The 115,343-nt window shown below is 53.4% G+C and carries 91 protein-coding genes and 1 pseudogene (1 of these 92 running past the window's edge); 29 read left to right on the top strand and 63 right to left on the bottom strand.

The window, feature by feature from the left end; translation table 11 throughout:
- The 4 genes in view from nosZ to G512_RS0109515 are tightly spaced (at most 15 nt apart) and all read right to left on the bottom strand, a layout consistent with a single transcriptional unit that may run on beyond the window.
- Positions 1-1,868: the 5' portion of a TAT-dependent nitrous-oxide reductase gene (gene nosZ, locus G512_RS0109530; protein ID WP_028481519.1), read on the bottom strand. Its footprint begins 82 nt before the window's first position; only the first 1,868 of its 1,950 coding nucleotides appear in the window; its start codon is at positions 1,866-1,868; the stop codon falls past the left edge of the window.
- A 15-nt stretch (positions 1,869-1,883) separates the two neighbouring features.
- Positions 1,884-4,100, bottom strand: a complete 2,217-nt coding sequence (locus tag G512_RS0109525; protein WP_028481518.1) for a NosR/NirI family protein — start codon at positions 4,098-4,100, stop codon at positions 1,884-1,886.
- Entirely contained in the window at positions 4,088-4,501 is a 414-nt protein-coding gene (locus G512_RS0109520; RefSeq protein WP_028481517.1) for a hypothetical protein, read from the bottom strand. The genes G512_RS0109525 and G512_RS0109520 overlap by 13 nt, the downstream gene beginning before the upstream one ends.
- Positions 4,498-5,709: an NnrS family protein gene (locus G512_RS0109515; protein ID WP_028481516.1), complete on the bottom strand. Its 1,212-nt coding sequence runs from the start codon at positions 5,707-5,709 to the stop codon at positions 4,498-4,500. The genes G512_RS0109520 and G512_RS0109515 overlap by 4 nt, the downstream gene beginning before the upstream one ends.
- Before the next feature lie 334 nt (positions 5,710-6,043).
- On the opposite strand from G512_RS0109515, the gene G512_RS0109510 reads away from it, so the two are divergent.
- Positions 6,044-6,466 carry an Rrf2 family transcriptional regulator gene (locus G512_RS0109510; protein WP_028481515.1) on the top strand — a complete coding sequence of 141 codons (423 nt, stop codon included), beginning with the start codon at positions 6,044-6,046 and terminating at the stop codon, positions 6,464-6,466.
- Between the two features lie 45 nt (positions 6,467-6,511).
- Here G512_RS0109510 and G512_RS0109505 read toward each other — a convergent pair whose 3' ends face one another.
- The 3 genes from G512_RS0109505 to G512_RS0109495 all read right to left on the bottom strand — a co-directional run bounded on the left by G512_RS0109505 (position 6,512) and on the right by G512_RS0109495 (position 11,445).
- Positions 6,512-6,877, bottom strand: coding sequence for a c-type cytochrome (locus G512_RS0109505; RefSeq protein ID WP_028481514.1), 366 nt, complete (start codon positions 6,875-6,877; stop codon positions 6,512-6,514).
- Positions 6,878-7,117: 240 nt separating this feature from the next.
- Entirely contained in the window at positions 7,118-10,309 is a 3,192-nt protein-coding gene (locus G512_RS20600; protein WP_073833213.1) for an efflux RND transporter permease subunit, read from the bottom strand.
- The gene (locus G512_RS0109495) at positions 10,306-11,445 is read right to left on the bottom strand and encodes an efflux RND transporter periplasmic adaptor subunit (protein ID WP_028481513.1); all 1,140 of its coding nucleotides are present in this window, start codon (positions 11,443-11,445) and stop codon (positions 10,306-10,308) included. The genes G512_RS20600 and G512_RS0109495 overlap by 4 nt, the downstream gene beginning before the upstream one ends.
- Positions 11,446-11,633: 188 nt before the next feature.
- Here G512_RS0109495 and G512_RS22100 point away from each other — a divergent pair, with 188 nt between their 5' ends.
- Positions 11,634-12,203 carry a TetR/AcrR family transcriptional regulator gene (locus tag G512_RS22100; RefSeq protein WP_028481512.1) on the top strand — a complete coding sequence of 190 codons (570 nt, stop codon included), beginning with the start codon at positions 11,634-11,636 and terminating at the stop codon, positions 12,201-12,203.
- Positions 12,204-12,260: 57 nt separating this feature from the next.
- Here G512_RS22100 and G512_RS0109485 read toward each other — a convergent pair whose 3' ends face one another.
- Entirely contained in the window at positions 12,261-13,535 is a 1,275-nt protein-coding gene (locus G512_RS0109485) for an aromatic amino acid transport family protein (protein ID WP_028481511.1), read from the bottom strand.
- Between the two features lie 539 nt (positions 13,536-14,074).
- On the opposite strand from G512_RS0109485, the gene G512_RS22095 reads away from it, so the two are divergent.
- The 3 genes from G512_RS22095 to G512_RS22385 all read left to right on the top strand — a co-directional run bounded on the left by G512_RS22095 (position 14,075) and on the right by G512_RS22385 (position 17,161).
- Positions 14,075-16,252, top strand: coding sequence for an inverse autotransporter beta domain-containing protein (locus G512_RS22095; protein WP_051269181.1), 2,178 nt, complete (start codon positions 14,075-14,077; stop codon positions 16,250-16,252).
- Between the two features lie 398 nt (positions 16,253-16,650).
- Positions 16,651-16,863 (top strand): cold-shock protein, encoded by a 213-nt coding sequence (locus G512_RS0109470; RefSeq protein WP_028481509.1) that lies wholly within the window; start codon positions 16,651-16,653, stop codon positions 16,861-16,863.
- A 70-nt stretch (positions 16,864-16,933) separates the two neighbouring features.
- Positions 16,934-17,161, top strand: coding sequence for a cold-shock protein (locus tag G512_RS22385; RefSeq protein ID WP_322782956.1), 228 nt, complete (start codon positions 16,934-16,936; stop codon positions 17,159-17,161).
- Between the two features lie 150 nt (positions 17,162-17,311).
- Here the strand turns inward: G512_RS22385 and G512_RS0109465 are convergent, their stop codons facing one another.
- From G512_RS0109465 to G512_RS0109445, 5 genes are all read right to left on the bottom strand, one after another.
- Complete coding sequence (locus tag G512_RS0109465) at positions 17,312-18,460, bottom strand: acetate/propionate family kinase (RefSeq protein ID WP_028481508.1); 1,149 nt, start codon at positions 18,458-18,460, stop codon at positions 17,312-17,314.
- Between the two features lie 439 nt (positions 18,461-18,899).
- Positions 18,900-19,832: a dihydrodipicolinate synthase family protein gene (locus G512_RS0109460; RefSeq protein WP_028481507.1), complete on the bottom strand. Its 933-nt coding sequence runs from the start codon at positions 19,830-19,832 to the stop codon at positions 18,900-18,902.
- Between the two features lie 8 nt (positions 19,833-19,840).
- Positions 19,841-21,481, bottom strand: a complete 1,641-nt coding sequence (locus G512_RS0109455) for a signal transduction protein (RefSeq protein WP_028481506.1) — start codon at positions 21,479-21,481, stop codon at positions 19,841-19,843.
- Positions 21,482-21,509: 28 nt separating this feature from the next.
- Positions 21,510-23,099 carry an FGGY-family carbohydrate kinase gene (locus G512_RS0109450; protein WP_028481505.1) on the bottom strand — a complete coding sequence of 530 codons (1,590 nt, stop codon included), beginning with the start codon at positions 23,097-23,099 and terminating at the stop codon, positions 21,510-21,512.
- Between the two features lie 69 nt (positions 23,100-23,168).
- Positions 23,169-23,834 carry a GntR family transcriptional regulator gene (locus G512_RS0109445; RefSeq protein WP_028481504.1) on the bottom strand — a complete coding sequence of 222 codons (666 nt, stop codon included), beginning with the start codon at positions 23,832-23,834 and terminating at the stop codon, positions 23,169-23,171.
- Positions 23,835-24,067: 233 nt separating this feature from the next.
- Here G512_RS0109445 and G512_RS0109440 point away from each other — a divergent pair, with 233 nt between their 5' ends.
- From G512_RS0109440 to G512_RS20580, 4 genes are all read left to right on the top strand, one after another.
- Complete coding sequence (locus G512_RS0109440; protein WP_028481503.1) at positions 24,068-25,066, top strand: sialic acid TRAP transporter substrate-binding protein SiaP; 999 nt, start codon at positions 24,068-24,070, stop codon at positions 25,064-25,066.
- 8 nt (positions 25,067-25,074) lie between these two features.
- Complete coding sequence (locus G512_RS20585; RefSeq protein WP_143181399.1) at positions 25,075-25,551, top strand: TRAP transporter small permease; 477 nt, start codon at positions 25,075-25,077, stop codon at positions 25,549-25,551.
- Positions 25,552-25,580: 29 nt separating this feature from the next.
- Entirely contained in the window at positions 25,581-26,879 is a 1,299-nt protein-coding gene (locus G512_RS0109430; RefSeq protein ID WP_028481502.1) for a TRAP transporter large permease, read from the top strand.
- A 69-nt stretch (positions 26,880-26,948) separates the two neighbouring features.
- The gene (locus G512_RS20580; RefSeq protein ID WP_073833216.1) at positions 26,949-27,935 is read left to right on the top strand and encodes a dihydrodipicolinate synthase family protein; all 987 of its coding nucleotides are present in this window, start codon (positions 26,949-26,951) and stop codon (positions 27,933-27,935) included.
- A gap of 34 nt (positions 27,936-27,969) precedes the next feature.
- On the opposite strand, the gene G512_RS0109420 is transcribed toward G512_RS20580, so the two are convergent.
- The 24 genes from G512_RS0109420 to G512_RS0109300 form a co-directional block, all read right to left on the bottom strand.
- Positions 27,970-28,887 (bottom strand): carbohydrate kinase family protein, encoded by a 918-nt coding sequence (locus G512_RS0109420; protein WP_028481501.1) that lies wholly within the window; start codon positions 28,885-28,887, stop codon positions 27,970-27,972.
- Between the two features lie 81 nt (positions 28,888-28,968).
- Entirely contained in the window at positions 28,969-30,213 is a 1,245-nt protein-coding gene (locus G512_RS0109415) for a Gfo/Idh/MocA family protein (protein ID WP_028481500.1), read from the bottom strand.
- A 15-nt stretch (positions 30,214-30,228) separates the two neighbouring features.
- Positions 30,229-31,248: a LacI family DNA-binding transcriptional regulator gene (locus G512_RS0109410; RefSeq protein ID WP_028481499.1), complete on the bottom strand. Its 1,020-nt coding sequence runs from the start codon at positions 31,246-31,248 to the stop codon at positions 30,229-30,231.
- On the bottom strand, positions 31,245-32,207 hold the full coding sequence (locus G512_RS0109405) for an ABC transporter permease (protein ID WP_028481498.1): 963 nt from the start codon (positions 32,205-32,207) through the stop codon (positions 31,245-31,247). The genes G512_RS0109410 and G512_RS0109405 overlap by 4 nt, the downstream gene beginning before the upstream one ends.
- 10 nt (positions 32,208-32,217) lie before the next feature.
- A complete protein-coding gene (locus G512_RS0109400) occupies positions 32,218-33,171 on the bottom strand; it encodes an ABC transporter permease (protein ID WP_028481497.1) in 954 nt (317 codons plus the stop codon).
- A 26-nt stretch (positions 33,172-33,197) separates the two neighbouring features.
- Positions 33,198-34,709 carry a sugar ABC transporter ATP-binding protein gene (locus G512_RS0109395; protein ID WP_028481496.1) on the bottom strand — a complete coding sequence of 504 codons (1,512 nt, stop codon included), beginning with the start codon at positions 34,707-34,709 and terminating at the stop codon, positions 33,198-33,200.
- 61 nt (positions 34,710-34,770) lie between these two features.
- Positions 34,771-35,796, bottom strand: a complete 1,026-nt coding sequence (locus G512_RS0109390; RefSeq protein ID WP_036489280.1) for an ABC transporter substrate-binding protein — start codon at positions 35,794-35,796, stop codon at positions 34,771-34,773.
- 268 nt (positions 35,797-36,064) lie between these two features.
- A complete protein-coding gene (locus G512_RS20575) occupies positions 36,065-36,949 on the bottom strand; it encodes a D-hexose-6-phosphate mutarotase (RefSeq protein ID WP_036489276.1) in 885 nt (294 codons plus the stop codon).
- A 166-nt stretch (positions 36,950-37,115) separates the two neighbouring features.
- Complete coding sequence (locus G512_RS22775) at positions 37,116-37,721, bottom strand: hypothetical protein (RefSeq protein WP_208974985.1); 606 nt, start codon at positions 37,719-37,721, stop codon at positions 37,116-37,118.
- 1 nt (position 37,722) lies between these two features.
- Positions 37,723-38,886 carry an MFS transporter gene (locus G512_RS0109375; RefSeq protein WP_028481494.1) on the bottom strand — a complete coding sequence of 388 codons (1,164 nt, stop codon included), beginning with the start codon at positions 38,884-38,886 and terminating at the stop codon, positions 37,723-37,725.
- Between the two features lie 61 nt (positions 38,887-38,947).
- The gene (locus G512_RS0109370; RefSeq protein WP_208974984.1) at positions 38,948-39,349 is read right to left on the bottom strand and encodes a helix-turn-helix domain-containing protein; all 402 of its coding nucleotides are present in this window, start codon (positions 39,347-39,349) and stop codon (positions 38,948-38,950) included.
- Positions 39,350-39,420: 71 nt separating this feature from the next.
- Positions 39,421-39,933 (bottom strand): DUF2165 family protein, encoded by a 513-nt coding sequence (locus tag G512_RS20565; protein ID WP_051269177.1) that lies wholly within the window; start codon positions 39,931-39,933, stop codon positions 39,421-39,423.
- Complete coding sequence (locus tag G512_RS22090) at positions 39,933-40,655, bottom strand: HAD family hydrolase (RefSeq protein WP_051269176.1); 723 nt, start codon at positions 40,653-40,655, stop codon at positions 39,933-39,935. Before G512_RS22090 ends, G512_RS20565 begins: the two co-directional genes overlap by 1 nt.
- Entirely contained in the window at positions 40,652-41,416 is a 765-nt protein-coding gene (locus G512_RS22085; protein ID WP_051269175.1) for an AfsA-related hotdog domain-containing protein, read from the bottom strand. Before G512_RS22085 ends, G512_RS22090 begins: the two co-directional genes overlap by 4 nt.
- A 501-nt stretch (positions 41,417-41,917) precedes the next feature.
- Complete coding sequence (locus G512_RS0109345) at positions 41,918-42,904, bottom strand: helix-turn-helix domain-containing protein (RefSeq protein ID WP_162143369.1); 987 nt, start codon at positions 42,902-42,904, stop codon at positions 41,918-41,920.
- 198 nt (positions 42,905-43,102) lie between these two features.
- On the bottom strand, positions 43,103-46,609 hold the full coding sequence (locus tag G512_RS20550; RefSeq protein ID WP_051269174.1) for a TonB-dependent receptor: 3,507 nt from the start codon (positions 46,607-46,609) through the stop codon (positions 43,103-43,105).
- On the bottom strand, positions 46,609-54,090 hold the full coding sequence (locus G512_RS0109335) for a DUF7507 domain-containing protein (protein WP_028481491.1): 7,482 nt from the start codon (positions 54,088-54,090) through the stop codon (positions 46,609-46,611). The genes G512_RS20550 and G512_RS0109335 overlap by 1 nt, the downstream gene beginning before the upstream one ends.
- 281 nt (positions 54,091-54,371) lie before the next feature.
- Positions 54,372-55,148, bottom strand: a complete 777-nt coding sequence (locus G512_RS0109330) for a hypothetical protein (RefSeq protein ID WP_028481490.1) — start codon at positions 55,146-55,148, stop codon at positions 54,372-54,374.
- A gap of 376 nt (positions 55,149-55,524) precedes the next feature.
- Positions 55,525-56,940, bottom strand: a complete 1,416-nt coding sequence (gene uxaC, locus G512_RS0109325) for a glucuronate isomerase (protein WP_028481489.1) — start codon at positions 56,938-56,940, stop codon at positions 55,525-55,527.
- A gap of 76 nt (positions 56,941-57,016) precedes the next feature.
- Entirely contained in the window at positions 57,017-58,480 is a 1,464-nt protein-coding gene (locus tag G512_RS0109320; RefSeq protein ID WP_028481488.1) for a tagaturonate reductase, read from the bottom strand.
- Positions 58,481-58,517: 37 nt separating this feature from the next.
- Positions 58,518-59,996 (bottom strand): UxaA family hydrolase, encoded by a 1,479-nt coding sequence (locus tag G512_RS0109315; RefSeq protein ID WP_028481487.1) that lies wholly within the window; start codon positions 59,994-59,996, stop codon positions 58,518-58,520.
- 85 nt (positions 59,997-60,081) lie between these two features.
- Positions 60,082-61,383: a TRAP transporter large permease gene (locus G512_RS0109310; protein ID WP_028481486.1), complete on the bottom strand. Its 1,302-nt coding sequence runs from the start codon at positions 61,381-61,383 to the stop codon at positions 60,082-60,084.
- Positions 61,383-61,886, bottom strand: coding sequence for a TRAP transporter small permease (locus G512_RS0109305; RefSeq protein WP_028481485.1), 504 nt, complete (start codon positions 61,884-61,886; stop codon positions 61,383-61,385). Before G512_RS0109305 ends, G512_RS0109310 begins: the two co-directional genes overlap by 1 nt.
- A gap of 63 nt (positions 61,887-61,949) precedes the next feature.
- Positions 61,950-62,936 (bottom strand): TRAP transporter substrate-binding protein, encoded by a 987-nt coding sequence (locus tag G512_RS0109300; protein WP_036489331.1) that lies wholly within the window; start codon positions 62,934-62,936, stop codon positions 61,950-61,952.
- Positions 62,937-63,359: 423 nt separating this feature from the next.
- Between G512_RS0109300 and G512_RS22080 the strand changes: the two genes are divergently transcribed.
- Positions 63,360-63,986 carry a GntR family transcriptional regulator gene (locus G512_RS22080; protein ID WP_051269173.1) on the top strand — a complete coding sequence of 209 codons (627 nt, stop codon included), beginning with the start codon at positions 63,360-63,362 and terminating at the stop codon, positions 63,984-63,986.
- 23 nt (positions 63,987-64,009) lie between these two features.
- Here the strand turns inward: G512_RS22080 and G512_RS0109290 are convergent, their stop codons facing one another.
- A complete protein-coding gene (locus tag G512_RS0109290; RefSeq protein ID WP_036489271.1) occupies positions 64,010-64,768 on the bottom strand; it encodes an FCD domain-containing protein in 759 nt (252 codons plus the stop codon).
- A gap of 976 nt (positions 64,769-65,744) precedes the next feature.
- On the opposite strand from G512_RS0109290, the gene G512_RS0109285 reads away from it, so the two are divergent.
- The gene (locus G512_RS0109285) at positions 65,745-67,430 is read left to right on the top strand and encodes a glycine/sarcosine N-methyltransferase (protein WP_028481482.1); all 1,686 of its coding nucleotides are present in this window, start codon (positions 65,745-65,747) and stop codon (positions 67,428-67,430) included.
- A gap of 285 nt (positions 67,431-67,715) precedes the next feature.
- On the opposite strand, the gene G512_RS0109280 is transcribed toward G512_RS0109285, so the two are convergent.
- The 3 genes from G512_RS0109280 to G512_RS0109270 are packed head-to-tail and all read right to left on the bottom strand — an operon-like array spanning position 67,716 to position 72,452.
- Entirely contained in the window at positions 67,716-68,888 is a 1,173-nt protein-coding gene (locus tag G512_RS0109280) for an osmoprotectant NAGGN system M42 family peptidase (protein ID WP_028481481.1), read from the bottom strand.
- Positions 68,889-68,893: 5 nt separating this feature from the next.
- Positions 68,894-70,672 carry an N-acetylglutaminylglutamine synthetase gene (ngg, locus tag G512_RS20540; RefSeq protein WP_051269172.1) on the bottom strand — a complete coding sequence of 593 codons (1,779 nt, stop codon included), beginning with the start codon at positions 70,670-70,672 and terminating at the stop codon, positions 68,894-68,896.
- 4 nt (positions 70,673-70,676) lie between these two features.
- Positions 70,677-72,452 (bottom strand): N-acetylglutaminylglutamine amidotransferase, encoded by a 1,776-nt coding sequence (locus tag G512_RS0109270; protein ID WP_028481480.1) that lies wholly within the window; start codon positions 72,450-72,452, stop codon positions 70,677-70,679.
- Positions 72,453-72,537: 85 nt separating this feature from the next.
- Here G512_RS0109270 and G512_RS0109265 point away from each other — a divergent pair, with 85 nt between their 5' ends.
- Positions 72,538-73,014: a MarR family winged helix-turn-helix transcriptional regulator gene (locus G512_RS0109265; protein ID WP_028481479.1), complete on the top strand. Its 477-nt coding sequence runs from the start codon at positions 72,538-72,540 to the stop codon at positions 73,012-73,014.
- A 43-nt stretch (positions 73,015-73,057) separates the two neighbouring features.
- Here G512_RS0109265 and G512_RS20535 read toward each other — a convergent pair whose 3' ends face one another.
- The gene (locus G512_RS20535) at positions 73,058-74,893 is read right to left on the bottom strand and encodes a PHA/PHB synthase family protein (RefSeq protein ID WP_081657429.1); all 1,836 of its coding nucleotides are present in this window, start codon (positions 74,891-74,893) and stop codon (positions 73,058-73,060) included.
- Positions 74,894-75,226: 333 nt separating this feature from the next.
- Between G512_RS20535 and G512_RS0109255 the strand changes: the two genes are divergently transcribed.
- The 4 genes and pseudogenes from G512_RS0109255 to G512_RS0109240 all read left to right on the top strand — a co-directional run bounded on the left by G512_RS0109255 (position 75,227) and on the right by G512_RS0109240 (position 78,461).
- Entirely contained in the window at positions 75,227-76,120 is an 894-nt protein-coding gene (locus G512_RS0109255; RefSeq protein WP_028481478.1) for a LysR family transcriptional regulator, read from the top strand.
- A 106-nt stretch (positions 76,121-76,226) separates the two neighbouring features.
- Positions 76,227-76,856 (top strand): annotated as a pseudogene (wrbA, locus tag G512_RS20530) (NAD(P)H:quinone oxidoreductase).
- 2 nt (positions 76,857-76,858) lie between these two features.
- Positions 76,859-77,503: a DsbA family oxidoreductase gene (locus G512_RS0109245; protein WP_036489269.1), complete on the top strand. Its 645-nt coding sequence runs from the start codon at positions 76,859-76,861 to the stop codon at positions 77,501-77,503.
- A gap of 88 nt (positions 77,504-77,591) precedes the next feature.
- Positions 77,592-78,461, top strand: coding sequence for an EamA family transporter (locus G512_RS0109240; RefSeq protein WP_028481476.1), 870 nt, complete (start codon positions 77,592-77,594; stop codon positions 78,459-78,461).
- 153 nt (positions 78,462-78,614) lie between these two features.
- On the opposite strand, the gene G512_RS22560 is transcribed toward G512_RS0109240, so the two are convergent.
- Positions 78,615-78,950, bottom strand: coding sequence for a hypothetical protein (locus G512_RS22560; RefSeq protein ID WP_143181400.1), 336 nt, complete (start codon positions 78,948-78,950; stop codon positions 78,615-78,617).
- Positions 78,951-79,043: 93 nt separating this feature from the next.
- Between G512_RS22560 and G512_RS22075 the strand changes: the two genes are divergently transcribed.
- The 5 genes from G512_RS22075 to G512_RS0109210 all read left to right on the top strand — a co-directional run bounded on the left by G512_RS22075 (position 79,044) and on the right by G512_RS0109210 (position 84,520).
- On the top strand, positions 79,044-79,409 hold the full coding sequence (locus G512_RS22075; RefSeq protein ID WP_081657428.1) for an aldehyde dehydrogenase family protein: 366 nt from the start codon (positions 79,044-79,046) through the stop codon (positions 79,407-79,409).
- Between the two features lie 26 nt (positions 79,410-79,435).
- Positions 79,436-81,022, top strand: coding sequence for an ABC transporter substrate-binding protein (locus G512_RS0109225; RefSeq protein ID WP_036489266.1), 1,587 nt, complete (start codon positions 79,436-79,438; stop codon positions 81,020-81,022).
- Between the two features lie 77 nt (positions 81,023-81,099).
- Positions 81,100-82,056 carry an ABC transporter permease gene (locus tag G512_RS0109220; RefSeq protein ID WP_028481472.1) on the top strand — a complete coding sequence of 319 codons (957 nt, stop codon included), beginning with the start codon at positions 81,100-81,102 and terminating at the stop codon, positions 82,054-82,056.
- 9 nt (positions 82,057-82,065) lie between these two features.
- Positions 82,066-82,884, top strand: coding sequence for an ABC transporter permease (locus G512_RS0109215; RefSeq protein WP_028481471.1), 819 nt, complete (start codon positions 82,066-82,068; stop codon positions 82,882-82,884).
- Positions 82,885-82,894: 10 nt separating this feature from the next.
- Positions 82,895-84,520, top strand: a complete 1,626-nt coding sequence (locus tag G512_RS0109210; RefSeq protein WP_028481470.1) for an ABC transporter ATP-binding protein — start codon at positions 82,895-82,897, stop codon at positions 84,518-84,520.
- Positions 84,521-84,604: 84 nt separating this feature from the next.
- Here G512_RS0109210 and G512_RS0109205 read toward each other — a convergent pair whose 3' ends face one another.
- Positions 84,605-85,510, bottom strand: coding sequence for a hypothetical protein (locus G512_RS0109205; protein WP_143181401.1), 906 nt, complete (start codon positions 85,508-85,510; stop codon positions 84,605-84,607).
- A 210-nt stretch (positions 85,511-85,720) separates the two neighbouring features.
- Here G512_RS0109205 and G512_RS22070 point away from each other — a divergent pair, with 210 nt between their 5' ends.
- The 4 genes from G512_RS22070 to G512_RS22065 all read left to right on the top strand — a co-directional run bounded on the left by G512_RS22070 (position 85,721) and on the right by G512_RS22065 (position 91,154).
- A complete protein-coding gene (locus G512_RS22070) occupies positions 85,721-86,476 on the top strand; it encodes a FadR/GntR family transcriptional regulator (RefSeq protein ID WP_051269171.1) in 756 nt (251 codons plus the stop codon).
- 157 nt (positions 86,477-86,633) lie between these two features.
- Entirely contained in the window at positions 86,634-88,046 is a 1,413-nt protein-coding gene (locus tag G512_RS0109195; protein WP_028481468.1) for a membrane protein, read from the top strand.
- A 19-nt stretch (positions 88,047-88,065) separates the two neighbouring features.
- Positions 88,066-89,223, top strand: coding sequence for an MBL fold metallo-hydrolase (locus G512_RS0109190; protein WP_028481467.1), 1,158 nt, complete (start codon positions 88,066-88,068; stop codon positions 89,221-89,223).
- 68 nt (positions 89,224-89,291) lie between these two features.
- Positions 89,292-91,154: a CobW family GTP-binding protein gene (locus tag G512_RS22065; protein WP_162143368.1), complete on the top strand. Its 1,863-nt coding sequence runs from the start codon at positions 89,292-89,294 to the stop codon at positions 91,152-91,154.
- 213 nt (positions 91,155-91,367) lie between these two features.
- Here the strand turns inward: G512_RS22065 and G512_RS0109180 are convergent, their stop codons facing one another.
- The 7 genes from G512_RS0109180 to G512_RS0109150 form a co-directional block, all read right to left on the bottom strand.
- Entirely contained in the window at positions 91,368-92,414 is a 1,047-nt protein-coding gene (locus G512_RS0109180; RefSeq protein ID WP_028481466.1) for a M42 family metallopeptidase, read from the bottom strand.
- Positions 92,415-92,558: 144 nt separating this feature from the next.
- Positions 92,559-94,001, bottom strand: coding sequence for a carbon starvation CstA family protein (locus G512_RS0109175; protein ID WP_028481465.1), 1,443 nt, complete (start codon positions 93,999-94,001; stop codon positions 92,559-92,561).
- A gap of 161 nt (positions 94,002-94,162) precedes the next feature.
- Positions 94,163-94,873: a two-component system response regulator BtsR gene (gene btsR, locus G512_RS0109170; protein WP_028481464.1), complete on the bottom strand. Its 711-nt coding sequence runs from the start codon at positions 94,871-94,873 to the stop codon at positions 94,163-94,165.
- Positions 94,873-96,552 carry a sensor histidine kinase gene (locus G512_RS0109165; protein WP_028481463.1) on the bottom strand — a complete coding sequence of 560 codons (1,680 nt, stop codon included), beginning with the start codon at positions 96,550-96,552 and terminating at the stop codon, positions 94,873-94,875. The genes btsR and G512_RS0109165 overlap by 1 nt, the downstream gene beginning before the upstream one ends.
- A gap of 264 nt (positions 96,553-96,816) precedes the next feature.
- The gene (locus G512_RS20510; protein WP_051269169.1) at positions 96,817-97,593 is read right to left on the bottom strand and encodes a heme ABC transporter ATP-binding protein; all 777 of its coding nucleotides are present in this window, start codon (positions 97,591-97,593) and stop codon (positions 96,817-96,819) included.
- Positions 97,594-97,604: 11 nt separating this feature from the next.
- Positions 97,605-98,705, bottom strand: a complete 1,101-nt coding sequence (locus G512_RS0109155; RefSeq protein ID WP_028481462.1) for a FecCD family ABC transporter permease — start codon at positions 98,703-98,705, stop codon at positions 97,605-97,607.
- Between the two features lie 6 nt (positions 98,706-98,711).
- A complete protein-coding gene (locus tag G512_RS0109150; RefSeq protein WP_036489309.1) occupies positions 98,712-99,608 on the bottom strand; it encodes a heme/hemin ABC transporter substrate-binding protein in 897 nt (298 codons plus the stop codon).
- Positions 99,609-99,901: 293 nt separating this feature from the next.
- Here G512_RS0109150 and G512_RS0109145 point away from each other — a divergent pair, with 293 nt between their 5' ends.
- Entirely contained in the window at positions 99,902-100,216 is a 315-nt protein-coding gene (locus G512_RS0109145) for an antibiotic biosynthesis monooxygenase family protein (RefSeq protein WP_028481460.1), read from the top strand.
- 46 nt (positions 100,217-100,262) lie between these two features.
- Here G512_RS0109145 and nagA read toward each other — a convergent pair whose 3' ends face one another.
- The 8 genes from nagA to G512_RS0109105 all read right to left on the bottom strand — a co-directional run bounded on the left by nagA (position 100,263) and on the right by G512_RS0109105 (position 107,399).
- On the bottom strand, positions 100,263-101,429 hold the full coding sequence (gene nagA, locus G512_RS20505) for an N-acetylglucosamine-6-phosphate deacetylase (RefSeq protein WP_051269168.1): 1,167 nt from the start codon (positions 101,427-101,429) through the stop codon (positions 100,263-100,265).
- Positions 101,416-102,198, bottom strand: a complete 783-nt coding sequence (nagB, locus tag G512_RS0109135) for a glucosamine-6-phosphate deaminase (RefSeq protein WP_028481459.1) — start codon at positions 102,196-102,198, stop codon at positions 101,416-101,418. Before nagB ends, nagA begins: the two co-directional genes overlap by 14 nt.
- Before the next feature lie 4 nt (positions 102,199-102,202).
- Positions 102,203-103,093, bottom strand: coding sequence for an ROK family protein (locus G512_RS0109130; protein ID WP_051269187.1), 891 nt, complete (start codon positions 103,091-103,093; stop codon positions 102,203-102,205).
- On the bottom strand, positions 103,093-103,767 hold the full coding sequence (locus G512_RS0109125; RefSeq protein WP_028481457.1) for an N-acetylmannosamine-6-phosphate 2-epimerase: 675 nt from the start codon (positions 103,765-103,767) through the stop codon (positions 103,093-103,095). Before G512_RS0109125 ends, G512_RS0109130 begins: the two co-directional genes overlap by 1 nt.
- Before the next feature lie 18 nt (positions 103,768-103,785).
- Complete coding sequence (locus G512_RS0109120) at positions 103,786-105,060, bottom strand: TRAP transporter large permease (protein ID WP_036489263.1); 1,275 nt, start codon at positions 105,058-105,060, stop codon at positions 103,786-103,788.
- Positions 105,061-105,062: 2 nt separating this feature from the next.
- Positions 105,063-105,545, bottom strand: a complete 483-nt coding sequence (locus G512_RS0109115; RefSeq protein WP_028481455.1) for a TRAP transporter small permease — start codon at positions 105,543-105,545, stop codon at positions 105,063-105,065.
- A 94-nt stretch (positions 105,546-105,639) separates the two neighbouring features.
- Positions 105,640-106,605 (bottom strand): DctP family TRAP transporter solute-binding subunit, encoded by a 966-nt coding sequence (locus G512_RS0109110; protein ID WP_028481454.1) that lies wholly within the window; start codon positions 106,603-106,605, stop codon positions 105,640-105,642.
- 35 nt (positions 106,606-106,640) lie between these two features.
- Positions 106,641-107,399, bottom strand: a complete 759-nt coding sequence (locus G512_RS0109105; protein ID WP_228130494.1) for an FCD domain-containing protein — start codon at positions 107,397-107,399, stop codon at positions 106,641-106,643.
- A gap of 194 nt (positions 107,400-107,593) precedes the next feature.
- Between G512_RS0109105 and G512_RS0109100 the strand changes: the two genes are divergently transcribed.
- Positions 107,594-108,493: a dihydrodipicolinate synthase family protein gene (locus G512_RS0109100; protein ID WP_028481452.1), complete on the top strand. Its 900-nt coding sequence runs from the start codon at positions 107,594-107,596 to the stop codon at positions 108,491-108,493.
- A 118-nt stretch (positions 108,494-108,611) separates the two neighbouring features.
- Here G512_RS0109100 and G512_RS0109095 read toward each other — a convergent pair whose 3' ends face one another.
- The 4 genes from G512_RS0109095 to G512_RS0109080 all read right to left on the bottom strand — a co-directional run bounded on the left by G512_RS0109095 (position 108,612) and on the right by G512_RS0109080 (position 112,649).
- Positions 108,612-108,998 (bottom strand): RidA family protein, encoded by a 387-nt coding sequence (locus G512_RS0109095; protein ID WP_028481451.1) that lies wholly within the window; start codon positions 108,996-108,998, stop codon positions 108,612-108,614.
- Positions 108,995-109,864, bottom strand: a complete 870-nt coding sequence (pdxY, locus tag G512_RS0109090; protein WP_028481450.1) for a pyridoxal kinase PdxY — start codon at positions 109,862-109,864, stop codon at positions 108,995-108,997. The genes G512_RS0109095 and pdxY overlap by 4 nt, the downstream gene beginning before the upstream one ends.
- A 34-nt stretch (positions 109,865-109,898) precedes the next feature.
- On the bottom strand, positions 109,899-111,170 hold the full coding sequence (mtr, locus tag G512_RS0109085; RefSeq protein WP_036489260.1) for a tryptophan permease: 1,272 nt from the start codon (positions 111,168-111,170) through the stop codon (positions 109,899-109,901).
- Between the two features lie 78 nt (positions 111,171-111,248).
- Positions 111,249-112,649: a tryptophanase gene (locus G512_RS0109080; protein WP_028481448.1), complete on the bottom strand. Its 1,401-nt coding sequence runs from the start codon at positions 112,647-112,649 to the stop codon at positions 111,249-111,251.
- Positions 112,650-113,634: 985 nt separating this feature from the next.
- Here G512_RS0109080 and dhaK point away from each other — a divergent pair.
- Positions 113,635-114,699, top strand: a complete 1,065-nt coding sequence (gene dhaK, locus G512_RS0109070; protein ID WP_028481446.1) for a dihydroxyacetone kinase subunit DhaK — start codon at positions 113,635-113,637, stop codon at positions 114,697-114,699.
- 24 nt (positions 114,700-114,723) lie between these two features.
- A partial coding sequence (gene dhaL, locus G512_RS0109065) for a dihydroxyacetone kinase subunit DhaL (RefSeq protein ID WP_028481445.1) occupies positions 114,724-115,343 on the top strand: 620 nt, incomplete at its 3' end.

Below are 115,343 nucleotides of genomic sequence, written 5' to 3'. Positions count from 1 at the left end.
TGGACGCCTGGGCGATCCGCGGTGAACGTCACCGAAGCCGTGGCCTGCGGTGCCAACTCCATTGCCACGCCATAGTTGCCAAGAGTGAAGCCGTGCGTCAGATCATCGATATCATCGATATTCGTGATGATGACGGTTACTTCATCCCCCTGCTTTACGGTGAACTTCTCAAGACCGAACACAGGTGCCATGGAGGTCATGTAGACCCGGACCTTGTTTCCATCCCGGATAACCTTGTTGTCGTACTCCAGCTCAATCCCATCCACTTTGGCTTGCTCAACCGCGTCCGCGAAGAACGGATCTGCGCGATCCCAAACAGAGACCGGATTCACAATGTCGCTCCGCACAAGGATCACGTCATGTGGCTCGGCAAAGGTTGGACCATCGTGCACCACCTTCATCTCATCCGTAGAGATATCGATGATCTGCTCATTTTCTGGCTTGAGCGGCCCTACGTTCAGGAACCGATCCTTCGAGAACTTGTTCAAGGAAATCAGCCAGGTGCCATCGGCTTCCTTGGTTTCGCCCATGGTTGTGTGGTTATGACCGGGTTGATAGTGAACATCCACCTTCGAGATGATTGGGCTTACGTCCTCACCATTAAAGGCACGGATCGCCTTTTCCATGTCCCATTTCACCATCTGGCTATCCAGGAACAGGGTCGTATATGCATAGCCTTTGCCGTCAAAAGCCGTATGGAGTGGCCCCAAACCAAGCTCTGGTTCAGCGACTACTGCAGAACGCGGATCAACGTCTCCTTCGAACAAGGCGTCGAACTTCGTCACATCCAGCACAGAGCACGTGGGAGACAATTTGCCATTGACCACAACGTGTTTCTGATCCGGCGCGGTGTTGATGCCATGCGGACTGTTAGGGATCGGAATGTAGCGGGTGTACTTCTTGTTCTTACCCTTGCGCCCGTCAATGACCGGCACACCATTCAGTTCCTGATAGTCCCCGCTCTGAACTGCTTTCTCGATTTCGGCGATGTTGAACACCACCACGTGATCCATCTCGTTTGCAGTCATCTCAGCAAGGTTCATCCCCATCTCGGAGTTGTAACTCGTTGAGAAAGCATATTTTCCTTGGTAGTCGCAGTCGCAGTTATCAAGGTTCCCTGACACAATGACCTGCCACGCAACTTCCATGGTGTCACCATCAATTGCCGTGAAAATGTTCACGTACTCTTCTGGGCTGTCCAGAATGGAGCCATCATTTACCAGCGGGGCTTCGTGTTCGCCATTCGCGAATACATAGCCCGTCCGCGGGTATTTCTGGGGCCGCATGCCGTGAATATCATGCGCATTCGGGATTTCGAGAATCTTGTCACATTTCATGACATCGCAGCGAACCCGAGCAACACGCGTGTTGGCCTTGTCATTCATGAAAAGATAACGACCATCATAGGTTCCGTCCGTGAAGGACATGTGCGGGTGATGCAAGTCGCCGTTGTCGTATGTAACCTGATTGCGCTTGGCCAAAAACTCCTTCGTTTCTGGAAGCAGTCCTTCCGTCATGACCTTGAGGCTCTCGTTGGTTTGCCCCCATCCGGTAGCCGAGCAGCGGTTGAAAACCGGGACACGCATGAGCTCGCGCATTGATGGGAAACCAAGGATTCTTAGCTCACCAGTCTGGCCGGAAGACCAGAAGCCGAAATATGGGTCGAGTTCACCCGGACTTAGCTCCACCTTTCCGGTAGCCGCCTGGACAGGACTGATCCCCCCGCTCACACCAAGGCCAGCAGCCCCACCAAGAAGGGCCATTCCGCCCCCACTGCCTGCCGTAAATGCCGCGCCGGCAGCAGTGGCACTGAGCATTTGCCTGCGGTTCAGCCCCTTGCGTTTTGTTTGGTTCACCTGATCACCCATGAGTATCTCCTCTCCTCAAGGTTGTGTTGAGGCTGCACGCTTCTGCGCGGCCGTTTTTCCGGAAGAAGCCGCGATATTCGCCCGCCTCTTCACCTGTCGAATGACCACCGGACACTTTTTCTCAGAATGGTAGAGAACCTGACAGTGTAGGCAGTTCACACATTCGTTCGGGTTGATTTCTCCAGTTGGATGAATGGCTTGAACCGGACACTCAATTGCACACGTCTGACAGGGTCTACCGCAATCAGGGTAGCGCTTGAGCCAGTCAAACATCCGCATACGCGCCGGTATTGCGAGGGCCCCTCCAAGTGGACACACATACCGGCAATAAAATCGTTCAATGAACAGTCCGGGTGCGAGCATTGCCAACGCGAAAAGAACAAAGGGCCAACTACGATCGAACTTGAGGATAATGGCCGTCTTGAATGGCTCGACCTCGGCAAACCGCTCAGCCCAAGGCATAGACGCCAGAGACAAGCCGAACAGCACCAAAAAGATCATGTATTTTACGGCCCACAAGCGCTCATTGAGGCCAAATGGCAATGTCCATTGCGGAACACGCGCCAACTTCGCGACACGGTTCAACAATTCCTGAAGTGCTCCAAAAGGACACAACCACCCACAATAAGCTCCGCGCCCCCAGAACAAGAGCGCTGCGGCTACAGAGAACCAGAGAATGAATGTCAGCGGCTCCATCAAGAACGCGTCCCAGCTAAACCCAGTAGCCAGGGCACCTCCAAGAGCCATCAAATTCACGACGGAAAGCTGAGCGTTGGCATACCAACCAAGGAAGAACAGGGTGAGCGTAAGAAAGCCAATGCGGAACCAGAAGGTGATCTTTTCTGACTTCACCAGCCATCTTTGGAAAAAGAAGGCAATGGTCAACGTGCCGAGCATGACAAGCAGGCCAGCAATTTCAAAGCGTTTTTGCCACCAGATCCGCTTCCAGAGCGCCTGCTTTGCCGCAATTTCGCTTTGGTCCGCTCGTTGCACCGCCGCCGCGGCAGAGCCGGTGGGTTCGACCTTTTGTGCGATGACCGGACTCAAGTATTTTTCCGGCAAACGATAGTCCAAGCCGAAAGTGACGAACGCCTTGTCGATAGCGCCAACACGCCGCTGGACCAAGAGCTCCAGCCGCCAGGGCTTGGTTGGATCAAAACCCGCGTCCGCGGGGATCTTGAACAGATCCATTTCCTTAAAGCTGGGGGAGCCGTCAACGGCTATGTTGCTAACCCGCTTGTGAGAGCGATCTCTGAACCGAAAGCTGTTGTCGCCTTGGACTACTTGTATGCGGTCAAAAATCCCGCCGCGAACATACCCGGAGCCCTTGAATGAATACCGACCACGCCCGACAACCATCAATGCATGATCTCCGGCAGCCAACCAATTAGACAGACCGGAATAACCGTTCTCACCCAGCAGCACCTTGCCAATCGCAGGCACGCTGACTGGAGCAACAGCCAGCTTTATGAAGGTATCCTCATCTGGTCCCTTTTCAGGATGACGGGCAGCACGTGGATCGGCTGAATTCGCGAAAGCTTGATTGACTTGCGAAACGTCCAAATCCAAACGCCGAACAGTGCCGTCACCGACGAGACTGGTCCAATCGCCCGCAGCCTGAGCATCCTCATTGATTACGAATTTGGGTCCTTGGGCTTTAGCCTGCTTAAGCCCTCCGAGTTCCAGAGCGCGGGCCACCTTCAGACCGGACCGCACAATAGAGTCATCTATGACAATGATTGTAACTGTCGCACCCGAGATGATGTCCAGATCATGAGACTGGCCACCAGAGCTCGCTTCTTCGACGAGATCAACACCTACGTAACTTCTTGTCAGCGCTTTGATCTTCTCGTCGGGAATACCAACCAAAACGATTGGCTCCGAGTGTTCGACAAGTTTCGCGCCCAAGATGGTCGCGTCGGGCCCAATAGCCACCAGTGTGTGAATTGGCTTTCCAGAGTAGCCAGTCGTACCAACGAAATCGGATGTGACCCAGACCCACCCGATTTGGGTTCCATCCTTGAGAAGCGGTGCAACCGGCAAGTCTTCTTTCACACCGCCGTACGCGTCTGCGCCTTCAACAAGTGATGAGGGTGGGGTTTGGGCGAGGAAGCGGCTTAACAGATTGCTCTGCGACTGGGAAAAAGCATCCGTCGGCAGTACCACTAATAGCGCCAGGGAGAAAACAACAGTGAGGAACCGCAATGCACGGGAAATGATCAGATGGGGCATGAGTAGAACCTCGGTGGAGCACGAGCCACAGCAGAACCGAAGACGGCAAATGGTTTTGCGAAGGAAAGAAACACGGGCGCCGGCGATCCCAACCCATATGTCAGAGCTGTAAGACCCTTTCCGGAAAATGCCTCAAATCCGGTCGAATTTGATCCACTGTCGCCAGACTTTGCCTGCTCAGACAGCAGCCCTTTGGCCTTGGCGGACTTGGAATGACAGCGAGAGCGCTTCAGGAATTGATGCTTTGACGCACCCCCAATTGTTTTATTTGCGAGTACAGAGATGCGTTCTGCTCCAGCGGCGTACTCAAGCGCTACGCTGACCTGCGGTGCAGCGAAACCTATGGCGAACACAAAGGCAACCAGTATGCGGAGCTGGCAAAGCCTGCCTATACTGTTCATGAGCCCCCCGACTTTTTGCGCTCGGAAATCAGCAAGGGGCCATAAACGAAAACAAACCCCGCAAACGCGCCGAACCAGGCCCAACCAGAAACGGCATGGAAAAGAGAGGCGTGCTCAAGCCATACGCCAGCACCTACCCGGCTAAACACAGAAACAATTACGGCTGCATAAATTAAGGTCGTCGCAGGTCCTGCCGAAAGCGATCTTCCTGTATGACCAAGAGTGGCACGGGTCATGACTGCGAGTGTCATGGACCCAATAACGCCAGCCATGAGGACATGTTGGGCGGTCGCCATACCCAAAGTACCTGGTACGAGTATTTCTAGACCCAATACAAGCAGCCCGATTGGGAGGAACAAATACGCGCCGTGCAGGATCAAGACCAAGGGCTCGGCGAATGTGAGCCACCCTTTCCATCTCGCCAAACGCAGCAGGTGAAAAGCACCCGCACCGAGTAGAAACAGCCCAGTCAATCGCTCGAAAGGCGCGAACACCCATACGGCCAGTGCGGCCAACAGCACGATCAGAGCTGCTCGATCGAACACTTGCACCGCGGGCAACGAGGTTTTTCTTGAAGCGCCGCGCTTCGCCAGCCAGTTGCGGGTAAATGACGGAACAATTCGCCCGCCAATAACCGCCACCATCATAACAGCGGCGGCTACACCGAGACGCATGCCTATGCCTTGTGCTGCATACTCACCCTCAGCTGCACTGACATGGAAAACACCGTTAGCCACAATAAACGCCACGAGCATGGCCAGCACTGCCAGATTGCGCCAATTCTGACCAGCATAAATCTCCCGGGCACTCGCAATCGCCAACGCAATGGGCATCGACAGATCAACCATGATTACCAAACCGGTTGGGAGCAACGCGGAACTGGCGACCACAGCCCTGCCGAGGAGCCACAAACCAAACAAGGTTGCCAAGGGCCACCCGACGATAGGCAAACGTCCGGTCCAATTGGGTATCGCGGTCAGCAAAAATCCCGCGATTACCGCGCCTAAGTATCCAAACAAGAACTCATGTGCATGCCAGGAGACGGGATCTAAGGCCGTTGGCAAGACCACCTTGCCCGACAACATCAGGACCCACACCACTCCGGAAAGTGCCGCCCACAGAGCAGCGCCCAGAAAGAATGGGCGAAAACCAAAGCTCAAGACAGCTGGGCCGCGCCAAGACCGAATGAGTTGTGATGTCGTCGACATTCAGGATCCTATTCCAACGCTGATCACTTCGCGCCAAACCGACAGGTAAAAGCAAATTCAATACGCATATAATTTGCCTATTTAAGTTCGCCATCTCGCTTTATGCCGATCTCGCCAACCTAATCAGACCACTTACTTCCAGCGAGAAAAACGCACTATAGGCGCTATACGCTGGCCATAAACATACTGCCTGCCACTCATTTAACCGCCAATTCTCAAAAGTCTTCCTAATACCTATTGATTGGTGTAGTTGACATTAGAGACCGCCAAGTGTGAAATCAGGCTAGCCATTTTAATTGGAATTGTAAATACCTATTCAGGAGATGGATCACAAATGAAGCTGACACTCTTTACCGACTACGGCTTAAGAATGCTCATGCGGATGGCCAGCGATCCTGCTCGTATGTACTCAACCTCTGAGTTGGCCAATGAGTTAAAACTCTCCCGCAATCATCTGAGCAAAATCATGCAGCAGCTTGCTCGGGTCGGCATCGTAACCACCCAACGCGGCGGCGGTGGTGGCGCAAGATTGGCAAAATCGCCCGATCAGCTGGTATTGGGCGAGCTCGTCCGGTTGCTAGAGGAGGACCATCCCCTCGTTGAATGCTTCGCCAAAGACGGCGGAGCCTGCACTTTGGATGGCCAATGCCGCCTCAAGGCTCGGTTAAGACGCGCCGAGGCTGCCTTTCTGGCCGATCTGGACAACTCGACCCTTGCTGACATCGCCCTGAGACCAATAGGTAAACGACCTGAATGAGCACCGTTGTCCGACAACGTTTCCTGGATAACGATGCTCAAGGCGTCATTTGAGTTCGCCGTTTTCTTTGAATTGATCCAGATACGCGATTATGTTTTCGATCTCAGCATCCTTACGCAGGCCAGCAAACGCCATGCGCCCTCTGGGAATGACATCCTTGGGATCTTTGAGATACGCGGTCAGGGTCTCTACATCCCAAACCCGTCCTTCATCTTTGCCAGCAAGGAGGGGCTTGGAATACCGGTAGCCCTCAGTATGGCCCCACTCGGCGCCAACTATTCCGTTCAAAGGAGGACCTACACGGCTTCTGGCGTCCTCACCAACCGCGTGACATGCTTGGCATTTGCGAAATACCTTTTCGCCTTTCTCAGGATCTCCTTCGGCATGTGCAGATCCATAACCAATAACCAATGCAGCGACGAGTATACATTTGTGAAGATAAGCCAAGAATCACCTATTCATCTAAGATAAAATTAGTGAAACATATTAGGTAATTACAATCAACCATTCGGAATACCATTTCCCAATCTCATTTATTTTAGTTTATCCTAATAAAAAGCGCTTTTGCCAACTTACTCAAACAAATACACTATTTCGATCACACATTTGCATTGACCAATTCGAGAACACGTATTCCCGTTGGATTGGCAATCAAAGACTCTCTTCTAAGACAGGTTCAGAACTTTCATCGGTAGCGTGATTTGAGTGAGCGAAGACGCCTTCACGGACCGGGTCAGTTTTCTTGTTTCGCCCCCAAACCAGCTGACGCACATCTTCACTGATAGACAGTAAGACCGGGATCAGAATCAACGTGATCAGCGTTGCGAATATCTCGCCAAAAGCCAGCGAGACAGCTGCCGGTACCAGATAGAGCGCCTGTTCCGACGTTTCGCTCATAAGGGGGATCAATCCGACAACTGTCGTCGCGGTCGTCAGAAATATGGCTTGAAACCGATCCACACCACATCGATACGTTGCCTCATCGTGAGACATGCCTTCTTCGCGTGATTGAAGATAGAAAGTCATCATGACCAAGGAGTCATTCACAACAACTCCGATAAGCGCCAAAACACCGAAGAAAGAAAGCAGGGAGAACGGCAAGTCCATGATGCCGTGCCCGATGACGGCCCCAACAAAACCAAAGGGCACAACCGACATGATGAGAAACGGCTTCCAGTAGGATTTCAGCGGCACGGCGATGAGTATGTAAATCAAAAGGGCGGCAATGATGAAGGCGCGCAGCAGCCCCCCCTGCAACTCACCGATATCTTCCAGTTCACCACCACGTTTGATTGATATGCCGGGATACTTGCTTTCGATTTCCTGCGCGAATGCACCGAAAAGCGCCTTCCCGAGTTCTTCTGGCGCCACAACATCCCGGTTCACGTCGGCTGAAACGAGCGAAACCTGTTGCGCATTGTGGAGGGTGATCTCGTTGTTGATGTAACGCGCCTCAACGTCTGCGATCGCCTCCAAGGGAATCCAGGCACCGTCACTGCTTTTGAGGCGCAGCTGCAACAAATCCTCAATGGTGTTGCGAGCCTCAAAGGCCGATCGCACAACCACACGCACTTCAGATGTGCCGCGCTGAATGCGCTGCGCCTCACCACCTCCAAAAGCATACCCAATCTGGCTCGCCAAGCGCTCCGAGGAAAAGCCCAGATGGCGCGCTTCGGGTTTCAGGCGTAACCGCAGCTCAGGCTGACCGGAATTAAACGTATCTCGCACATTGGTCACGCCCTCGAAGCCCGCCAGCTTCTCTCGCACCTCAGATGAAGCGGCGCGCAGCATCTGCGCGTCTTCGCCCAGCAGTTGGATTTCAAATCCACCGCCGAACTCTTCAAAACCGGAAAACGACAGCTCTGAAATGCCTTCCAACCCGCCGACACGGGCACGCCACGCTTCCATGACATCCCGCGTGGTTACCTCCGGTCTTTGATCCGCAGGAATAAGTTCAAGATATAGATCCGCTTTTCCAGCTCCGCTCATATAGGTGGAAAGATGTTCAATGGGTGGCTGTCCTGAGGCCATTTCACCCGCAAATTCCTCGTTCAGTTCAAGCGCTGCGGTTTCTAAACGCCCCACATTGGTGCGCGTCAATTGCACCGGTGCACGAGGGTCCATTTCCATGGAAACCGAGAGGATCTGACCCGGCACATTCGGAAAGAAAGTCGACTTGATCTGGCCGGTCGCCATCAAACCGAACACGAGCGTCCCGATGGCCACAAACAATATGAGAACTGCGTAACGATTGGCGAGTGCCACCCTCAAAGCCGGCGCATAGACGCGATCTCGAAAGCCAAAAAGCCCCGCGCGGAAGAATGCCTGAACATACGACCACAGACGGGCAAGTATCGTCTTCCGGGCTTCGTTGTGAATGGAGATGTGCGCCAAGTGCGCAGGCAGGATCAGCTTGCTCTCAACAAGGGAGAACAAAAGAGCCAAGATCACCACACCTGCAAAGCTTGCCAACACTTTACCGAATGGATTTTCGATCAACAACATGGGCGCAAAAGCGGCAACAGTAGTCAGAACACCAAATACCGTGGCAACTGAAACGCGCTGGACACCGACCTCGGTTCCCTTGATTGGATCCGGATAACGACGACGTTGTTCATGAACGCTTTCTCCCACGACCACAGCATCGTCCACCAGAATGCCCAACACGATGATGAAGCCAAATGTGGTGATATCGTTCAACGAATAATCAATCCAGCTGGTTGTCGATACCGCGAGAGCTCCTGCCATGGAAATGGGAATTCCCATGGCGACCCAAAACGCGAGCTTCACATTGAGAAAAATCGCCAGAAGGAGCGCAACGAGCAAAAGACCCTGCACAGCGCTGGAACTGAGAAGCTGCAGACGATCAGAGATGTAGTGGCTGGAATTACCCCAGATTTCAGCGGTTACACCCTCCGGCAGGGTTCGATTGAAATCGGCTATGATCTGGCCTGCCTCCGCTGAAACATCCAGAAGGTTATCTTTGCGGCCAATGAGAACCTCCATCCCCACCGACTGCAAGCCATTGAACCGCGTCTGAAAATCAACTTCCTCAAATCCATCGGTTATGGATGCGACATCGCCCAGATACGTGGTCGATCCATCCGGCCATTCGACCAGCGGGATCTGGCGATAGTCTTCAACGGTATAGGCTTGGCTATCCGCACGCAGCGATATGTACCCCCCTTCACGCCGAAGGGTTCCACCCTGGAAATACAAGGAGCTTTCCTGAATCTTGGTCATCACATCGGAAATGGTGAGATCCAATCGCTCCAATGCGCCTGGGGTCATTTCAATAGCGATTTCCTGTCCTTGCAGGCCCCAATCATTCACGCGCGAGATCTCAATTCCCGCCAACAATTGTTGGCGCAACGAGCGCGCAAGGCTTTGTAGTGTCTTGAGATCGGTATCTCCGTGGATCGAAACGTAAAGCGCCGGCACATCGAAGTTATTGGTTTGAATGACAGGGCGCCGGGCATCCTTCGGCAGATCATGAACCCCATCCACCTTCAAACGCACATCATCCAGGAGCTTTTGCAGATCGTATCCATCAACTTGCTGGATTCGTATTATCGAGTAGCCGGGTTGGGAAACAGATCGGATATTCTTGACACCCTGCAGTCCTTCCACGGCCCTTTCAAGTTGACGTGTTATCTGCTTGTCAACTTGCTCGGTATAGGCGTTGGGCAGTGTTGTCGTGATCACGACTGTGTCTGCTGGTATTTTCGGAAACCCTTCAATACGCATGGTCAGAAGCGAAGTCAGACCAACAACCAGCAGAAACACCATGAGCAGATTGGCGGCGACTGGGTTGCGCAGAAACCAGTTCGTCAGTGCCGTCATTGTTGAACCTCCTCAACTCGAGGCTCGACTTTTTGCCCCGGCAGGTATCCCGCCATCGGCATGACCAATACCCGCAGAGCCCCCATCTCACTGAGGGCATCAGGCGGCTGGATTACCACATCACCATCATTGCGAAACAGAGCTCGCGCCTCAAAACGGCGCAGGACGTTGCCAGCGTCCACATGCCAAACGAACCCATTCGGGGTTAGCGCGCTTTCTGGAATCCTGATTGTGTTGTCGATGACCTTGCCCGGCAATGCCACCGTTACAAATTGTCCCGGCAAAGCGCGAGAGCCGCCGGTATCATCAACTTCCAGGAAGAGCTGATAACGCCGGCTCTCCCGATCCAAAAACCCGCCGCCGCGCTGAACTGTGGCTGTTCCGATGGCAGCCCCCTCCTCGTCCAGAATGCTCGCACTGGCTCGGCTCCAACGCTTGTCCAAAAGGTTCCATTGGCGGGAATCGAGAGAAACGTGGATGTCCAATTGGCTGTCATCAAGCAACTCGAACAACGTATCACCTACCGAGACACTCTGACCAATGCTGACCGAGCGGCTGGTTATGATACCGCTGAAAGGCGCGGCGATAACGGTCGAGTTGACATCATACCGTGCGGAAGCCACACGCTGCTGGGCCGCTTCCACGGCACGTTCTGCAACTTCCACCTCGGGTAAATGGATCGCCATCTCCGGAGGTTGTTCCGTTGGACGGCTTGCGCGCCAATCATTTGCTGCGATGCGGCTCTTGTTCTGCTTTTGCATCAAAGTGAACTCGGCATTGGCAAGTTCATACTGCGCATTCGCCAATTCAGCCTCGTAGGGAGTTGCGTCGAGACGCACCAGCTCCATCCCCTCACGAACTCGCTTGCCGGCCAAAGCATCCAGAGAGACCTTCCGTACTGTGCCGGAAATTCGCGCCTTCAGCTCAACAGACCAACGCGGTTTCACTTCGGCAAAAACGGAAACATACCCTTGATGCGGTCCAACTGCCGCCTCTATCACGCTCACGGGCTGCAAGACTTCTACCTGCTCGGTCGAACTGCTTACATCAGCCGTATCCTCTTGTACGACCAGATATGCAAGTACCCCGCCCAAGACCAAGAGCGCTGCGACAAACCATAGAACACGCCGTACCATTTTCCGCTCCTTGTCCGACCGCGCTTCGGCGAGAAACTTAAGCGCGTTGCTGTCGTCAGAAATTGATCTTGCCCATTTGGAGAGCAATTAGGTCACAGATCCCATCAATTGCGAGACACTCATGTATCATATATAGTATTTGTGATACAACAATGTCTCACATTTTTTCAGCAATGACCAACAGGCGAATGAAACAAGACAAACGCATCGTCCAATCCCGAAATGCTCTGATTACGGGCGGCCGCCAGTTGCTGCTTCGAGATGCCAGCGCGTCACTGAGCGACACCGCCAAGTTCGCCGGGGTGGGACGCGCCACTCTCTATCGACATTTCACTACGCGGGAGTCGTTGGTGTTGGCAATCTTCATCGATTCTCTGGAAATCTTGGATCAGGAAATGACTGCTTTGCAGTCCACGGGAGCACGAGGCAGGGGTGCACTGGAGGCTATGGTGGAGCGGCTGCTACCCAACGCCGAACATCTTCGATTTGTTGGCATCTACTGGGATCAACTGGCAACAAAAGCCCTTTCAACTCAGGAAATACAGGCGGCGGAAACGGCGATGCACGACGTCATCATCGACGCCCAGTCCGAAGGCTCCTTAAGGCAGGACCTACCAGTTTTCTGGATCAGCGCAACGATTGACAGCCTTTTGTTTTCCGCATGGGAGCTGCTTCAGGATGGATCGGTTTCTCATGAGGAAGCTGCTCGTATCGTCCTGACCACACTCTTTCAAGGTATGGCAACGCCACAAACATGAAAAAGGCTGGTATCGCATTCGATACCAGCCTTTCGCATCACAGGCTTATCCTAGATTTCAGAAGAAGCCACTTACCATGGAGCTGATTGCCAGCGCGCCCATAACGGTGATGAAGATGTTAGACAGGGCGCCGTCATACTTCTTCATGGCCGGAACCTTCTTGATGGCGTACATCGGCATCAGGAACAAGATAGCAGCGATGAACGGCGCACCAAGGGACTCGATCATGCCCAGGACTGATGGGTTCAGATAAGCGATGATCCAGATCGAGAAGAAGAAGAAGCCAACGAGTGCGTTGTTGAACTTCTTTTCACCCAAACCGGTAACCGCCCCAGGCGCTGTTTTGCGCACGAGTCCAGCCAAGCCCTCTTTCGCACCAAGATAGTGACCGAAGAAGGAAGAGAAGATCGCGAGGAAGGCAACCAACGGGCCAAGGAACGAGATGAACGGGCTGTCGAATTCGTTCGCGAGATAGCTCAGGATTGGAAGGTTCTGTGCCTTCGCCTCGGCCAGTTGTTCAGGCGACAAAGCCAGCACGCATGAGAACACAAACAGCATCACGAAACCTAGCAGCATGATGGATGCGCGCTTCAGGATCATGTCCGAGTGCGCAACTGCCGCCTCGCCATACTTCTCACGCTGAGCCAATGCCATGGAGGACACGGCAGGGCTGTGGTTGAATGAGAAAACAAGCATTGGAATGGCGAGATAGACCGTAACCAGCAGCGTGCTTACAGACGGAATACTCGCAAATGATGTCGCTTCCAATGACCAATGCGGGATCAGGTATACCGACATGAACAAAAGGATCAGAACCAGCGGATAAACCAGAAACTCGGTTACAATCAGCATCAACCGACGTCCGAAAATCATCACACCCATCATGAGCGCGACAAGACCACCGGATAGCAGAAATCTTGGGATCTCTGGCCCGTTAAGCTGGTTAACGATGAAGCTGTCAATCGTGTTGGTAATCGCAGCGCCGTAAATCAATACAATCGGATAGATCGCGAAGAAATACAGGAAGGTGATAATGACCCCTGCTGTTTTACCAAAGTGCTCTTCAACCACATGCGTGATATCTGCATCCGAGCGAGAAGACGACAAGACAAACCGTCCCAAGGCACGGTGTGCGAAGTAGGTCATTGGACCAACAAGAGCCGCAATCAACACGATCGGCCAGAAGCCCTCCAGACCGGCGCGAATTGGCAAAAACAGAATACCAGCGCCGACGGCCGTACCAAACATCGATAACGACCAGGTCAAGTCGTGTTTCGTGTATTTTTCTTTTTGAGTGTCACGTACACTTTCTGTGATGACGTGGTCAGACATCCCTCAATGCTCCCAAGCAACAAGAACTAATAGATTTGCGGGGGCACTCATACAGTTATTAGAGCATGATAACCATACGTAATAACCATTTATTTACGAAATATTCTGGCATATTTTCGTATACAAGATAGCCAACACCTTATTATTCAATGCATTTCTAATGTTCATCATCTCGTGCACTGGTAGATACTGAATATAGACTAAACCAATGCGAGAAATTCATGAATTAACACATCACATAAGCTCATGAGTTCTATATCTATTTTCTGTGATGTACACAGAAAGCTATCAATTCCGAGAAGCCCGGGCCGCTCAAAGACGACCTCCGCAGTCAAACTTTGTTTAATATAATTATGAATTATTGACTCAAGTTAATCTTAGCGGTAAGCGAAAACACCGCCACCCAATACGTGTTTTCCCACGCATCAGGCAGCTCACTCCCAGATAACCCGACGAGCCGATCCCATTCGGCCGCGTCCTTTTCCGCCCGCATTAACAGAAGGCGCGCCGGCGGAGTCATGCGTAATCGAAAGCCAATCATGCGACTCAGAGATTTTTCACAAGCTCATTTCCTAGGACCATCCTCCCTCGCCATCTCCCTGAGCCTGCTGGCCAGCACGGCGCTGGCAGGCGATACTCATAAATGGCATCCCCATCTGGAGTTCGGCGGCAAATTCAGCAATAGCCGGAATATTGGTGAGACGACGGTGTTCATGCCGCTCTTCCAAAACGAAACAACGCTGCTCTTTGGAGACGTGAGAGGCCGGTTCGATAACAATAGCTCTGAAGAAATCAACATCGGCGCAGGCCTTCGAAAACTGTTCAATGACCAATTCATCATCGGCGGCTACGGTTTTTACGATCTTCGCAACTCAGGGTATGGGCATCAATTTCAACAAATCACGCTCGGAGCTGAAGTTCTAACGGAGGCCTTTGAGCTTCGCGGGAATGTGTATCTACCAATTGGCACGACCGAATACAGCAGTGCTGCAGGTGATACGGTTGCCCTCTCCGGATCCAGTATACTGTTTACAGAGGGGCAGGAACGCGCCCTTCAGGGATTTGATGCCGAAATAGGCGTGAAAGTTCCATGGACCAGTCTTACAGAGGACGGAACAGATGCCCTGAGCCTTTACGCAGGCGGCTATCATTTTGACGACACAGGCGTTGACGCCATTTCCGGTCCGCGCTTTCGTGCTGAATACACTTTGGCTGACATAGTAACGCCTGGTAGCCGACTCTCTATCAATGCGGAATATCAACATGACAGTCCGCGCGGTAGCCAGACATTCTTTGGTGCCAAACTGCGCCTGCCCCTTTACGGAACAGCCCAACCGGCCGGTACACTCAGCCCGCTTGAGCAGCGCATGACCGACACGATCCAACGAGACGTTGATATCGTTTCAAGCGTTGGTGCTTATGGCCGCACATCGGTTGGTGTAGATGCCGCAACGGGCCGCAAGCTGTCAGACGTCAAGGTCGTTGAGGCAAGTGACGAAACCACCTTGCGCGCTGGCATAGAAGGCGCAGAAGCCGGAGACATCATTTTCGTCCAAGGGCCTAAGGGCGGCATTGATTTAACCTCCCCGATTTCGCTTAGAGCAGGCCAATCCGTCGGATCGGGTTTCAATGTCATCCATCCACAAACCCGGCGTACCGCGTCTTTTGGGGGCGCCTTGCAGCTTCATGGGTTGAATGCCGCTCAAAACATGGTCCACATGACCAGCGACACCAGCTTGAGCGGTTTTGAAATCACTGGCGGACGACACGCGGTGTTCGCGGACGGCGCAGACAATGTGCGTATATCGAACTTGCACATCCATGACATCTCGGGCTCTGCCATCAACGTGATGAACAGCGATGAGGTTTCGATCTCGAACATCGCCATGCGGGAGGTTGCTTATGATGATGATTCCAAGTTCCAGAACAGCAACCCCAATGGCAAGGAAAATGGTGTTGGTCTGCGGCTTTACAACGTCACCGATGTGAATGTCGCGCAGGTAGATATGAATCGAGTGGCCATGGGCACACTGTTCAACAAGGTCAGAAACGCCAACATAGATGGTATTTCAATCACTTCCACGCAAAATGAGGGTTTCGTGTTCCACAATGTGCAGAACGCAGTGATTGAGAATGTCGCCATTGAAACTCTCGGGCAGGATGCGATGGCGTTTGTCGTTTCCGGCAACATCACAGTGCGCAACGCATCCACCAAGCACCTCCTGAACCCCGAATATGGCTGGTCCAGTGGCATCAACATTACTGATTACACGGGGGATCCGGAAGTTGATGAGGCAACACGTGCGAGTGCCAACAAGAACTACAGTTTTGAAAATATCAGCATTGATGGCGCCGAAGGTCATGGCTTGTATATTCAAGGCATCGACGACCTTGCGCTTAAAGACGTAACCATCACAAATATCGGTCAAAATGGCATGTTCCTGAACATGTGGGAGGGCATGTCCAACGTCTCCCTGGAGAATGTTGTCATTGATGGAACCGGCACAACCGGGATCTATCATGCCATGGGTCAGATGAAGAACATCAGCGGGGATCTCACGATCAGAAACACCCCCACGCTCTGTCAAACCATGGCCTTCACGGGAGAAGACTTCCTGACGCAAGAACCCGGAAACGAGCTTCGAGTTAACGGCAAGCTCATCACCCCTGAAATGATGGCGACACGCGAGGCGTTCAATCAACTTTGTGACCAGTAAAAACAACGAGCCCGGGACGGCCCGGGCTCCCTCTATAATTGCCCTTAAATAAAACCAGAAATACAATCTCTCATTCCTAGTTTCTTTCGATATTTATATTTTCAAGATCGAAATATAAAAATTGACGAAAAAATAAATCCGAAATTTTAATTTTGATGAGTTGCGTTTTCCGAAATACAGGTGTAGAATTGAGTCTATGCGATGCACGATGATTTGGAAGTGTGCATCCCAGAGTCACGGTAAGAGTGTTATAGACTCACTAAAGTCAGCGTCCCGAACGCGACTTATTTGACGTATCGATCTTTCCCGAAAATCTGCGAATCCAGAGTAACGCACAACGAACGTTGCGTGGTTTCATACCAAATCTTTTTAACATGATAACCGGGAAGGACCCAATCATGCCTATAAACGGAACAGTTAAGTTTTTTGATCATTCTCGCGGCTTTGGCTTCATTGCACCAGATGGCGGCAGCAAAGACGTATTCGTCCACGTGACCGCAATGGAAAGCGCAGGAATTGCCTCAATCGATGAAGGCGACAAGCTGAGCTTTGAAGCAATCGACGACCCACGTGGTCGCGGCAAAACCGCTTCAGATCTACAAATGCTCTGATGCCACAACTCGGCTCGGCACGACGATAAGTGCCGAGCCGAGTCTTTAACTAACACTCTCGAAGAAAAGGATGAATTTATTGAACAATATGCAATTTGGCACTGTAAAAAGCTATGACCACCTGTCAGGAACGGGCTGGATTCAGCCGGACAGTGGTGGCCGCGATATCATGGTAAAACAATCAGCAGTCAGAATCGCACGGCTCGGACAGATTTGTGAAGGCCAAACCCTTGGTTTTAATGTCTCCGTCGGAACGCCGTCCGCAATCAACCTTTGGGCTACCTGGTCTAATCGCTAGACACTCTGGCAGCCTGAATGGTCGCATCACCCGCGATGATTTGACCATGACAATGCCGCTAACGGAATTTTCAATGCCTCAGTCGCGCGCCCGAGTTTGATGGCGAGTTTGAGCAATCCCGCAGCGTTACACACCCACCTCACCCGCTTCCTAGAGAAAACTTACGAGCGCATCAGCAATGACGCGCTGCTCGTCTGTGTTGATCACAAGCACCTTGGTTCGACCGATCCCGATGCTTTCTTGGTTTTCTCTATTGGCAGCGGGGTCCACGGCCAGACCGAAATAGTCCAAGTCAGCGCATACCCTCTCGCGGATCTGCCATGCGTTCTCTCCTATGCCGCCGGTAAAAACGAGGGCATCCAGCCCCCCATTGGCCGCCGTTAGCGAGCCGATTTCACGCCGGATGCGCGAGACAAAATAGGAAACGGCATTGGCCGCATCAGAACTGTCGGACGCAAGGAGCTGCCGCATGTCATTACTCAACCCAGACATGCCCTTGAGACCCGCGTTTTTTAGCAGAAGCGCGTCTACTTCATCAGCCGACATTCCTTTGTCGAGCAGGTGAAAGATGACACCCGGATCGATCTGCCCGCACCGCGTCCCCATAGGCAACCCATCCATGGAAGAGAAACCGAGGGTCGAGGCAATCGGCCGGAAGCCACGGACGCAGCACATGGAACATCCATTTCCCAAATGAGCGATAATAATCCGTCCATCTTTCAGATCAGGATAATGTTGTTGCACGTAGGATGAGACATACTCATAGCTGAGCCCATGAAAGCCATAACGACGGATCCCGTCCTCATAAAATTTGGGGGGCAAGGCGTAGGTGTCGTTTTCGTAAGGGTGCCCGCGATGAAACCCGGTATCAAAACAGCCGACTTGAATGGCCTCGGGAAACGCCTGCATCGCTGCCTTCACGCCTGCCAGATTTGGCGGTTGGTGAAGGGGTGCAAGCGGAGATAAATCGTCCAGCGCGCGCAACACTGCGCCGGTCAACAGTATGGGTTCGGCATACAGCGTTCCCCCATGCACGATACGATGCCCTACCCCGGCAATGTACTCACCGCCAAGGACAGGCTTTAGAGCTTCAAGTATCGCCTTCAAGCCTAACAGATGATCAGCCTTGCCAATTTCGGTCTGATGTCTGACGCCAGACTCTTTGAAAATCAAGGAAGCTTTGGGTCCCAACGCGTCTACTTGTCCGCTTGCCACCTCATGCAACTGCTCTTCTTTTTGCAGATACACCGCAAACTTGATCGAGCTGGAGCCAGAATTCAGTGTCAATAGAGCAGGCATCAGGCACCCCCGGCGCTGGCGTCGGTCCAAGGAGGCCAGAACAGCAGCACACCTGACCCCGCGCAAGGGAACTCTAGCATTCCCTTGAGTTTTCGGGGACCTACCATAAGGGAAAATGGCAGATGATCTACTCAATACAAAGTAGCAGAATAGAAACTGCCAAACGTCATATGTTTTTAAAAAACAGGCCGCCTTATAAAATCCGCAATGCCCGCTTGGCTCCTCTCAACGAGCAAAGCATCAAAAGTATTAAGATGAATATCTTGGTAGGATTCTCTATATACAAATCTGAATACAATTTCAAAACAATGTATCAGACAAACACTTCATATAAATGCTGCAGTATATGTTAATAGCAAATCATATACTGCAGCCTATTTAAACCACTTTGGCGACTGATTGTTCTGCCCGCAGCCGAAAGGCCCTGCACATATCCGCCTTACGGTTTCCGAAGTTCGTTCAGCAACTCCTTTTCGAGGCGGGTCATACTATCAACTACGAGCGGGAAGAAGCTTTCATCATAGTTCGCATACGGCCGTGATCGGCAAGCGATGTTGTCAAACCGACCCGCAGTCCGATGAAACGCTTTGGCGTTTACTGGATAACCGAAACTTTCTACACCCGCGGCCAACGTCAGGAAATCTGAGACCTTCAAAGCCAATTCCGGATTGGTTTTCCAGTTTTCATGGAGCCAGACGTAGAGTTCAGGGTGGAAATTGGCCATCACCCCCGAATAGGCATTACCTCCCAATTGGTATGTACGAAGCAACGTCTGGGCATTTGCATTTGCAAGCTGTAAGCGTGATCCTTCAATCAAGCGTAGACGCTTCTCGATTATCCCAAGATCGCAGCTGGTGTCCTTGATGAAAACAAAACGTCCACTCGTCGCGCAGTAAGACACCATCGCATCATCCATCAAACGCTTATATGGATACGGACATTCATAAACACCCAGATTGAGATCCAGAGGCGTGTTTTCGGTAATGTTCTGAACACATTCGAGTGCCTTGGACGAAGCTTCACCCTCTTGAGCAAAACGATTGGAAATCAGAATGACCGCATCTACTCCGGTTTCTGAAATCCCCGCTATCTGGTCAAGTTGCTCGCTAACATGCGTCGCAGTATGTCCTGAGGCAACAACAGGCACTCTTTTGTCAACTTTCTCTACCACGAACCTCGTTAGCTCGTAATTCTCCCGGTCTGAAAGGAAAAACACCTCGCTAGACTGACAGGACGCGAAGAGCCCATGAACACCGGCGTCGATATACCAATCGATCAGCCTCTCAAGTGAGTCCCAGTCGATAGACCGGGACTCTGTAAACGGCGTGAGCATTACCGGCCAGACACCAGCATATTTGTTTTGATCTTGCATGGCTTTCTCTAGAGTAGGTGCTTGGCAGAGCCAGCTATTTTCACAGAGATGCCCTGGGTGAGGGCCTGTGCAACAAAAGCTTGCAGAACCGTTTGCAACTCAGTTTCTGGAACATATGCGACAGTGATGTGATTTGATTGATGACCGGCCATCAAGTCATCACGCCCGACCCCGTCAAGCACGCAGTTCATAAGCGGCCATTCATAGGTCGTGGCACGACGGCGCCGCTCAAACTCCTGGTCAGGAAGCTCAACCGCTGTGCCGGTACCAATATGCATGATCACTGCGGTGCCTTCATAGTGAGCGCGCGCCCAAACAAATCGTCCCGCCTTGCATTGACCAGCGATTGATGAGCCCCCCTTCGGAAAGAACATCGCTGGCTGGCGATAGCCAGTCGCACCGGCAATACCACCCTTCAAATGCTCAAATGGCACTGATCCGGAAATCTCAAAGTCCCAATAGAAAGTCCCGTCAAACTCAGATCCCCAACGCACGTCGTGAAGCGTTGTCTCAGACGGCAATCCCATGGCATCCAGAAGGCGGAAAAGCATCGCTTGGGGAATAGCCGTCCCCATGTCGACCTCGTTGATGCAGGGGATGGGCTTGCCCTCACAGATGATGGATCCATCCTCATCTGGTATCGGAAAGCGCTCAGTTGATCCGATTGCACCTTCAGCAAAATCCGACGCTGCACAACTGTCTTTCAATCCCTGCTGATATTGAACTCCAACTGCTGTGAGCCCAAACCGCTTGGCGAACCGGCCCATCGCAATCATCATCGCGCACTGTTCAAGCACCTGTTCCCTAGTCAACTCGGAGGCCGGGTCCTCACCATATTGGAACCTCATACCCCGTGCTTCATAAAAGCTCAGACAATCCTCGCGCAATTTCTGAGGAACCTTCTCCATCTCAACAAGGAGTGCGGATTGCGACAGTGCCTCCAGCGGCATCCCGATACTTGTGAGCGCCTTCAGGGGGAAGAACCCATTCATCATACCCATGCAGAAGGTATCAAACAAACCCAAGATGGCTTTGTGTTTCAGTATGTGCTCGCCAACTTTAATACCAGCTTCACTCGCAGGGCTGCTAAGAACCGGGTGGTTACGGTCTACGGTTTCCAGATAAGAGAGGTCGTGCTCTATCTTGCCGTCTTTCAGCCAGGCCGCCAGGCCATCACGGAAAAAGACATCCTCACAGTTTTCAGACCACAAACGAGAGTAGTTGACACCGAGGCTCGTGAGTGTTCCGGCCATACACAGCATGCCGACAAGCCCCGGCCAGGTTCCATCAAAATTCGCCATCAACAGGATCGGGCCACGATGATGAGCCAATGAAGGAGCGATGTGGTGTGAGTACTGCCAAGCGGTCAGAAGAACAATGATCGGCGCGTCCGGATCGATCCTCGCAAACAACTCGGACCCTTCTTTCTGTGAGGAGATGAAGCCATGCTTACGTGCAGGATCGTATTGATGTGCCCGCTTCATCTTGAAACCCTGCCTGGCCAGTTCCCTTTCCAGCAGATGAGAAAACTCCTCGTATACAGGCCAACACGGGACATTTGCGCTTTCTCTAAGGTCCGCATTTGTTACGACAAGCACTTCGTCAGCTTCGGTCGAGATCAATGGCTCGCTCGTAGATAGTTCAATCATTGTATTTCCTCCCAATTTACTATGTTTGCTAAGCCCACTGGCCCATAATTTCCTTGTGGTGTTCCCGTTCATCGTAGAGTTTCAGGTACACCTCATATTTCGCATCGTGGAACGCCCGCGTCTGCGGATCGCATTGGATGCGCTTCCCAGGACGAACCAAAGCAGTGCATGCCGCATGAATTGAAGGAAAACGCTCTGCCGCAACCGCACCCAAGATGGCGGCGCCAAGTGTGACCATGTCTTCTTCTGCTGCTAACTGGATATCGCGGCCGGTTATGTTGGCATACTCCTGCAACCAAACAGGGTTCTTCGTGGCACCGCCACAAATATAGACCTTCGAGATCTCGTGCCCTGCCGCTGTCATCTCATCAACAATGTGCCGCGTTCCATAAGCGACGGCCTGGAGGGTTGCCAGATACATACGTGCCAAAAAGTCCGGTCCTGTCTCCAACGTGAGACCAGACACCAGTCCGCGCGCATTTGGATTCGCTCTTGGAGAGCGATTTCCGTGGTGGTCACCCAACACATGCAAATCACGTGTCGGATATTGGTCGACCTTCTGAAGATCCTTGACCCAATCATTCAAAAGAGAAAATGGATGCGTGTCCCGCTCTTTAGCTTGCTGTAGCAATTCAGGCCAAAAGCCGCATTGGGAAACAGTCCAATCCACCAAAGCCCCAGCCGCACTTTGCCCACCTTCGCTGAGCCACCAGTTCGGCAACATCGCATTCAGATAGGGCCCCCAAACTCCGGGCACCATTACGGGCTCTGCGCTGACAACCATATGACAATTGGATGTTCCTGAGATTAAGGCCAGCCCGCCCTCAGGATCGCCGCCAATCAAAGCGATACCCCCGGCATGAGCATCAATTACGCCGCTTGCCACAACAACCTGCTCTGGCAGGCCAAGCTGCTTGGCAGCGTCAGCGGATACCCGACCCGCCGCTTCACCAAGCTGCATTACTCGTGGAGGGATCTTCGGTAGAAGATCACGAAGTCCGATCAAGTCGAGAAGATCACTCGGCATCTTGTTCTCGTGCGACAGGTAATTCCACTTACATGTCAATGTGCATACACTTGCAGCATCAACACCCGTTGCACGCCAAACAAGATAGTCAGCCAAATCAAAAAAACGCCATATGCGTTCATAGCGATCAGGGAAGTTCTTCCTGAGCCAAAGCACTTTGGGTAGTTGCATTTCGACGGAAACTTCGCCGCCAACATATCTAAGCGCGTGGTGGCCAGTGGCGTTTATCTTCTCCGCTTCATCGGAAGCGCGATGATCCATCCACATGATGACATCCCGATCTGGTTCGCCATCCTGGGAGACAGAGACACCAATACCCCTCTCGTCGCATGCAACCAGTGAGCAAGTTGCGTCAAAACCCAGCGAGCAGATGTTTTCAGTGGGGACACCGGATTCTGCAATCGCGGTTCTGGTTGCAACGCAGACCTTCTTCCAAATGTTAGATGAGGACTGTTCAACAAAATTGGTCTTAGGATGGTATTGGTCGATCTCCTCAACCGCAAAAGAAAGGCGCTGTCCTTTTGCATTGAAAATCCCTGCCCGGACACTTGCCGAGCCAACGTCAACGCCGAGGTAATATTTTTGGGTCATCTGTCCCCCAGATAGTTTTCTTCGCGCTTTTGCTCGCCGGCTCAGCGCCCAAAACAACGCCGAATTGCATCAGCGGAAGCTAGTCTCAAATGAATGTTTCTTAGCGCTGAGGATGTGTTCTTCGAGTGCGACTTCTGCGGCCTGCACATCTCTGGCTTTCACGGCATTCAAGATTTTCAAATGCTCTGAGAAAACGCGCGTCAGACTAAAAGGCGAGATTCGCGTCTTTTCAGATATAATGAGCCGGATCTTGATTGAGTTCACACGATAGATTTTCGAAATGATTTCGTTATCGAGAAAGTCGATTATCGTGTCGTGAAATTCCCAGTCGGTGAGCTGAGCTTTCTCTAAAAGAGATTTGTCGGCACCATTTTCTGCAGCCGCCAAGACCGTTTGATGTTCGTCCAAAAGTCGCTCAATTAGCGCTTGCTCAGCGAACTCCGTGAAGTGAGCAATAGCACGCTTTTCTAGGATCAAGCGCAGTTCGAATGCGTTCTTGATCAGGTTCAGGTCTATATGCGTAACCTGCAGCCCCCTCTGCGGAATCGCACGGATTAAACCATCTGCTTCCAGTCGCGGAATCAACTCTCTAACAGTACTCAAGGACATATCAGTTATCTCGACCAGTTCCTTTTGCGTCAGAAATTGGCCGGGTTGAATGCGTGAATTCAAAAGCAGATCAGAAAAGTTCTGATAGGCCTTATCTCGCATGCTCGTGCGTGTCTTGGTGCTCATCTCTGTGTGTCCGTCCATTGTGGTTCACATTCGCTCCCACCGTTTTGAATCAACTAAATGAACAAAAAATATCAGGAATCATTTTCTTGATTTATCACTAACATGTTAGTCGTAGTACTACTAAATTGATATGAAACCGTTTAGTGTGAAATCTCAGAGCGCGGAGGAATTGCTGCGAGTCGGTCGACTGGGAGCAAAAATCTCATTCAAACATCACTAGGGAGGATTGTTTAGTGACAAAATTCACCGCAAAAACAGTAATGAGTGCGGCACTCGGTGCAACAATGCTAATGGGGATTCCAGCATTTGCCGATGATGCAGTTCAACTCAGAATTTCTACCCCAGCTGTAGAGACAGATTGGCATGGAAAAATGCTTGTTGTCTTTAAAGATGAGTTGGAGGAACTCGCACCAGGTGAGTTTGATGTAGAAATTCACTACAATGCTTCGTTGTTCAAGCAAGGTACCGAGCCGATCGCAATGCAGCGCGGCAACCTTGATATGGCAATGATATCAGCATTCGACATTTCGAAACAAATCCCGGAATGGTCGACTTTTACAGCTGGTTATTTGATCCGTGACCCAGAACACCTCACCAAGGTTTTCCGCTCCGACATCGGAGATGAGTTTTACGGAAAAGTCGCCGATCAAATGAATATCAAGATCCTGGATGTTGGTTACCTTGGAACACGCCAGCTCAACCTGAGAACCGAGCAGGAAGTTCAACGCCCCGAAGATCTAGAAGGTGTAAACCTGCGCATGCCTGGCTCTGATGCTTGGCAATTTCTCGGGAAGGCACTGGGAGCGAACCCGACGCCAATGGCATTTGGCGAGATTTACACCGCGCTTCAAACCGGTGCTGTCGACGGACAAGACAACCCACTCCCAACAGTACGTGCTGCTAAGTTCTACGAAGTCACCAAGCAAATAGTCAAAACCAACCACCTCGTGGATGCCATTTTCCTGTCCATGGCCAAGAAGAAATTCGATTCATTGACCGAAGAACAGCAGGAAAATGTACTTAAGGCCGCGCAAGCAGCCACAGCTTTCAACAATGAAAAGCGCATTGAGGACGAAGCCCAGCTTGAAGCATTCTTCGAAAGTCAGGGCCTCAAGGTGTATTCACCTGACCTCGAAGCATTCCGGACTCACGTTCAAGCTGAGTATCTGTCCAGTAGTCTGGCAGAAGATTGGATCGACGGCATTGTTGATCGTGTCAACGCCGTAAAGTGAGGTGAACCGTGCATAAGACACTCAAACGAGTGCAGCACGGACTGGAAGGCATGGCAGTCATTTTGATGATTGCCATGTTTCTCTGCTTCTTGCTGCAGATTTTTTATCGCTATGTCCTGAACTCCCCGCTTGGCTGGACCTCAGAAGCGTGCACGCTGGCTTATGTCTGGGTCGTCTTCTGGGGTGGAGCGTTCTTGTTGCGAAACGAAGACCACGTTGCGTTTTCCATGCTGCGGGATGCAGCGCCTCCGCACGTCAAACGCATCTATACCGGCCTGTTCTGTCTGGCGTTGGGAGGCACCTTCGCCGTTGGGCTTCCACAGATGCTGGACTTCGTAACATTCATGGCCATTGATCGCACACCTATGCTTCGGATCCGGTTCGATCTCGCCTATTCGGTCTTCATTCTGTTCGCCGTTGCAGTGATCATCCGCTGCGCATTCGGGCTCTTCAGAGCTGCCATGAACCAAGGCAACACAACATAGCTCTGATTTGGGTTTAGCGAGACAAGATTATGAGTTTTTCCTTTATTGCTGCGATTACCTGTCTTTTCGGGGTCGCGATGATCGGGGCACCGATTGCCTTGAGCATCTTTGCAGCCGCCATTACCTTTTTCCTTTTGAGCGGACAAGATGTGGGCCTGGTTGCCGAGATGAGCCTTAATGGGCTTTTCAACTCGTTCGTGCTGCTTGCTGTGCCATTGTTCATCATTGCCGCGAATATCATGAACGCTAGCGCCGTGACCGATAGGCTATTGGATTTCTGCATAGCCATCGTTGGGCGTTTCCGAGGAGGGCTTGCACAAGTCAACGTCGTAGCAAGTTTGATATTCTCCGGCATGTCAGGGTCAGCTATCGCTGACGCTGCAGGCATGGGAAAAATCATCATTCAAATGATGGTCAAGGAGGACAGATATCCTCGTGGTTTTGCAGCAGCGATTACTGCTGCCTCAAGCGTAATCGGGCCAATCATTCCACCATCAATTCCGATGATCATGTACGCCTTGGTATCCGATACCTCAATTGGCTATCTGTTCTTGGGAGGTATTCTTCCAGGGCTGGTGCTTGCGGGATTCTTGATAGTTTTCAACATACTCATCGCCCACAAACGCAAGTTTCCAAAAGATGAGAAAGTTGAGCTACGCGACATACCAAGAGTGACTTTCCGGGCATTTCCAGCGCTGATGCTGCCGGTCATACTGTTAACTGGCATCTATGGTGGAGCAACCACACCAACGGAGGCGGCTGCAGTCGCTGCGTTCTATGCGCTGATCTTGGCTGTTTTCTTCTACCGCACCCTCACATGGGCCGGGTTCTATCAGGCCTTCCTTGAAGCCACGCGGTCTACCTCAGTCATCGGCCTGATCATCGCTTCCGCGCTTATCCTGAACTACATGGTAGCGAGTGAAAACATCCCAAACTTGGTGGCAGGGTGGCTTGGCAGCCTGAATACCTCCCCCACGATGTTCATGATAGCTCTCATGGTGCTATTCCTTCTGCTCGGCTGTCTTCTGGATGCGACCACCTTGATCCTTATAGCAGTGCCATTGTTTTTGCCAACTGCAACTGCACTGGGAATTGATTTGATCTACTTCGGCGTTGTTATCACGCTGAACATCATGATTGGACTAATCACGCCACCCTATGGCGTCGTCCTGTTCGTCATCAGCAATATAGCGGAAATACCTCTAGGAGAAATTATCCGCGAAGTTTGGCCGTTCGTGCTTCTGCTCCTCGCAGCCTTGCTGCTGCTTGTTCTGGTGCCAGATATCATTCTCTACCTACCTATGCAGTTTGGTTACATACCGACATAGCGTAATCAAAGGTCCGGATATCCGATCCGGACCTCTTGGTCCTCCTCAAACAACGCTGAGTATCTAGAAATGTTTAGTCCAATCACAGGCATCATGCCCGTTGTGCTCACCCCCTTTCATGAGGATGCGTCCATTGATTGGGAGAGCTACGCGCGCTTGCTCGAATGGTACATTGACAAGGGCGCAGATGCGTTGTTTGCCGTTTGCCAATCAAGTGAAATGCACGAGTTGACACTTGAGGAGCGAGTTGCTCTGGCCAAGTTCACAGCCCGCCATGTGAAAAACAGAATACCCGTTTACGCATCCGGCCACGTTTCCCAAGATCCGAGGGAACAAAAACGGGAACTGACATCTATGGTCGACACAGGAGTTGACGGTGTTGTGCTTGTAACCAACCGTTTGGCATCAGAAGAAGCTGAGGAGGACACAGCAACTCATGGTCTTCTATCCTTGATGACAGAGCTACCTCGCGACCTACCACTTGGCCTTTACGAATGCCCCGCACCTTATCGTCGTCTTCTCACCGATGATCAGATAAAGCTTTGCGCCGATAGCGGCCGCTTCACAATGTTGAAAGACGTTTCATGCGATCTTGAAGTGGTCGCGAGAAGAGTGGAGATGTCGCTTGGCTCGCCGCTCTCGATCATGAATGCAAATGCTGCAATCGCGTGGCCCGCGATGCAAGCAGGCGCTTCAGGATTCGGCGGCGTGTTCAACAATATCCACCCCGATCTATACAAATGGCTTTATCGGGAGGGAAAGCAGAACTCCAGTTTAGCAAATGAACTGGCGGTCTTTCTCGCTACCTCCGCCTTAGCGGAGCCGATGGGTTATCCAGCACTGGCGAAGTGGTTCCTGAAGCGGGAGGGTGTCTTGAAGACAACCACCTGCAGAAAGATGGACCATAAGGACCTTAAAAGATTCTGGGCATTGGAAGACATTTTGCAGCGCATAGAAGAAGGGAACGCGATTTATCGCCAGAAAATCACGGAGAACTCAACGCAGACGTTAGTGCTCAGTGCGCGGTTCGCCAGCAACGAATCCACGACTAACTGAAGATCGCGACGCGTGTCGTCTTTAGCAGGGTATTTCAATCTGCCGTATATCGACGCGGATATGTGGAGATGACTCGCGCTGCGGTTTCAACTCCTTGTGCAAGTGCAGTCTGGACTGAAACGCCTCGCACGACCCCAGCAATAAACGCGGCATTGAAGGTGTCTCCGGCCCCAACACTGTCAATTACATCAACAGTGGGACTTGCGCAGCTATAGACTTGCTGGCCAACGTAACAACGCGCCCCCGCTTGGCCCATTTTTATGACAAGATGACCGTCCGCCGGCATCACAGAACGCACCAAGGCGCTTCCCGCCTCGAACTCGGCGGCACCCGTCAAACCAAACAGCTCGTCTTCATTAATCAACGCATAGTCACAATTTGAGAGCCACGCTCTCATGAATCCAATATTTTCAGCAGTCCATCCTTCCGGCGGCCAACCCGGATCGATAGCAACCTGCCACCCGCGATCTTTCAAGGCACCCATGAGGGTCAAAGCATCATCTCGTATGAAAGGCATCAGAAACTGCCCGGAAATCAACGCTATTGAGCAAGCATCAGGAGCTGCGTGAATGTTGGGTAGCAACTGATCAACCCGGGCACTCAACAAATGCCCTTGGCTGGTGAAAAACGCTCTATCTCCGCCTTCATGCACCAAACCTACAGTGACTGTTGTCGGATCCGGGCAAGACAGCCATTCACAGCATTTTCCATCAAACTGGTCTTTTAGCCATTCACCAAAGAAATCGTGTCCTACACTAGCAACCAACCGATGCAGGACATTCAAACCACTCAGTGCCAGCGATGTGTTCCCAGCTGATCCGCCTGGCCGTGTCTCGCTCCGATCCATTTGCACTTCGGTTCCAACCGCTGGCCACCCAGCTAATTCGCCAAGCACCAAATCTACATTCACATTGCCAAAGACAAGTATCTGGCGTGTATCTTGACAATTCATTGGGTACTTCCAGCTCTCAAGGTCACGGTATCGGACCAATTGTGAGGGCCAGCATCAATGCTGACCCTGCTCTTCCGTGAATTATGCACCTGTTCGCGCAACGACAGGCACATAGTCGGTCAGATCATGAGCCGGGAACTTCACGGTCTCACCAATTTCCGCAGAACGATAAAGACCCATCAGAATCTCCACCACCGCGACACCGTCATCGAATGTTTCGAGAGGCGTCTCACCTTTTCGGAAACACTCCACCATGTGGCGATTTTCGTCCGTGTAGCCATAAACGCCCGCCTCATCTTCAAGAACAGGCATCAACCCTTGCTCGGCGTTTTGCTTTTCAACGAGATCCTCACCTTCAGAGCCACTGACCTCACGCGACATGAACACCTTCAATCCGGTATTCAATGAGTTGAACTCCATTGCATATTCCGGCCCCAAAAGTTCCAATTGAATACGCAGTCCCGCTCCCACGTAGGCCCAGGAGGTCGTTGCCTCGATAACAACTTCATTACCTTCTTCGTCTTCAAGCAAGACAGTGCCACGTGCAAAGTCTTCAGAAGGTCGCTTGTGGTAATCCACCTCGGGACCGTACTGCTTCATCAGCTTGTCGGCATAGTGGCTGCGAGTCCACTTCAGGTTCGCCGTGCTTCCGTTCACTTCTTTCACTCGAAGGCTATTGCGACCAGCACCCGGTTTCGTCAGCAGGTGACGCGCAACCTCGACGGAATGGCACATCATATCGGAAAGAACACCACCGCCTTGCTTGTCACCCTGCCAAAACCAAGGACTGTGCGGACCTGAGTGCTCTTCTGCCGCCCGGGCAAGGTAGGGACGGCCTGTAGCAGAAGCCGCGCGCCGCCATATGATTTCCTTACCGCGCAGCACGGGAGTGCAAAAAACCTGATTTTCCAAATAGCCGTGGTTCAGACCAGCGTCCTCAGCTAGATGGAGCATTTCGCGCGCTTCACCAATGGTCCGCGCCAGTGGTTTTTCGCAGGCTATTGCTGTGACCGATGATCGCCCGTCTTTGATCTCCTTATGGATGGTTCTCATGACGTCCACGCGTGTGTGATTTGGCGTCAACAACCACACGGCGTCCACATCATCCGCCCGCAGCATATCCTCAAGAGTTTCATATGATTTGCAGTCTCCCAATTCCAGACTGCTTACCAAATCGCAGAACTCTTTTCTGCCTTCAGGACTCAGACCGTAGACGCCTGTCACATCCACATTGCGCACATTGATCATGGATTTCAGGTGGAATTGAGCAATAAAGCCGCTCCCGATAAAACCAACCCGCAGCCGTTCCTTTGGTGAAGCACTCATGGTGTTCTCTCCCGTTCATTTCTTTGATTTGGGTGATGTCGTTGACTCACGCACGTATAGTTCCGTGGGAAGAACAATGGTTTTCTCTCCCCCTTCTTCACCCGATAATGTCGAATGAAGCAGACCAAATGCCTCCTGCCCTACTTGAAAGCGCGGCTGATCAACAGTGGTTAGCCCTGGATCAGATACTTCGCACCAGAATGTATTATCGAACCCCACCAAGGAAATGTCCTCGGGGATGGCATACCCCATGCGCCGTAGCAGCTTGATGGCGCCAGCGGCCATTTCATCATTGGCAAAAAAGATGGCCGTAGGCGGCGTATCCAGCGCCATGAGGACACGACAGGCGTGTTCAGCGGAATGCAGTTCAAACGTACCGGCCTGTTCATAATCCGGCAGAACAGGCAGGCCGGCTTGCTGCATGGCCTGGCGGTAGCCAATCAAACGGCGCTGGCTCATAAGCTCGCCTTCGGGTCCACGAACATGTGCAATTCGTTCGTGCCCAAGGTCGATCAAATGCTGCACGGCCTTCATTCCTGCCGCAACGTTGTCAATTTGCACCAAAGGCAAGGAACAATTCTCGATTGCCTCAAGTGCCAAAACGATGGGCATTTGTGCCAGTTGAGGATCCTCGGCAACGGACTGTGGCAGTTTGCCCGTCATCAAGATCATCCCATCCGCTCGGCCATCTTTCAGCATCTCCAGATAAGTTGACACAAGTGCACTGTCATTTTCGCAGTTGCACATAAGCACACTGTAATTTGCCTCACGAGCGGCCGCCTCGACACCCACCATGACATCCAGATAGAATGAGTTCTTAATGTCACGCACGACCAGAAGCACAACACCTGTCTTCTTGGTCCGCAACGAACGCGCGATTACATTCGGGCGATAATCCAACGTCTTGGCGGCCTCCCATACCCGACGTTGCGTGCTTTCAGTAACACGCGGGTCTCGCGCCAGGCCACGAGATACCGTTGCGGTCGAGACGCCCAAATACTCTGCGATGTCCTTAAGTGTGGCGGGCCGTTTCATACTCGCAACCCCTTGCCGCGCCCATAGAATACCATCAAAACAAGCAAAGTTCCGCCAAATATAATCTGGCGCCCAAACTCATCAATATTGATGGTCGTCAGTATGCTTTGAAGTATAACCAACAAGATAGCCCCTAGCATTGTGCCGGTATATTCACCTTTGCCACCGGAAAGTGGAGTGCCGCCAAATACGACCGCAATGATTGATGTGAGCATGTACTGGTCACCGACATTGGCGAAGGACGCCCCTGAATACCCCAAAAGGCAAATCCCGGTCACGGCCGCGAAAAACCCAGAACATACATAGACACCTATGCGCACAAGTTTCACGGGCACGCCAGCCATGAAGGCGGCGTTTTCATTAGAACCAATCGCATAAATACGATTTCCGAAAACTGTCCGTTTCAAAAGGAATGCCATGGCCAAACCCAGAAACGCCCACAACCACAATATGCCCGGCAGGCCAAACAAGAACGGTTTGGATACGAAGTTCGCCAGCATCGGGGCCGCGACACCAGACGGAACACCCTGTCGAATAACAACCAATAGCCCCTGAATGACGCCGAGAATACCGAGTGTCATGACAATCGGCGGAATACGCAGCAGCGTAACACCAACGCCGTTAAACAGCCCGAACAGGCATCCGACACAGATCGTCAATAGCACAGCTTGAGGTATGTTTGCATTGCTGCCGTCCATTAGATTGCCGGCAACAATAACTGCGAGTGAAACAACACTTCCCACCGACAGATCAATGCCTTCACGGCCAGCCAAAATGACCAGGTTTTGCCCTGCAGCAACAATGCCTAGAAGTGACGCTACAATGAGAAGTCGTACGATCTGATCCGGCGAGGTGAAACCGGGCGACATCGTTTCACCAATTGCAAACAGCGCGAGTATGAGGACAATCGCCACAAACACAGGCTGCTTTGCAAGCCCCAGCATCGTTTCTTTCGTCATTTTGGGCATCCTAAGTCCTCCGGCTGATCAAAATTCCAACCATCAAGGCAACAAGTATCGCCAAACCCTGGACTAGGTTTTGCCAAGAGGCGGGTGTTCCAACAAAGTAGACAAGGCTCCCAATCAACCCGATCGTCAGCGCCCCGAACACAGAACCCAATGCAGTGCCAAAACCACCCGACAACATGGAACCACCCAACACTGCAGCTGCAACTGATGACAAGGTCATGGCGCTGCCCACCAAGGGGTCTCCACTTGCAGTATCCCCAGTCAAGCAGAACGCTGCAAAGCTGGCGAAGACACCGCAAACAACGTAGCCACGAATACGAATGCGGGTAACTGGAAGGCCCGACTGATAGGCCGCTTGTTGATCATCACCAACAGTCAACAAGTGTAGAATGGCCTGTGTTCGTGATAGCAGGAATACCAGCAGCAGCAGCACGCCCAACACGAAAAACACAAAAGGAATACCAAAAATGGATCCAAAATAGGTTTGCCAATAGATCATTGGAGCCGGCATACCAGCGACTGGCAAGACGTAAAGCGCTACCCCGGTGAAGAAAATGGAACTGGCAAAACTCGCAACGATTGCCTGAAGACGAAGACCTGCAATGATCAAGCCGTTAAACAGACCACACGCGGCACCAACAAACACTCCGATCGACATAATCATGAGTGTTGATAGTACGCCGCCATCATAACGGTTCATCAGAGTAATGATAACGACGTTCACCAAGGAAAGGATGGCCCCAGCTGACAGGTCGATATCGCCAGCATAGATGACGTAAGTTTGTCCGACCGCCAAGAATACCAAGCCAAGATAAGTGCTGAATAAACCGCTAATTCCCTGAAAAGACACACTATTGGCGTTAAACATGCCGTTCAGAATGAATAGGACAGCCAAAATAACCAAGGCTGGCAAAAAAGGGAACGTAGCGCATGCCTGCCGGACTCTGACCGACATACTCCTTGAACGTGCTTTTCCAACTGTCATTGCGCTACCTCGTAGGCTGCGTCGTAAAGATTGAAACGCGTACGGTTTTCACCCGACAACTCGCGGACAGCTCTCCCGCTGTTAAACACAAGGATCCTGTCCGAGTTGTTCAGCAGTTCCGCGTCCTCTGAAGAGTACAGAATGATGCCCAGCCCTTCTGAGGCGAGTTCGCGGATAAGCGCAAACAAGTCTGCCTTGGCGGACAAATCGATCCCTTTTGTCGGATCATCCAGCAGAAGCACCCTCGGGGTATCCATAAGCCATCTGGCGATCACCACCTTTTGTTGGTTGCCACCTGACAAGGAGCCTATGGAGCTCGACAAGGAGTGATATTTGGTCGCCAGCTTATTAAGCGCCTCAAATGCGCGGCGAGATAATCTTGATGGAGTGGACAGCAACATATGTTTTTTGAACGCATGTACTGGAATCGTATTCTCGAAGATACTGCGCCCTTGGATCACTCCATCTCGAACACGATTGCCAGAAACATATGCAAAGCCGTTCCGAATGGCGGCCCGGGGTGTACGTCCATCATAATTGTCACCGGCAACCTGGATTTGGCCTCTCGTTATGGCATTGGCACCAAATAGAGCCCTCAAAACAGCAGACTGCCCTTGACCGTGAAGTCCTCCGAACCCAAGAATTTCTCCCGCTCGCACTTCAAAGGAAACTTCCGAAAAACCATCGCCGGTCAGATCATGTGCAGTGACAACGAACTGTCCATCCGAAATCGGCGAAACGTCGTGCGAAGTTGATGTCGGATCAGCCAAATCTGTCTGCTCTCCAACCATCAAGGAAATTACTTCCTGAGCAGTGGTAGCTTCTCTTTTCCTGGAAGCCACGATTGCACCATCGCGAATGACCGTCAGTTGGTCGCTGATTTCAAAAATCTCGTCCATTCTGTGCGAAATGAAAATGATCGCTCGCCCCTGCGCCTTCAGCTTTCGCAGTATTTCAAAAAAGCGTTCCACCTGAGATCGGTCGAGAGCGGAGGTTGGCTCATCAAAAATCAACACCTGAGCTTCTGTTGCTATGGTCTTCAAGATTTCGACAAGCTGTTGTTGGTCAGCACGCAAATCTCCAACCACGGCTTTCGCCGTAAAATCGTCACCAGCGACATCGCGCACCATGTCAATGTAGTACTCTGCATTCATCTCCAGAGCTGTTTTATCTATAAAGACGTAGTTGTTCAGGGGCAGGTGTGAGATAAAGATGTTCTCAGCCACGCTGCGGTTTTTTGCCAAGCTCAGTTCCTGAAAAAACGTTCCGATACCAAGGCGGCGCGCATCCTTTGGTGAGTTAATCTGAACGCGGCAATCATTCAGAAATATGGAACCGGTGTCGGGCTTTACACTGCCAGCAATAATCTTACAAAGCGTACTCTTGCCCGAGCCGTTTGTTCCCATCAGCGCATGTACTTCGCCACTCTGTAGAGCAAAGTCACCATTTTTGAATGCACGTGTCGGCCCGTAAGACTTGCTTACGTTATCCAATACAAGTTTTGACATGAGAAACCCAGCAACATGGTTCAGGTACGGCATAGATTAACGCCGCACCTGAACTCATGGTTTACTTAAAAAGCTCAGCTGTTTCGTCGATCGACAAGGAACTGGTGTAAGAATAATAGCCAGGCTTGCCTTCAAGTTCAGCATGCACTTCAGCGACATTGTCGCCGTCGATGAAGGGGATTGGCAAATACATTGCGTTGCCGTATTTGCCAGCCGAAGCAGGTTCTTTCAGTTCTTTGCCTTCAAGGAGGTTCACAGCAACGTTCAATGCGCTGGCCATGACGCCCGGAGGGTTCACGGATGCGGCAGAGGTGAAACCGTTCTCAACCCAAATATCGAGAAAGTCCTTTCTGATCTCACCGGTCGCTGCGATGTCTTCGGCCTTGTTCGCGTCCATTATGGCCCGCCAAGCCCCAGCGGCCATACCATCTTGAACCCATACGCCGTTAATATCGGGATACGTGGCCAAGATGTTCTGCATCGCTTGCTGGCCTTGGGCCTGTTCCCAGTTCGCATTTACTTCATTGACCACTTTGAGGTCAGGGTATTCTGCAAAAACTTCCCGGTAGCCCTCAACCCGCATCTCATTGGCCGGATGCCCCGCCACACCGTTAATCGCGACGATAGAGCCCTTGCCACCAAGTGTTTCGGCCAGCCAACGAGCCGTACCAGCTGCATATGCCTTATGGTCAATACCCACATACATTGCGTCTTGTGACGAAACTTCAGCATCCGTTGCAATCACCAAAATACCGCGAGCTTTTGCTTGGGCGAATACAGGATCGAAGGCGGTAGGGCTATTTGGGTTAATGATGATTGCATCAACCCCTTCATTGATGAAGTTGCGAACATGCGCAACCTGACCAGGGACGTCAACATTCGCGCTCTGGACCACAACATCCACTTCGATGCCGTGTTCTGACCACGCCTCAGCCATGTCTTCGGCTTCCGAAATCATTTGAGTGCGCCATTCACTACCAACCCACCCGTTGGATAGCCCGATCTTGTAATCGGCGGCCGACGCAGCTGTTAAACCCGACGCAAACGCAACCGAAGCCAACAAAGCCGTGATACGAATCGATGTCATAATATTCCTCCCGGTAGAATGTAATCGATTGTATTCTGAATTTCAGAGTCGTCTACCCGTAATATATTTTAAAAGGTGTAACATTTCGTCTCAGATGATTTTTTACTATTTACAATTCAAAAGAGTGCCGATTTGGCTGCGAGTGCCGCAAAAAATAATCGCGCCGTCGAAAAACGGCGCGATTTACCCAACTCACCAAACACCGACTTCAAGAACCACCGCCATCACCAAGTCCGCGGGCTCTTAAAGGACGCAGCAACGCCATTGTTCAGTCACACCACCCGATGGTCATGTTGGCGGAATAAGTCTGTGCAGGTTTCAAGGTCACAGCGGTATCGATTGCATCGACGCGTTCAACGCAAACAAATTCTGCTTCTACACCCGGGCCCATATCCGCCACACTGGCGGCTGCGGAGCCGGGATTCCAAACCATGGCAGACTGCTGTGTTCCTGCAATGCGTATCCGACCATTCGGGCTATCAAGGTAAAGGCAGTCGGGAATGCCAGAGTAAAAATGGGTCGTCGCCCCGCTCAAGGTTTTGATACCCGCCTGACGAATGGGCGCATCCTCGTTCAAGCGATCTATGCCCTTCAAGCCATCCAAACCTTCAATGCGGATCTGTGTTACATCCCCGATATTGAAGTAGGTGTGAAACGCAAACTCAACCTTTTGGTCATCCGACCCAGTATTGGTGTATTTCAGCGTTGCAGTCAGTTCCGTGTCACACTGGATTTCAAGTTCCGCAGCGAACGCATGAGCCCACACTTGGCGTGAAACTTCACTATCTTGCAAGACAAGCGTGACCGTCGTTCCGCCATCCGGCAGCGTCGCCACCTTCGAAACAGCCCAATCCACGATACGTGCAAAGCCATGCAATGGGGCGCCATCCACGCCCGGACCAAACCAGGGCAAGCACAAAGGAATGCCCCCACGAATAGGCGTGGCATCCTTCAGTTCGCTGTTTGGCGACATCCAAAGCAAATCCGGCTTACCCTTGGGCCTGAACGACATCACATGCGCGCCATTCAAGGCGATTACAGTTCGCGATAGGTCGTTTTCAATCACAAGAACCTGCCGCCCGTCTCCGGCTTTAAGTTTTGCGAAGGAAACGCCCGAAACGGGTGCAGTTTCAAGAATTGCCGAGCTTGTCATTGCTTGCCTACCATTGGCTTGTTGAGGTTACAGCCTTTGGTATGGCAGTGGTTCGAGTAAGCATCAAGAGATGAGCCAGCCGGTTGCGCATTCATACCTAGCACCGCGCCGGCAGGCCCACCTTGCGCCCGATCACTCAGCGGGAGCGAAGACAGTGCGCTGATATTCAGCTATCCGCAGCCTCACGCAAACGGGAAACCACTTCAGGATGCTCACTCAACCAATTGTCGTGAAGCCACTTTTCAGTACGCCGATGTCCCGGAAGAGTAACCCAGTAGATGTCGCGCTCGAACACCATTACTTGTTCATTGGGCCCAACAATAACCCAGAACCAAAGCTTGTCAGGTGTGGTCGCTCGCATTTTGACTTTCATACCCGTCAATACCAGTTTCTTGGGCTTACCATTCTCCATCACCGTAATGGACTCATCATGAGGGGCAATCCAATGCACTTTATGGGCCTCCAAAAGATCCGGCGCGTGTTGACGCAAGACGTCCATGGCAACACGGTGCGCCGTTTCTTCATCGGGCAAGTCCGCAGGCTGCGCCATCTCACGCGTCATGCGCACATAGCCAAGCAATTTCCCACTGTCCGATACAGCCTGCGAAATGTGCTCACCGCCAATACCACCGTTCAAGCCGTCCGAACGCTCAGCACGCGTAATGGTCACAGGAATGCCATCCGCCAAAACATCGGCCTCGCCGACGGTGCGAAAATTTTCCGGCAGTTCACCGTTCAAAAATAGCAGAGCGAGTAGGGTTGCGGTTTTCATATCACTGTTCTCCTGTAGCAGGTTGCATGGAAACGGACTTGGCGCGGCGAGATACAGCCAGCGTTACAATCACTACGGCTGTCACCAGAAGAGCAGCAGGCAGACCAAACACAGCCAGCGCTCCGAACTTGAACAGAGTAAGGGTCAGGGGCGGCGCGATACTTGCCCCAACGAACAAACAGAAGGTGTAGATGGACATTGCCAGCCCTCTGTTATGGTCTTTGGCCGCGCCAGCGATTGTTGCAATGAGGCCTGGAACTGCCAAAGCGACGCCACTGGAGACAATCACAGAGGCGGCAATCAACGCACCGGGAACAATGGCTATGCCCAGACCCAACGCGGTGACAATCATACCTACACGACCCGTCACTGCGGGTGTCAGGCGCTTCGACATCACGGCAGCAAAAAGGCTGAGCGCAAGCGGGGGCAATCCGGCCAGACGGACTGTTTGTGCGCTCAAATCAGCCTCCTGCGTCAACAGGACAGTACCAACCTGAAACGCCACAAACCCCAACAGCACCGTCAAGGCCGCAAACCAACCGGTTGAGACCAGACCATTGGCAAGCATTTCGCTTAGGTGGCTGTGGGGCTTTCCGCCCGTTGGCCTCAATGCAGGCTGGTCTTTGGGCACAACAACAAACAATGCCAAAGCCATCACGACATAAAAAGGAGACAACATGAACATGATCGACGTTGGCGATTGCGGCACTCCAGCACCGAAGAACTGTGAAAGCGGCGCGGCCACGAGAAATGCAAAGCTCATCAGCGAAATGCCAAAGGCACGTTTTTCAAGCGGCAAAGCCTCAGCAATGACAGAGAGCGCGACAGGCGGGAAACTGGCGGCAAGAAAGCCCTGCACCGCCCGGCCACCGAGGAACACCGAGATTTGCGAGGTAAAACTCAGCCCAAAGCTCGCTATGGCGACTGCAAGCAACCCATAAACCAACACGACGCGACGGCCTATGCGGTCCGAAAGGGGCCCAAACACGAGAAAGCCGCAGGCATAAGCGAACCCAAAGGCTGTTCCTGCCCAGCTCGCAGCGCTGTTACTTGCCGAAAACTCAGCGGCTATGGCGCTAATCATTGGAATAGTCAGATAAAGCTGACCCACAACTAGAATGCCCGTAAGCATCAAAAGGGCCATCAACACATTGGAACGCGACATTTCTATTCCTTACGTGAGATGTAGATTTAAGTCAAAATTGGGCACGTATGCCCAGTTGTACCTAGGTTTTGGAAGGTAGCGCCTCCTCATAGAGCCGCTCCATATGACGAATGTTTCGGATCAAATCGCTGCGAAAATCTGACAGTTCGTCAATCTGATCATCCACCTTCTTCAATTGCGCCTTGAGGATGTCGATCACTTTCTTCTTGCCATCGAGCATTCCCCCGCTCGACTGGAAATATAGGTCGATTACGTCAGCTATTTCCTCAAGGGACAGGCCCAGTCGTTTTAGGGCTGCAATTTTCTCGAGGCGCTGCAATGCCTCTTCCTCATACATGCGGTGGCTCCCTTCCTCACGGGAGACCGGGGAAATCAGGCCACGGTTTTCATAGTAGTGCACCGTGCGATGACTGACCCCGGCCCGCTTGGCAAGCTCGCCGATCTTCATGAGCTGGTTCGACATATCTTCCCTTTCTAACGTAAGATGAAGATATTGTCTCTTGCTGCCGTGTCAAGTGCCGGCGTGGATCCAGCTCAATATTTCCGGTCCAACCACTGCGTTGGCTGGTTCACATAAGTCAGGCTCAGCAAGGAAATGATGACTAGGGTCAGATGTACACCTTGAATAGGCCCTTGCTTCATCCAGTAGCCGAACCAAAGTCCACCACAAAGGAAAACAAGCCATAGCGCCAAGAACATTGACAGGGCCAGATTTGCCGAGCGTAGAGCAGCATCATTCATTTCACCGCTCAGAGCTGTCCCCATCATCCGGAAAGCTGCCAACCATAACGCGCAGGCTGTAAGGACCTGCCAGACAACGACGACATAAAGAATGGTCTGCGCGGAGACTGTTTGCCATGCCCGCCACTCCAGACCATTGCCAAACAGCGGATCATCCGCCAGCAACCTCATCGACAACATTCTGTTAAGATGGATTATGTTCGTGCCAGAATCTGTGACGTTATTCAGCACTGCGATTGTCAGCCAAACAGCAAGACCTGTGAGAAGCACTGCACGCGGCAGAAGTTGCGCACTCAAACGCGCCATCACGCCACCTCGCTGCTGGACGAAACATTATCGATGAGAACCCAGTTTCTTTCGCGCGCCAAACGCTCAGTGTCAGGATTTCCAGCTACAATAGCCCCAGCACCCAGCAAAGAGATAAAAGGCTCATCGGAAGGATGGTCACCAAATCCGAAGCATTGTGTCGGATCGATAGAATGCTCTGCCAGGAACTCGGCAACGGCCGACGCCTTACCCGCACCAATCATGCAACGTCCGTCAATCTCTCCTGTGTATCGACCAGCTGCTGAAACCTGCAACCGTGTGGCGAGCACATGCTCGACCTTAAGATGTTCAGCAATCGATGCAAGGAAATCGCAGGCAGATCCCGACACGAAAACAGGTGCCACGCCCTGATGACGCAATGCCTTGAGCTGTGCAACACACGCAGCTATGAAAAACGGTCGCCTATCACTTTCCGAAATGCGACTTTGAATGTACGTGCGCGCGATCGACACGACGACATCGCGCGGCAGCCCACACAACCCTCTGTAGAAGGCACGATTGACCTCAGCACGGCTCCGGCCCTGCCGTCTAAGATCCTGGAGATGAGAGATAAGAGACGCTGCATCCAGAGAGGGGAGCCGCTCGCTCAAAGCACCCAACACAGTAAACATGGTCTTTTCAACGACCAGTGTCTCATCAACATCAAAAAAAGCAAATGCATGGGGCTTGCGTTTGGATACGCCGAAATCTGTCAGGGTCATACGGCGACCCTCCCCGGAAATTGGGTGGCTCTTTCATCCACCAAACTCTCCTCGGCGCGAGTAACAACAGCCTCCACGGCCTTGCGCGCCAGTTTCTCTTCCTTCGGTTTCAGCGATGCTCTCTCGAAAATTGTATATTGCACCGAGGTATGCGCCACCCGGCCCTGTTCCTGGAAAATCTCGATTTCAGCCGAAAAACTGGTACGATCATCACGGGGTTGGTCTACATCTGTCACTGTTTGACGGATCATCGAGTAAATGGGAAAGGCAAACTGTTCGAACCGTGTGTCCAGTCGATTGAAGACAACATATCCCCCGTGGGGCACACCCAAATGGGCGTATTGAGTTTCACCAACTGCAATGAACATCTGCCGCGTTGCTTCAATCAGCAACATGCCCTGAAGGTGCAATCCGGTGAGGTGATCGGACATAATTTCATTCCGATCATCCATAAGGAGATCCGCCTCAAACACATCCTGATCAACTTTGCGTGGCATGGAAATAAGTTGGTTTTCCGGATGGTGCTTGTGGCAAACCGTCTGTCCGGCTCGCAATCCATCCTGCTCGAAGTTGATGATCGGCACACCTTTCGCCTGACCCAGCACACGGATCACGCGCGCTTCTTCGTCACCCACTCCCTGACCAATCACAAAACCTGCGCCTGGCTCGTCCTGCGCCAAACGTTCAATTGCCATCTGAGCAGTTACTGCACCCGTTGCCTGAGCAAAATCAGTCAGACGATTTCCAACTACAACTAACATGGCTAGCCTCCTTTCCGTAAATCGAAAATTTCAACCATACGTTAGATGTAGATTGTAACAAGTTTTTGTAAGGATTTTTACGATCAGCAATTTATAGGTGTGCCCGCAGCTGAAAGCTCCCCTCGGCCGATCTACCACACCGCTTCTAATGGGCATCCAAACCATTGGTATGTTTCTGAAAACGGAGATTCCAAAATACGGACGCGGCGGCAGAGCCGATGTCAAAAAAGAAGTAGAGAAAACTTTACCAAACTCTCGATTGGATGCGCTGCGTTTGCAGGACTAAGTGATTTATGGCCTGAGGCCATATTCAGTGGAGACGCTCTGCAAAATGAAGGCTCCATTGAGGCCATGAAGGGAGTATCTCACACCTCCGGATCAAGAAGCCATTGGCACAATTATGAAAATGGAATGTACCTTCCACGCCATCGCTGCGACTGTTTCAACCCATCGGGCGCTGATGTCTTTCGCTGGCCATGAGCCAGTGCAAACATACGAATGCTAACGCAGTGCCCATGAGATATAGCGCGACGCGCTTTCACCCTCGTTCGCTGCACTACGCTTTCTGTATTCGCCAGGCGAGCTATCGAACTCCTGCTTGAAGGCGCGAGAAAAATGGTGAGCGTTTTTGAAACCACACGTTTCTGCAACCCGCTGTATGCTTAGGGTGGGCCGTGCCACAAGGATCTGGCGCGCCCTAGCGAGGCGCATACGCTTCAGGGTTTGCATCACCCCCCCTTGCGGCTCGAACAAACGATAGACGGTCGCGCGCGAAATCCCCAGCGCCTTCGCAACCTCAGTGCTGCTTAATGTGTGGTCGCTGATGTGCTGTTGTAAAAGCTTGTGAGCCGCCCGCATCTGAAGAAAATGTCGCCCCTCTTCAGACACCAAAGGGGTTTGGTGGCACGTGGGCGTCAGAACGTTTGCCAAGAGCTCCGTCAGACAACGTAATACGCTCGATACAGCTCTGCGGTCCATAAGCGGAGCGGTTCGCCGGAGTTCTTCAATCAATCCAACGAGCAAACCATGTTCGGCCCTCTCCTTGGAAATCCGGAAACTTGGATACCCCCGATCGACATCAACATAGGCTGACAAAATGTCTCTTTGAAAAACGAGAGTGCTCACCTCAAAATCAGTGTGATGGGTTTCGAAAGGCACTGTGAGATCGTGAAAAATCAGATCGCCGGAGCGAATATCGTCAATTTCCTTGAATGCCTTTATCTGGCTGCCGAACGCTTTCCGGAAATGCTGCAGATAGAAAAAGCTAATGCCATCTTTGCCAATGCGTTGGGTACTGCGTTGAAAGGAATGGGCATTGGCACGCAGATCACCAAGAACAACGCCATTGAAGAAAAGACCGGAGATACCGCCAGCAAAGGCCGCAAGATCATGTTTTGGACCACTGCAAATGACGTCCCCGGAAATTTGCTCATGAAACGCCTGCCATTGTCTCCAGTCAAAACGCTGAAGCTGGCTTTGCGAAACCATATGAAAGCTATCATTCAAAGGCATAGACATTTTTGTGTGGCAGTCTTTGAGGCGAATTAAAGAGCTAGCTCAGGCGCCACAACTTCTAGCCTTATCATATAGTTAATACAATATATAAAATTGTATTTAACTCAGAATGTCATGTTGCAAGAACGGTCGACAAACACTGGAGAGCCGACCGTTCTTCATGAAGCGCCATTACATCTTGGCGATCAGATTGAGGAACACACCAGAGTTGGTGTAGTTGAGATCTGTCAGGTCATCAGAGACCGTCCCCCATTCATAGCCGACACCGACCTTGAGGTGGTCACCGATGTGGCGATAGACGCCCGCAAGCGCGCCCGTCGAAACCGTGTCCGTTTCAACGCCATACAGAAGGCGCCCCTCCACCATGGCATCCCAGTTTTTCACGACATGCCAGTTCAGACGCAATATGCCCAGATGTGCGGAGGAATCCTCGAAATCATTAGTCCCCCGCTCGGCGACCTGTGAAATGCGATAGCCGTATTTACCGCCCAGTGTCAGTTGCTGCGTCAAGTCATAGTCAGCATCCACCGAGATAACATGGCTTTTTTGCTTGTCCCCTTCCGTTGACCCATCGACGGTCACTTGATCCGCGCCGGGAAGATCATGAAGGTACGAGTACTTGAAGAGCATGTTGAACTGCTCGCTCAACGTCGGGCGAATGGCATAGCCAAGTGTTGCTTTCACATACTCCCCATCGCGAAAGCTATTACCCAAATTGTCAGAGATGAGCGCATTAACACTCCCAAGAAGGCGCGCGTTCTCATTACCCCTGTACCCAAGGCCCGCTTTCAAAGCGTACGTGTCGGCTTCCTCATCCTGATCATCTCCGCGATCGCGACGGTATTCAAATCGAGAGTGCGCGCTCAGGCTATCCTTGGTTTTATAGGACACTCCAATGGAGAAGGCGTCTCGATCAATGTCGCCGTTATGACGGTCTCGAACCAGCCCGCTCTCAACGGATCCGCTGAAATTCCACGGCTCGGAAGGTTGATATGTTGCGCCAACAGTTCGTGTGGAGGAGTACCGATCACCAAACAGGTCAAACGCCGTCTCCCCAAATGAACTCAGCTTTTCGGAATGCTTTGTGCGGGCGCCAACAACAATCTTTCCCTTGTCCTCGCCAATAAGATCATAACCGTCCACCGTGCGTGTTGGGTCGAGCGTATATCCCACATACATCTCACGATCGTCCGTCTGCTTGTAAGTCAACCGTCCCGTCGCTCCGAGCCCGGTTGTTCCTTCTGTAACTTCCGCAGCCGCGAGCAATTTGTCGTTCAACTGCCATTCACCGCCGGCACCGTAGCGATCGTCCCGATCAAGACCGCCGGTGACATCCGCCGTAACTTGACCTAGTAACCAGACACGTGCGTCATCGTTGACAGAATAAGTCAATCGGCTACTCACATCAGTCCGCCGACCTGTCTCTTCCTCCTCTCCTAGAGTCTTTTTGTCCTCATATTCAACACCGGCATCCACGCTCCAGCTTTCAGAAAGCTTGTGAGACGCAATGACCTCCGCGCTACGCTTGCGATCCCCGCCGTCTTCCTCGTAGTTTTCTGCGGCCATACGCAAGCGAGTCGCGCTGGACACATCAATCGATGTTTCACCGCCAACAAGCAGTTGATCATGCGTAGCCGTTCTGTTCAGTGTGGCAAAGCCCGCCTCTATCCTTTCAAGATAAAACCGCGCCGTGCCTTTTTGCTGCAGGTTAAAATCCTCAAAGTCTAAAGACCCATCAACCCGGTACGCACGGGCCCGCTCGCCCTCAGCACCGGCTTCGTCCGTGAGGGTTAGACCGCCATCAGATGAAACTGTTCTACCGAAACCCGGTCCCTCAGTTTGCGCAACCTCGGCCTCAAGAAAGCTTCGCTCTCCCCATTCAACCCGCAGATCCGTGCTGAACATTTTCTGATCAGCGGTCCCCGTCCCTTCTTTCATGCCGGTTGCGCCCAATCGCAAGTGATCAGTCAGCCATGATTCAGCGCGCCCGCCCAAAGAGAAACCGTCCACATCACGAACAGCGGGGGTGTATTCATATTGTACAACAAGGTTTACGTCATAGTCGCCACCAGCCGATGGAACCAGACTGCCTATTGAGGAACTTGAACCCAATGGCTCGGCAAGAGAAATTACGCCCTGCAAATAATTAAGAGAGTAATCGACACCAGCTTGAAGTGACCGCGTTGCAATTACCCTTCCTGTATCTGGGTCAAGCACTTCGACGGTAACATTCTCAGACTGACCATTTACATCCTGTCTGGACAAGAAATAGATCGAGCCGCCGGTTCCTCTGAGAATATCGGTCTGGGGCAATGTATCTGGCTGAGCCGCGTAAACGACACCGCTCAAACGCGCCTTGCCGCTTTTTGTTCGGGATGGCAAGGCAGTGCGCACCTTGGCACCGTAAAGTTCGCGTGTGTTGTTAATCAGTCCGCCAGAGGAAAGGTCCGCCTTGAAGTCTCCCCACAATGCGCTCGTGTCGCCTTTTTCGGCTCGTAAGTAAACGCGACCCGATGTGGGCGTATCATCGTAGCTGCTGCTGTCATCGCCATAGGTTGGATAAAGATCATCATCGGAAAGCCGATCCAAAATTGCTTCGGGATCTTTCTCGTCCAGTCGGCGGAAAATATCCTCGATATCGCCCTCACCCGTATCTGCTGATGAGGTAATGGCCCACCCGTTCCCTGTTTTTCCAGAAATGTAGTAGGCAGCGCGTCCGTCTACATAGTTCCGCTCAAAGTCGGGCGTGTTTTCAGCTTGATCATCCTGCAGGCGATGACCTGCAGTAATATCGATGATGCCCACATAGTGCCACTGAGACGCCGGAATCTCGACGGGCCGGATAATCGACTTGGCTTCACCTTGAGAGCTGAAGTCCACCTCGACCAGTGCCGTTCCCACCGGCAAATTTCGAGTTACAGAGAACTCGCCTTGGTCATCGACTGGCACCGTTTCTCCCATGACTTTTACAGGTTGATCAGGGTCGGCACGACCAGAAACCGCTACCACGCCACCTTCAATGGGAATGTAACGCTGACGGATCGTTCCCGGCTCGACGCCCGGCATCATGGCGGTATTTACAGAATTCGGGAGCTCACTTGTTTCAAACGCTGCTTCTTCCGAAAAAAAAGGGCGAGCAAAGGTTTCGTCATAGCGACCTTGTTCGTCATAGACACGAAACACATAAGTGAGCGCCGTATTTTCCAGCTCAGGCAACACCCAATCAACGCTGCCATTGACGGGTGCGACTAGCGTTTCCAACAGTTCATCACCACGACCGCCGCTTTTCAGTACACGCAGCTCAGCCCGCTGGATGAAAGCAGGATAATTGCTCTCGGTCGTGATTGTGATTGTGGCACCCGGCTTGTAAGCTGGCGCTTCGGAACGAACAAACGTGCGAAGACTGCGGACCGGGTTGATGCCCTTATAGTTTACCTGAACCTTTGCAGGCGGGCCCAATTTGACCGGCTCCGAGATCTGTGCGGGTGAATTTTCTGAGGTCGCCGTACCGGGAGCTTCCATTGAAATCGAAAACCCCTGAGCCGCCAACTGCGCTTCTTCGCTTGCCGTCGCGAGCGCGGTTCCACTCAGCAACGCCGCAAACATGGCTACAGAGATCGAGTAGAACCGTTTCCCAGCACCTTTGTGGCAGGGATCTATACGCTTTTCTGCAGCCATTAGTCTTTGGTCCTGGAAATTATTACTTCAAAACTAGGAGTGTCTTTGGAATGCTCAGACCATAGGCCCCGAAGGAATCCCTCCAGCGCCTCCATTCGCCGCAAAGCAACCGGCGTTTCATCCGCGCCTTCGTAATTTTTCAGATGATATGTCAGTTCGAAATGGACCGGACCGTATCCGAGATTGCCCCCCAAACCCAAGAGTGCCTTTTTCAAGGCGGGGCTCAGCTCCGTCCCGACAAATCCATCCCGGTTCAAGCCAATGCGAGATACAGTTGCTCTCGCGGCACCAAAGTTCAGCTCAGTCATCTTACCTGGTGTCAAGCGGACAACACGCGGGTTCTCGGTGGTCACGCGATACCCTTCTGGCAAGGAGCGGGCATCCAGTTTCAAGATGAAGTTGGAGCCACGGTCCCTTGGCAACATGGCGCAAGCCACATGGAAGCGGCCATGTTTGTCCGTGGTGATGATGGTGCCATCGACGCCCGTCAGGCGCACAGATGGGATGCCGGGCTCGACTCTCGTGCCATCTGGAGGATTCTGGTAGCCATCCCGATTGCGATCATCGAAGACCTTGCCGTAAACATCCCCACAATCGAACACATGTTCCGGCAAAATCGAGACCGTGGCCTCGGCTTCTCTGGCCAACATTTCTCCCGAGCCAGCATCACGCAAACGCGCTTTGTTGGTGTGTTCACCAACATCAGCGGTGACCAATACCCGCGCACGCAAAGTGGCTGTCAAGGTGCCATTCGGTAACACTTCCAGATCCTGAAAGGTAACGAGGCGGCCTTCCACCTTTGGCGTGAAGCTTGCTCCCTCAACACGCGCAGAACCTTCGATGTAAACAAAATCTGACGGCAGTACGTCCACAAGATCCAGCGGTCCCGCGGAGGTCGACAGGCGGTTGGATATCTTCAGGGTATACGGCACTGTGGCTCCACGCGTCACAACAGTGCTTGTGGTCGTCTTGCTGATCTGCAATGCGCTTTCTTGGACCATCGGCGCCAACTCAAGAAGCGTTGGGTCATCAACGACGTTGCCATCAGCATCAAGTCCATCATCTGAGATATCCGAAACACCCGCCGGCGTTCCCGCTCCGCTTGGATAAATCGGGGTAGCCGTTGCCAAAACCTGATAGGAGGCACCCCGGTTGACAACGGTTGGAACAGTAATGGTGAAGGTCGAAGTAAATCGAACCGTCTCGCCAAGCTTCAATGTCCCATCATAGGCATCGGGCGGCGTTGCCTGAGCCAGAACAAGAGAGGCAAGGTCACCCGTTCCCAGCATGGCTACCTTGAACGGCTCCAGCGAGGCGCGTTTCACAACACCGGAAGAGCGATCCAGATAGATGGGGCCGCTATCCAGTACGAGCGGCACCTCATTTTCCAGAGTTTGGAACGTACCATTCAGATCCAGATCAAATAGGTCTGTATTGCCCTTGTTCTCAACACTAATTGTATAGGTGGCGAGATCACCGACGCCGTCGATACCATCACCATTGTCGGACAGTTCAAGAACAACGGTAGTCTCGATCTCATCAATCGGTGCCTGAACAACTGTCTCGGTAGCATCGGCACAAACAGATGGGGCGTCACGCCGACAGAGGCGATATGTCAATTGATACTGACCAGCAGGGTTGCCCGCTGACAGCGTGATGAAGCCTGTACTGGTATCGAGCGATAGTTCTGGATCCGTACTGACAACCGAGAGCGTTGCATTTGTTAACGTCGCCGGGTCGGCTCCTATCCTGTCGGATGCCAGAACACTTGTTGTAGTGCCTCCATCTTCCGTGAAGGTCCATGGCGCTTCTGACTTCGCTTCAATAAACACTATGCTGGTGGTGAGGTTTTCTGTATCGCTTACCGACTTGGTGCCACGATCGTAATAGCCAGTAGTCGTTGCCGAATTGGCCACAACCTGCGCCGTGACATCCCCTGCTGTCAGAAGGTAATCTCCAGAAAAGTGGCCCGTGCTGGTCTCGTCTGGCGCAAGCGTGATCGGACTTCCTGTCATCACGACACCAGTCAAGGTGTTGGTGATGTTAACATTCGACAGGGTAACACTGCCTTTGTTTGTCACCTCATAGTGATAGACTAGGGTTTCACCTGCTTGCCCCATACTCTGCGAAAGACCGGATGTATCGGCACTAAGAACGAGATCAATATCAGGCTTGATGGAAAGAGGTGTCACAACCGGACCATCATTGTCGTAAGTTGTCCCGACAAGGTCGCTCACATTTGAAGCCGATACTGCCTTGGCCTGCACCTTTGCCGTATTGGTGACTTGAAAGACATCGATATCGGCCTGAGTAACCGGATAACTGGCGGTAAAAGCGCCCACGACTTCTTGACCCGGTTGCATTTCTGCAATCGCAGTTGAACTCAGCCCTTCCACATTTGATCTGATATCGGTGACCAGAACATCTTTCAGGATCACATTGCCAGTGTTTTTGATGTTGTAGGAGTAGGCAATCTTGTCGCCAACTTCCGTTGGCGTTTTCAGAGCGCTTTCGTCAGGAACGACGACAAGCGCAACGGATGGCTGTTGTGTTAGTGGGGTCGTCAGAGGTGTGTCATTGTCTACGGCGGTGCCTGAAACATCGTTCAATGCAAAACCGAAAACATCGCTTGCACTGACACGCGCAGAGTTTGTAACTTCGCCCGCCTCGATGTCTGCCTGCGTCAGGGTGTAAACACCCAAATACCCCGAGTTTGTGCCTGCATTACCCGTATCCAGTGTTGTGAGCGGCGCACCCGTTAACACCAAACCGGTCTTGTCATTGGTCACGATGACGTTACGCAGTTCGATGTTACTCTTATTGTTCGCGCTGGCCCCGTTACGGCTGTAGACCTCATAGGAATAGGTGATCGTATCCCCAACCTCAGCCACTTCCGTGCTTGTGTTCCAGCTCGGCGTTGCCTGCATGATCAAGGAGAGACGGGAGCGATAACTGGGCAGTACAGGGGTCAGGTCTTGTTCACTGGCTTCTGTCGGATTGTTGTCATTGTCCGGGTCTGGGTTGGAGCCATGATGGCTCAGGTCGTCCAACAGGTTGTAGCTCGTATCAACCTGGCCGGAATAATTACCCTGCGCCTTTACTTCGGCTTGCAGACGATAGGTGCCAGGGTAGGCTGGTGTGCCCGGACGCAGCGGCTGAACCCGAACATGCACTTCCACATCACACGTTGCGGCCGCACCAATGGTTGCCCCGGTTACGACGACAGGATCGCTCTGACCGTTGTATCCAGAATTGTATCCACCACAACCACCGACGGAACCACTGCGATCGCGCGGCGCAACCGTTATGGCGTAGGAACCTGGATCAAGGTTGTCGTTAGCTGGGTTCGAGAGAGACACAAAGCTCCCAAATCGTGGCTCTGCGCCATTCAGAGGCAAAATGATTTGCGCATTTTGAACTGGCTCTTCGCTAAAATTCTCCACTCGCATCACAAGCCGCGTAGTGAAGGACCCATCTGCAGCGACCTCGGGATAGGTCGTGGAATACTCATCAAGAGCAATGCCGACACGTGCCTGCGGAATAACGGAGAAATCGTAGTTTGACCCAACCGTCTCCTTGGCCACAATGATACCAGTAATCTCGCGAGCACCTGCCACAACACCATCATCTGATGGATTGCGGGCAGGAATGGGCAGCGCGTCTGTTCCGGCCACGATGTCGCCGACAAAAGCCTTGCTATCGAGCAAGAACTTTGAGCCTGATACGTCCTCCCGCGTCAGGGAGTACGTCCCGCTCAACACATTTGAGAAAGAATACTCACCGGCGCTGTTTGTCGTGGTAGTTCGGTTGACCGGATCGCCATTTCGGTCCGTGCCCGTTAGGGCAATCTCAATATCGCGCGCTCCGATATCATTATTGTCGTTCAGATCGTTTTCATCGAAATCCATGAAGACCATGCCTTCGATTGTCGATCCAACGACCCTCACCGCACCCTCTCTGGTGTTATTGTTTTCGTTCACATCGCGCGATGTCGTATCCAGAGTGGCCGTGTTTTTGATGGAACGCGGAAATGTGGTGACATTGTCAATGTACACTGGCACCGAAATCTTGAATTCAGAACCCTTTTCTACCGTGCCGAGCGTGCATTCGAACGAACGCTCATTTGACGCAACTGAGCAGGTCGACAAGGTTGTGCTCCCTTGAATAACCGATACAGTCGGCTCCGCGGCGGGACCTCCAACCAGATACATCTTGTTGGGCAAACTGTCTTTTACAACGACGTCGTCCGCCTCCTGAAACTGCGCTTCGTCCGCAAACCTCACGGTAATATCGTAGGTAAATGGTTCACCGCGCTCGACGCGTTCGGGGCTGGCAGTCTTGCTGACAACTTCACCATCTACCCGCGTAACAACTGTCGTCGTTTCGTTTTCACTGTTGTTACCAGCAAGACGGTCGGCTCCGTCGCTTATGGCAGGAGAGCTCAATATTGCACTGCTGCTTGTCGGCCCCTTGGCCTCGGCCAAAGCAGTGATCTGCAGGCTCATGGTATCTCCTGCATCGATCCGATCAAAAGTACACACCAGTTGTCCGCCGACCTCTCCACCAGTCGGCTCGGACGAGCAGGCTGCTGCGCCGGGGCTTACCCGCTGAAAACTGAGGTTTTCTGATGGCATATTATAGGTGACCGTGACGTCCTCAGCGAAAGAAGGGCCCGCGTTGCGAACGGTCACATCGAAGTTCATCTCACTGCCGATATCGATAGGATCGACGTCATCCTGACTGTTAACGATCAAATCCAGTGCAGGTTCGGCCTTTTGCATCAGTGTCAGACTGTCCTCGTTGTTGCTGAGGTCCAAATCTTCCGTCGAGCTCACGGCCTGCGCAGAGGTTTCGAGAGTCAGGTCTGATGCCTGTCTAACGGTTTCGAAGTAGACGCTGTAGCTTTTCGCTTCACCGGAAGAAACAGTCGCCAAATTGCACTCTAATTGGTCGTTGCTCCCCGCCACTATGAGCGCATCCGCTGTCGGTGCTGTATTACAAACCGCTCCAGCGACACGCTTGAAATGGACACCGGCGGGAAGGGTTTGTGTCACGACAACATCGTCGGCTGTATTGACGTAGCGAGCCGTATTCGGGTTGGCGACGGTTACCTGATACGCATATTCGCGGCCAGCTATTGGCTCCATCGTAGAAGCCGTTATCTCAAGCTCAACATCAGTGCGGTCAATCGTTGTGTATGTCGCAGTGGCTTCTTGATTTCCCGTCACCAGATCCGGCAGGTCTCGGGCTTGGGCAAAAGCGGTGACTGTAAGGGAGTTGGGGCTGCTCGCTGGTCCATCCCCGGGTAACACAACCGCCCGAATGATCGGACAATCCACTCCGGCTGAACATGGTCGCAGTTCTGTCAGCGTGCAGGTCAGTTGGCGGCCACGTGCACCACTGCTTGAGTTTACACAACTCCCCTCTGAAAACCCGCTGGTCTGGGACCCGGGAACAACTGTTAGATCTTGGAATCCGGCACCCGCCCCACCACTTCGATTATTCAAAAGGTAGGGAAAGTCAGCCGAAAAAACCACATCGCTAGAGGTGTTGGGCCCCGCATTGACTACTTCCATTTTTATGGTTTGCGGGCTGCCTGTAACCACAGGATTCACAAGGGCAGTGGCATTTACTGAAATGTCCGCGGCGTCCGGCACCTCAAAGCTGGATACGGTTACATCACCCGAGCCATCCCCATCTGGCCAATCGACAGCACGGGCAGTGGCCAGGTTCGTAATCGAACCTTCCTGTTCAAAACGCACGACCAGTTCGAGCGGTGCCGTCGTTGCGTCCGGCTCCAATTGCGAAGTGGAATGGTCGCGGCTGCAAGTCAGGCTTGGCGATGACAGAGGGGCTGAAGCAGAGGCCGTTGGGCTACATGTCCACCCTGTCCCGGAATAACCACGAAACTGAACACCGGAAGGTATTACATCGGTTACGACCAGTTCACCATCAAATGCAACATTGCCGTCATTCCGAACCTGGATCTCATAGGTGTAGTCGTAGCCGTCAGCACCGCGGCTGACTACAACAATACCGTCGGTTGCCAGCACTCGCCCATTGTCGGAGATGGTCTTCTGTAGGTGCCAACGCACATCCGGGCGCTGCAGGTCCTGACTGATCGTAGCCGTATTGTTTGTAAGATCCAGTTCCGTCGGTCCAGTAGAGCTTATCGTCGCCGTAGTCGGCACAGCGTCCTTCAGGCGGTAACTGGGCGCTGAGGGATCATCAAGCACCTCAAGCTCAAGGCGGACACTGCCTAGCGCCGCCGAGTTTGGTGCACTGCTCAACCCTGTCGTTGGACGCGTACATACGAACTCGCGCAAATTCAACGCGCAAGTCCACCCACCAGACACACTTGTCCATCCGCCCGGCGCTACACCGTAACCCTCGGGTATCACACTGCGTAGTTCAAGAGTTTCAGGGGCATCCCCCTGATAGGAAGCAGTCAAAACAAGGCTGTTCGGATAGCCAAGAATCCCGATCGGTTTGGCATCTGCAGCAATTGACACATCCGTGCCCAGCGAAACACGGGTCTCGGTTGATGCCGAGTTATTGCCAGCAACCGGATCCGTTCCGTTTACGGCGCTGACTGTTCCAGAAATCTCAAGAAGGGGCTCTGACCCCGCCGAACTGCCAGCCTCCGTTACTCGCCCAGTAAATGTGACACTATACCGAGGTGGGTTCACGTCTCCCGCCGTGCTGGCTGCGATGTTCCCAAAAAAGGTACATTCATATCCGCCGGATACGCGCGCACACCCCGTTGGTATGCTGGAGAACTCAAGACCGTTGACTTCCGGCACAAACAGCTTCCAATTGCTGGCTACATCGGGACCGCGATTTTCTGTTGTAAAGACATAGGATACGCTGGAGGTCGACGGGGCGGATACGGGCCCTGTGACCTCAAGAGAGAGGTCAGTCACTTCCGGCTCTGGAGGCTCAACCGGGCCCGGGCCCGCCTCGATTGTTGTTGGCTCAGTATGACTGTTGTTTTCAGGGACGGGGTCGTTCGTTGCCGGAATTTCCGAGAGGAAGTTGATGATCCGCGCCGTTGTGTACTCTTCATTCGCTTGCATCGTTACCGTGAAGGCAACAGCACCAAAAGCTTCAAGCTCAGGAATAGTACAAGAGACATCTTGCGGGCCAATGGCGGGCAATGCGGTCCCACATGTCAGACCTGAGACCTCAACCAACTGAATGGTCGAGGGGACAGAAAGACTGATCACAGTCTCCGGTGACCTTCGGTTTTCACCATCAGTCGGTTCGTTTGTCACCACGACGTCATAGGAGAAGTAGTCACCAGCCTTGGGCATGGTACCACCAGTTGACTCCGCATTGTCCTTAACGTTCAGGGTCCAATCATAAGTATTGCCGGGCTCGGCGTGAGCCGCCGGCGAAAGTGATGGGAACAAAGCACTGGCAAAAAGGAGGCTGATACCGAACTTGGCGACAGAAAAGGCACCACAACGCGACCGTCTCACAACGACTATCTCTTTCAAATTAAATGTAAAATTTGAATAGAGAATAATTCTATTAGAATTTTAATTAAACGCTGTATGACTCCCGTTAACCATTTGAGACGATTGGCTACATCACTGGCAGGTTTTTTGTCCCCTATGAGACATACAGACACCGGCAGTGTGGATAGGTTGAACGCGCATTAACAAATCCGGGTACTTCGCCACACACCGAGAAGTCTTCAATCCTGAGTATTCTACATAGAGTGAGCCTCTTGGCTACCCAAGGCAATCCAGATCCGATCTCAGGACCGGTTGGCTGTCGGATTGCCAGTTCCCCTCAACTCCAGGAACCGGAACGTATGATCAGTTGCCCGTGCGGTGTTGAGCCACGCGAAAGCAATAATAAACAGGGTCGGAACAAGCAGTTCCCCCACCTCTTCAAAGGAAAGCAAAGCTGCAGCAAGATCGGGTTGGATATGGACGCCGAACTTCACTCTCAAAATCGAGGGCAGTCTGTCCGCCACTTTTGTCAGGCATAATAGAGCGCCGCCAACAACAACGACCTGCCCGAAGGCTGTCCGCCATCCACCGCGCAGGAAAACATGTCGGAAGATGCAAAAGGCCGCGATTAAAAGCATCCCGATCAAGACAAGGGCCGCCACACCAAACAGTAACTTCTCCGCGCCGAAGGAACCCTCTGTGTAATAGCGGATTTTCAGAAAGCTGTCGGAGGAAAAGGCTTTGTGCAAATCAGCCTCACGCGCCCCAAAGGCAAGAAAAGTAAGCATGATGGCCGTGCTTTGCTTGTCCAGTTTTGCCCTGTACCAAACCGCAAGAGCGGCCAGGATCCAAGCAAAGACACTCAGGCGCTCGACAGGTCCGCCCTCTTCAAGAATGCTTCCAAAAACCGTTGGCTTCAGAAAGGCCCCTACGGACAACGCACCTAACAAAACCGCCACCACACCGACAGCAACCAAGCCCCAGCGTACAATGGATCCAGCATTAACCAGAGTGGATCGGGGATATGGCGTCATACTCAATGTACCTTCGATTTCTTCTTGTTTTTCAGTTCGTGCCATTCAGGTGAGCGCCAGGAAGAGCATCCGCGGCGTTGGAATTCAACAACCAACACATGGCCCAAAAGGGACCACAGCGTATGGGAAACCCGACACAAACAACCCATGATTATTGACAGATCCCGAGCTTGAAGGCTCGTAACACAAGCACGCTTGCCTGTCTGTGCTGAACGACACAAATCTGTAACAAACGCCCAAATGCCGCATGAGGAAAGCCGAGATCTCAAAGAATTAAGTTGATTATATGTCTGCCCTGCCCAACCGTCGTTTGGCAGCAGCCACTCATTGGGAAAATGTGGCTAGAATTCGGGTTTGTGACGCAAATAATCTGCCGAATGGAACCACTCGGCAGATTTTTGGGAACGCTATCTGCCTGAGATCAGATTTTGAGGTTTAGTCCAAAATAGCTGTTGGCATTATGAAAGCAGATGTTCTGGACCATTGATCCGAGCAACTTCATATCGTGAGGCGCTTCCCCCTCTTCCACCCAGCGGCCCATCATCTGACAAAGAATGCGACGGAAATATTCGTGGCGGGTATAAGACAGGAAGGAACGGCTATCCGTGAGCATGCCTACGAAGCGGGACAAAAGGCCCAGTTGGCTGAGCTGCTCCATCTGACGCAACATGCCGTCTTTCTGGTCATTGAACCACCAGCCGGATCCAAACTGAATCTTCCCGGCAATCTCACCCCCTTGGAAACATCCTGCCAGGGTAGCCAGAACCTCGTTGTCCCGCGGGTTCAAGCAGTACAAAATTGTCTTGGGCAGCGCATCCTTTTCATCAAGCGCATTCAGCAGTCGAGCAAGCGGCTGCGCGATGAGACCATCATTGATGCTGTCAAATCCTGTATCGGGGCCCAAGGTGCGCATCATCCGATCTGAGTTATTGCGCAAGGCGCCAATATGGTACTGCTGTACCCATCCGCGGCGGGCATACTCCTGACCGAGGAACACCAAAACCGCAGTCTGCATGCGGTCCGCATCCTGTGAAGACACGAAAGTCCCATTCAGACGTGTCTTCAGGATCATATCCAGCTCTGTCTCCGAGGAATCTTCAAAGACCACGACATCAAGCGCATGATCAGAAACACAACAACCACGCGCTTCAAAAAAGTCGAGGCGCTTAACCAAGGCATCGCAAAGATCAGCAAAGGAACGGATTTCAATACCAGAGACTTCGGAGAGTTTCGCAACGTAGTCAACATAGCCCGGAGCATTGACCAGGAATGCCTTATCCGGACGCCAACTGGGGCGAACCTCTACTGTAAAACCCTTGTCTTCTGAGACCTTCTGGTGGGCTGCAAGATCATCTAGGGGATCGTCGGTTGTGCCCACCATACGCACATTCATCTTCTGCAGGATCGAGCGCGCAGAGAACTCTGGCGTTGCGAGCATTTCATTGGCCCGGTTCCAAACATCCTCGGCAGTATCCGGATTGAGCACCACATCATCAATGCCAAACGGGCGACGCAGCTCGAGATGGGTCCAATGATAGAGCGGGTTACCCAAGGTGTGAGGGACAGTTTCCGCCCACTTCAGGAATTTTTCCTTGTCTGAGACAGTACCAGTGCAATAGCGCTCTGGCACACCGTTCGTCCTCATGGCGCGCCACTTGTAGTGATCACCCTTCAGCCAGATTTCACCGAGATTTGCGAACTGGTAGTCATCGGCAATCTGGTGCGGTGGCAGATGGCAATGGTAATCGATGATCGGCATATCCTTGGCGTAGTCGTGATAAAGCTCACGGGCGACGGCCGAATGGAGCAGAAAGTCTTCTGTCAGAAAGCTACTCATTATTGGTCTCTTGATCACATTGGGAAACGGAAGGAAAGGGGCGAAGCTAGCTTCAGCCCCTTAGGGCGAGCAGGGTTCACTGGCGCTCACACCAATCAGTCAGACGGTTCAGTGAAAACGCCTCTGCGGTAAGGAAACGGTAGCCGTTGGCCACCTCAGCAATCAGCTCTTCATCCGCCATGCTTTGACCCCAGATGCACTCATCACCAAGAAAGGCCCCAACCAATGCCTCGACGTCACCCTCACCTTTCAGCTGAGCAATCTTGTTCATGCGCTGAACTACATCCTTGGCGTCGCGAGGAGGCAACTCTTCAGCCCCTGGGAAGTCGCCAATATAAAACGCAAGCCAAGCCGCAAGCGACAAAGACATCAGCTTTGGCGGAACACCTGTGGCAGCCCAGTGTTTTTTTAAGCGCGGCAGGTTGCGGGTATGAAACTTGGCAAGGCCGTTGAGAGAAATGTCGTACCAACGGTGTTGGATGAATGGATTGGCGAAGCGGCGCAGAACTTCCTCAGCAAACACTTTCAACTCGTCCTGTGGCAGCGACAGATGCGGCATGATCTCGGTCTGTATCAAGGCATCGAGGAACGCTCGGGCAGGTGCATTGTCCATTGCTTCACGCACCGTTTCCACGCCAGCGAGTAATGCTAGAGGGCAAAGTGCAGTGTGGGCACCGTTGAGTATCGCAACCTTGCGCTCCTTATATCCTTCCGCGTTTTCTGTGATGATGGTACCGGCATCCTTTTCAGCCAACGGCAGCACCAACTCAGGCTGATCTTGGCGCTTCTCGATCACCAGGAAGTGGAAGAGTTCTGCTGTTACCATGAGTGGATCGTGGTAACCGAGCTCCATTTCGATAGATTCCGCCTCATCTCGCGGATACCCCGGAACGATGCGATCGACCATAGTATTGTAGAATGCACACTTGGTCTTGACCCACCCTTGAAAGTCGATCGACAGCTCCCAATCCTGAGCATGTTGCAGCACTATCTTTTCGAGCGTGTCCCCATTCTTGTCGATAAGCTCACAGGGCAGGAACTGCAGACCTGGTGCCTCATCGCGACCACAGGTGGAATAGCGCTCCATGAGAAGGCGGGTAACCTTCGCTGGGAATGAGGCTGGCGGTGCATCATTGGCCTGACATTCGCCATTGTAAGTGATGCCCGCCTCCGTGGTATTGGAGACTACGGCAACGAAGTTAGGTTCACGTGCAAGCGCCAGTGTGTCTTCCCAATCAGAAACGGCAGAGATTTCACGGCGAATTGCGGCAATCGCGCGGGCTTCTGATACGGCGGAACCGTCCGCACCAACACCTCGTGACAAGACAGTATACACACCACCTGAATCATTGAGGGAATGCGGGATCCCGCCATCAATTGGGCGCACAATCACAACACCGTAATCCGCTCCAACTTCCTCATTCATGCGATCAATCTTCCAATCGATGAATGCACGCAGAAAGTTGCCTTCACCAAATTGAATTACGCGCTCAGTCGGGCGAGGGCGTCCATTCAACGCGCCAGCAGAAATTCGTTCCATGGCAAATTTTCCTTCGGAATACTGATTAGTAGAGGGACTAGAGCGTGACGCCAGACTTGAAGATCACCACATCCTGATTGCGGCTGATTTCGTTTCTTGTCTTTTCGCCATTGGCAACGCGTATCAGGTAGGCGACGAAGTCATCGCACAACGCATCCATGTCAGTCTCTTGATCGACCAGAGACCCTGCAGAAAAGTCGATCCAGTGTTTCTTCTTGTCCGCAAGTGCAGTGTTGGAGGCTACCTTTACCGTTGGCACCACCGACCCCATTGGATTGCCCCGGCCGGTGGTAAACAGCACCATGTGACAACCGCTGGCCGCCAACGCGGTGATAGCCGTTCCATCATTGCCTGGCGATTCAAACAAGGTGAGGCCACGCTTTTCGATACGTTCCTTGTAGCGCTTGACATCGCGCACGATAGCCGTACCCGCCTTTTGGGTGCAGCCGAGTGACTTTTCTTCCAGTGTAGTGATGCCGCCTTGCTTGTTGCCCGGAGACGGGTTCTCATAGATTGGCTGGTCGTGATCCACGTAATACTGCTTGAAATCATTGATAAGCTTGACGATATCGCCAAAAACACCCTGGTTTTCAGCACGTGCCATTAGGATGCGCTCCGCGCCGAACATTTCCGGTACTTCAGTCAGCACGGTCGCCCCACCCCGAGCACACAACCAGTCCGAAAATGCGCCAAGAAGCGGATTTGCTGTAATCCCGGAGAACCCATCGGATCCACCGCATTTCAAACCGACGCGCAAGCGGTCTATGCCCACAAGTTCACGCCTGTCATTCTGCATTTGTGCTGATAAATGTTCGAGATGCTCCAGCGCAGCTTCTTCTTCGTTCATGAAAGCCTGCGCAACCATGAAGCGTACACGCTCGGGATCAGGTACTTTCAAGCCATCGACAAAGCTTTCCAAGGTATTGTTTTCGCAGCCAAGTCCCATCACCAGAACGCCGCCTGCATTCGGATGTACAACCAGATTCCGAAGTATGGCGCGCGTGTTCTCCAGGTCATCGCCGAGTTGCGAACAACCATAGGGATGCGAAAGAACTGTTATCTGAGACCCTTCCGGTAGCTTACCCGAAGCCTCGAACTGACGGGCCACGTTGTTCGCGATGCCATTCACACATCCGACAAGGGGCACAATCCAGATGTCATTGCGTATACCGATGTCGCCATCGGCACGAACGAAAGCCTGAATCTGGGGCACGTTGACGATAGGGGCGTTCTCCTCCGGGGCACCTGCATAACTGTAAACCTCATCCGTCCCCAATCCTGTTCGCAGATTGTGAGAATGAACGAGACTCCCGGCTGCAATAGCCTGTGTCGACTTGCCAATGGAACTGCCATACTTGATGACATCTTCACCCATGGCGATATCCCGCAATGCAAACTTGTGGCCTGTCAGGATATCTTCTTTCAGCTCAACCCCCGCAAGGCTCTGGCCCGCCGTAAGGTCCTGCAGTGCAACCCCAACACTGTCAGAGCTATGGATCTTAAGGTACGTCTTCATGTGTTATCCTCACAGCCATGATCCGGGGTTTCCGGCAGCAACAATGCTGCCGGATTGTCCAGCTACAGATTTCAATTTGAATTGTTCAGTACATACCAAATAGTTTCGGTAGGAATAGAGACAGTTCGGGGAAGTATATAATCGCACCCAAAGAGAACAGAAGGGCTACGAACAATGGAAGCATTGGTTTTATTACATTATGAAGCTTCACACCGGAGACAGTACAGCCAATAAACAATGCGCTACCCACCGGTGGCGTACATAGTCCGATACATAGATTGGCGACCAGCATAATGCCGAAGTGAACAGGATCAATGCCGATATTTTTCACGATCGGAAGAAAAATTGGAGTAAAAATCAACACCGCTGGTGTCATGTCCATGAACACGCCAACCACTAGCAAAATGACATTGATTATTAAAAGAATTACCAGCGGGTTCTCAGAGATGGCCAACAACGCATCGGTCAACATGTAAGGTATATCGGCGCGGGTCATAACCCAAGACATGCCAATCGAGATTGCGATCAGGATCATAACAATTGATGTTGTAACCACAGAATTGAGCAGGATCTTCGGCAAATCCAGAATCTTCACTTCGCGATACACAACAACTGAAAGAAAAAAGGCGTAGACAACAGCAATTGCCGAAGCCTCAGTCGCTGTAAACACGCCACCAAGGATGCCACCCATCACAATTATTACAAGAAAGAGGCTAGGAATTGCGTCCCAAGTGACTTTCAAGGCAAATGCCAAAGATGGCTTGGGCTCGGTGGGATAGTTTCTACGTTTTGCGATAACCCCTGCGACAACCATGAGACTGAGCCCCATGAGGATTCCAGGTAAATACCCAGCCATGAACAAAGTGGCAACAGAAATACCACCAGCCGTCAAAGCATATATAATTAGCACATTTGATGGCGGTATCAGCAGCCCGGTAATGCATGAGGTAACGTTGACCGCAGCAGAGTAAGCAGGTTCATAACCAGCTTCTTTCTGCAGGGGCGCCATGGTTCCACCGACAGCCGCCGCTGAAGCGGTTGCGGAACCCGATATCGATCCAAACAGCATATTGGCCATGACATTCACGTGGGCCAGAGACCCCGGCAGTGAGCCGACAATCAACTGAGAAAAGTTAATCAGACGGCGCGCAATACCGCCGCTATTCATCAAAACGCCGGCCAAAATGAAGAATGGGATCGCAAGCAGAGCAAAGCTATCAAGGCCAGCGACCATTTTCTGGCTTACAATAGCCAGTATCACCTCCAAAGGCATCATCATCATGCCGGACAGGATGGCAGACACGCCTAGAGAAAAGGCGATGGGAACTCCAGAAAAGACCAGAAGGAAAAAGGACCCGAATAATACGAGTGGAACATAGGCTTCCATCAACAGGCCTCCTTCCGATTCTTCCTGAAATCACCAAGACCCGAAACTGCATAGTTTAGTGAGTACACCACAATAAACAGACCACTCAGAGGCAGAACAGCATAGACGTATTCCATTGGAAGCTGCATAGCTGGTGAGACTTGGCCTGTTACATAGATTTTGTGAACCAGACGAGCACCACCAAAGACCATCGCTGATGCGGCAAAGGCACAGACGATACAGTTGGTATAAATGGTGCACAAAGCACGACTTCTACCTGACAGGGCAGCTGTAAACAAATCTATCGACAAATGCTTTTGGGCGCCTACACAGTAGGCGGCCCCTAAAAGACCGACCCAAATCATCGAAAATCTGGCGACCTCATCAGTAAATGTACTTGGAGCATTCAAAACATATCGGCTAAAGACCTGCCAAACTACACACACCAGAAGTAGAACCATCACAAGAACACTAAAGGTGGCTAAGGTGCGATCTATGTATTTTTTGATTGTATTTGCTAACATCTAAGGTAACCCGATCTCGAATTACGAGGGCTGCAAGAAGGTATCCTTCTTGCAGCACTGATATTATTTCCCGACAGACTCGATCCGCTCAATCCAAGCGGCTTTGCCAGGGTTCTTTGCTGCATCGTCATAAAGTGGCTGAAGCGCAGCACGGAACGTGGTTTTATCGACGTCGTAAAAGGTAGCTCCAGCTTCCATAGCCTTTTCACGATCCAGCTTGACCTGTTCGTCCCACAAAACCTGCTGATACTTTTCAGACATCTCCGCAGCTTCCATCAGAATATCTCGCTGCTCTTGATCCAAATTTTCCCAAGTCTGGGTCGCAATGACCAAGTAATCGGGAACAGAAGTATGCTGGTCCTGTGAGTAATGCTTTGCTACTTCAACGTGGCGTGTGTGATAGTAGGAAGGCTCGTTGTTTTCAGCGCCGTCAATAACACCCTGCTGCAATGCAGTATAAACCTCTCCGAACGGAATTGGCGCAGGGGCACCGCCAAGCAGCTCAATCATCCGGTTTGTTGTTGGCGTCGATACGACCCGGATCTTGAGACCCTCCATGTCAGCCGGAGACTTAATCGGCTTTTTCGCATAGAAGCTTCGCTCACCGGCGACATATCCAGCTATTGCAATGAAGCCCTTCTCTTCCGGCAGTTTCATCATCTCCCGACCAACATCGCCATACAGTACAGATCTAAAATGGTCAGAGTCGCGGAACAAATACGGCATACTGAAAACCGAGAACGCAGACTCAAATGGCTCCATTTCACTCGCCGACCCTTTGGTCATGTCCAGAGCACCCTGCTGCAACATTTCCAACGTTTCGCGAGGTCCGCCCATTTGACCGCCGGGATAGATCCGCAATTTCATTTGCCCGTCAGAAAGGTCGGCAAGGTCCTGTTTCATTTTCTCAAGCGTCTTCGCCACGACGTGGCTCGGGTCTAGGTTATGTGCCAAGCGCAAGGTCACGGCCTCTACGGCACTTGCCGAATACGCGGACAGTGCAAAGGGCACCGCAAGCGCGCATGTCAGGAATTTTTTAGTAAGATTCATTTGAGTTTCTCCCACAAACATAAGCAATGCAGATAATTAGTGCTCCGACAGCAGGCTTTACGCTCGCACCAATCTCGGAAAATACATCACCCCATTCGGCACAAGCTCAGCGTCGCGGGCAGATAATCACACTCAAATAATCACGCTTTCAATAGGTATTTCACTTAATATCCGCGCATTAAATGGCCCTGGCATTCATGTAAATGCCGCCTATCATTACACTTTACCCTTATTTATCAGATATATAGACACTCTCCTATATATCCCAAGCGCTTGTGGTAGCTCACCATTTATTTGTTATACCAATATATTTCGATCCTGTGGATATCCTGGAATTTCAACCAATCTGTCTCCAGTTCTGGTTTACGATCAACAAAACGCACACCACCAGAGACATCACAATCGACTGACTAAGCGACGACAATGAACAAAGACGAGATATTTCATCTATTGAGGAACGCAATCATATCCAACCAACTTGGCTGCGGTCAGGTTTTGGACAAAAACGTATTGGCCGGAATCTATGGGATGTCGGGCACCCCTATACGGGAAGTCTTTTTAAAACTTCAGGAAGAGCATTTCGTCGAAGTCGTGCCGGGCCGACCCACACGCGTTGCCCAAATAGATGTAAACCGTGTAAAAGATTATGCGTTCATGAGGGCGGCTTTGGAGGCCAGTGCAGTAGACGCCGTATGCGCCCATGGCCTATCAGAAGCAGACAAAGCACAGCTTGAAGACCTGATACACAAACAGGAGATGGAGCTTCAAAAGCCAGACAAGGAACGCTTTCAGCATTACGACGAGCTATTTCATAAAAAAATCATCGAGTTGAGCGGCCACCCAGAAATTTGGTCTTTTGTGTCTTTGTTCAACAGGTATTTGAGATGGGCCCACAACACAGCCACAGAAACGAGCATTGACCTCAAAAAAGCCATCTCGGACCACAAGTCAATTGTAAACTATTTACAACAGGATAGACGAACTCTCGCGCGAAACAGAATGCTGCAACACGTAAACAGGGTACACGAGCGACTTACCCGGCTCGTTTAGGCGAGCACAACTTGTCTGCTATTCTAAATAGCACCACTAGCTACAGGATCCTCATCATACATGTCGCCCAAGGCAGAAGACGCGTTATATAGCGCTTCCTTGGTACTTTCTATATGCGCCCACATTGCCTTGCGTGCTGAGGCAGGGTCGCGCGCAATCAGCGCATCCATGATCAACTGATGTTCTGCGCACCAGGAATTCAGGTCCTTTTCTTCAATGTGGCTGTGCAGGTTTTTCCAAAGTGGGTTTTCGGAACGTCCTTCCCACATCAACTGCACAAGTACAGCAAGCACACTGTTGCCAGTAGCTTCTGCCAAGCGGATATGGAAGTCGCGATCCCAGCTGGAATCGCGAGCGCGATCTTCGTGCTGCGCACGCAGTTGAATCGCCTCCAACTCCGCAATGTCCTCGTTGGTGATGTTCTTGGCCGCAAGTTCCACGATCATACACTCTACCATCTGCCTGGCCTGGAGCATCTCAAAGGGTCCAGCCTTCTCCATTTCGCTGAGAAGGAGGCGCAGCGCTGTTTCTGTGCGGCTGTTACCACTGTCCATTTGAATGGTATTGGTAGAAATTACCTGAATGCCGGAGCCCTTGCGTACAGACACAATGCCTTCGATTTCCAGCATGATAACGGCTTCGCGAACAACGGTCCGGCTAATACCAAAGTCCTGTGCGATGACGCGCTCGGGTGGAAGTTTGCTGCCAACCGGGTACTCGCCCTCCGCGATCTTGTTTTTCAGATCTTCTGCGATCGACTGATACAGGCGCCGCTGCGTCATTACCAATTCCTATACTCCAGACAATTTGATTTCACAGTACATATTGCCCCCCCAAAATCAATGCGCCAGATTATTCCTGCAGAACTAAAAAAACGTATCTTTACAAACACATCCTGCAAAATCTGGCTTTAAATAGCCCGGAACGATCCTTACTGCAGCAAGAATCCAAGCTCATTAAGCTGCTGATCTCAAACCCACTATTTGCCAATAAATTTAGCGGCCACCAACGACATTATGAAGCAAAACCTACCACAAGCAGCCCGCAGAATCGAAAATGGCACACAAATGCCACCCCAACTGGTATTCACGATCTGTGCACTGCGGTAGGACAAGCATTTTTCATACAACCTTAACATTCAACAGGCTTGAAAATGCAATTTTTGAAAACAGATGCTTCAGTCAACTCAACACACTAGCCCTGCCGAATGATGCTTTCGTATTATATATTTCCACTGGAGCGCGAAGTCGAATTTCAGAATAAATTGCCAACTTGGGGGTTGAAACCGAACCTCATATCTGCACTATAAGCAACCACAGGCGAAGCTATAATTCTTGAACACAGCAATGGCGCGAATTTCTGTTGCTAATGATCGTATTTCGCCATCTGTTACATTTTGCTTGCGACTTGAAACAGATAAATGATTTCTGAGAGTTGCAACACAACATAGTAGTGACTCGCCATCCTATTGGATTTACTTGAGTCACAGTCTTTACGCTTGCGGGCCAGTGCATTGCACCATCCACGGCCTGCCTGTTTGCGGTTTCCATCAAACCGCAACGAGAGCCGCCCAGGTTTCACTGGGCACCGCACGAACCAATAGCGGCACACAGTTTTCGGCTCTCGCACTCAGGCGCTCAACCACGTTTGCGCCGCTGAAAACGCAACTTGATCGTTTGATGTCATGACACGGCTTGCCGTCGTTGGAACATGACAACTTGTTTTTGGCCCAAGGCCACCAAAGGAGAGGAAGAGGGTATGTCGAAACAAAACCTAAGCAACGCGGAACTGACCATGCGAGATCAGGTTTACGGAGACAATCCTCTGGAAGATCGCGAAACCGATCACTACAAGAAAGAGTACATTTCAACTTTCGTTGACAAGTGGGACGAGCTCATTGACTGGGATGGCCGAGCAGAGAGCGAAGGCCAGTTTTTTATTGATATCTTGCGTGCCCGTGGCAAGGAACGAATTTTGGACGTTGCCTGTGGCACTGGCTTCCACTCCGTTCGATTGATGGAAAACGGCTTTGATGTCACCGCGGCAGATGGCTCTGCTGCCATGGTCGCGAAGGCGTTTAACAACGCACAGTCTCGGGGGCTGATCCTTAAAACAGTTCAAGCCGACTGGCGTTGGCTGAACCGCGACGTACACGGCAAATACGACGCGATTATCTGTCTGGGCAACTCATTCACGCATCTATATGAAGAAAGTGACCGCCGCAGAGCGCTTGCGGAATTCTATGCAGCTCTCAAGCATGACGGCGTCCTGATCCTTGACCAGCGGAACTATGATGCCATGCTGGATCGCGGCTTCACCACAAAACACAAATATTACTATTGCGGTGAACAGGTGACCGCAGAACCTGATCACGTCGATGAAGGTCTTCTGCGAATGCGCTACTCCTTCCCGGATGGGTCGGAATATACGCTCAACATGTGTCCGATCCGGAAAAATTACCTTCGCCGTCTGCTGTCTGAAGCTGGTTTTGAACGCGTACGGACCTACGGCGACTTCCAGGAAACGTACGCTGAGGATGATCCTGACTTTTTCATTCACGTTGCGGAAAAAAGCGCGCTTCATCTGGTTCGTTGGGGCGGAACAGTCGCAGAGGGTCAAGAAGACATTCGCGACTACACGGAAGACTATTATGACAGCGACGACGCGGCCGTGTTCTATTCCACCATTTGGGGCGGAGAAGACCTGCACGTCGGTCTTTATGACACCACGCAGGATATCCGCAGTGCAAGCGACCTGACCATCGACCGGATGATCGACACGCTGCCGCCGCTCACCAAGGATAGCCATGTGCTGGACATGGGTGCAGGATTTGGCGGTGCCATGCGCCGCCTGGTCAAGAAGACCGGCTGTCAGGCCACTTGCTTGAACATCTCCGAAACTCAAAACGAGTATAACCTGCAGAAGATCCGCCAGGCACGCCTGAACGATCGTATCAAGGTCAAGCACGGCGTATTCGAAGATGTGCCGTTTGAAGATGCCAGCTTTGATGTGGTCTGGAGCCAGGATGCATTCCTGCACTCTGATCAGCGCAACAAGGTGCTGGCTGAAGCCTTGCGGGTATTGAAGCCGGGTGGATCATTGATCTTCACAGACCCAATGCAGGCCGATGAGGTCAACGTCGAGAACCTTCAGCCGGTTTATGATCGCCTGCGTCTCAACAGCATGGGTTCCTTCCGGTTCTACCGTGAAGCGGCAGAAACCCTTGGCTTTGAAACGGTTGGTCTGGATGAAATGACCCACAACATGCGTGCTCACTACGCGCGGGTTAAGCAGGAGATCGAGAAAAACTACGAGCTTCTGCGTGAAAAAGGCGCCTCAGCCGAGTATCTGGACAAAATGCTGGTTGGCATGGACCACTGGGTGAATGCCTGCGATAGCGGCAATCTGGCTTGGGGTATCTTGCATTTCCGCAAACGGGCCTAAGTGATCTGATAAGAACGCCAAAAGGCGGCGCGGGTTTCTCGCGCCGCCTTTCTTATTTTGTCCGATCGTTCCGACAAGTACCCTTTGGCGAACACCGCCAAGCTGGCGCACGAGACACACATTCCTGCCATTTGCAACTCGCCGGGAAACCAATCAACTGTTCTTCAGCAAAATCAATGCTGTATTTTCAGCCAAAACAGTAAGTGACCCAGAGCATCAAGTGATGATAGCAGTCATTCAAACCATTGCAGCGTCTGTCCCTCAAGGCCGACCTCTGCACATTCCCTAGCTTTGGGCGTCCGCCGACAGTTCATCAGGCTCGCTGACTTCAGGCACCAAATCCTGATCCGCCTCTTCCGTCGGTTGATGAGTAAAGCCCTTGATGCTGGCAAACTCGCGCGCATCACGTGCGATCTCGACCGGGCTAAGTGCATAGCAAACGCACAGTTCCGCAAGAGAACGCAGTGCATGCATGTGAATGCGCTCATAGCCGTGACTCGCATCCACACCGAACGTTGCCAGCGCCGTACGAACGTCAGCACCAGCCTCCACAGCCGACGCTGCATCAGACCTGTAGAACCGGAAAATGTCCTTGCGCACCTTGATGTTGTACTCCTTACACAGGTGTACAAGCTTTTGGGTCAGATGGTAATCGAAGGGCCCTGTCTGGTCCGCCATGGACATGGTCACACCAAACTCATCTGAGTTCTGGCCTGGTGCTGTCGTCCCATTATCAATGGCCACCAGAGATGCAATTTCAGGCGTCAGAATGGATGTCGCCCCATGGCCAATTTCTTCGGCAATCGTGAAGAGCCAGTAGACATCCACGGTCGGCTTGCGCCCGCTATCCACCAGCGCCTTCATGGAGGCCAGCATCAATGCCACACCGGCCTTGTTATCCAGATGCCGGGAGACAATGTAGCCATTGTCCAAAAACTCCGGCTGCGGATGAAAGGCAACAAAGTCCCCGATTTCAATGCCAAGCTTTTCCAGATCCCCCGCCGTTTTGGCGTACGCATCCACCCGCAACTCCACATAGTCCCAGCCCACCGGCATATCATCAACGCCGTTGTTGTACGTGTGACCGGACGCCTTGAGTGGCAACACGGTACCGGAGTAGGCACCGCGTTCACTGAAAAGAATGACCCGACCACCTTCCGCGAACCGCGCAGACCAGTGACCAATGGGAACCAGTTCAAGCCGCCCATTATCCTTCAAGGACTTGACCTGGGCGCCAAGGGTATCGAGATGCGAAACCATCGCACGGGCCGGCTTGCTCGCCTCACCCTTGATCCGCGCTCGGATCGCACCGCGCCGAGTCAGCTGGTAAGGAACGCCCATGCGATCCATTTCCTTGCAAACCCGATGGGCGATTTCATCGGTGTAGCCCGTCGGACTCGGGCACCTCAATAATTCTTCAAGGATGTCTCGCAGGTAATCGAGATCAATCACTGGCAACTCGTTCACGTATCCCCCGTCTGATGCGTTGTTTCCATCTGAGTTTTGGTCAAAGGAAACAAAAAGTCGATGAATTTTTCAGCCGTGGGTTGTGGTTCGTGATTGGCAAGGCCGGGTCGCTCGTTCGCCTCGATGAAACGATACTCCGGCTCTCGGACGGATTTCACCATTAGATCAATGCCCGTAACAGGGATCCCGATTGCCTTGGCAGCGTTGATCGCCGCATTGATGAGCTCACGGTTGGTTTCACCCGTAACATCGTGAATGGTGCCGCCAGTATGAAGATTGGCCGTTTTGCGCACATAGAGCCGCTGACCTTCAGCCAACACACTGTCGAGCTCATAGCCCGCTGCGGACAGACAGCGTTCTGTTTCGCCATCAACTTCAATCATCGACTCGCCGCCTGTTGCGGCTGCACGGCGGCGCGACTGAGCTGCGATCAGATCCCGAATTGAGGACTGCCCATCTCCCGTTACCTCGGCCGGGCGGCGTACAGCGGCAGCGACAACCTTGTAGTCAATCACGATTAATCGGAGATCTTCGCCCTCAACGAACTCCTCAATCAACACTTCCGAGCAGTAGGTCTTTGCTTGCGCAATCGCCGAACGCACCTCTTCAAGCGTTGTCAGGCCCACCGAAACGCCTTTTCCTTGCTCACCGCGTGCAGGCTTGACCACCACAGCGCCGTGTTTTTCAAGAAACGCTTCAATGGAGCTGTCATCCTCCGTTTCCAACTGCGATGGCACTTTCACACCAGCTTGTTCCACAAGCCGCCGGGTGACCGTCTTGTCATCACAAATCGACATGGCAACGGCACTGGTCAACTCGCTCAAGGACTCTCGACAACGGATGCTGCGCCCTCCATGGGACAGCCGAAAAAAGCCGCCTTCAGCATCAATGATTTCCGTATGAATGCCGCGTCGCCTTGCTTCATTGACGATGATGGTTCCATAAGGGTTCAGTTCCTGTTCCTGCCCTTTGCCAACAAACAGCGCTTCGTTGATGGAGTTTTTATGCTTCACCGTGAAAAACGGAACGCGGGTGAAACCGAGCTTCTCATAGAGCGAAATGGCCTGTTCATTGTCATGCATGACGGACAGGTCCATGTGCGGATTGCCCCGCGCCTGAAACAGCTCTGCAAGACGGCGCACCAATGCTTCGCCCACACCGGCAGGCTTGGCTTGTGGTGACACTGCCAAACACCACAAGGATGATCCCAAATCGGCGCCCTTGGTGGCGCGATTATGATCCACACCCATGGCCGTACCGATGATGTCGCCGGTATCGTCATCTTCAGCAACCAGAACGGCCAATACCTTCGGGTCCATCTTGTCCCAAAAGAAATCTGGCGGAATGGGCACCATCTTGCGCGTGGCATACAGCGTGTTCAACGCCTCAGCATCCTCTCGCGAGGACAAACGACGGATCGTGAACCCCTTGCGCCGACTGCGCCGTGTCCGATAGGTGGACAGCATCAGCCTGTAAGTGTGAGACGGATCGAGAAACAGCTCCTGCGGCGCGGAGGCAATCAGAACATGTGGATCGCGCACATAAAAAGCCACATCACGCCGGTCCTGTTTTTCCTGCCGGATGGTCTCCAGCAGGGCTTCCGCATCATAAAACGTGCTACCGAGGATCAGGCGCCCCCAGCCACAATTGACGAACACATTCTCCGTGGCCGGTTCTTCATCCTCACGCAACTCATGAGGCAACGCATTCCCGCGCATACGGCGCAAGCGATGATCATAAGCAGCTTTGGGACGGTGATTGACCGGATCAGCCATGGGCTTACACCTCCTGTGCCTGCAACCACATCTCCAGAAGTGCAACCTGCCACAGTTCCGAGCCACGCAGCTTGGTAATGTGCTCGCTCGGATTTTCGAAAAGCGCAGTCAAATAACTCTGATTGAACAACCCACGCTCCTTGGCAGCCTTGCTGGACAGCGCATCCTGAACCATTTCCAGATATGTTCCTTCAAGATACTTCAGAGCAGGAACAGGGAAATAGCCCTTTGGTCGATCAATGACTTCATTGGGTACCACGAGACGGGCCGCTTCTTTCAATACACCCTTGCCCTCATGGGCCAACTTGTGGCGTGAAGGGATGCGGTTCGCCAACTCGACAAGTTCATGGTCAAGGAACGGCACCCGGGCTTCAAGACTCCAGGCCATGGTATGACTGTCAACACGCTTCACCGGATCATCAACCAACATGACGTTGGTATCAAGACGCAGCGCCTTGTCGACCGGGTCAGTGGCCCCGGACATGGCGAAGTGCTGTTCTACGAAGGCGCGACTTTTATCCTCGCTGGTCCAGTACTCAGGCGCAATGTGCTCACGCATCTGGTCAAAACTGCGATCAAAGAAGGCATCCATGTAGGCATCGACCGGGTTGTTGGCACCCTGCATTTTTGGATACCAGTGGTATCCGCCGAACACTTCATCCGCTCCCTGCCCGGATTGAACAACGCGAATGTGCTTGGACACCTCGCGGGACAGCAGATAAAAGCCAATGTTGTCGTAAGACACCATGGGCTCCGACATAGCGGCGATCGCGCCCGGCAAGTGCTTTTGCATCTCGCTGGATTCGATGAAGATTTTAGTATGGTCCGTGCCATAGTGTTGCGCGATCATGTCGGAGTAGACAAACTCGTCACCGCGTTCACCATTCGCCGCTTCGAAGCCAATGGAAAAGGTTCCAAGGCCCTTCTGACCCTGCTCGGCAAGCAAGCCGACGATCATGCTCGAATCGACACCGCCTGAAAGCAAAACACCCACCGGCACATCCGCCACCATGCGGCGCTGAACAGCGGTGCGCATGGAATCGAGCACCATATCGCGCCATTCTTCCATGCTGCGGGCTTCATCTTCAGCAGAGCGCTCGAAGCTTGGACGCCAGTAGGTCCAATCTTTGTAGGTGCCATCGACCTTGTAGGTGCGCACCGTGGCTGCCGGTAGTTTCCGCACCCCGTTCAGGATCGTACGCGGTGCCGGTACGACGGCGTGCCAGCTCATATAGTGGTTCAAGGCAACACGATCAATATTCGTATCGACATCGCCTCCCGCAAGCAGCGCAGGCAAAGTCGAGGCAAACCCCACACGCCCGTCTTTTTCTGAATAGTAGAGCGGCTTGATGCCAAACCGATCGCGGACAAGATGAACGGTGCCGCTTTCGTGTTCGTGAATGGCAAAAGCAAACATTCCAAGAAACTTCTCAACTGCGGACGGGCCCCATTCTGCCCACGACTTGAGGATGACCTCTGTGTCCGAGTTCGAGAAAAACCGGTAGCCCTTCGCGGCCAGTTCACCGCGCAGTTCCTTGTAGTTGTAAATGCAGCCATTGAATACCAGCGTCAGGCCCAGATCCGGATCCTGCATCGGCTGGGTGCCACGCTCGCTCAGATCAATAATGGTGAGACGGCGATGGCCAAAGGAGACACGGCCACGAGTGACCACGCCCATGGCGTCTGGCCCTCTGGCAGTCATTTGGCGAGCCATGCGTTCCACACGTGCTGTATTGGCAACATCGTTCCCGAATACAAACTCTCCACAAATACCGCACATAGCGATCCGTACCTCCAGATATTGACATTGACCGCCTTTTCATAGAGCCCTAATGATTAGAGGTCAAATTATTGGAATTCAAACCATGGAAAACGACCATTCCGCCCGCATCTTTAAATCGATCCGACGCATTGTTCGGGCCATCGATCTGCGCTCACGCGAAGTCGCACGGGCCAGCGGCCTGACGATTCCGCAAATTGTTGTTTTGCAAGGCATAAACGAGCTTGGAGAAGTAACCACGAGTGCCTTGGCCAAACATGCAGACCTATCGTCTGCCACCATTGTGACGATTTTGGATGCGCTGGAAAAAAAAGGGTTGGTGGAGCGGTATCGCTCAGGCAAAGACCGGCGAATCGTTCACACACGATTGACTGAGGCAGGCGGTTCAGTCCTGCAAAGCGCCCCTGCTTTATTACATGAGGATTTCAAGCAGGCTCTGGCCCAAAAAACGCCCGATGATCAAGAAGCCATCAGCGCTGCGCTGGAACAGGTTGCGGAGATGATGAATGCGCACAAGCTGGACGCTTCAACCCTGCTGACGACCGCAACGATCCCCAAATGAAAGGCCGCAGGACATAAGCCCCGCGGCTCCTGATTACAGATGATCAGTCTTGGAAAACGTAGGTTCCGGGTGCATCGCACAGTGGCCTGAGGCCCACTTTGGTGTTGCCCGGTTCGACAGCTGCCCGCCGCTCTCCAGACCGTTCCGCGAGCCATGCATGCCACTCCGGCCACCACGATCCTTCCTTGCGCGCTGCTTTCTCCCGCCAAGTATCCGGATCGACATAAGGATCACCAGATTTGATGGTTTGCACCTGATAGTGGCGATGCGGGTGGCCCGGTTCGCTTACAATTCCCGCATTGTGCCCCCCACTGGTCAGGAGGAAGGTGACATCTGTTGCCGGATGGGAGGTTATCTTGTAGGCGGAGCGCCACGGGGCCACGTGGTCTTTTTCGGTCCCAACGGCAAAAATCGGCACACGAATATCGGTGATATGGATTGGGCGATCGCCCACCATGTAGCGCCCTGAAGCCAGATCGTTTTGCAAGAACAGCTTGCGCAGGTACTCCGCGTGCATGCGATAGGGCATACGGGTCAAATCGGCGTTCCACGCCATCAGGTCATTGTATCCCTGCCGCTCACCCATCAGGTACTCGCGCACAAGCCGAGACCAGATCAAGTCATTGGAGCGCAACAGCTGGAAGGCACCTGCCATTTGTGTGCCTTGCAAATACCCCTGCTCCCACATCATGTTTGTGAGATAAGACACTTCACTGTCACGGATAAAGAGCATCAACTCGCCCGCCTCAGTGAAATCATACTGCGCGGCCAACGTGGTAAGTGACCCGAAACGGTCATCGCCATCCCGCGCCATCGCCGCTGCCGCAATTGAAAGCATGGTACCGCCCAGACAATACCCCACGCCATGTATCTTTTCGTCGGGCACGATCCGGTTGATGACATCAAGTGCATCCATGATGCCTTGTTGGCGATAATCCTCCATGCCCAGGTCACGATCTTCTTCGGTCGGGTTGCGCCACGACACCATGAAAACCGTATGCCCCTGATCGACAAGATACTTGACCAGAGAGTTTTTCGCCGACAAGTCGAGGATGTAGTACTTCATGATCCAGGCCGGCACGATGAAGACAGGCTCGGGATACACGGTCTCTGTTGTCGGACTGTACTGGATCAGTTCGATCAAGTGGTTGCGGAAAACCACCTTGCCGGGAGTGACTGCAACTGTTTTTCCCGGAGAAAACTGTTCCAGCGCTTCGGGCTTCTTGCCGGATGTATACTGTTCAAAATCCTGCATGAAGTTTTCAGCACCGCGCACAAAGTTCATTCCGCCTTCCTGCACGGCGGTATTTACAACCTCCGGGTTTGTCATCACGCCGTTGGACGGAGCGAAAATATCGAGCAATTGCCGAGCAACGAACGACACTTCACGCTCATCTTTTTCGGAAAGACCGTCAATATTGGTGGTGGCTTCCTGCCACCACGCCTGGTTCAACAAAAACGACTGATAAAGGTAATTGTAGGGCCATTTATTCCAGCTCTCTGATTGAAAGCGTCGGTCGCCGTTTGTGGGCTTGGCAAATGGCTCAGCCTTTTCATCGAGCATGGCTTCACCCAGATGAGACCATAAAAGCAGGTTGTTCTCCAGCGCCTTGTTGGCGAGGACCATCTGCTTTCCCGGTGACAATGCCAAGTGCGCCGCCCAGGAAAACCCCTTTGTGGCCAGTCCAGCCGGCGACAAACCCTTAGTCATTTTTGCCAGTGTAGATTTGAAGGCGCGATCTACGATCTCAGCAGCACTGTCAAAAGTCTCGGTTCGTGTCTCAGCCTCTTCAGCAGAGCGGCGAGGGTCGGACGATGCGGCTGAAGAACGCCCCTCCGCCTTGTCTCGAGTTCCCGGAAACTCACGAAGTTGACGCATCAGATACCCTCCCGCTCGGTCTCGGCGTCGGTGCCACAGCAAGCACCCGTTCGCGTCATTTGCGACGCATAAGTAGAAACGCCTTACTAGGGATATCCAATGCCGCAGGGGCATGTCAACTAAAATGCTGCGGCGCACAATTTGCGTCTGTGCCCTTGGCAAATGCTTAGCTATCGTAAAGGGATTTCAAAATTTAGTTGAAACGCGGATAAACGCAGGCACAAAAACAACAACCCGATTGATGTGGCAAACAAAACGCAACAAACTGGTTGCTAGTTCCTTGTTCACCAGCCAGGGACCAGCCAAACACACGACAAGGACCTGTTTCCGTTCATGGATAAACTTGGTGTCATGCGTGCATTCTGCCGCATTGTGGAACTGAAGAGCTTCTCCAAAGCAGCAAAGGACCTCGGTTTGTCTCCAGCCATCTTGAGCCGAGAGACCAAGCTCCTGGAGGAGAGCCTCGGGTGTGTCCTGTTAACCCGCACCACCCGCAGCATGACGCTGACGGAACACGGCGCTCACTACTACGATGAGGCGCGGCGTCTGCTCTCGGAAGTAGAAGCGTTGGAGACGGGTATTCAAGCACGGGCCCAACAATTGAAAGGCACTTTGCGCATCAACGCGCCGCTGTCATTCGGCATTGCGGTGTTGGGGCCCATCACACCCAGTTTCCGTGAACTCTATCCAGACGTCCATCTCGGCATCTCGCTGGATGACAGGGTCGTGGATATGGTGGAGGGCGGGTTCGACATTTCCATTCGAATACTGCGCACTCTACCAGATTCCTCACTGGTGGCCCGCAGAATAGGCCAATCCAGACAGGCCTTGTTTGCTTCACCCCGATATCTTGCGGAGCGTGGGCGCCCCGAGGCTCCGGAGGACCTTCCCGCCCATCGCAAACTGGGTTTTTCTCTGGCCGACCACCAGCATACATGGCATCTTGAAGGCCCCAACACCCACTCAACCTTGCTTGTAGAACCGGAAGTCAGCGTCAATAATAGCTTGTTCATTCGTGACATGCTGCTGGCAGACCAAGGCATAGGTTCATTGCCCGGCTTTCTTTCGGGCCCACTTGAAGCCACCGGCGCGCTAGAGCGGGTATTGCCTGAGTTTTCATTGCCTTCGCGCAGTATCTTCGCCGTCACAGCCAGTCGCCTGAGCGCCGATGCCAAGGCACGCACCTTTCTTGACTTTCTGGAGAACGAACTGAGCAGGAAAGACTGATTTTTAACCCAGTGTAAAAAGTTATCTCAGTTTAGCGCGGTTAATCCCGTCGATTGGAGCTGGCATATCCAAGGCACACCACGACCCCAACACAGTGAGAGTGCCCATGACTAAAGTTCTTGTTCTTTAATACTCCAGCTACGGCCACATTCACGCGATGGCTCAGGCCGTTGCCAACGGTGCCGCGTCCGTACCCGGTGTGACCGTTGACCTCAAGCAGGTACCGGAAACCGTGCCCTCTGACATTCGCAGCAAAGCCGGCTTCGTCGATTTCGATGTTCCTGTGGCCAGCCCAACGGATCTGGAAAATTATGATGCCGTGATATTCGGAACACCATCACGCTTCGGCAACATGGCCGCGCAAATGAAACAATTTATTGATCAGTGCGGTGGCCTGTGGGCGCGGAATGCAATGGTCGGCAAGGTTGGCGGGGTTTTCACCTCTACCGGCTCCCAACACGGTGGGCAGGAAAGCGTCATTCTGTCGTTCCACATCGCCCTGCTCCATTTCGGCATGTTGATTTCCGGAATGCCCTACACCTTTTCCGACCAGACCCGTAGTGACAAGGTGATCGGTGGTTCGCCATATGGGGCTGGCACGGTCGCCGGTGCGAACGGTGAACTTGAACCAACGGAAACGGACTTGGCAGGCGCCCACTTCCAAGGGCAGCATATTGCGGAAACGGCCCGGCGATTGACGGCCGCCTCTCTGCCCGCATCCGAGGCTCTGGTATAGCCATGGTTCGTCCGACACTGACACTCGACTTCTTTCATGACGTAGTTTGCGGCTGGTGTTTCAACCTGTCACCACGGCTGCGCCAACTGGCAACAGAGTTCAGTCTGGAGGTTGTGCATCACACGTTCGTCCTACAGGAGAACCGGGATCAAATGATAGCGGTATTCGGATCCATGCCCGATGCCAAGCAGACAATCCTTGGCCATTGGGAAGCATGCAAGGCAGCCTCCGACAATCCAGAGAGATTCAATATCGAGGGCATGCGCCATGCCTCCTTTGAGTATCCGTCGGGGCTACTGTCCGCACGGGCCTGCAAGGCAGCAGAACGCCAAGCCGGCCAAGATGGTCACTGGGTCATGTTCGATGCGTTGCAGCGAGCACATCTCACGCAGGCCCGCAACATCGCCGATCTCGATACAGTCGTGGAAGTGGCGGCAGAAGCGGGCTTTGATCCGGAGCTAACAGCGACTGACATCCTGAGTCCCCGCATCGCTGAAGCGGTCCAAAGAGATCAGGCTTTTGCCCGTCAACTCCACGTGACATCGGTCCCAACCGTGGTCCTTCGTGAAACCGGCATGCGCCTCATCAACCAACCGTTGGAGGGTTTGCGAGAGCAGATCTTCGCCAACATGCGGCTGGCTCTTTAACCTTTCATCCCTTTGCTGCAAGGCACCGGTGCCGCCGCCCCAACCTTTGCAGGCGGCACCGGCAACAATAACCAGAAAGGAGACGCCGATGGCCCGTCTCTCGGACATCGCTCTGACGGCTCTTGCGCCCGCAATTTGGGGTAGCACCTACTACGTCACAACGGAATTTCTGCCACAGGGTTATCCCATCACGATGGCCGTCTTGCGGGCGTTACCCGCTGGCCTTCTTTTGCTACTCATAGTGCGTCGGCTGCCCTCGTGTGAATGGGTGCCCCGCATTTTGCTTCTGGGTTTGCTGAACTTCGCGGTTTTTTGGGTCATGCTGTTTATCGCCGCCTATCGCTTGCCGGGCGGAGTTGCCGCAACCGTAGGCGCCATTCAGCCGCTGTTCGTCATCTTCATCGCGTGGTGTTTGCTCAACATTCCAATTCACGCACTGTCCGTCGTCTCGGCACTGGCAGGTATAGGTGGTGTCGCCCTCCTGTTGCTTGGGCCTTCTGCGGCCTTGGACCCGATTGGCATTGCAGCGGGCGTTGCAGGTGCCTTGTCCATGGCATTCGGCACTGTGCTCAGCCGAAAGTGGCAACCGCCAGTTTCACTGCTCACATTCACTGCATGGCAACTGACGGCAGGAGGCCTGTTGCTGTTACCTGTCGCCTATTTTCTAGAGCCAGCCTTGCCTCCCTTGAGCGCCAGTAACGTGCTTGGCATTACATACCTCGGTCTGATCGGTGCCGCCGCCACCTACTTCATCTGGTTCCGCGGAATCAGCCTGCTTGCTCCCTCCGCAGTATCGACCTTGGGTTTCCTGAGCCCTCTCACAGCGGTTCTTTTGGGTTGGATCGCACTCGGTCAAGCCCTCACGCCAGTCCAGTTGATGGGGACAGCAGTCGTACTGGGCAGTGTATGGATCAGCCAGATTGCCGGACGCCGTGCCGCCGCCGTAAAGCCGGCCTAGCATTTGATAGTTTGAGCGTTCGCACGCCAAAGGTTTGGCGCAAGTGCGAACGCTCGTCAAAAAAACAGAAGTGCCGGTTTTGCCGCAAGATCCGAGACCCTGATCATCGAGGAACACACGGTTTCTATAGCCGTTTGCGATGGACTCGCCAGGCTAGCCAAACCCCAATCCCTCCGCGCCTATACGCTTTCCCATTGAGACCACCGGAGCCGTATCACATGCTCCGGGTTTATGGGCACGGATATTTCCATCGCCCATTCGGCAGCGACCACCATAAATCGCGCTACCACGGAACGGGGTGAAAAACCTCCGACCTCCGTCTTCAAAAATGCCAAGCAGATCGACGCGTTCGCAAAGCCCGTCAGGGCCTCTTTTCCAACGCTGGCAAATCTGCTCACCCGCTTCCAGACCCGCTTCAATGACTTGAGTGCATGACGCACTCAAGAACAGGTTGCCCGCAGACGTCCGACGAATGACGCTGGGGCACATTGTAGCCAGCCCTGATGTGGCACCGCAAATTCGGCTTTACATTTGGATCGTATTGATAAATATATTCAAAATGCTCACGAATAGCATAGCAAGATTTCGAATGGCGGGCGCAAGACCACAGACCCGCAGACGGGAAAAGGCTGGTTCTACGAACCAACAATCTTAGACGCTCTCCCCGCCCACGAACCTGCTGTGCAAGAAGAAATATTCGGACCTGTTCTGGCGGCTCGGACATTCGACTGCGAGGATACTGCCGTATCCTTGGCAAATGACACCGAATACGGAAACGTCGCCAGTATTTACACGCAAGACAACGGGCGAGAATTGCGTATCGCGCACACCGTTGATTGTGGTCGGGTCACTGTAAATGACTGCTGGACCAGCGGCATTGGCCGCGGAAAAGGACTGGAGGCACTGGACGCGTACACAAAGACAAAAAGCAAATCGCTTCGTATTTGAACACCATTTTTACAGGGAGAAAGAGTATGATTGAGAAGTTGAAACAGGATCTTGCGACCGGTACCATCAGCCGCCGCACATTCATGGCGGGCGCATTGGCAATGGGCGCAACTGTTTCTTCCGCAAGCCTGCTTGTTGGCGAAGCTCACGCAATAGCACCGCAGAAAGGCGGCACCTTGCGTATCGGTTTCACGCAGGGGTCAACCTCAGACACCTTTGATCCTGCAACGTTCAACAACGACTTTATGCTGGCCACCGGTTACGCAGTCTTCAATACCCTTGTTGAGCTCGCACCAGATGGATCCGGTCAACCGGATCTGGCGGAAAGCTATGAAGCATCCGCAGATGCAAAAACCTGGACATTCCGGCTGCGCGATGAGGCAACCTTTTCAGATGGCAAGAAGGTCACTGCCGCTGACGTCATTGCATCCATCCGGCACCATTTGGGCGAAAACAGCAAGTCGGCGGCGAAGCCGTTGCTGAAGTCCATCGAAGACATCAAGGCTGATGGCGATAACACCGTTGTCTTCACCCTGACAGAGGGCAATGCGGACTTCCCCCTCATCTTTAACGATTACCATCTGGGCATTCGACCCGCGCAAGCCGATGGCACGATCGATCCGGACACCATGATCGGCACCGGCGGCTATGTGGTGGAATCGTTTGAAGCCGGCGTGCGCGCTGTGCTCAAGCGCCGCGACGACTACTGGAAAAAGGGCCGTGCTCACATTGACCGCGTTGAGATCCTGACCATTGCCGATCCCGCGGCGCGTATGAACGCCCTGTTGACCGGCGAAGTAGATCTGATCGATAGGCCGGACCTCAAAACCGTTCACATGCTCAAGCGCAACCCGAATGTGAAGCTGCATACGCAGGACGGCACACTGCACTATGTCATGCCGATGCATTCGGACACAGCTCCGTTTGACGACAACAATGTGCGGCTGGCACTCAAGAATGCAATCAACCGCCAGGAATTCGTCGACAAGGTCTTGAAGGGCTACGGCAAGGTCGGCAATGACCAGCCCATCGCCTCCTCCATGCAATTCTACAACGATCAACTGGCCCCCCGTGCATTCGATCCGGAAAAAGCCAAGTACCACCTGAAACAGGCCGGGCTCGATACGCTCAACGTCAAACTGCACACAGCGGAAAACGCATTTGGCGGTGCCGTTGATGCATCCTTGCTGTTCTCTGAAACCGCCAAGGCTGCCGGCATCAACATTGAGGTCGTGCGCGAACCTGCCGACGGTTACTGGTCCAATGTCTGGCTGAAGAAACCATTCTGCACTTCCTATTGGGGTGGCCGCCCAACAGCTGATCTCATGTTCACGACAGCCTACGCCGCTGGCGCAGACTGGAACGAGTCCCGCTTCAATCACGAACGCTTCAACGAGCTTTTGGTCAAGGCAAGAGCGGAACTCGACACCGAAACCCGCCGGAACATGTACTTTGAAATGCAACAGATCGTGTCCGATGAAGGCTCGACAATCATTCCGGCCTTTGGCCAGTACGTATCTGCCATGACCAAGCGCGTTCATATGCCTGAAAAGGTCACGCAGCTCTGGGATCTTGACGGTATGCGCTTCATCGAGCGTTGGTGGGTCAGCTAGCGCCCTTCACTGTCAGGTCTTAACTCACGTGATGGTCTATGCCTCCCGCACAGGCGGGAGGCATATTGAGGGGTAATATGTCTGGAATCCAAAAACTTGTGCTAAGGCGCATCGGCCTTGGCATTGTGACACTGTTTATCGTGTCACTTTTGATCTTTATAGGAGTTGAACTGCTTCCAAGCGACTTGGCGCAAGAAATACTTGGTCAGGCCGCAACACCGGAAACCGTTGCCGCCTTCCGGCGTGAGCTCGGTCTCGATCAACCGGCAGTAATCAGATATCTCGAATGGGTTGCCGGTGTGTTTCAGGGCGATTTCGGTGTTTCCCTTGCCAACCGCCGCGATGTGGCTGAGCTGGTTGCTCCCCGTCTGAAGAACACCATGTTTCTCGCGGGGTACGCTGCCGCCATTGCTGTACCGGTTGCTGTCACGCTCGGCATTCTGGCAGCGTTGTTCCGCAATTCCATCTTCGACCGGCTGGCGAACGTTTTTGCCTTGTCGTCGATTTCCCTGCCTGAATTCTTTGTCGCCTACGTACTCATCCTCCTGTTTGCGGTCAACATACCGCTGTTCCCATCTTTGGCGCGCATTGATGACGCCACGCCATTCATTGAAGCGCTCTACAGAACGTTCCTGCCCGCGCTGACGCTGATCCTTGTCGTGATCGCGCACATGATGCGAATGACGCGAGCTGCCATCATCAATGTTCTTGCTGAACCGTACATCGAAATGGCCCGCCTCAAGGGCGTACCCCGGTACAAAGTCATTCTCAGACATGCACTGCCCAACGCCTTGCCGCCGATCATCAACGTTGTAGCAATCAACCTCGCCTACCTGATCGTAGGTGTGGTGGTGGTCGAAGTCGTCTTCGTCTACCCCGGTCTGGGCCAGTTGCTCGTGGATGCCGTTGCCAAGCGCGACTTCCCCGTTGTACAGGCCGTGGGGCTGTTCTTTGCGGCCACGTACATCAGCCTGAACATTCTGGCTGATGTCTTGTCGATCCTGTCCAACCCGCGCCTGCGCGCCAAAGCTTAGGAGGGGATCATGCTTCGCTTTTTCAAAACAACTCCTCCCACAGCGCTGCTGGGGCTTTTCATCATTCTCAGCGTCGCCATCATGGGCGTTTTTGCACCCTTCCTTGCCCCTTACGGCGAAACCGAAGTTGTTGGTGCCGCTTATATGCCATGGGACAGCGTACACTTGTTGGGCACCGACAATCTGGGCCGGGACATGCTTTCCCGGGTCATCTACGGTGCGCGCAATACGGTTGGTCTTGCTTTGCTGACCACCGCAATCGCATTCACTGTTGGAGCGACACTGGGTATTTATGCGGCCCTCAAAGGGGGCTGGGTAGATCAGGTGGTCAGCCGCGCGGTAGATGTATTGATGGCCGTTCCGCCCCTCATTCTGGCCTTGATGCTGCTGGCGATCGTGGGTCCATCCATTCCCAACATGGTGTTGGTGATCGCCGTGATCTATGTGGCACCGGTCTTTCGTCTGGCACGGGCGTCTTCAATGAACATTGTCGTACTGGACTTCGTTCAAGCGGCCCGGTTGCGGGGAGAAGGCAACCTTTGGCTCATCTCCCGCGAGATTCTGCCCAATATCACCTCCACGCTCGTGGCTGAGTTCGGCCTGCGGTTTTGCTTCGTCTTTCTGTTCATCGCCGCGCTGTCGTTCCTCGGCTTGGGCATTCAACCGCCAACAGCGGACTGGGGCTCCATGGTGAAGGAAAACGCAACCCTGATCACGTTTGGCGACATCACACCGTTGATCCCTGCGGCAGCCATCGCTGTGCTCACCATCGGCATCAACTTTGTCGTGGACTGGATGCTGCACAAAGCCAGCGGCTTGAAGGATTGAGGTGCCAACAATGACAAATATTCTGACAGTCCGAGATCTGCATATTCAAGCACGCCATAAACACGGCACGACGGAAATCGTGAAAGGCATCGATCTCGACCTGAAACCCGGTGAAGTACTGGGTCTGGTTGGCGAGTCTGGAGCTGGCAAGTCCACGCTCGGTCTGGCAGCCATGGGCTACACCCGCGATGGATGCCGTATCAGCAGCGGGTCAATCCGTTTCAGGGATCAAGAGTTGGTTGGCGCATCGGCAAGCACTTTGCGCCATCTCCATGGCAACTCCATTGCCTATGTGGCGCAGTCCGCAGCCGCAAGTTTCAATCCCTCGCACCGGCTGATCGACCAGTTCACCGAGGCACCGCTGGAACATGGGGTACGGTCACGCAAGCAGGCCGAGGCTGACGCCATCCAACTTTACCGCGAAATGCAACTGCCCAACCCGGAGGAAATCGGCTTTCGTTATCCCTACCAGGTTTCCGGAGGACAGTTGCAGCGGGCCATGACTGCCATGGCCATGTCCTGCAAGCCGGATCTGATCATTTTCGATGAGCCGACCACGGCCCTGGATGTCACCACCCAGATCGAGGTTTTGGCTGCCATTCGCAAGGTGGTGAAAGAACACAACACCGCAGCCATTTACATCACCCATGATCTGGCCGTGGTATCGCAAATGGCGGACCGCATCATGGTGCTGCGCGACGGCCACATGGTGGAAACAGCACCCACAGAAGAAATGCTGGCCAATCCCAAGGAAGACTATACCAAGTCCTTGTGGGCGGTGCGCACCCTGCACCGTGAAACCCGGCCTCGGCCCGAAAAAACCCCTTTGCTGGCCATCGACAAGGTTACAGCCCACTACGGGGAGTTCAAGGCGCTCGACAGCATCAGCTTCGACATCCTTCCGCAGCGAACCGTTGCCGTGGTTGGTGAAAGCGGATCCGGCAAGTCAACATTGGCGAAGGTCATCACTGGCCTCTTGCCCCATTCGCCGGGCGGAGAAATCCGCTGGCAGGGCGAGGCTCTCCCTCCTCGGCTTCAAGACCGTGACAAGACAATCCTGCGCGATGTGCAGATGATCTACCAGATGCCGGACACGGCTCTCAATCCACGCCACCGAGTGCGCGATGTGGTCGGCCGTCCCCTGACCTTTTACCTCGGCCTGCATGGAGCAGAAAAAGAAGAGCGCTTGCGGTCTCTGATGGAACAGATCGAGCTGGATCCGGACATCTATCTCAATCGCCGTATTACAGAATTGTCCGGTGGGCAAAAGCAGCGCATCGGCATTGCACGGGCCCTTGCTGCCGAACCTCGGTTCATCATTTGCGATGAGGTCACCTCGGCTCTCGATCAGTTAGTCGCGGAAGGCATTTTGAAACTTCTGCTCAAGCTGCAAGAAAAATATGGCCTGACGTACATGTTCATCACCCACGATCTGGCCACCGTTGAAGCCATCGCCGACGATGTGGTGGTCATGCAGCACGGCAAGATCGTGGAGCAAGGCACGCGCGATGAAGTGTTCTCGCCGCCTCATCCGGACTACAGCGCCCGCCTTCTGGCATCCGTACCGGAAATGGATCCGCACTGGCTGGACAGGGTGCTGGCAGAACAAAAGATAGATCTTCTGGAAAACAACTGATCTTGCAGGTTGGATCACGCATCAGGCTCCGCCCGCCTGCGGGGCCTGTTTTAGCCGCGCCTTTGGCCCGCAAAACGGGAATGACTAAGCCTGCAACCCGTCCATGAACATCTCGCTCACCTTGTGAAAGAAATACTCCTGATCCATGGAGAACTCGCTCGCTTCCCGTGAGCAAAAAATCAGAACGCTTCGGATCTGGCCTTGTTCGAAGCAAGGCACGGCAAAATAAGAGCGAATGCCGTGGGGCACAAAAAGCGCCCAGTCGATTGGCTTGAGGCTCTCCATGGTGTCTTCAACCACCATATACCGCAGGTCCAGCGACACGATCATCTCGGCGATTGTGCCGTCGTAAGGGTAGCTTTTGCCTTGCGGCAGCTCAGCAACTGCGGCACCTGCTCTGTGCACCTCAACCCGGCCGATATCCTGCTTCACGTCGGAAAACAAAACAGCCTCAAACAGTTGCCCCTCGTTCCACTCACATAACGCTTCGAGGCGACCATGCAGATCCCGATGGCCGCTCAAGGCCCGTTTCAATCCAACCAGCTCCGCTGTCGAAACGGCGACATCATCTCCCGTCTGGCCTTCAAAAGGCCGGTCCGCTGATACCGGGCTTTCCATATCCAACTGCTTTATGAGTCGGTCTTCGATACACACCAGAGAGCCGTAAATCGCATCCGCAGCGCCCTCCTGCGCCCTGCCTGCCAACAAACACCAGTAGGTCAGATTGTCACAGGAGGTAATGCGAAAAACCACAGAACTGCTTCGCCCTTTGCGAATCGTTGTCAACGCCGCATCAAGACCAGGCAGATCATCTGCCTGAACGACACTTTGTCTGTAACCCGGATTCTTCATGATGCCTGCAACATCGTAGGGAAACTGGTCCCATCCAGCGTGCATGGAGACATGTAGGCTCTGCTTCAACAGATTGATTTTCCAAAGTAATATGGAACAGCCCACCATATGCTTATCCAGTCTGGATTTAATCCCCATGTCCTATCTCCAGTGAAGCAAACGCCGTAGCCGAACACCAGCTTGCCGGGCGGTAATGCTGCTTTAGTTGTGGCACAAAGCACGCCTCTCAATCACTAATGACAACTACTTATATGAGTTATGTAGATTTTTGGTAGCACCAATAAAATACTTTAATAAATGCCTATTTAGAGTGATTATTGGCCTATGAATACTTCGGGAGCAAGTAAATTGGTAGTACCAATTCAATCTTCTTCAATCAATGCCAGCCGGGAAGCTGTATTGCATGCCCAGCTCTCCAATCTCATTGCCGAAGGCCGGTGGACCGCGGGTCAGCGACTGCCGGCTGAACGCCTTCTCTGCGAGGAGTTTGAAGTCAGCCGTAATACGGTTCGCAGTGTGCTGAAGAAGCTGGAAGCAAGCGGTGTGGTTCAAATCAAGCGCGGCAGCGGGTGTTATCTGGCCGACGCGGCCAATGGCACTCAGGAAAACACCAGCGACAAGGACAGCGCTCCGGTTCTGATGGAAAAGCTGGAGGCAGCCTATCTGTTCCTGCCGCCGGTATTCGTCACCGCATGCCATGTCATCTCCTCCAAGCAGATCACGCAGCTTGAGGAATGCACGGGCAAAATCGGCCGTGCCATACTGGACCACAACTGGCCCGCCTTACGGCGCAACTCTGAAGAATTCTTTGCTCTGGTTTCGGGCGCTTTGCAGAACGCCATCATTCGTGATGTGTCCTGTTCCATATGTGCCAGTTCCTCCTTTCTGTTCCCGCGGTTTGACTCGTTTGCAGAGGAGGATCGCAACAAGATGTTTGCGGACTTTGTGCTTGTACTCAAAGCCCTCAAGGCCCGTGACACGGCGCTGATGGAAAAGGCGGTGAAAGTCAAAATCCTGAACGTGGCCGTTGCATTGGCACGGCTACGGGGCATCGCCCTTTCTCCGATTATCGCTGCAGAACAACACAGCCTGGCGCCGCCCTAAAGCCCGCTGGGTCTGACCTGCAGCTTTGCAAAACCTCCAGACACTTTGAACCGATGCGGACGCGAGTATCGGAACGAACCCTCTGTGTCTTGAGTGGGCCGTCCTGTCCTTCATGGCCCTGACGAAGGAAACAAACCACGTTGCTAGGGAGGCAACCATGGAACGCTTTGGCGTTGGATATCTGGAGGAGCGCAAGCTGGTCAAGCGCACCTCTGGCCTGACAGCCGGTATAGTCAGCCTTGTGCTGGTTCTGGCCGTCTTTTATGGCACCTGGTGGATCTTTCACGATCCCCGCGGCCTGATGCGCATGTACACACCCTATGTGGGTTATATGTACTGCCGCTGGTGGCTGATCATGATGATCTGGATGGTCTACATCTTCGACTACTGGCCGTTCCGGCGCAGTTGGTTGAACACGGCCCATCCAGTGCTCAAGGGCCTTGTGCTGACAGCGGTTTCGGCTCTCATTCTGGTTACCCTGATCAAGGGTTTCTTCGAAGGTTTGCTGGGCAACTACGGGCTGGCCTACTTCAATCCGGAGCAACTTGAAAAACTGCCGGGCATCACGTCCTTCTTCGCTATCGAGTACGCCTCACTGGCCATCTTGATGTTCGCGGCAATCGCATCCTGGCTGTCTCCGGCATGGGTTGTTGCCATGGAAAACGCACCATGGGAGAAACTGAAGCAACCGGTACGCGGCCTGACCATTCTGCTGGTCACCTTCTTCCTGTCCACGATTGTGTATTTCATCACGATGCACTCTCACATGGGCATCCTCTATCAGCCATGGCAGTCCTTTACGTCCATCGCCCCGCCATACTGGGAGAACTTCGCAGATACCGTCTCCGGCAACTTCCATATCGCCTGGATCATGTGCTGTACCGTGGTGATCTGGCTGGTGGAAACCATCTGGCAACGCTATCCGTTCAATTTGATAAAGAACGCGTGGGCCCGGCGCTTTGCCATGTTCTTTGGCATCATTGCAATTGCGCTGGCTCTCAACTTCTTCCTGTACTTCGCGCAGGAACTGACATGGGGTGAAGCCGTTCGCGGAACACGCCGTGAGTTTTCTCCGGACTGGCGTTGGTTGCATGTGGGTGAAATGGCCATCTTCTGGCTGGTCCCTGCATTGGCCCTGTCGTTCTATTTCGACAACTGGCCACGCAAGTACTCCATGCCGGTGAATGTCGCTGTTCGCACGGTGATTTCCATTGTTGGCGCCGTGCTGCTTTACATCGTCTACTACAAGACATCTCACCTGTTCCTCGGCACGCAGAAAGGGTTTTCTCACCCGCAACAGTTCCCGATGATCCCGATGATCTGGCTCGTCAATATCATGCTGGTCCATCACTGGTTCATGGACAACTGGCCCATGTGGAAGATGGTGCCCAAGACTCAGGAGGAAATCGACCAGGACCACGCTGCTGCTGCAGCCGAGCTGGAAGCTGAAAAGCCAACTCGGTCTTACGGTTGGGGCGTTGGTGCAGGCGTTGTGGCTGGTGTTGCAGTCTACTTCGTCGTCGTTGCCATCCTGCCGGCAGCCTACTCTGCCATCACCATCATCAACTGACCGAACACAGGAGATCACGATGAACAAGTCATTTGATCGCCGGACCTTTTTGAAGGGCGCCACCACCGGAGTGGGTTTCGGTCTGGTTGGTGTCATGGGGCTGTATTCCTACTCCCCATTGCGCAAAGCCCATTTCCCGAATGTTGATCGCAAGATGACCGACATCGGCACACTGAAAAGCGTCCATGTGACCAACATCAGCGAAACCAGCTGGTTTGAAAATGCCGTCCTTATGGGAGACATCAAAAAGGCTGGCGGGCTGTTGGTGAACCAGTACGACTACAACTGGCCCCCCTTTGGCAATGGCAAAGGTCTTGGCAAGGGGTCCTACGAGGAAGGCATTGCCAAGATCAAACAGTACCTGCCCCATGATCTGGAAAAGGCATGGAGCATCATTGAGCAGGAGTGCGTCAGTGTAGAAAATGCGGGCGGCTTTGCCGCGCTTCTGGACATTGAGGAGCTGGACGGCACAAAGCGCAAGTTCCTGCTGGACAGCGGTTGGTCCTACAAATGGATGGACGAATGCTTCAAGCGCGAAGGCATCGATGCCATGCTGCGCAACAAGGAAATCGAGGCTCTGATCATTTCTCACGAGCACTTCGATCACTACTGGGGCTTACCGGTCACCCTGAAGTATGACCCTGATATCACCATCTACATTCCGGAGGGCTTTTACGAAGAAGGCAAACAATACATCAAGGATTCCGGTCATACCGGCAAGCTGATCGAGGTCAAGAATGGCCTCAACAAGATCATCCCGGGGCTTGCCACCTACGTATTCCCGGTTCCCATCATCTGCCGGGTGTTCGGCGAACAGTCCATCTATTGCAACGTGAAGGACAAGGGCCTCGTCAGCGTGACCGGCTGTTGCCACCAGGGCATCATCCAGTTTGCTGAAACAGCCTATAATGAACTCAAGTATGAGAACGACAACTTCTACGGCATTTATGGCGGGCTTCACATTTCGCCCTTCGATGACTGGGATCCGAAATACGATGATCTGGTGATCTCGCTGCGCAACTACGATTTTGACGTGATCGGCTGCAATCACTGTACCGGCCTAGTCTGCGCCAACAAGTTCATTCAGGCCGGCTATCCCGTAGTGCGCGGCACTGCTCAGCACCGCTCCAAGGACACCGCGTATCTGGGCAACGGTGACACCATCACCTTCGGCTAATCCACACCATGGCTCATCCACGTCCCTTGGCAAGGACGCGGGTGGGCCCAACAGCTTATGGGGTCACGATGATTGATTTAACTCGCCTTCTCCCTCCAGGATACGCTCGAGATCCAGCTACAGCCGCAGGCCAATTGCCACGCGCAGCCATGATGCGCATCAACTTCATACCCGGCGTGCGCCAACGCCTGGGCTGGCGCGGCATGCGCGCCTGTCCGCAAGCGCCAATGGGTCTGACGGCACGCATTGAGGACCGCACGGGCATTTATGGCCTTTACCCCTCTACAGAGCAGCAAGTTGGAAAAGAAGGCGTGGCCACGTTCTCCCTGTTCTACTTCCCTGAACCAGAAGACGACATCATCAACGCCTACTCACTGGCAGCCGGCTTTGCGGCCTACGATGCAAGCTATCTGGACCGGCTGCGGGACTTTCCCATTCACACTGAATTCGCGCAGCTTTTCCATATTGGCGAGATTGAAGTCCGTCTTGCACCGGATGACCAACTCACTCTTTCTCTGATCGCCCCGCAGCGAGACAGAACCATTGCAGTGGAAGGCATTACCGCACGCCTGCACGGCACCCATCAAACCCTTGTTGAGCCGGGCGGTCTGGATCAGGACTTGCCCTGTCATGATCTGGCCTATCCCTTCTTCGAGATACTGGCCGCCTCTCTCGCCTATGCGTTCGAGCAGGCTCCGACCGCCCTCCAGTGCGAGCAAACGGATCATGTAAAGCGCGGTTTCGATACGGCTGGCGAAGTCTGGCAGAAACTGGACCCGGAGCACACTCTGGACGCGCTACGGCTCGGTTGGACATTTTCTGCCAATGGCTCTCACCCCACCTTCGCACCAATTGACCCGCGCGAGTGGAGCCGCGATTCCAATGCTGCGGCCCGGTATGAACAGGCCAAGTGGTGGAACCCCATGGTGCCTGGTGCCCGGCACTCCATGGACAAGAGCACTATGGGCATTGAAGAAAAACCGAAGCTCATTTTGTTGACCGGCTTCTTGGGGGCCGGCAAGACCACCTATCTTTCCCATTTCATCGAGCATCAGGCCGCCCGCAACCAGTTCGTCGCCATCATCCAGAATGAAATCGGCGAAAAGGGATTGGATGCCCGGCTGCTTGGTCAGCACTACGCCGTCGAGGAAATTGATGAAGGATGTGTGTGCTGCACATTGATTGACAACCTGACTGCGGCAATCGATTTGATCTGTCAGAGCTACCAGCCCGATTTTATAGTGGTGGAAACAACCGGTCTCGCCAATCCGGCCAACCTGCTGTCAGAGCTATCGGAACTGGAGGATCGATTGGAGTTCTCATCCGTAACCTGCATTCTGGACGCGCTTAACGCCAACATTGGACTGGAAACCTATGACATCATGCGCGATCAGATCGCTGTCGCCGATACGATCCTGATCAACAAAGTGGATTTGGCGGCAGCGCCTCAGGTGGAGGCACTCAAGCAGACCATTCACCATCTCAATCCGTTTGGCAGAGTGCACCTGACCACAGATGGTGATATTTCGCCGCGCACGCTCTACGGTGTCAATTTTGAAGGCCCGCAAAAGATAGCCGCCCCCACCCCCTGCGGATGCAGTCATGATGGCCACGAGCACCACTGTGCCACCCATCATCACTACGGCATCAGTAGTAAGATCTGGCACCCCTCCCGGCAGATCGAAAAGGATGCACTTGAGGCGTTCCTTCTCGCACTGCCGCCCACCGTCCTGCGTGTGAAGGGTCTGGTGAGGCTCGGGCAGGAGAACGGATTATGGGTGTGCCAACACGTTCCCAATTCCGTACAGCTCACACGCTATCGCGGCACGGATGCGCCGGCGGAATTCCTGGTGTTCATCGGTGAAGATCTTGAAGAGCCGCTGGCCCGTGTGGATGATGCCGTCAGTGTACGTCTCGCCGCTCCCGCCTGACGCCTTCCAAACAGGGCGCGCCTTCATCCTCGGGAGCCGGAGAGACAGGGAGGCCCCTCTTCGGCTCTCGAACCACTTGGCCGCTGGTAGTAGCGCTCGAGGACCGACACAGCCCACCAACAAAAACAGCGCACCGGTGACACCGATGCGCTGCATTTTCTTCGTCATGATGGAACAGCCTGAAAAATACCCTTGAAGGGGCAGTTTCCTTTCCTAGTGGCGCTTGATATAGGCCGCCAGAATATCGCGCGCAGCCTTCAAATCGTTGCGATCAATCATTTCTGTCACGGTGTGAATATAGCGCGTTCCCACCATGATCCCGACGGCTTTTGCACCCGCAGCAGCCTGCTGAGCGGCCGCGCCGTCCTGGCCGCCGCCCTTCAACATGGTGCGCTGGTAAGGAATCTCTTCTTCAACGGCAATCTGCTCGACCTCTTTTACCAGACCGAGATCCGCAATAAAGGCGCTGTCCTTGACATGAAGGCCGAACCCCTTGCCCTGCTGCGTGGTCTGTTCCTGCTCTGCCACACCGGGTGTGTCGCAAGACAGCGTCACATCGACGCCAAACCCAATGTCTGGTTTCACGGCATAAGCAGCGGCTTTTGCGCCGCGCAGGCCAACCTCTTCCTGGCACGTGAAGGCAACGTAGATCTCGCAAGCGTGTTCCGCATCACCCAATGCCCGAATGGCTTCGATGCCAAGCCAGCAGGCAACACGATTGTCCAAAGCCTTGGAGACAACCTTTTCACCCATCTCGATCAGCGGCTCATCAAGCGTCACCATGTCGCCAACCTTGACCACATCCTTGGCCTTTTCACCCAGCCCCAGATCAATGATGAACTCGGTCACTTCCGGAATTTTCTTGCGCTCTTCCGCACTGGCGGTGTGGATCGGCCGCCCGCCGGGGTTCATCACGCCTTTCAGATCGCCCTCATCCGTTGAAACCAACACACGGCGGGAAAACAGGTTACGGGGATCAAATCCACCGACAGGCTGGACATAGATGAAGCCCTTTTCCGTGACATGCGACACCAGAAAACCAATTTCATCCATGTGACAGAGCAGCATCACCTTTTTGGGTGCCTCGCCATTTTCCGCCGGCTTTCGTGCAGCACGCCGACAGATGAGAGAGCCCAGTGCATCGGTCTGCACATCGTCAAACAGGCCCTCGATTTCTTTCAGAATGAGTTCGCGAACCCGGTGTTCATGTCCAGGAACACCGGGTGTTTCGCAAAGGCGGCGCAGCAGATCTATGTTCATGACAGCTTTCAACTATTGATATGGAGACAACACGCACCATGAAGCCAAAGGCAAACGGTGCACTCTAAAACATAGAGCCTACATACAAAAAACAGCGCACCGGAGCAAACCGATGCGCTGCAGTTTTGCTAGATGAACCGTGGCTTACGCTTCTTGAGCGACGTCCTCGTGGTCCACCACCTTGCCTTTCGCTTTCGCAATAACCAGCCCGGCAGTTGCGAGTGCACCGGCAATACCGATAGCGGTCGCGATGGTCATCGGCAGGCCTGCACCCAGCGTTGAGGAGTTCAGCAGGAAGCTGATGACAACGGTGGTCATGAAGGTTGCCGGGATCGTGCAGATCCAATGCAGCTTGTTGTGACGCAGCAGGTACGCAGAAGCGGTCCAGAGCATCATGGCGGCGGTTGCCTGATTGGCGACGCCGAAGTAGCGCCAGATCACACCAAAGTCGACCTGAGTCAGGATGGCGCCCATGAAGAACAGCGGCAGGGCAAGCATCAGACGCTTGGCAACGACCTTCTGATCCATGTTGAAGAACTCAGCCATGATCAGACGAGCAGAACGGAACGCGGTATCGCCTGAGGTGATTGGCAGAACAATCACACCGAGGATCGCCAGAACACCACCAACAGCACCCAGAAGACCGGTAGATGCTTCGTACACGACGTTTGCCGGGCTACCAGCCATGCCTTCTTGCAGACCTTCCAGGCCACCAAAGAAGGACAGGGCAATCGCACACCACAGCAGGGCGATGATACCTTCACCGATCATTGCACCATAGAATACGAACCGACCGTTGGCTTCGTTTTCCATGCAGCGCGCCATCAGCGGAGACTGAGTTGCGTGGAAACCGGAAATCGCACCACAAGCAATGGTGATGAACAAAGCTGGCCACAGCGGCATATCGCTCGGATGACCGTTCTGGAAGAAGTCAGCAATGCCGAAGCCAGGCAGCAGCGTGTGCTCGCTGGAAACGACAAGTGCAAGGGTCAGTCCAACAGACATGAACAGCAGCAGCGCGCCGAAGAACGGATAAAGACGGCCAATGATCTTGTCGACAGGCACGATGGTCGCGACCAGATAGTACACGAAGATCACACCAAGGAAGATCATCATGTCCATGCCGGTGAGCTTGGCAAGCAGGCCAGCTGGTGCGGAGATGAACACAACACCCACGAGCAACAAGAGAACCAGTGCGAACACGTTCATGAAGTGCTTGGCGCTTGTGCCCAGATACTTGCCAACCAGGTTGGGCACGGACTGGCCGTTATTACGAACGGACAACATGCCGGAGAAGTAGTCATGAACGGCACCGGCAAAGATGCAGCCAACGACGATCCAGAGCATGGCCGAAGGGCCGTACAGCGCACCGAGGATCGGACCGAAGATCGGGCCAACACCAGCAATGTTCAAGAGCTGGATCAGGTAGACTTTCTTCTTGGACATCGGGACATAGTCCACGCCGTCCTTATTTGCAAAAGCAGGTGTCTGACGGCCAGGTCTCGCTCCAAAGATCTTCTCGACAAACGCCCCGTAGATGAAATAGCCGCCAATCAGCAGGCCAATGCATAGTAGAAACCATCCCATAGTTTCATCCTCCTTAGAAACCTCACAAACTTTTTAACAATGTTTAATGAGGGGATCTGGAGGATCCCATGAGTGGTCAAATTGACGGGGTAAGCGGTCGATATACCAGACAAGCGGTCGGGCGCTTCCATACGCAGATTCGTATGGTTGCTTGCGCAGACCTATTGATACCCGAAGAGTTGCTTAAGTGATTTCAGGTATCTGCGCGATACTGGCACCTTTGTGCCGCTGTGGGTGATCGCTTCCGCACCGGATTCGAGAAGCACGATTTCGGAGATGGCTTCTGGCGAAACAAGATACTGTTTGTGGCTGCGCACCAGCGGGGTCTTCTCTTCCAGAACCTTCAGGGTGAGGTGCGTATGCACGTAATCCTGACTGGTCGCCACATGAACACCGCTCAGGTCAGTGAAGATGTATTCAACCGAGGAAACCGGCACCACTTTCAGCTTGTTGCCCAGATAACACGGCAGATGCGTCAGTGTTTGCGGCACGATTTCTTCCATGGAGCGCGGCTCCATGTCCCGCCGCAGCTTGTGCAGGGTCTTGGCCAGCCGGGCCTCTTCAATCGGCTTCAACAAATAGTCAAAGGCATGATGCTCGAACGCCTTGATGGCATATTCGTCATAGGCGGTTGCAAACACGATGCGCGGCATGGTTTCCGGATCAAGCATGCCGATCAACTCAATGCCCGAGATCTGAGGCATCTGAATATCCAGAAACACCAGTTCCGGCTTCTTCTTGTTGATTGCCGCCAGCGCCTCGATTGCATTGCCGCATTCGCCGACAATTTCGATGTCTGGTGTCTGCGAGAGCATGTCCGCCAGTTCTTCCCGGCTGTAGGGCTCGTCATCGACAATGAGGCATGTGATCATCACGCCATCTCCGGCACAGTTATCGGTAATCTGATATGCACCCGGGTGAACACATCCGGCTCGCATTCAACATCCAGTCCATAGTCCGGCCCGTACTGATTTTTCAAGCGCTTGTCGACCAGATTGAGGCCGAGCCCCTCGGAGTCTTCTGTCGGCTTGTATAAGCCGGCGTTGTCTTCCACTGTCAGTTCCAGAACGCCTTCGCATTCCGTGCCACGAACCCATACCGTACCCGGCCCCATCATTTGCGAGACGCCATGCTTGACCGCGTTTTCGATGATGGGCTGCAAGGTGAAGGCAGGCAGCTTGACCACATGAAGTTCGTTGGGAATGTCCAGCTCTATGTTCAGTCGGTCGTTAAAGCGCGCCTTCTCAACATTAAGGTAGGAGTCGATGTGGTCCAGTTCATCCGCCAGCGCCACCAGCCCCGTGGTACGCTTCAAGTTGATCCGCAAATACTTGGAGAGCTGAAGCAGGAGCGAGCGCGCCTTTTCAGGGTCTCGCCGAGTGACGATGGCGGTCGTGTTCAGTGCGTTGAACAGGAAATGCGGGTTCACCTGCGCCTGCAACAGCTTCAACTCCGACTGGGTCAGCAGATGTTGCTTTTCCTCCAGTTGCCCATAGAGGATCTGGTTGGACAGCAACTTGGCGATCCCTTCCCCAAGCGTGCGGTTGATGTTCAAAAACATCTTGTTGCGTGCTTCATACAGTTTGATCGTTCCGATCACTTCGCTCTCACTGGTAAGCGGGATAACCAGACAAGAGCCCAACTTGCATTTGGGCGAAAGCGAACAGCTGTAGGGAAGATCCACCCCATCGGCGAACATCACTCGATTGTACTGGATGCAGTCGATGGTGAGTTGGGACGAAATCGGGCGGCCGGGCAGATGATGATCGTCACCAATACCGATGAAGGCCATCAATTTCTTGCGGTCTGTGATCGCCACCGCCCCTACACGAGTTTCCTCAATAATGATCTGAGCGACCTTGGCCGACGACTGTTCATTGAACCCTTTGGCCAATACACCAACACAGCGTTCGGCAATGCGCATGGCCTGATTTGTGAAGGAAGACGACAGTTTGTCATACATGGCCTTCTGGTCACGCACGATGCTCATGAACATGGCCGTGCCAATGGAGTTCACCAGCAACATGGACGGCGCGATTTCCACCACCAACGACAAGGCCTGATCAAACGGACGGGCCACCATCAAGATGATGGCCATTTGCCCCATTTCCATGAAGACAGTGAACCAGAACACGAACAGCGGCTTGAAGCGCAGGGCATTCAGGCCATTGCGGCGGAAATAGTAGGCGATCAGGCCTGCCGACAAGCCTTCGAAGGTGGTTGAGATGGCGCAGGCCAAATCGGTAAAACCGCCAAAGGAATAACGGTGGATCCCTGCGGTCAGCCCGACGAGGAATCCTGTCACCGGTCCACCCAGCAATCCGCCCATGACCGCGCCCATGACACGGGTGTTGGCAATGGCATCATTGATCTGTTCGCCAAAGTAGGTGGCCATGATGCCAAACCCGGAGAACACAATGTATATGACCACCTTGTGCGGCAGACGCGGCGACGCTTCTGTGAGCACCTTAAAGAACGGCGTCTTGCTCACCAGATAAACGATGACCAGATACACGCACATTTGCTGGGTGAGCAGGAGGATAAGTTCCATCACGACCGTTCGTTGCTTGCGCTCAAGGGGCCATTCCAGCTCGAACTACCGTCTGGAGGGCCGTGATACCTAGCGCGGTTTTACAGCTGCGGTCAATCATGCCCCAAAATACGGGTTTCTTTCAAATCCGTGCAAAACCTACGCAAAGTCAACGCAGGCATGTCTAGCGTGCCTGATACCCGCTTGGGACGTACATATTTGGCTACGTATCCCCGCTTCGGGGTACGGCTTTCCTTGCATTCGCACCAATTACGGCGACGCAGATCACGCACCGACCAGAGACGCCTTCCATTTCAAGTCGATCATCTCGTCAGTCAAGCCATACACCTCCTTGAGCATCGGCCGGTCGATAATCCTTTCAGGGGACCCGGTAGCGTAGACCCGGCCCTGCTTGAGGATCACCACCTCATCGGCATAAACGCTTGCCAAATCAATATCATGGAGGACTGCGATCACGCAGCCACCGGCTTTGGCGTAGGTTTGTGCCAAGTTCAGAACATCAATCTGGTGTTTGAGATCAAGACTGGAGGTCGGCTCATCCAGGAACAGGGCGCAGGGCGCTCCATCCAGCACAGGTTCCCAGACCTGACACAACACCCGCGCCAGTTGGACCCGTTGTTTTTCTCCCCCTGACAACAGGGCATAAAGCTGGTCAGGATAGTAGCCCAATCCAACCCGATGGAGCGCCTCCGTAATCCGAGCCTCCGGGTCATGAATTGGCTGGGCCGAAGCGCCCGAACGAATGCCAAGCCCAACAACCTCACGTAGGGTGAATGGAAACGACAGGGTGGAAACCTGCGGCAGCACAGCCCGACGGGCAGCAATTTCCTCGCTTCGATAAGACGTTAGCGGAGAGCCTTCCATCATGACGCGCCCTTGTTCGGGCGTAATCTCGCCGCTGAGGCATTTGAGCAAGGTCGACTTGCCAGCGCCATTGGGGCCTATGATTGCTGTAAATCGACCGGCCATTGCATGAAAGTTCACCTCTTCCAAAAGCATTTTGCCGCCCCGGCGAACACCGACACCTTGCGTGGAAAACATTTTGCTTCTCCTCACAAGCTGATCAAAGACCGTCGCCCAAGAAGGATCGACAGAAATACAGGTGCGCCAATTACAGCCATGATGATGCCAATCGGCAGTTCAGCCGGCGCGACAATGCTGCGACTGACCATGTCCGCCGCGACCAGAAGCGAGGCGCCCAAAAGTGCGCAGCCGGGCAACAAGAGGCGATGATCAGGCCCGATCAAAAGGCGCAACAAGTGGGGGACAACAATGCCCACAAAACCGATGGCCCCGGCAGCCGACACGGCGGCGCCTGTAGCTGCCGCAACCACCACAATTAAAATTCGTTTAAGCTTTTGAGTATCATAGCCCATGTGAAAAGCTTCCGCTTCCCCGAGCAGCAGCGCGTTCAGCCCCCGGCTGAGAAATGGCATGGCAACGAGCAGCGCGAGGATAAAGGGCAAAATGGACCAGACGCGTTGCCAGGTCGCCGCGCCCAGACTGCCCATACTCCAAAACGTGAAGTCACGCAGTTGGCTGTCATCGCTCTTGAATATCAAAAGGCCCGTTACGGCCCCCGTTAGCGCGCCAAGAGCAATCCCGGCCAAAAGCATCGTGGCTATGGAGGTTTCTCCACCGCGTGTCGAAACCTTGTAAAGGATCAACGTGGTAACCAGACCGCCTGCAAATGCTGAAAGCGGCAAGAGGTAAGTTCCGACAAGTGAAGCGATAGCCGCTGGCAGATACCCGGCCAAAACGATGGCTGCAACAGCCGCAAGGCTGGATCCTGCGGAAACGCCAATCAATCCCGGATCAGCCAGCGGGTTGCGAAACAGCCCCTGCATCATGGCACCAGACACCCCGAGGGCCGCACCAATCAAAGCCCCGAGCAGCGTTCGCGGCATCCGAATGTCAAACAAAACAACATGATCGCGAAGGGAAAGTGCTTCACCGCCAAATAACGAGGCAAACCATCTGCCCAAACTTGTAAAACTCACCGAAGTTGGGCCGCTCGCCATGGATGCCAACAAAACACATCCGCACAAAACAAACAGGACAGGCAAACAATAGGTTCGCCAGAACTGACGGGATCTTGCAGCACAGCCTGAAGGTTCTGAACGGCGTTCCTGATACTCTGAGATTGCCGCCATTTCCGCTCAGCCTTCCGGAGTTAGCTTCTTGAGTTTACTTGACAGCTCGCGGATTGCATCCGCAGTGCGCGGTCCAAATCCCAGCAAATACGAGCCCTTCATCGCGATATAGGCTTCGTTTTGACCGGCAGGGGTCTGATCCAGAGCAGGCACACGGTTCATCGCGTCCTTCATATCCTCTGCGCCATGACGCGTCATCATCAGGACCACATCGGGCCGCGCAGATAGCAGAGCCTCGGTGACCACCGGCTTATAGCCTTCAAAGCTGTCCATGGCATTGACGCCTCCGGCCAACTCTATAATTGCGTCCGCCGCCGTATTGGTTCCAGATACCGTGAGGCGATCTCCTGATATGGAGAGAACGAACATGACACGCGGCCTCGTGGATGTATCAGCAGCTTCAGCTATTGCGGCGTCCAGATCCGCCGCCACGGTTTCACTCAAGGCCTTGGCTTTGTCCGGAACATTCAACGCCTCACCGATGACCTCAATCTTTTCAAGCACAGCTTGCTTGGTGAAGCCTTCAGGGACAGCAACCAATGGAACTGATGAGGCCTTGAGTACATCCAGCGTGGCTGCGGGTCCCGACCCTTCCATCATCAGGACCAGATCCGGCTCCACCGACAACAGCCCTTCTGCACTGAGCGCCCGCATGTATCCAACGTCGGGAAGCTCGGTGGCAGCCTCGGGATAGGTGCTCGTGGTATCAACGGCAACCAATCGATGTTGCTGCCCCAGCGCATATACGATTTCCGTTGCCGATGATCCGACAGCGACCACCCTCGATCCTTCTTGCGCCTGCGCGGTGAATGAAGCCTGAGGAAGCGCAAGTAGGCCAAGGGCGGCCGCCAAACCAAAACAAACGGATTTCGTGAAACGGGAGCAGGTTGTCGTTAGGTCCATGAGTTCATCCACACAATCTGTTTCCAGCTTGGGGTTGAGTTGAGAAGCCTCAATTCGCACCTGAGCGACGACCTGCGAGTGACTCGCAAGTATTTTCTTGACTTAAATACTCATGTTTTTATAGGAAATCAACGTCTTTGTTTTGCTCCGTGATTCTACGGGCAAATCGGTGGCAAAACGCCCACCATCGGACAGGTTTCTAAGGGATCACGTGCACCCAAAGCGCACGAAAATCGAGGCCCCTCCCTCTTGTGAGGAGGGCTTCGCAACTTCGCACAGCAGGACTATCGACGATGTATATTGCACTGAACCGCTTCAAAGTCGTCCACGGAGCGGAAGAAGAATTCGAGACAACCTGGAAAAACCGGGAACGCCACTTGGCAGAGGTGCCGGGATATCTTGAGTTTCACATGCTCAAGGGCGCGAAGTTCGACGACCACACCCTCTATGCCTCGCATACCTTGTGGGAAAGCGAGCAACACTTCATTAATTGGACACGTTCAGAAGCTTTCCGCAATGCCCACAAAGGCGCAGGCGAGCGCAAACACATGTATCTGGAAGGACCGCATTTCGAAGGTTTCGAAATCATCCTGACCGAGAAACGCTAGTTTCTCAGCAAAGTCCAACAGGAGAGGGCTCTCCTGTTGGCTCATCTCAAAGCGCGTAGAGTTCCCCATCACACATCACCGATACTGCATCCAAGGCGGTATCCAGGAAGGTCAATCCGGCGCGGTACCCCGGCTTGATGAGGCCGAGATCATCAGCCAGTCCGAGGGCACTTGCTGGGTTGTGCGTTGCCATTTTAACGATTGCTTCCAAGGGCAAGTGGGTGAAGCCTTGCATCAGGCAAACGGCATCATCCATCGCAAGATGGGCGCCGGCGAGGGTGCCGCTAGCATCCGTCAAGCGACCTTCAGCCAGAAAAATTTCCTTGCCATAAAGGTCGAAGGAACGGCGCGTGCCCGCAAGGGTCAACATGGCATCCGTCACCAGGCACAGATGATCCGGCTTACACTTTGCCGCCAACAGGAGATTGGCAGGATGCACGTGATAACCATCCGCGATAATGCCTGCATAAGCAGCAGACTCGGCGAGTGCGGCGCCCACGACACCAGGTGCACGCCCGGTGATTTGGGACATGGCATTGAACAGGTGTGTCATACCACTGAGCCCTTCGGCCATCGCCGCCTGCACCTGTTCGTACGTGGCTTGAGTGTGCCCAGCAAACACAACTGCCCCGCTCTCCACCAAAGTCTTTACAGTGCCTGGGGTCTGTTCTTCGGGAGCCAGCGTGATCAAGCGAATACCAGTCGTCGCCTGTGTCAACTGCGCCATATCTTCAGGGTTCAACCCGCGTACGCACCCTTTGGGATGAATACCGGATCGCTCCTTTGAGAGAAACGGTCCTTCAAGATGCATGCCTAAAATACCCGGCACATGCTGCTCAATGGCCTCTTCCACGGCCCTCATGGCCTTGACAAAATCCTGTCCCGGCGCGGTGATGAACGTTGGCAAGGTATAGGCGGTACCACCGGCGCGGGCTCCATCTGAAATGGCTCTTACCGCTTTTACATCCGGCTGATCATTGAACTGAATGTCCAGCGCCCCATTGATCTGAATATCAATGAAACCCGGCGTCAGAATTTCGGCATGGGCATCAAACTTGATGTTGGCAGGGGCGGCCGCAGCAGGATAAACAGCCGCAATCCGATCCCCGTCCACCTCCACGACCATATTGGCACGTCCCGGCTGACCCGTGCCATCGATGAGCCGTTCCGCATGCAGACGTTGAACGCCCGTTTTCTTATCAGAGCTGGACACTGTCATCTCCCTTTGGGTGGACATACTCATAGTAGGCACGGTTCGCCAGACGGCTCGCCGCCTCAGAATCCAATAGTATGGTCGCCGTTTGATGCATCTGCAGGGCTGAGGCCGGACAATTGGCACTCATTGGCCCTTCGATCATCGCCGCGACAGCATCAGCTTTCCCTGCGCCCGTCGCCAACAGCAGGCATTCACGCGCATCCATGATCGTAGCAATGCCCATGGTAATGGCGTAGATGGGTGTCTCGTCAAAGCTTGCGAAATAGCGCTGGTTTGCCCGGCGCGTATCTTCAGTCAAGGTTTTGACCCGCGTCCGGGATTGCAAGCTTGAAGAGGGCTCGTTGAAGCCGATATGACCATTGTGGCCGATTCCCAGAAGCTGCAAATCAATGCCGCCTGCGGCATGAATCGCCGCCTCATAGTCGGCAGCAGCCTGATCTGGATGGCTCGCCATGCCGTCCGGTAGATGTGTGGCTGCTTCCGGTATATCAATATGCTTGAACAGCGCTTCGCGCATATAGGTGTGATACGAACAAGGATGCTCCGCCGGCAGGCCGATATATTCGTCTAGATTGAAGGTTGTCGCTTCGGAAAACGACACTCTCTTTTGATTGTAGAGCGCAACAAGTTCTTCATAGACACGGGTCATGGTGCCACCGGTGGCAAGACCAAGAACGCTATCGGGCTTCTTGTTGACCGCCTGCGCCAATCTTCGGGCAGTGTCCTTTTCAGCAGCTTCCGCGGTATCGTGAATTAGGATTTTCATTGGATCAACTCTCCCGCTTGGCGTGGCTCAAAGCGCCGTACAAACCGGCATCATGGCCGAGTATGGCATGACTGACCTCGACCTGAAACAATTCCGGTTCTCCAGCAATCGCGGTTGCGACTTGGTCAAGATAACCGGAGGCCAAACCAACACTGCCCCCAATTACAATGCGTTCCAGTCCCAGCAACGCTCTTAGGTCACAACAAGCCTCCGCCACGGCGCAAGCAGAGGTTTCAACAATGGTTTTCGCCCATCCCTCGCCCGCATTCCATGCGCGAAATACATCAACGGCACTGTCGATATCGCGACCCAGATCCTTGGCAATGCGAGCAATGGCCGTGCCCGAGGCAACGCTTTCCAGCGTACCAAACCGTCCGCTGCCGCAAAACCGCGAGGCGTAGCTGTTTCGCGTGAACCCGATGTGCCCCGGCAAGCCACTTGGCGCCTCAAGCATGTTACCGCCAAACACGAACCCACCGCCGACACCGGTGGACACGGTTATGAACCCGCAAGGGTCGGCTCCCTTGCCCGCGCCAAATCGCGCTTCGCCCAAAGCTGCGGCCTGCGCATCATTCATGATCACGGCCGGGCATCCGACACGGTCCAACAGCATGTCTTTCAAGGGCACGGAGGTAACGCCTGTGAGCGTCTTGTGATTGACCGAATGCCAATTGCCTTGCCCGTCAACCCGCCCTGCCACAGCTACGCCGAAAGCATCAACAGCAGTAAGCTTAAGCGCGGTGACCAGTTCGGTCAGACACTCCAGCTTTGCCTCAAGGCCGCCATCTCTGGGGGTTGGCACCTGCAGGCGCTCAACGAGCGTGTCGTTTATGAACCGCGCCGCAGCAAGTTTGGTACCGCCAAGGTCTACCGCAACACCCGATAGTGAGGCCATCATCGCTCTCCCGCTGCTTTCAAAGGTGCTGCAAACCAGTTCACCATGTGCTCCAGGCGGGTCAGCGCGGAACCAACCGTGACACAGTCCGCACCGGCAGCAAGGGCCTGCGCTGCAAGATCCGGCGTATTGTAGCGCCCCTCCGCCATGACGAAGCAGTCCAGCGTTTTGCAGGCACGCACCAGTTCCAGATCTGGGGCCTTACTGCGAGAAAACGTCTCTTCCGTATAGCCTGACAGCGTCGTCCCGATGATATCGGCGCCACGCGCGAGGACACGCTGTGCGTCAGAAAAGGTGGCACAATCGGCCATCACAAGGCGCCCTTCCTGCTTTACAGCTGCGACGACATCTTCAAAGGCATCAGGTCTCCAACGATCACTTGCATCTACCGCAACAATGTCTGCGCCAGCGGCCATGAGCGCGCGGGCATCTTCAACAAAAGGCGTTATTCGTACCGGTGTGTTTTCAAGGTCTCGCTTGACGATCCCGATGAGAGGCAAACGAACCTTGCTGCGCACAGCAGCAACGTTTTCAAAGCCCTCAATACGCACCCCGTCCGCCCCGCCAATTTCAGCTGCCTGCGCCATTGCGGCGATTATCTCTGGCGTATCCATTGGACCGCCATCCACGGGCTGGCAGGAAACCACCAGCCCCCCTTTCAATTGATCCAGCATCTTGCTCCTGCTCCTTTCCTACTTCAGCAAGGACGGCAGTCCGGTGGCCAGTACCGGAAACACACAAACCAGGGCCAACACCACAAAGGGCGGGATCAGCCACGGCAGGATCGCCTTGGCCAGCTTGTGGTAGGAAATGTCACCCACCTTGGCGACCACGAACAAGGACATGCCCATGGGCGGTGTCAGTGTTGAAATCATGAGGTTGAGCACGGTGATGATGCCGAAATGGACCGGATCGATCCCGTAGCTCAGGGAAACCGGCACGAGAATGGGGACAACGATGAGAAGGATAGCCAGACTCTCGATAAATGCGCCCAACACAAAAATCAGGAGGTTGATGGCAATCAGAAACGTGATCGGACTGTCGATGAAGCCTAGGAACAGCGAGGCGATTTGTTGCGGCGCTTGCTCGCGCGCCAGAACGAACCCCAAAAGGTTCACGCCTGCAATGATGGTCGCAATGGCCGCCGATGTGGATGCCGTCTCGTAGATGGCGTTCCAAAGCTTTTTAAATGTCATCTCGCGGTAGATGAACAGGTCAATCAACAATGCATAGACCACAGTAACCGCTGCGGCTTCAGTGGGAGAGAACATGCCACTGAAAATGCCACCAACGATCACGGCAGGTGTCAGCAACGCCGGGAACGACCGCACGAACATACCAGCCACTTCCTTGGCTGCATACGGACGATCTCTGGGAAAATCATATTTGCGCGCCAACACATAGACCATGATCATCAGCGTACCGGCACACAAGAACCCCGGCACCACACCGCCAAGAAAAAGCTGGCCAATGGAGGTGTTGGAGATCACCCCGTAGAGCACCATCGTGATGCTTGGGGGAACTAAAGGCCCGATCATGGAGGAGGCTGCCGTCACAGATCCGGAAAAATCATCCGGATATCCTGCATCACGCATTGCCTTTATTTCCATCTTTCCGAGCCCGCCCGCATCCGCCACGGCTGATCCGGACATGCCAGAAAAGAACAGAGAGGCCAACACGTTAACGTGACCAAGGCCGCCCGGCATACGCCCCACAAGCGCCCGCGCAAAACCAAAGAGCTGGTTCGTAATCCCGGCGCTGTTCAGGATGGCGGCCGCAAGAAGGAACAACGGCACCGCCAGAATGGGAAAGGAATTGAGACCGTTGACCATCAATTCCGCTGCGAAATTGATACCAAAACCGGAATACAGGAAGTAGCCGAGCGACACGAAGATCATCGCAATGCCGATGGGCACGCCAATGAACACCATCACCAACCATATGGCGCATACAGCAATCAGTGTCATGATTACACTCCTTCCGCCGGCGCGGATTTCAGCGCGCGCACGTGGCGGTAGATCCGCTGTGCAACCCGATACATGATGAGGAACGAGGCGACGAAGTAAGACGCATAAAGAGCTGCGTCGGTAAACGGCAGAGTGACGGACTCGTTATACCAGGTCCGCATGATGGTCTTGTAGCCGATGTGGCACAGATAGGCGGTCGCCGCGAGGTAGATGATATCAACAATGGTATAAAGGATGAGCTTGAACCGCGGCCCCATTAGATCTGCCAGCATCTCCATGCGCAGATGGCCATCCGTACGCTCAACTTCCCCCACCGCAATGAAGGCCATCCAGACCCAAATCCAACGGGCCAGTTCTTCGGTCCAGACGGGCGCTGTGAACAAGTCAACACGACCCAAGATCTGCAGCATGACAACGCAGATCAATATGATGAACAGGACGGCCGCAACGCAGCCCTCCAAACTGTACTGTTTTCTGGTATTCATGTTCGCGCCCGCGATCCGTTCAGTGATCGACCAGTTGTCGAAATATGAAAGCCGGCACCGTTATCACGTCGGCACCGGCCTCAAGTTATTGATCTTATTTACCGATCAGCGCTGCAATAGAGCCTTTGCCGAACTGTTCTTCCAGTTCGTCATAGTAAGGCTTCATGGCCTGCTGGAATGGGACACGATCTGGTTCGGTAATGGTCAAACCGCGATCCTTGAAGTCCTCCAGAAGGTCTTGCTCGGCTTTGATGGTCGCCATATCCGCAACATCACCACCGGCCAGGAAGGCTTCTTCCACCCAAGCCTTTTCCTGATCGGACAAGTCTTGCCACAGGCTGGCCGAGAGATTGACCGCAGCAGAAGCAACGAAATGGCCTGTCAGTGCGATGTGGCTCTGCACCTCGTAGAACTTCATTGCGTCAATGGTAGGCAGTGGATTTTCCTGAGCATCAACCTGATTGGTCTGCAAGGCCAGATAAACCTCCTGGAAAGCAACCGGGGCAGGTGATGCACCCGTGTTTTCAGCAAATGCAATCAGGAACGGGACGTTTGGCGTGCGAACACGCAAGCCCTTCATGTCTTCAATGGAGTTGATCGGCTTGTTGGATGTCATGTGGCGCGTACCATAGTACCACACATCAAGTTGCTTGATGCCCCGCTTCATGAACTCCTCGTCCATCTTATCGCCAAAGGGTCCGTCAAGGATCTCTTGAAGATGGTCGAAGTTATTAACCACATACGGGGCACCGATCAGCTTCAACTCCGGAATCATGTAGCTCATGTCCGGGTAACCGGTGATGACCGCGCCCAACTCGCCGGCTTGCATCAGGGAGGTCATGGTCTTGAAATCGCCAAGCTGCGCGCTTGGGAAAACGGTGAGCGTCATCTCGCCACCGGAAACCTCTTCCAGCTTGTCCTTGGCGGCCATGATGCCCTTGTAGACGTAGGATGCTTCGTTATCCTGAGTACCGACCGAAATCTCGGTCTGGGCCGCAGCGGCTCCAAGCCCCAGGCCAACCAAAGCGGTCGCCGCCATAAGTGTTTTGAAGAGTTTCATAATCTACCTCCCTGTAGAAAAGTGATAGGACCCCGTTAGCCAGACGTTTCGTCGTCCGCCCCTTTAACGATGGCCTTGCTTGGTGGTGAAAGGCGGGATCGATAGGACCGCTCCAAATGCCGGTCCAAAATGTCCGAGGCCCTGCCGGCGTCTCCTGCCAGGATGGCTTCGTACATCTCCCTGTGTTCTTCGTAGACAACCTGGTCGTGGGCCAGTTGGTCGGTATGCTGAGGACGATGCGACAGCATGAGGTCTACGAAATTGTCATGCAGCGCGAGGATCAACGCGTTACCGACCACAGACAAGATGCTGCGATGGAAGGCGATATCTGTCCGGCCGAAATCTTCGGTTCCAATGGCTGCGTAATTTGCATCAAGCGCTTGCTTGATCTTGGCGATGCTCATGTTGTTGGCTTTGCGGGTCGCCTCACGAATGGCACCGCATTCCAGAAACTGGCGTAGCTGCTCCAACTGCGCCCCGCCCTCCGCATCGCCCAATGCTTCGCGAATATGATCGGCGGCGGAAACGATGATTTTGCCAACTGTGGGCTTGTCAGCCCTTGGGCGTTTGCCTCCGCCAGATGTGGCGTAGCCACTCATTTGCATTTGCGCGATGGCCTCACGAACCGTCGGACGCGACGCGTTGAACCGCTCGCATAGTTCTCGTTCGGTCGGCAATGGATCGCCCACACTGAGCGCTCCCAGCTTGATCTCATGGATCAACATTCTGGCCATGGCTTCGGACGCACGAACCCCTTCGTCTTTACCTATTACTTTTTCAGCTTGATCACTCACAGGACCCTCCCGAGTTGTTGTGATCTGGTTATAGCCCCTGCGATTCAGGAGTTCACCATCCGAATTAGGTATTTTGGTATTACATCTATTATTTTTTGTCAAACCAAAGTTGCGATATGTTTATTTTTGGTCTTATATTGGACGAGAATTAGGATAACCGGAGCACCGGTTAAACAATCTTGGGTGGAAATGGAATGACAAAAAAACTCGCGGGCATGCACGTGGCCCTACTGACCGGCTTTAGCGATCAGGGGGAATTTGACGCAAAAAGGCAGGAAAACATCCTTGAGTATGTACTCAAGCAGAATGTAACCGGGCTCTATGTGGGCGGAAGCAGCGGTGAAGGCGGCCTGATGAATGTTGAGGAACTGGCCCGTCAACAGGAAGTTGTTCGAGACAAAGCCCGCGGCAGCGGCAAACAGCTCATCGCGCATGTCGGCCAACCGAGCCTGCGCGAATCCATCGCTCTGGCCGAACGGGCACAGGAACTGGGTTATGACGGGCTTTCAGCGCTTCCGCCTCATGCCTACCCGTTCTCACAGGAAGAGATCTTCGAATACTATCGCGTCCTCGCCGCGGCAACCGATCTTCCATTGATCGTCTACGAGGTTCCGATCCGTACCGGCCGCCCTACACCTGCGGACCAAATTGCCAAACTGCTGGATCTTCCAAATGTAGCTGGCCTGAAATTCACCAGTTCGGACATGTTCGCGCTCTCTCAGATCCAAAGCGTACGACCGGATGCAACCTACTTCTTCGGCTTTGACGAAATCATTGGCGGAGCAGCGGCTCTTGGTGTGGATGGCGGCATCGGCACCACCTACAATATTCTCGGCAATCTATACACCGCTCTGTTCAAAGCGGTGGAGCTCGGAGAAATGGAAACCCTGCGGGAATTGCAGGGCATATCGCAAGCCTATGTGAACGACATACTCAAGACCGGAGTGATTCCGGGTTGCAAGGCGACGCTACAGGCACTTGGCGTGGACTGCGGCCCGGCCAGAGCGCCGTTTCTGTTGCGTGGCGCGAACCCAAAGGCCATCATTGAAACTGCCATCAACCGACCCGGTTTCCAGCAATGGCTGCCCCGCTGAACGCATAAAAAAGTCTCCGCCAGCGTCCTGGCGGAGACATCGATGAAGGTCACACTGCCGTGCGCCACCACAGACGGGCTATGATGGCACATGTGACCTCTCGAGCGGCATCGAAGCCTTAGCGACGTGGGAACGCCAGTACTTCGATTTCCACCTTTGCGTCCTTTGGCAGACGAGCAACTTCAACGCACGAACGTGCCGGATATGGCGCTTCGTTGTCGTCAAAGAACTTGCCGTAAACTTCGTTGACCTTGGCAAAGTCGTTCAGGTCCTTCACGAAAACGGTCGTTTTCATGATGTCGCGAGCGGACAAGCCAGCTTCCATGAGGATGGCAAGAGCGTTTTTCAGCGACTGAAGGGTCTGCTCTTCAACGGACTCCGGCATTTCGCCAGTTTCAGGGTTGATTGGCAGCTGACCAGACGTAATTACCATTTCGCCCAGAGTTACGCCCTGAACGTAAGGACCGATTGCCGCTGGAGCGTCTTTTGTTGCGATTGCAGTCATATTGTTATCTCCTCAATACTTTTTGCACGGAACTGGTTGCTTGGATTGTCGAACTCGCTTTGCGCAGTGATCGTTTGGAGCTCCCATTCACCCAGTGCCTTGGTTTTTTGTAGGACGCCATACACGGCGTTATGGGTATGCTCGAAAGCAGCCACAGGGCTGTGGCCGGAGAGCAGGCCGGCCAGGAAAACCGCTGATATCAGATCCCCGACACCAACAGGTTGGCGGTCGAAAACCAGATGCGGCCGTTGCGCCAGATAAGGGCCTTCCGAAGTCGCAAGGACCATGGAAAAGCAGTCATCCGACACGCTGTGAAGATGCTTCGCCAAAACGATATCCGGCCCAAGCTCACGCGCAACCTGACAGGCATCCACCGCGTCAGACAAGGACGCGATGTGCTTGCCGGCAAACTGCGACAGCTCGAACTGGTTGGGTACCAGAATATCGGCGAGAGGCATCAATTTATGAATCAGACTTTCGGCGACCCCATCACTGACAATGCAGCCTTTGTCCGGCGCCCCCATGACCGGGTCGCACAAATAGAGACAATTAGGGTTTTCTGCCTTAACCCGGGACACGATATCGGCAATCACGTCACACTGGCTGGCATCGCCGATATAACCGGTAACGATCGCAGAGATATCCGACAGGACGCCAAGCCCGACAAGTCCTTCGAAAACCTCTGCAATCTGATCAGTTGGCATCGGCCGTCCCCGCCACCCTTGCGGGTATTGGGTATGGTTGGAGAAGTGTACTGTGTGGATTGGCCAGACCTCCAGCCCCATTCTCTGCATCGGAAATACGGCACAGCTGTTGCCGGCATGACCGAATGTCACGTGGGATTGGATAGACAGGACACCTTGCACATTACACCTCTCGTTATCGTGCCAACGGGCTTGCTTACGGATAGACCGGAAGCATGTTCATCATTCCAAGAATGTGGCTTGCAGCAACCAGAACACCGAAGGCAATAATCACATACACAAGTGTCGTGCCTCCCCAGACGCGGAACTGCTTGTTGCCAAACTTCTCACGGCTGGCTTTCACCATCAGCGCAGGCACGATAGCGGCCCAGATCGTTGCAGCAAGACCTGCAAAACCGATCGCGATGATGAACCCATCCGGGAAGAACAGCCCGCCAATAATCGGCGGAATCAGCGTCACTGCTGCCGTTTTTGTACGCCCCATTCGACTGTTGTCGAAATGGAAGAAATCGGCCAGGAAGTCAAAAAGACCAAGTGCCACACCCAGGAAAGAACTCGCCACGGCCATGTTACCGAACGCAGACAAGAGGTTAGAAGCCGAGACATTCTCTACGGTCCGACCCAGTGCATTCACCAGAACGCCAATGTTACCGCCCTCTGCAATAACCTGTGCAAACTCTGGACGCGGAATGTTACCGAGGGTCGCAAACAGCCAGATGATGTAAAGGCACAATGCCAGCCCCGTACCCAACGCCAATGACTTGACGATCTTGCGCGGTTCCTTGCCGTAGTACTTCATCAGGCTTGGCACGTTGTGGTGGAAGCCGAAAGACGCAAGACAGAATGGCAGCGCCGCAAACATGAAGGGGAAGTAGCTCAGGACACTCTGATCATTGCCCGTATCGAAGAATACTTCCGCTTTCATCTCGAAAGTGTAGCCAGATACCGACATGATGAAGGTGATGACCATACCGCCAATCAGGATGGTGGTGAAACGGTCAACGGCCTTTGTAGAGTACCAGACGAACGCCCCCAGCCCCAAGGCAAAGATAAAGCCCGCAATGATCTGAGGTGGCGCAACCCCAAGGGTTGCATCAAGCGTATGGTTCACAATGGACCCACCGCCGGAAATATAGGCGTAACAGAGGATATACCCGACGAACGCCACGGAAAGGTTGTTCACCACATTCCATGTCCCGCCCAAGGTATCTTTCACCATGGTGTCAAAGCTTGAGCCGACGGGATAGTTGAGATTTGTTTCCAGGATCATCAATCCGGAGTGCAGCATACAAAACCATGTGAATACGAGCGCAAAGATTGCCCATACGCTCCACATGCCTGCACTCACGGTTGGAACGGAGAACATGCCTGCCCCCACAGCCGTGCCGGCGATAATCATGGCACCCCCAATAAAGGATGGGCTTGCCTTGGCCGGCGTCTCCGTTTTGGCCTCGCTAATATTTGTCATCTTACTTCTCTCCCATGAAGTAATGCACAGCAATTGAAACGGGAGGCGCAGACCCCTCTGCGCCTCCCGAAAGTGGCTTTACTTGATCGGCTTCAACCGAGCCGTGAAGTGACGCAAGACCGGCGGTTCGTATTCGAACTCAAAGCCCTTGAGCTTGTCTGCGTTCTTCGCAACGTCGATCAATGCGTCCGCGATGTAATCCATATGGTCGTTCGTGTAGACACGACGCGGGATGGTCAGGCGGACCAGCTCCAGCGGAGCTTCCTTCTGCTTGCCCGTTTCCGGATCACGACCCAACAGGAACGAACCGATTTCCACCGGACGTACACCAGCTTCCAGGTACAGTGCATTACACAATGCCTGTGCCGGGAACTGATCCCCAGGTATATGCGGCAGGATTTTGCGCGCATCCACGAACACGGCGTGGCCACCTGTTGGATACTGGATTGGCACACCACCTTCCATCAGGCGATCACCGAGGTACTTCACCTGAGAAATACGATAGTGCAGGAAGTCTTCATCTGCGCCTTCGTGCATGCCGCGTGCCAGAGCTTCCATGTCACGACCCGCAAGACCACCGTAGGTCACGAAGCCTTCCATCGGTACGCAAAGCGTCCGAACAGCGCGGAAGAGTTCTTCCTTTTCACGGATTGCGCACATACCGCCGATGTTGACCAGAGGGTCCTTTTTCGCGGACATGGTCAGCATGTCACCGTAGGTGTACATCTCACGGATGATGTCGGTGATGGAATGGTTTTCGTAGCCTTTTTCACGCTGCTTGATAAAGTAAGCGTTTTCGCAGTAACGCGCGGAGTCGATAACGACAGGGATATCGTTCTTCTGAGCGATTTCGTAGACCGCGCGCATGTTGGCGAGTGAAATCGGCTGACCGCCAGAAGAGTTACAGGTTACCGTTGTGATGATAGCTGCAACGTTCTTCGCACCATGCTTGGCAATTTCATCTTCAAGCTTCTGAAGATCGAAGTCGCCCTTCCAGTCATCGTATGTTGTTGTATCAAAAGCCTTTTCCGTTACTACGTTAATGGCCTTTGCACCGTTCATTTCCACGTGTGCAGCAGTTGTGTCAAAGTGGAAGTTCGAAATGAACACCGGCTTGTCGCCGCCACGCACGTCACGCATACGATTGATCAAAGCCGGGAACAGGATCTGTTCTGCACCACGACCCTGGTGAGTTGGCACCACATACTTGTAGCGGAAGAAGTGATCAACAGACTTTTGCAGGTTGAAGTAGTTGCGGCTACCTGCATAGGCCTCATCGCCCATCATCATGCCAGCCCACTGGTAGTCGGACATGGCGCCAGTACCGGAGTCTGTCAGAAGGTCAATGTAGACATCGTCACTTTTCAGCAGGAAGGGGTTGTAACCTGCTTCTTCAAGAGCCTTCACCCGTTCTTCACGAGTGGTCATTTTGATGGGCTCAACCATTTTAATGCGGAATGGCTCAGGAATGCGCTTCATTTTATTTTCCTCATCACAGATGATGTGCATGGACATCCGCCACTTGCGGACTTGCCACGCAAGGGTCTCTTAGATCTGTCCCTCCCAAGAGGAACTGCTCTTTAACGTTGAATGAAAAAGAGGCCTTTCCTGATCTTGCCGGTCAGCGACTTGCAAACAGCTCGGTGGGGCACACAATTCGCCCGCACTCACAAACGCAGTATTCGCAAGTATAACGCTCTCATAATTTGTCAGCCGGGAAGATCTGCCTCAAATGTCAGGCAGCTGAATCAGGAAAGTCATAGGCGAGACGAATATCTCGCGTGTACCATGCCATGTACACATTAATATGGTTTTGAGCAAATAGTTCGCTCAGCTTCATGACCTGCTCCTCACCTCTTACGCTAGGATGCCCCAGCGACAGCAGATGAGTTCATTGAATAAGTAAAGGCGCCTCAAGTCAACTCAAATATATCTAAATTTGGCCATGTACTAATACCTATTTGGCTCGTATTGACACGAAAATTCCAGTTATTTCTCAGGGTTTCTATTTGGCGCAAATTTCTTCCGCTCAGACAGTCGCAATCGCCCGTTTCTTGCTCTCTTCACAAATCTTTCTGTCCACAATGTCGCAGGCACAGATGAATCGTGCTCACGCAAGCCACACCCTTTGGGCTGCTCCCTATCTTCTTCGTGTCAGCTATGCCTTTTTTGTTTTCATGGCTGCTGTTCCGAATAACGACGATGCTGAGTCGTAACCGCTGTGCGCCGAGAACGTGCATCATCTGACGTACCAGCCCTTCCGGAGCGCCTTTTATAAAAGCTTCAAAGCCGACCATTGCGGTTTTCGTATATCAGGTAGTAATCCGGATGTGAGCGTGATTGGGCAGGTGTGCTAGGAAGGAATGGCAAGAAATTCGGGTTTGGGTGACCTGTGTCCGCAGATGCAGGCAAATTGGCCGACCCATTCAAGGTGTCCGCGGTGCGTATAGGGAGTGTGATCGCGATGAAGAAACTGATCAACAAGGTCGAGGATGTGGTCAAGGAACAGATGGAAGGGCTGGTACTGGCTCATCCGCAGCTCAATCTGTGCACCGAGCCATATTATGTCTGGCGCGAGACCGCCGGCGACAAGGTCGCTCTGGTTTCCGGTGGCGGCTCCGGCCATGAACCCATGCATGCCGGTTTCATCGGCGAAGGCATGCTCACCGCCGCCTGTCCGGGGCAGGTCTTCAGCTCCCCGACCCCCGATCAGATGTATGAGTGTGGCAAGACCGTCAAGTCCGACAAGGGCGTCCTGCTCATCATCAAGAACTACACCGGCGATGTGCTCAACTTTGAATCCGCCGTTGAACTGCTGCATTTTGACGACATTCCGGTTGGCTCCATCACCATTGATGATGATGTCGCCGTCAAGGACAGCCTGTACACGGCAGGCCGCCGCGGCGTGGGCGCCACGGTTCTGATTGAAAAGCTCCTCGGCGCAGCTGCCGAGCGCGGTGACGATCTGGCCGCCATTGAAGCCTTGGGCCGCGCGCTCAACAACCGCTCGCGCTCGTTCGGCATCGCGCTGGACGCCTGCGTGGTGCCGGCCGCCGGCAAGCCCTCGTTCGATCTGGCAGATGGCGAAATGGAGTTTGGCGTCGGCATTCACGGCGAGCCGGGTATTGAACGCCGCCCTTACACCGATGTTCAAAGTGTTGTCGCCGACATGCTGAAGGAACTTCTGGCCAACACCGGCTACACCCGCACCGTGCGCAGCTGGAACCGGGAAGACGGCAGTTGGATCGAAGAACAAAGCACCGTTGAGGACTTTGCCGCCGGCGATGAGCTCATCGTTCTGGTCAACGGCATGGGCGCCACACCGGAATCGGAACTGTTCGGCGCTTATCGTGAAACCCACAAGGGGCTGGAAGCGGCTGGCTTCAAGGTTGCCCGGTCGCTGGTGGGCAACTACTGCACGTCATTGAACATGGAAGGCTTCTCCATCACCCTGCTGAAGGCGGATGCGGACACGCTCGCCCTGTGGGATGCACCTGTGGCGGCGCCGTCGCTGCGCTGGGGCAAGTAAGAGCACACAAGGAACAAGACCAAGATGACAGTCACAAAAGACCACATTCTCGGTTGGTTGAAGGCATGCGCGGCCGAGTTCGCCGCGCAGCAGGACTACCTGACCGATCTGGACCGTGAGATTGGCGATGCCGACCATGGCCTGAACATGAACCGCGGCTTTGCCAAGGTCATGGAAAAGCTGCCGACGTTTGAGGCCCAGCCCATTGGCGGCATCATGAAGGGCGTTGGCATGACCTTGATGTCCTCCATCGGCGGGGCCTCCGGCCCGCTTTATGGCACCTTCTTCATCCGCGCTGCCACCTCCACCGCCACCAAGGAAGAGCTGGACCTGGCTGAACTGATCAAGATGCTGGAAGACGGCACGGCCGGCGTTGTCATGCGCGGCAAGGCCGAGCCCGGCGACAAGACCATGTGCGACGTGTGGTGGCCGGTCATGAAAGCCGCCAACGACGCCAAAGAGGCTGGCAGCGATCTGCCCACCGCCCTCGACAAGATGGTGGCTGCGGGCGAAGAAGCGGCCAAGGGCACCATTCCCATGCAGGCGCGCAAGGGCCGCGCCTCTTATCTGGGCGAACGCTCCATCGGCCACCAGGACGCCGGTGCAACATCAAGCCTGATCATGATCAAGGCGCTGGCCGAAAC

This window comes from Pseudovibrio exalbescens DSM 16456 (assembly GCF_000422785.1).
Classification (GTDB): Bacteria; Pseudomonadota; Alphaproteobacteria; order Rhizobiales; family Stappiaceae; genus Pseudovibrio; species Pseudovibrio exalbescens.
Note: the sequence above shows the minus strand (reverse complement) of the source record. Positions and strands in the feature narration are given on the sequence as shown.

Coding starts and splice junctions, on each gene's coding strand:
- G512_RS0109525 (WP_028481518.1), bottom strand. CDS start 4,100: ATGCCCCATCTGATCATTTCCCGTGCATTGCGGTTCCTCACTGTTGTT.
- G512_RS0109520 (WP_028481517.1), bottom strand. CDS start 4,501: ATGAACAGTATAGGCAGGCTTTGCCAGCTCCGCATACTGGTTGCCTTT.
- G512_RS0109515 (WP_028481516.1), bottom strand. CDS start 5,709: ATGTCGACGACATCACAACTCATTCGGTCTTGGCGCGGCCCAGCTGTC.
- G512_RS0109510 (WP_028481515.1), top strand. CDS start 6,044: ATGAAGCTGACACTCTTTACCGACTACGGCTTAAGAATGCTCATGCGG.
- G512_RS20600 (WP_073833213.1), bottom strand. CDS start 10,309: ATGACGGCACTGACGAACTGGTTTCTGCGCAACCCAGTCGCCGCCAAT.
- G512_RS0109495 (WP_028481513.1), bottom strand. CDS start 11,445: ATGGTACGGCGTGTTCTATGGTTTGTCGCAGCGCTCTTGGTCTTGGGC.
- G512_RS22100 (WP_028481512.1), top strand. CDS start 11,634: ATGAAACAAGACAAACGCATCGTCCAATCCCGAAATGCTCTGATTACG.
- G512_RS0109485 (WP_028481511.1), bottom strand. CDS start 13,535: ATGTCTGACCACGTCATCACAGAAAGTGTACGTGACACTCAAAAAGAA.
- G512_RS22095 (WP_051269181.1), top strand. CDS start 14,075: ATGCGACTCAGAGATTTTTCACAAGCTCATTTCCTAGGACCATCCTCC.
- G512_RS0109470 (WP_028481509.1), top strand. CDS start 16,651: ATGCCTATAAACGGAACAGTTAAGTTTTTTGATCATTCTCGCGGCTTT.
- G512_RS22385 (WP_322782956.1), top strand. CDS start 16,934: ATGAATTTATTGAACAATATGCAATTTGGCACTGTAAAAAGCTATGAC.
- G512_RS0109465 (WP_028481508.1), bottom strand. CDS start 18,460: ATGCCTGCTCTATTGACACTGAATTCTGGCTCCAGCTCGATCAAGTTT.
- G512_RS0109460 (WP_028481507.1), bottom strand. CDS start 19,832: ATGCAAGATCAAAACAAATATGCTGGTGTCTGGCCGGTAATGCTCACG.
- G512_RS0109455 (WP_028481506.1), bottom strand. CDS start 21,481: ATGATTGAACTATCTACGAGCGAGCCATTGATCTCGACCGAAGCTGAC.
- G512_RS0109450 (WP_028481505.1), bottom strand. CDS start 23,099: ATGACCCAAAAATATTACCTCGGCGTTGACGTTGGCTCGGCAAGTGTC.
- G512_RS0109445 (WP_028481504.1), bottom strand. CDS start 23,834: ATGAGCACCAAGACACGCACGAGCATGCGAGATAAGGCCTATCAGAAC.
- G512_RS0109430 (WP_028481502.1), top strand. CDS start 25,581: ATGAGTTTTTCCTTTATTGCTGCGATTACCTGTCTTTTCGGGGTCGCG.
- G512_RS20580 (WP_073833216.1), top strand. CDS start 26,949: ATGTTTAGTCCAATCACAGGCATCATGCCCGTTGTGCTCACCCCCTTT.
- G512_RS0109420 (WP_028481501.1), bottom strand. CDS start 28,887: ATGAATTGTCAAGATACACGCCAGATACTTGTCTTTGGCAATGTGAAT.
- G512_RS0109415 (WP_028481500.1), bottom strand. CDS start 30,213: ATGAGTGCTTCACCAAAGGAACGGCTGCGGGTTGGTTTTATCGGGAGC.
- G512_RS0109410 (WP_028481499.1), bottom strand. CDS start 31,248: ATGAAACGGCCCGCCACACTTAAGGACATCGCAGAGTATTTGGGCGTC.
- G512_RS0109405 (WP_028481498.1), bottom strand. CDS start 32,207: ATGACGAAAGAAACGATGCTGGGGCTTGCAAAGCAGCCTGTGTTTGTG.
- G512_RS0109400 (WP_028481497.1), bottom strand. CDS start 33,171: ATGTCGGTCAGAGTCCGGCAGGCATGCGCTACGTTCCCTTTTTTGCCA.
- G512_RS0109395 (WP_028481496.1), bottom strand. CDS start 34,709: ATGTCAAAACTTGTATTGGATAACGTAAGCAAGTCTTACGGGCCGACA.
- G512_RS0109390 (WP_036489280.1), bottom strand. CDS start 35,796: ATGACATCGATTCGTATCACGGCTTTGTTGGCTTCGGTTGCGTTTGCG.
- G512_RS20575 (WP_036489276.1), bottom strand. CDS start 36,949: ATGACAAGCTCGGCAATTCTTGAAACTGCACCCGTTTCGGGCGTTTCC.
- G512_RS22775 (WP_208974985.1), bottom strand. CDS start 37,721: ATGAAAACCGCAACCCTACTCGCTCTGCTATTTTTGAACGGTGAACTG.
- G512_RS0109375 (WP_028481494.1), bottom strand. CDS start 38,886: ATGTCGCGTTCCAATGTGTTGATGGCCCTTTTGATGCTTACGGGCATT.
- G512_RS0109370 (WP_208974984.1), bottom strand. CDS start 39,349: ATGTCGAACCAGCTCATGAAGATCGGCGAGCTTGCCAAGCGGGCCGGG.
- G512_RS20565 (WP_051269177.1), bottom strand. CDS start 39,933: ATGGCGCGTTTGAGTGCGCAACTTCTGCCGCGTGCAGTGCTTCTCACA.
- G512_RS22090 (WP_051269176.1), bottom strand. CDS start 40,655: ATGACCCTGACAGATTTCGGCGTATCCAAACGCAAGCCCCATGCATTT.
- G512_RS22085 (WP_051269175.1), bottom strand. CDS start 41,416: ATGTTAGTTGTAGTTGGAAATCGTCTGACTGATTTTGCTCAGGCAACG.
- G512_RS0109345 (WP_162143369.1), bottom strand. CDS start 42,904: ATGGTTTCGCAAAGCCAGCTTCAGCGTTTTGACTGGAGACAATGGCAG.
- G512_RS20550 (WP_051269174.1), bottom strand. CDS start 46,609: ATGGCTGCAGAAAAGCGTATAGATCCCTGCCACAAAGGTGCTGGGAAA.
- G512_RS0109330 (WP_028481490.1), bottom strand. CDS start 55,148: ATGGCACGAACTGAAAAACAAGAAGAAATCGAAGGTACATTGAGTATG.
- uxaC (WP_028481489.1), bottom strand. CDS start 56,940: ATGAGTAGCTTTCTGACAGAAGACTTTCTGCTCCATTCGGCCGTCGCC.
- G512_RS0109320 (WP_028481488.1), bottom strand. CDS start 58,480: ATGGAACGAATTTCTGCTGGCGCGTTGAATGGACGCCCTCGCCCGACT.
- G512_RS0109315 (WP_028481487.1), bottom strand. CDS start 59,996: ATGAAGACGTACCTTAAGATCCATAGCTCTGACAGTGTTGGGGTTGCA.
- G512_RS0109310 (WP_028481486.1), bottom strand. CDS start 61,383: ATGGAAGCCTATGTTCCACTCGTATTATTCGGGTCCTTTTTCCTTCTG.
- G512_RS0109305 (WP_028481485.1), bottom strand. CDS start 61,886: ATGTTAGCAAATACAATCAAAAAATACATAGATCGCACCTTAGCCACC.
- G512_RS0109300 (WP_036489331.1), bottom strand. CDS start 62,936: ATGAATCTTACTAAAAAATTCCTGACATGCGCGCTTGCGGTGCCCTTT.
- G512_RS22080 (WP_051269173.1), top strand. CDS start 63,360: ATGAACAAAGACGAGATATTTCATCTATTGAGGAACGCAATCATATCC.
- G512_RS0109290 (WP_036489271.1), bottom strand. CDS start 64,768: ATGACGCAGCGGCGCCTGTATCAGTCGATCGCAGAAGATCTGAAAAAC.
- G512_RS0109285 (WP_028481482.1), top strand. CDS start 65,745: ATGTCGAAACAAAACCTAAGCAACGCGGAACTGACCATGCGAGATCAG.
- ngg (WP_051269172.1), bottom strand. CDS start 70,672: ATGGCTGATCCGGTCAATCACCGTCCCAAAGCTGCTTATGATCATCGC.
- G512_RS0109270 (WP_028481480.1), bottom strand. CDS start 72,452: ATGTGCGGTATTTGTGGAGAGTTTGTATTCGGGAACGATGTTGCCAAT.
- G512_RS0109265 (WP_028481479.1), top strand. CDS start 72,538: ATGGAAAACGACCATTCCGCCCGCATCTTTAAATCGATCCGACGCATT.
- G512_RS20535 (WP_081657429.1), bottom strand. CDS start 74,893: ATGCGTCAACTTCGTGAGTTTCCGGGAACTCGAGACAAGGCGGAGGGG.
- G512_RS0109255 (WP_028481478.1), top strand. CDS start 75,227: ATGGATAAACTTGGTGTCATGCGTGCATTCTGCCGCATTGTGGAACTG.
- G512_RS0109245 (WP_036489269.1), top strand. CDS start 76,859: ATGGTTCGTCCGACACTGACACTCGACTTCTTTCATGACGTAGTTTGC.
- G512_RS0109240 (WP_028481476.1), top strand. CDS start 77,592: ATGGCCCGTCTCTCGGACATCGCTCTGACGGCTCTTGCGCCCGCAATT.
- G512_RS22560 (WP_143181400.1), bottom strand. CDS start 78,950: ATGTGCCCCAGCGTCATTCGTCGGACGTCTGCGGGCAACCTGTTCTTG.
- G512_RS0109225 (WP_036489266.1), top strand. CDS start 79,436: ATGATTGAGAAGTTGAAACAGGATCTTGCGACCGGTACCATCAGCCGC.
- G512_RS0109220 (WP_028481472.1), top strand. CDS start 81,100: ATGTCTGGAATCCAAAAACTTGTGCTAAGGCGCATCGGCCTTGGCATT.
- G512_RS0109215 (WP_028481471.1), top strand. CDS start 82,066: ATGCTTCGCTTTTTCAAAACAACTCCTCCCACAGCGCTGCTGGGGCTT.
- G512_RS0109210 (WP_028481470.1), top strand. CDS start 82,895: ATGACAAATATTCTGACAGTCCGAGATCTGCATATTCAAGCACGCCAT.
- G512_RS0109205 (WP_143181401.1), bottom strand. CDS start 85,510: ATGGGGATTAAATCCAGACTGGATAAGCATATGGTGGGCTGTTCCATA.
- G512_RS0109195 (WP_028481468.1), top strand. CDS start 86,634: ATGGAACGCTTTGGCGTTGGATATCTGGAGGAGCGCAAGCTGGTCAAG.
- G512_RS0109190 (WP_028481467.1), top strand. CDS start 88,066: ATGAACAAGTCATTTGATCGCCGGACCTTTTTGAAGGGCGCCACCACC.
- G512_RS22065 (WP_162143368.1), top strand. CDS start 89,292: ATGATTGATTTAACTCGCCTTCTCCCTCCAGGATACGCTCGAGATCCA.
- G512_RS0109180 (WP_028481466.1), bottom strand. CDS start 92,414: ATGAACATAGATCTGCTGCGCCGCCTTTGCGAAACACCCGGTGTTCCT.
- G512_RS0109175 (WP_028481465.1), bottom strand. CDS start 94,001: ATGGGATGGTTTCTACTATGCATTGGCCTGCTGATTGGCGGCTATTTC.
- btsR (WP_028481464.1), bottom strand. CDS start 94,873: ATGATCACATGCCTCATTGTCGATGACGAGCCCTACAGCCGGGAAGAA.
- G512_RS0109165 (WP_028481463.1), bottom strand. CDS start 96,552: ATGGAACTTATCCTCCTGCTCACCCAGCAAATGTGCGTGTATCTGGTC.
- G512_RS20510 (WP_051269169.1), bottom strand. CDS start 97,593: ATGTTTTCCACGCAAGGTGTCGGTGTTCGCCGGGGCGGCAAAATGCTT.
- G512_RS0109155 (WP_028481462.1), bottom strand. CDS start 98,705: ATGGCGGCAATCTCAGAGTATCAGGAACGCCGTTCAGAACCTTCAGGC.
- G512_RS0109150 (WP_036489309.1), bottom strand. CDS start 99,608: ATGGACCTAACGACAACCTGCTCCCGTTTCACGAAATCCGTTTGTTTT.
- G512_RS0109145 (WP_028481460.1), top strand. CDS start 99,902: ATGTATATTGCACTGAACCGCTTCAAAGTCGTCCACGGAGCGGAAGAA.
- nagB (WP_028481459.1), bottom strand. CDS start 102,198: ATGAAAATCCTAATTCACGATACCGCGGAAGCTGCTGAAAAGGACACT.
- G512_RS0109130 (WP_051269187.1), bottom strand. CDS start 103,093: ATGGCCTCACTATCGGGTGTTGCGGTAGACCTTGGCGGTACCAAACTT.
- G512_RS0109125 (WP_028481457.1), bottom strand. CDS start 103,767: ATGCTGGATCAATTGAAAGGGGGGCTGGTGGTTTCCTGCCAGCCCGTG.
- G512_RS0109120 (WP_036489263.1), bottom strand. CDS start 105,060: ATGACACTGATTGCTGTATGCGCCATATGGTTGGTGATGGTGTTCATT.
- G512_RS0109115 (WP_028481455.1), bottom strand. CDS start 105,545: ATGAATACCAGAAAACAGTACAGTTTGGAGGGCTGCGTTGCGGCCGTC.
- G512_RS0109110 (WP_028481454.1), bottom strand. CDS start 106,605: ATGAAACTCTTCAAAACACTTATGGCGGCGACCGCTTTGGTTGGCCTG.
- G512_RS0109100 (WP_028481452.1), top strand. CDS start 107,594: ATGACAAAAAAACTCGCGGGCATGCACGTGGCCCTACTGACCGGCTTT.
- G512_RS0109095 (WP_028481451.1), bottom strand. CDS start 108,998: ATGACTGCAATCGCAACAAAAGACGCTCCAGCGGCAATCGGTCCTTAC.
- mtr (WP_036489260.1), bottom strand. CDS start 111,170: ATGACAAATATTAGCGAGGCCAAAACGGAGACGCCGGCCAAGGCAAGC.
- G512_RS0109080 (WP_028481448.1), bottom strand. CDS start 112,649: ATGAAGCGCATTCCTGAGCCATTCCGCATTAAAATGGTTGAGCCCATC.
- dhaK (WP_028481446.1), top strand. CDS start 113,635: ATGAAGAAACTGATCAACAAGGTCGAGGATGTGGTCAAGGAACAGATG.